The following is a 115343-nucleotide window of genomic DNA, read 5'->3' as shown; positions in this document are numbered from 1 at the left end:
TTTTCTTCGGACTTGAACTCTTCTGCCAACCAGTCAATAATGACTTGGTCAAAGTCATCTCCACCCAAGTGGGTATCTCCATTGGTCGACTTCACTTCGAATACGCCATCTCCAAGCTCAAGAATAGAGATATCAAAAGTACCTCCACCCAAATCGAATACGGCGATCGTCATGTCTTGATCTTTGCGATCAAGACCGTAGGCCAATGCCGCAGCTGTTGGCTCGTTGATGATTCGACGCACTTTCAAGCCGGCAACTTCACCCGCTTCTTTGGTTGCTTGACGTTGTGAATCGTTGAAGTACGCAGGAACGGTAATCACCGCTTCGGTTACTTCGCTTCCCAAATAGTCCTCAGCAGTCTTCTTCATTTTCTGAAGGACCATAGCCGAGATTTCTTGAGGCGTGTACTTGCGATCATCGATCGCTACACGTACTGTATTGTTGTCTCCTTCCACCACGTTGTAAGGAACGCGCTTAGCTTCTGCAGATACATTTCCGTACTGCTCGCCCATAAAACGCTTGATGGAATAAATCGTTTTCTCAGGGTTGGTGATGGCTTGACGCTTGGCCGGATCACCGACTTTGCGTTCTCCACCTTCCACGAAGGCAACGATGGAAGGCGTAGTGCGCTTTCCTTCGCTGTTCTGGATCACCACCGGCTCGTTTCCTTCCATGACGGCCACACAGGAGTTGGTCGTACCGAGGTCAATTCCGATGATCTTGCTCATTATATAGATATTTAAATTATACTCTTTTTTGGCTGCCGACTAAAGGTCAATGACCGTGCCAATAGGTCCTAAAATGAAAAATGTCAGTTTCACTGCCCCGAAAGGAAGCGAAACTGACATTTTTGCTGACAGTACGTCAGAAATACCTTAGTCCCCGCAGAAGACTGTATCGATCTCGTTGGTTCCCAATACCTCGTATGACGCAAAGCGCAACTCACAGGTTATGGATCCAAGGCTCAAGGAATCATTCGTGTAATTCCGATCGTTGTTGGGGTTGTTCAAATCTCTGAGGATCTTCTCTGAATAACGGCTTTCCGTGTGGCGAGAAGTGAACAAACCAATACCGTTGTTCAAATTCGTGTACGGTGGTCGCTCCTGCACAATACCACCACTTGGCTGGTACACTTGACGGTACAGCGCCATTTCTTCCGTTCCTGAACTCACGTAGAAAGTAATTGCCCGCAGATATCGGTCTACATTCTCATCAACGGGAATCACCGCCAACATGGCCGTGAAGAAGTTCGGATAGGCAATATCATAACCCATTTCCTCTCCACCGTCAATGTCTCTCGACTCGATATCTGACTTGATGCGCCAGGTCGCTTTCTTCATGGTTGAATCCGCCACGTTTCCACGCGGAGTCTCCAAATAGTGTACGTGTGCCCAAAGCTCATAGGTCTTCCCATTTACCGCACTGTTCCATTCCACGCGGAAGTCTCCAGGGCCGGCCAAATTGATTCGTTGTAGGGTAGTTGGACGAACAATACGGAACTCTTGGACCAAGTCTGTTGTACCTTCAGTAGGCGGAGTCGTTTCGTCCGTGATGACATCTAGCTTATAGGTGTGCTCATCGTTCAATACCATTGAAGCGCGATAAATCACTTGATCCGGACTGGCAAAAATGCCATCGGGCTTCGTGCTTTCAACGTTGTATTCGAAGGGGTATACTGTTCCGTCGTCTAAATCAGTCAAAGTAACTTGAATGGTATCTCCGTAGTACAGAGAATCGAATTGCTGGGCCATATCGAGGGCGCTGGCTTCACCGAGGAAGGTTCTTCCGATCTTCAGTTCATGGACTGTATCAGAGTAGTCGATCAATCCATAGACCACCGTCTGCTCGTCTGCTGGAGCATTGATATCGAGGTCTGTTGAACAAGCAGTAATCAGCGCTCCGATGGCGACAAAGGATAGGAGCTTTCTTTTCATAAGCAGCAAAGATAACTAATTTCGTACTTTTGATTTTCGACGCCGAACCCGCATAAAATCACGTTCGATGCACAGGCTCTTATCGATCTTCGCGATCGCTTTTTTCCTTTCTACTCCCCTTCTTGCGCAGCAGAGAATTTATGGCACTTTCGACGTTCCAGCGTTTGTAGAAGACTTTTATGAATCGAAAGGTTCATTCCCAACCATTACTACTGTAGAGAACTACTACACTGTAGATGACAGTTCCTACTTCATGAACCGGAACAACCCCACAACTCCCTTCGCCGTTATGGCGAATTACCCCAATGAGTTGCGCTCTTTTCACCTGAGTTCGAAGCTCAAATTGGGACCTTCCGAAACCAAGGAGCAAATGGTGGGGCTCATCTTCATGTCTCAACGGGACAGTAATTCTGCCTACGTCTTCGAATTCAACCGCAATAAACGATACCGCATTCGCCGAATTCGAAATGGAATGGTCACCATGATGGGGGAAAGTGTAGACGGTTGGGTCAAGTCTAATGCCCTTCTGGGCGTTGACGAATACAATCTTTTGGAGGTGAAGACCGCTAATGGTGACTACGACTTTTACATCAACGGCAGCTTTGTCACTTCCTTCTACGACAACACCTTTGAATTTGGGAATATGGGCTTTTTTCTCGGCCCCATGACCAAGGCAAGAGCAGAGTTCTTCCACGTTTATACTACGGAGCCCAGCTTAGAGGAGGTGGCTAAAACCGAAAACGAGCTGCGCATTGAACAGCTAGAAAAAGAGAATGAAGCCTTAAAAAACGAGTTGGCTCAGAGCCTGGATGCGAAGATCGTAGAGCTTCAAGGGGTCATACAGGTTTTGGAAACACAACTTGTTACGACAAACCGAGACAATGAGGTGCTTCGAGAAGAAATAGCCCAGTACGAAGAAATCCGTTTTTTGGTCGGAAACATTGACAAAGACCTCTTATTGACCTTGAGCCGAAACCTTCGTGAGGAAATGCTGAAGAATCAGGCTTTGACCAACGAGAACGTCCAACTCAAGGACAGCATTGACATCATCTTGGAGGAATACCAAGAATTTAAGCTCAACGTACTCGATAAGATTGTCGACGGGACTTATCAAGTGAGCGAAGCCGCTCCAGTGGTGCCGTCCAACACGGACACCGGAACCACCCCACAGGAGTCAGCAACGCCAACCAAAGAAACTGAACTGCCTAAGCGCAAGGCGAAAAAACGCAATTGATATGAGTGTGCACCGCATTAACGCCAAAAAGGTCACTACGCAGACCCTTCAAGAAATGAAGCGCGCTGGAGAGAAAATCTCCATGTTGACCGCCTATGACTTCACCTTGGCTAAGATTATTGACATGGCAGGCATTGATGTCATCTTGGTCGGAGACTCTGCTTCCAACGTGATGGCCGGCCATGAAACAACCCTGCCGATCACCTTGGACCAGATGATTTATCACGCCTCATCGGTCATTCGAGCGGTCGATCGCGCCCTCGTTGTAGTGGATTTGCCCTTTGGTAGTTATCAAGGCAACAGTAAGGAAGCCTTGAGCTCTTCCATTCGCATCATGAAGGAGTCGGGCGCGCATGCCGTGAAAATGGAAGGCGGCGCTGAAATCGCCGAGAGTATCGAGCGAATTCTAACGGCGGGTATACCTGTTATGGGGCACCTTGGACTCACGCCACAGTCCATATATAAATTCGGAACCTACACGGTTCGAGCCAAGGAAGAAGCGGAAGCACAGAAACTCATTGAAGACGCGAAGTTGTTGGAAGAAACCGGTTGTTTCTCCATTGTATTGGAGAAGGTACCCGCAGCTTTGGCGGCCAAAGTGGCTCAAGAGATCAGCATCCCGGTCATTGGAATTGGTGCGGGCTCCGGAGTCGACGGTCAAGTTTTGGTCCTACATGATATGTTGGGGATGACCCACGAATTCAACCCTCGATTCTTGCGTCGGTACTTGGATTTGAATGAACTCATTACTGGGGCTGTTCAAACCTATGTTGACGATGTGAAAAGCGTTGATTTCCCCAACGAAAGCGAGCAATACTAAAGATGGGCTTGGACGTCCTGTATGAGGACAACCACCTCATCGCTGTCAATAAAAAAGCTGGTGAGCTGGTCCAGGGGGATGAAACGGGTGATCTACCCCTCCCCGACCGAGTGAAATCCTACCTCAAGGAGAAATTCAATAAACCTGGCAATGTCTTCCTCGGCGTCGTTCATCGATTGGACCGCCCTACCAGTGGTACTGTCGTATTTGCGAGGACGAGCAAGGCCTTGAGCCGAATGAATGACCTCTTTCGCCATCGCGAAACCCAGAAGACCTATTGGGCGCTCTGTGAAGATCGTCCCGCGATACCGGAAGGAAAACTCGTGGATTATTTGGCCAAGAACCCCAAACAAAACAAAAGTTATGTAGTCGGCCCCAAGCACCCAAAGGGCAAAAAAGCGGAACTCAGCTATCGCTTACTCGCCAGCCTGGATCGGTATCACCTCATCGAAGTAGACCTTCACACGGGCCGACATCACCAGATTCGGGCGCAGTTGGCGGCGATGGGCTGCATCATTAAAGGAGATCTAAAGTACGGTGCTAAGCGCTCCAATCCGGACGGTAGTATTTCGCTGCACGCGCGTAGGCTGAGCTTCACACATCCCGTTCAAAAGGAAAATCTAACGCTCACGGCCCCTTGTCCAGCAGACAAGGTTTGGCAGGCAGCGGAAAACACCATGCGCTGATGTCGACCATTGCCTTAGTCCTCTTTAATGTCTTAATAAGTCTTCGGGGCTTCAACGACCGCGTCTTTTTCGAGCGTTACCTCTTTCAAGTCGGGAGTATTCTCAACGCCAAAGAATACATCCGAATGCTCTCCAGCGGTTTTCTCCACGGCGGGATGGCCCACTTGGCGTTTAACATGATTGCCCTTTGGTCCTTCGGAGGGCTTGTCGAAGACTTCTTGGGAACGGTACCCTTTCTGATTCTCTACTTCCTATCCTTGATCGGAGGAAACCTCACCTCGCTGTTTCTCCATCGTGAGGAAATGTATTATCGCGCCGTAGGCGCATCTGGAGCCGTTAGCGGCGTTGTTTTCGCCAGTATCCTCCTCTATCCGCAAGGATCCGTCTACGTGTTCTTGATTCCCTTTGCGATCCCTTCTTGGCTGTTTGGGATCGTCTATCTCCTGGTCTCGATCTACGGAATGAGGGCGCAGAACGACAATATTGGTCACGAAGCACACTTTGGCGGTGCCTTATCGGGATTGATTTTGACTTTGTGGTTTCAGCCAGAAAGTGGGACGCGTTTCGTGAATTACTTTATCGGCGGATAATGCGCTGCACGGAGATTTGACCTTGCGCATCTTCTAGATACATCAAGTACATGCCCCCGGCGAACGGAAGCTCTATATAGTCGTTCCACAGCACATCGCGCTTCTCCCAAAGCAATCGACCTCCCGAGCTGTACAGGGAAATGCGCTTGAAGGAACGCTGATCACCCTTCAAAAAGAGACGTCCATCCGAATTCGGATTTGGATAAAGCGTATAGCCTACGGCTCGATGCGCCCCTTCCCCAATAGACACATCCGGCCCTCGATACGCCTCGGCAACCAGGCTGGGCGATTTATCTGCAGCATTGTACATCACTTCGAATGAATCGATCGCCGCCGAAGAATACGTAAACATGTCCGCCAGATACCTCGGTGGTACCGGTTGATACCAAATGCGAACACTGACGTTCAGCGCTCCTTGATAGCCTCCTGTGGGGATGTGGTACTGGATGATGTCCGTTCCAGAGCCTTCAATGCCGTTCTCGTAATTGAAGGTCGGATCGGTTGCCGCAACACCACTGATCTTGGTGCTGTCGTAGCTCGGGTGGAATACCGAGAATCCAGTCGGAGGAATACGGTTATCCTTCAATGCCGTCTTGGCCCGTTCGAGTACGGTGGTCACGTCGTCATTGACATCACCCATCACCTGTTCGTAGATCTGCACCTGGTTAGGGCTGGAAATAACCGGGTGATGCGGCTCGTAGGTTGCATCAATTCCCATCAGTTCATAAGTCGCGTCCAAGGCACCCGAAATAAAGAGTGTATCCAATTGCGTGTCTTGCACCAGAAACTCGATATAGGCCCTTCTTGCCGGATAGCCGCTTGGGAACTTATGTCCGGCCAAATTGGTGAGCTTCAATTCGAAGAAGGCTGTATCTGAAGTCCGGTTGGTTTCATCCAATTCCAATTCTAAGGTGTGTTCCCTGAGGAGGCGCTCACTCCGGGCAATGGTGGAATCAAACTGCTCTGGAGTGGCCGTCAATCCCAGGGATGCAATATTGTCCTTAAGTAGACGAAGCATAAAGCTGTTTCCTCCTACCAAGTGATGCAAGCCATAAGGACGTCTTGGAGCCAAGAAACTGTAATTCGCAGCTATGATGACGTTTTGATCAATCCGCGGTATATGACAGGACTGACATTCCACCTCATTGGTGTTGTAATCCGAGTTCAGCCATTCATGGTAGGTCGCTTGCTCAACGAAATAGTCTCCAGTATAGTTTCCTTGAAGGTCAACCGTCTGTGTAACCAAGCTGTGGCAACTGGCGCAGATTTCAGAATCGTTGATGTGGTTGCTCCACTCTACGTTGAAACCAATGAAACTAGCCATGGGATCCGCGAATGGATTGGGATAGGGTCCGTAAACTGTCTTGTCTGTGGTAAAATCAATTTGCCCACTGAAGTCCAAACCGAGGGAGTCCGGTGGAAGAACCTGATGGCATGATCCGCAATTGACTCCGTCTAGGCCAATGGTATCGGTCAGTAGGTCATTAATACCGTAGTGAGGCTGACCCGTAAAAATGGCCGTATATCTTCCTGCTGGTGCGTGACAGCTGGTACAAACGCTCTCCAAGTCTTGCGCATGTGCTGGGTTAACAAGTACTTCATGGCTTACTTTGGCCCGCCAAAGCGGATCTTTTGCCGAGTTGGCCATCATTGTGGACCTCCAATCATCCGCAATATTGATGTCGTTGCCCAAGGTGTCCACCATCGCCAGGCCAGCTGGGTCAAATCCGTGACATCCCGCGCAAACGCCACTGGTGGCGAAGTAATTGTTGGTATCAATCGGAAGGTCGGTGGTTTGGGCCATAAACAAAGCCATCTCTTCCTCCGAGTGGAAAGAAGAACGCTTTTCCGGCCCAACGCTTCGTGCTACTGTAAGCGTTAGAACGATCAGGGAAAGACCCAAAACATATTTTAACCGACTGCCGTTCATCGTGTATGTCACCTGGGCAAAGTTCCGACTAATGCCCAAAAAAGGCTAATTTTACCCTTTAAAATTACTTGGTTCTCAGGCATGAAACAGCTTTTCGCTCTTCTTTTGTTCACGGGTTTATTCACTAATGCGTTGGCTCAAGCCGGCGGAGAAGATTGTGCTACGGCTACAGTGATCTCCTCCATCCCTTTTGTTGGGACTGGATCTACGAGCGCTGCCGTAGACGACTACCAAGAGACCTGTCCTGATGTGGGCAATCAGGGAGGGGCAAAAGATGTGGTCTATAAGTACACCACTGGAGCTTCCGTTGAATACATCACCTTGAGTCTATGTATTGCTGGCACCAATTACGATAGCCAACTCTATGTCTATCAGGGCAGCTGCTCCTCTGGAACTTCCTATGCCTGCCAAGAAGACGGTTGTCAAAGCCCTGCATACAACAATGCTTACAACAGTGAGATCATTGATCTCATGCTTCAAGCCAATACCGATTATTACATTGTCATTGATGGATACTCCTCTAGCCAGAGTGGTAATTACCAATTGAATGTGGATCCAGGTGTGGCTCCTCCGACAACTCAAATCACCTTTGGAGACAGCACTACGTTACTTCCAACAACCACTATTGCAGCACGTTCCGGTTCTCCAATGGCCATTAGCGACATGAATGGTGATGGTCTGGATGATATTGTACGCCTGCACAACTCACAGACCCTCCTTATCGCGTACCAGCAACCGAATGGAACCTTTACGGAACTGAGCCTTGGTAATGTGGCTCCTTTTGATAAAGTATGGGGAATCACCATCGCGGATGCTGATACCAATGGTTACAACGACATTGCCATTGGTGATTACAACGACGTTCGCATTTACTGGGCTGATTCGGTAGGCGGCGCCTACACTTCTCAGTCAGTGAGTAGTTCTCTCATTTTTGCTCAAGGAATGAATTTCGTGGACATCGATCAGGATGGCCTTGCGGAGCTCTTCGTCTGTAATGACATAAACGAGAGCCACCTTTATCAATATGATGGGAGTTCTTGGAGCCGGGATACTACCTGGCTGGATATGACCACAACCCCTGGGACCGACATGTCCGGTAATTACGCGTCGATGTTTACGGATTTAGACTCTGATGGAGACTTGGACCTATACATCACTAAATGTCGTCAAGGCGTGACGAGTCCGTCCGATGGCCGCCGGATCAACCAGTGGATTGAAAACACCGGTTCCGGCATGTGGGCAGAAAACACCAACACGATCTTAAGAGACAGCGCACAAAGCTGGGTAACGGACTTTGCTGACATTGATAATGACGGCGATTTTGACGCCTTTGTCATGAACCACGATCAAGTGTCCCGATTCTATCGAAACATTGGCGGAGGCCAGTTCGAAGAGATCACGACTCAAGTGGGGCTCACCCAAACCGGATTTGCCGGAATTCAGACCTACTTCCGGGACTTCAACAACGACGGGTTTGTAGATCTGCTGGCAACGGGATCTCAGCACCGCCTTTGGATCAATAATGGTGACACCACCTTTACCCTGGACATTGATCCGTTCGGCGCGGTGAACGACTGGATGCTCAGTTCTGTTGTCGGAGATCTGAACCACGACGGATTTTTAGATCTGTACAGCAGTTACGGAACCATATACAATTCCGCTTCGAGCTCAGCTGTGGATCGCTTGTGGATCAATCAAGCGGCCTCCGGCTTCAATTTCATCGAGCTCGATCTTGTCGGTGTAGTGAGCAATGTCAATGCCATTGGAACAAGGGTCGAAATCTATGGCCCTTGGGGTATTCAAATCCGCGAAGTTCGTGCCGGAGAAGGGTACGGAACTCAAAACAGCTTCATGCAGCACTTTGGCTTGGGATCAACGAACCAAATTGATTCCATGCTGGTCAAATGGCCTTCTGGTACGGTAGACTACCTCTACAACGTCCCTGCAAATCAATTTATGACCATCACCGAAGGTGACTATCCCTTGCCTCCAGTATCATTCTCTGGAGGTGTGAGTTCGAATGTTGCTTCGACCATGGCCACAATAGATGTGCATATGACTCTCCGTGAGGATTTGCCAACGGATGTGTTGTTTGTTTATTGGCCAGAAGGGGGCTTGGATTCTACGGGTTATGGTGGAAACTACACCCTGGGTGGAAGCGGGCCTCAAGTCTTCAATCCTACCTTGAACCTTTTCAATCTCCTCGAAGACACAACATATTACTGGACGCCAATTGCAGGCTTTGATCCTAACGGACAGAACCTCACCTTCTTCTACGATACCTTGACGTTCCAAACATTGCCCGCTCAAATTGATTCCAATACGGTGCTCTTTTCCAATGAACAATCACTGAGCGTTACAGACTCTTCTGCGACACTACAGGTCGATATGGAACTTCGTCAAGACTACGATACCGACGTCACCTTTACCTATTGGATTGATGGAGGAGCGCCTCAAGCGTTCAATGGAGGTACGTTTAACCTCGGGGGTTCGGGAACGCAAGTATTCCAGCCTCAAGTGAATTTGGTAGGGTTGACTGACGATACCACATACCACTGGACCGTGGAGGCCGTTTTGGACCCCAGTGGGAACAACTGGTTGTTTACCAACGATACCTTGAGTTTTATGACGCCGGTTAAGGTATTTGATTCCATCCCTGTGGAATTCTCCAATTTGACAGCGAACGGAGGGATTTATGAAGTATTCGCTGAAGTGGACATGAAGCTCCGAGAGGACTCCCTAACTGATGTGAACTGGTTCCTTTCTCACACAGATTCTGCACAATGGAGATCGGTATACGCAGGAGTATACAACCTGAATGGAGGCGGAACCCAGACCTTCAACGTGATGAACACACTGTGGGCCTATCCCCTTTCGCTCTATGATGTCTACGCCGAAGCGACCTTCAACGTAAGTGGAAGCAGTACCAAATTCTACAGCGATACGGTACAGGTTCAAACCAATGTAAACTCCTTGAACGAGCTCGGTGAACATGCGGTCACGGTATTCCCGCAACCGACCAACGGCCCCATATCTGTGGAGCTTTCCCCTGCGGTACGCTCTGTTCAGCCGACTTATGTCATTTATGATGTTGAAGGAAAACGAATCATTGAAGGTCCCTCGGTGAGCTCGGACTTTGAATTCGATTTGAGCGAGTATCCCTCAGGGGTATACTTCCTGACCTTGACGGGAAACAATGGTGCCACGGGCACCTACCGAATCATCAAGCAATAAAAAAGGCGCCCTGTGGGGCGCCTTTTTAGCATCGAGCCGTAGGCTCAAATCATTAGAATCGAAGGAGCGCGCTGGCCCAAGTGAATCCCGAACCGAAGGCCGCGAGCATCACGAGGTCTCCGTCTTTTACTTTTCCTTCTTGTACGGCTTCAGAAAGGGCAATCGGAATGGATGCCGCTGTCGTATTTCCGTAACGCATGATGTTGTTATAAACCTGGTCAGGGCCCAGTTCCATCTTCTTCTGAATGAACTGCGCAATCCGCAAGTTTGCTTGGTGAGGGACCAACATGTCAATGTCGGACGGCTTGTAGCCATTGGACATCAAGGCTTCCATGATCACTTCGGCAAAACGGGTAACGGCGTGCTTGAACACGAAGTTCCCGTTCATATACGGGTAATACGAGGTATCGTCAGGGTCGTTTTCTTCCATGATGGTATCGACCCAGCGACGAGTTGCCGGCCCGATGAGCGCCAATTCCTCAGCATGCTTTCCTTCAGAATGCAAGTGCGTGGAAAGAATTCCTCGATCGTCACCTTCGTAGCGCTGTAAAACCGCTGCTCCAGCTCCGTCACCGAAAATCACGGAAACACCCCGTCCTCGCGTGGTCATTTCCAGTCCTCCACTGTGGTATTCAGAACCGATAACCAAGACGTTTTTATACATACCCGTCTTGATAAACTGGTCCGCCACGGAGAGCGCGTAGACGAATCCAGAACATTGATTCCGGACGTCTAAAGCGCCAATTTCTTTAATACCGAGCTGCTCTTGAACCTGGACTCCTGGTCCTGGGAAGTAGTAGTCTGGACTCAGTGTAGCAAAAACAATGAAGTCAATATCGTCCTTGGAAACCCCAGCATTTTCAATCGCCATGATGGCGGCCTTGGTTCCCATTGTACTTGTGGTGTCCTCAACGCCGTCCGCAAAACGGCGCTCCTTAATCCCCGTGCGCTCCTGGATCCATTGATCGTTGGTGTCCATGAGTTCCGACAGATCGTCGTTGGTCACCACCTTAGGCGGAACATAATGCCCCATGCCCACGATGCGTGATTGATACATATGTGTAGTCTGTTTTGGTTATGCTTACTGGCCTCGTGCCTCAACGGCAGTTATCCAACGTGCTCGGTGAATATACGCAAATATTGTCTCGAGGGTTCAGCCATATTGACAGCAGGCTGTCAGAAAGAAGCCCTTGGCACAGAACTTGACTATTGCAGAATCAAACCAAAGAAATACATCATGGCCAAAGGAAAGATTAACGTTCAGTCGGAGAATATTTTCCCGATCATCAAGAAGTTTCTCTACAGCGACCACGAAATATTCGTCCGCGAATTGATCTCCAATGCGGTGGACGCTACCCAGAAGTTACAGACACTCGCTCGTCTGGGAGAATTCAATGGCGAGATCGGTGAAACCCGAATTGAGGTTTCTATCGATAAAGAAGCTAAAACATTGACCTTCAAGGACCGAGGACTCGGAATGACCGGAGAAGAGGTCAAGAAATACATCAACCAAGTCGCCTTCTCCGGTGCCAAGGAATTCATGTCCCAATACGAGGGGCAAATGGATGGAGCGGGTATCATTGGGAACTTCGGACTTGGTTTTTACTCCTCGTTCATGGTCTCCGATAAGGTGGAGATCAACACCAAGTCTTTCAAAGAAGGTGAAGGTACTGAAGCCGTTCGTTGGGAATGTGAAGGTGACCCTGAGTACCGTTTAACCAAGAGCAAGAAAGAAGAACGTGGAAGTGAAATCATCCTCCACATCAGTGAGGATTCTGAGGAATTCTTGGAAGAGTCCAGAATTCGAGAAATCCTGAACAAATACTGTAAGTTCCTTCCCGTTGAAATTCAATTTGGAACTAAAGAAGTTACCGAAGGTGAAGGCGATGACGCTGTAACAGAAGTCGTTCCTGACATCATCAACAACCCAGCTCCAGCATGGACCAAGGCTCCATCAAGCTTGGAAGAAGAAGACTACAAGAACTTCTATCGCGAGCTTTATCCGATGCAGTTCGACGAGCCGCTCTTCCACATTCACTTGAACGTGGACTATCCGTTCAACTTGACTGGAGTATTGTTCTTCCCTAAAATCAAGAACAACATCGAGGTACAAAAGGACAAGATCCAGTTGTACAGCAATCAGGTCTTTGTGACGGACAGCGTTGAAGGTATTGTACCTGACTTTTTGACTTTGTTGCAAGGGGTGATTGACTCTCCGGATATTCCGTTGAACGTGTCGCGCTCATACTTGCAGAGCGATAGCAATGTGAAGAAAATCTCTTCACACATCACCAAAAAAGTAGCGGACAAACTGGAAGAACTCTTCAAGAATGATCGCGAACGCCTAGAATCCATTTGGGAAGACATCAAGGTCATTATTGAGTATGGAATGCTCAGCGAAGAGAAGTTCTTTGAGAAAGCGAAGAAATTCAACCTATACCCGAATGTAGAGGGCAAGCATTTCACGTTTGAGGAGTACACCGAAAAGGTAAAAGATGCGCAAACGGATAAGGATGGAAAGCTGGTCATCTTGTATACCAACAATCCAGAAGAGCAGCACGGTTTCATTGAAGAGGCCAAAGGTTTCGGATACGACGTGTTGAACTTGGATAGTCCCATCGTAGGACACCTTTTGCAGCGTCTAGAAATGGACGGAGACAAAGTATCCTTCGCTCGTGTGGACAGTGACCCTATTGAAAAGCTCATCGCCAAGGACGACGAGCATCCAAGCAAGCTTTCAGAAGAGGAAAAAGAAGCATTGAAGCCGGTTATTGAAGCCGCTCTTCAAGGAGCAGAATTCACGGTGGCTTTGGAGGCCCAGAGTGAAAAATCTCCGGCCTTTTCTATAACACAGCCCGAGTTCATGCGCCGAATGAAGGAAATGAGCATGACCGGCGGCGGCATGATGGGTATGGGTAATTTGCCGGACAGCTTCAATCTGATTGTGAATGTCAACCATCCATTGGTCGGACGAATCCAAGGAGAGTCGGACGAAAACAAACGAACGGCGCTGATTAATCAAGGTGTAGATTTGGCCAAGCTGAGTCAAAACATGCTTAAGGGTGAGGCGCTTACCAGCTTCATCAAGCGCAGCTACGATTTGATCGACGCATAAGCATGGAACAATATCAAGTGAAAAGGCTACCTCTAGAGGTGGCCTTTTTTTGTTTCTAATCTGCGAGAAGTCGTACATTCACTAGCCCTCTCAAAACAACGCTATGAACTCCACCCTTCGATATACGCTCTACGGAGCGCTGTTCGGATTGTTCTTCCCGCTGGTAGCGACCATTATTCGCGCCCAAGACCATCCAGAGCTCTCCATTACAGAACTGCATCACCAAGACGGCCTTCTTCTCATTATCGACACCGCACCCTTCTTTTTGGGCCTTTTTGCCTCTTTTGCCGGCCGCCGCGAAGACCGACTTATTGAATACAATCGGTCTCTAGAAGACAAAGTCATTGAGCGCACTCAAAAACTTGAAAAGCAAAAGGTCCAGCTCGAAATAGAGGTCAAGAGGCGCGAAGAATATGAGCAAGAACTCATTGCGGCCAAAGAAGAAGCGGAAGCCGGTGCTCGAGCAAAGTCGCAGTTCCTGTCAACCATGAGTCACGAAATTCGCACACCGATGAATGCGGTGATTGGCATGTCGGGATTATTGGCGGAGACGAAACTATCTGAAGAGCAAGATGACTACGTGCGCACCATCAAGGTCTCTGGAGAGAATCTGCTCGGGGTGATTAACAACATCTTGGACTACTCCAAGATTGAATCCGGAAAGTTGGAATTGGAACACGCCGAGTTCTATGTGGCTGATATCGTGGAAGATACTTTTGATTTGATCAGCAGTGTTGCGCGTTCTAAGAACTTGGAATTAATGTACTTCCTCGAAGAGGATGTCCCCCATTCTATGATCTCCGATTCCACGCGCTTACGCCAAGTCCTAGTCAACTTGGCCAACAACGCCGTCAAGTTCACCGAAAAAGGCGAAATCTATTTGAATGTGAGTGCGCAGCGAACGGAACGGGGTCCAGAACTTCTCTTTCACTTGGAAGATACCGGTATCGGTATTCCGGAGGATCGATTGCACCGACTCTTTCAGAGCTTTACCCAGGTAGACGCCTCCACTACTCGACGATACGGCGGCACGGGCCTTGGTTTGGCCATATGTAAAAAGATTGTTGAAGCTCTTGGAGGACGCATCTGGGTTCGCAGCACCGAAGGAAAAGGGACGAGCTTCTTCTTTACAGTCCCACTGGTAAAAGGCACAGAGCTTTCCGCTAAAAAACACATCATTGACCTTCACCAATTAGAACACAAGAATCTACTCCTGTTGGATGACAACAAAACGAACTTGAAGATTCTAGAAAAACAATTGGCTCCTCTAGATGTCCGCTTTGAGAGCACTACAGACCCATTGGAGGCCTTGCGGTGGGTAAAGGACGGTGAGAAAAACTTCGACTTGGCCTTGGTGGATATGAATATGCCTGATTTGGACGGTCTCCAATGGACCGAAAACATCCGACACGAGTTCTCTAAAAAAGACCTGCCGGTGATTATTCTCTCCAGTATTGGCGATTTGATTCATCAAGACGATCGAGCGGAATTGAATGGGTATTTGACAAAACCGGTCAGCAGGCTGCGGTTGTACAAGCAAATTGCGAAAGCGCTGGGCCTTGATCATCGAATCGACACAGAGTCTGAGTCGGACAATTTATTCCGCCAAGAGGTAAAGCCCGAAGAAGGCGAAAACCGAGTTCGGATCTTGGTTGCCGAAGACAATCCGATCAATCAAAAAGTGATTACCCACATGCTTGGGAAACTCGGATATGAACCAAACTTGGCAGCGAACGGATTGGAAGCCCATGAACTTTGCGAACAGATCGATTTCGACTTAGTCTTTATGGACATGGAAATGCCTGAAATGGACGGACTGGATTCGACCCGAAAAATTCTATCTTCGGACAAGCAACATAAACCCTTGATCATAGCCATGACGGCGAACGCCATGGTAGAAGACCAACAGCGATGTATTGAAGCCGGTATGTCCGACTTTATCGCCAAACCCTTCACCATTCAGATCGTCCAGGACATGATCCAACAACATTTTAATACGCTATAGAATGGAAAACATCGATCAGTTGACTGAAAAAGGTTGGAACCTGTTAACAGAATTTGGCCCCAAGGTCGTTGGCGCCATCCTGGTCCTCATTATTGGATTGCGCATCATCAAGGTCATCACCAAACAGACCGTTAAAATCATGGAGAAAAGGGATGTCGATGAGACCTTGCGCCCCTTCATGAAAAGTTTGGTGAGTTGGGGCTTAAAGGCACTTCTGGTCATTTCTGTGGCCGGAATGGTCGGAATTGCAACCACGTCTTTTGTCGCCGTACTCGGTGCCGCGGGTTTAGCCATTGGACTCGCCTTTCAAGGATCGCTTGCCAATTTAGCCGGTGGTGTATTGCTCTTGATCTTCAAGCCCTTCAAAGTGGGCGATTTAATCGAGGCTCAGGGACACTTAGGGGTCGTTGAAGAGATCCAGATTTTTGTCACCAAGATTTTGACTCCACAAAACCGCTTGGTCATTCTTCCCAACGGAGCTCTGAGTAATGGCTCCATGAAGAACTATAGTGCCAAGGAGTTCGTCCGGATTGATCTAACCTTTGGAATTAGCTACAGCGACGATATAGCTAAGGCCAAAGAGGTCCTGCTCAAAGTTTTGAGCGAACATCCCAAATCTTTAGAGGACCCAGCTCCATTTGTAGGCGTATCCGGCCTGGGAGACAGTTCTGTCGAAATTGCCGCACGACCACACTGTCACCCAGATGATTATTGGGATGTTTACTTCGATTGTATCGAACGAGGAAAAATTGAACTTGAGGCTGCGGGAATCGTTATTCCATTCCCACAACGAGATGTACATCTCCATCAAAACGCACAAGCATGAAAGCTATTTGGAAAGGACAAGTGATTGCAGAATCAGAAGACACGATTGTCGTAGAAAACAATCACTATTTCCCACCAGAATCCATTAAGTCCGAATTCTTCTCAGACAGCGACTACCATACTGTTTGCCCTTGGAAAGGAACAGCGAGTTACCGTCACGTCAAAGTAGACGGTGAGGTCAATGAAAACGCCTCTTGGTACTACCCCAACACCAAGAGTGCCGCTGAGAAAATCAAGAACTACGTGGCCTTTTGGCGCGGGGTCGAAGTGGTTGAATAAGTGAACACCCCCCTACCGGAAGAATTTGTTTTGCGCCTACGGCGCGATGCACCTCTGCGTGCGACAAACCTTCTCAAGTCCTTAGATGAAGACCCAACACTGAGTATTCGTTGGAATTCCTGGAAGCGTCCTGCTCCAGACCTAGAACCGGTCGCGTGGAGCTCCCACGGGTACTATCTTGATCACAGACCCGTTTTTGCCGCCGATCCTTGGTGGCATGCCGGCGTATACTACGTTCAAGAACCAAGCAGCATGTTGCTCGAGCAAGCTCTTCTTCATCTTGGAGCGATTTTACCGGAAAGCGCCCACGCATTGGATCTTTCGGCAGCTCCCGGAGGAAAAACCCTCCTTCTAGACCAGTGTCTACCCGATTCACATTACATCACGGCCAACGAAATCATTCCGAAACGGGCATCTATTTTAAAGGAAAACGTTCTGCGCTGGGGAAGCCCGCGTATTGCCGTGACCAATAATGCGCCGGAGCATTTCACTCCGCATGAAGAGACCTTCGATCTAGTGGTCGTCGACGCGCCCTGTTCAGGAGAAGGAATGTTTCGCAAAGATGAGACTGCGCGGAAGGAGTGGACTCCGGAGTCAGGCCAACAGTGCAGCACCCGACAAAGCCAAATCTTGGACGACGTATGGCCTGCCTTAAAACCTGGCGGATTCTTGCTTTACTCTACTTGTACCTTTGATCCCGCTGAGAATCTTGATGCTTGGTCACATTTGAATGCTCGAGTCTTAGAGGTTCCTTTAAACCGAGACTGGGGAATTGAGCGCATTGGAAACGCCGAGCGCTTTGGATATCAATGCTATACGGATCAAGTGCGTGGTGAAGGATTTTTCTTTACCCTTCTTCAAAAACCGGGGACTCTTGTCTCTAGCGATGTGCGCTCGTCTACTGGTGCTCCTGAAGTTCCATGGGCCCTGAAGGCCACTCAAACACCTCGTGAAGTACTCCTAAATGGTATTAGATATATTTCAAAAGGCCCTCAACTGAGCGAGGAAAAAGGGGGTGAACTTAGGCCTACCACAGAGGCCGTTTGGAGCCGTGCATGCCGGGTCGATCTTCCGCACATCGAACTCGACCGAGACCAAGCCTTGTCCTATCTCCACGGTGGAGATCTCCGCATTGAGGCCACGGACCCAGGAATGGTCGTTCTCGCATATCGGGACGTACCCTTAGGAATGGGCAAACAAGTTCGCGGCCGAATCAACAACGGATATCCCAAGGGCTATCGTTTACGCAAACACCCTTCATCTTTAGAGGCCGGGGCTTTACCCTGGTAGACCGTTTGCTTCAATGTGTTGCATGGCTGTAAAATGGGCCATCGCTATTTTATCCCGTCCCTCCCGAGTCATCAAGATATCCTTACATTCCTCTTCATTATCCATAAAAAAGTTCTCCGTGAGGACCGCTGGCATCAAGGTCTTTCGAAGCACGTAGAAATTAGCCTCCTTGTCGACGTCTCCATCGGAGACATCACTTCGCATAGCTTTGTGCGGGAATTGCTGTTTAAAGTGGTCGAAAAATACCGTAGCCACACGGTCCGAACGAGTCTCGCCCTTACTCGTAAATACCTCATACCCTCGCCCTCCGCCAGCATTGCTGTGCACGCTAACGTAAATACAGGAGTCTTGAGGATGGTACGCATTCGCTCTCCTCACACGCTCTCCCAAACTCACATCCTCGAGCTCGGGAACAATGTTTTGGTACCGGATACCCTCGGGTACACACAGTTCGATTAAGCGGTTAACAATAGCTCTATTGAACTCTCCTTCAAAGAGTTGGGTGCCGTCGTCCCAAAGAGGGCTTCGCTTCCCTGGCGTTTGGTATACGCCATCCATGACGCCGCCGTGACCATTGTCCAGCAGCCATAAAAATTGTCCCATCGGTGGTGTTTTGGCTTGAAGTTAATATTTTCCTAACTTCCATCTTCCTGCTGATTGCAGGAAGTTTATCTACTTTGGCTTTGAGCATCATGGACTTCCGCTCGGTCACGAAACACCTGTCTTACATCTTGCATATTTAGGACTGACCTCTCCTCAACCCCGCCACCTAAAAAAGAGAGGATCGCAACCTAGTTTCACATCCCACCGTGAGGTGGTGTGCATGTCGAATACTTAAATGCGATGACTGATGTCCATGCCTTTGCAAGGGATGGGTTGGATGCCCGACCTGCCCAGTTTTAAAGATTTCAGACCGAATTCAACGGCCGATAAAGCCCTGAATCCGGTGGAGAAACTGCTCGAGAAAACAGAGTTCCGGAAAGACAAAAGACCAGAGCTCGTCGACAATAGAGGGTTTTTCCCACCCATACAACAACAAGGTTCACTCGGGAGCTGTACTGCCCACGCCGGAACCTCACTTTACTGCTACTATCAACAACGCGCGCACGGGCGTCATGAACTAGGTTCCCGCCTATTCTTGTATAAAGTGACGCGCAATCTGCTGAAATGGACGGGTGATACCGGAGCTTATTTACGCACTACAATGGGCGCGATGACCCTTTTCGGTGTGCCCCCTGAGGAGTTTTACCCCTACGACATTGCTAAATACGAAGAGGAGCCTGAAGCATTTCACTACGCTTTTGGACAAAACTTTCAAGCGCTAACTTATTTCCGCTTTGACGGTGGAGATCGTCGAGGACAAGCCCTTGTTGAGGATCTCTGTCAAGCCATGGCTAGTGGATTGGCTATAATGTTCGGATTCAGCGTCTACGACAGCATTCAGCAAGCACAACTCAATGGAGATATCCCCGTTCCGCAAGAGGGCGATCGACTCCGCGGTGGCCATGCCGTAGTGATGTGTGGCTACGACGACAACCGCAACGGCGGTTCCTTTCTCATTCGAAATTCATGGGGCACGGAATGGGGCGAAGACGGCTACGGCTGGCTCCCCTACGACTATGTCCGACGCTACCTCACCCAGGACTTCTGGACCATGCTGAGCGCCGAATGGGTCAATACTGGACAATTCTGTCAATAATAAATCACCTAAGTCTAACTCAATTTTTATCCAATGGAAAAAGGACAAAAAGCCCTGAAAGCACTTCAGGACACCCTCTCCCAGGAGAATGCCTCTTGGGAAGCGGGATCAAACTTCATGTTGGAATTGACGGCCAAGGAGCAGCAAGCTTACTTGGGCTATACGCCCGGGCCCGATGAACCCAACATGGAAGAAAAAGAGGCCCTTTCGGCCCAAAACTTTCAATCGTACCTCACGGCAATGAGCGGTAACGACGGCGGTTTCGGAGCACCCGGGGCCTATGATTTACGCAATGTAAACGGTGCAAATTACATCACTCCGGTGAAAAACCAAGGGAGTTGTGGAAGTTGCGTCGCCTTTGGAACCGTTGCAGCGGTCGAAGGAACTGAACGACGAGCCAAGAACAATCCCAACCTAGCGGTGGATTATTCAGAAGCTCATTTATTCTACTGTCACGCACGCTCTGAAGGACGGCGATGTGGTGGTTCCAACGGAGGTTGGTGGGTCCCACCAGCTCTCTCGCATTACCAGAACACGGGTGTAACGGACGAGGCCTGCTATCCGTACACAGCGGGTGACCAGAACTGCAGCGGACGTTGCAGTGATTGGGCCAGTCGAGTGACGAAGATCAGTGGCAGCACTGAAATCACCAACATCAACGCCATGAAGGACTGGATCTCAACCAAAGGTCCACTGATCGCATGCTATACAGTGTATTCAGACTTCTTTGGCTACCGAACTGGAGTCTATCGCAAATCAGCAGGAGCAACCTCAAGAGGGGGGCACTGTGTCTGCGTTGTTGGCTACAGTGATGCGCAACAAGCTTGGATTTGCAAGAACAGCTGGGGTACCGGCTGGGGAGACAATGGCTATTTCCGTATAGGATACGGTCAAGTTGGCATCGACAATAAAATGTGGGGCATCAACGGAATAGTAGATACCGGCTGGTTGAACAGCGTCAAGGTCACTGGACTCTGGGTACAGCAGAACAACCGGAACGCTTGGGCCTACATCACGGGTGAGGGATGGAAGAAAATCTCGAACCGCGATGAGAACGGCTTCATCAACCTCGTGGCTCAGCTGACCACAGCAAAAGCGGGTAATCGCAGCTGTAAGCTCTACATCAATAAAGGCGAAATCACCACCGCCTACGTGTGGTAATAAAGCAATAAAAAATGGCTAAAAAATCAACAAAACCAACAGATACGCCGCCAGATACAACTAAGGCGGCACAAGCTACCCCAGCGGATGCACCCAGTGTAGACCCGCCTTCAGAAGGGGTTAATTCCGGGGCTTTTTCCACCGAAGAACGACCCGCGCAGATACCGCCCGAAGAGTCTTTTGGAAATGACCAAGAGGCCTTCGGCTCCGGTACTTGGCACAATGGAAAGAAGATCACTTCGCTCTACGGAACCGATGGTGCGCGCAATTCGTGGGCGTATATCTCCGGGATGGGCTGGAAGAAGTTCGAACCTGACCACAACAGTGCTGTCGCTGCCTTTACTATTGTTGCCGGCATGGCCGAAAACAAGAACAGGACAGTGAATATTAAGCTGGAAAATAACCGCATTACTGAAATGTACGTGTGGTAATTTCCTCAATTTGGGCCGGCAGGAGTATCGTACTCCTGGCGGCTTTTTTTACCTTTCAAGGAATGGAAGTCGTCTACTTTGAAGATCCTCGAAATCTCCAGCTGAAAACCGGGGATGCCTTTGTTTTGGACCTGCCCTATCTCGGAGGCACCGGATACCAATGGGAGTGGTCAAGTGATGAATTACTTGAGAAGGTAGAAGAAGAATACGTGGAAGAAAGCAATGCTCCAGGAGGTGGCGGAAGAATGCGCTACACTTTTCGAGTTAAAGCAACTGGGACCACTTCTATAGAACTGTTCTATTGGCAGCCTTGGTCCGGAAAAGAAAGCATCGATAAAACATTAACCATTGAAATAGCAGTATTATGAGTTACCCCCTTCCCTCCTTTCACTTTACCGTACAATGGGGCGGTTCCAAAATTTCCTTCGCGGAAGTGAGCGGCCTATCTATAGAAGTCGAAGTCATTGAATATCGCGGTGGTGCTGAAGCCGTTTACAGCCCGTCAAAAATGCCTGGAATGGTCAAGTATTCTGACATCACCCTGAAGCGTGGAACCTTCGCTGGTGACAATGAATTTTTCGATTGGATGAAGACCATTGAACTCAACAAGGTTCAACGTCGGGATATTCTGATCCAGTTGCTCAATGAGCAGCACGAACCAGTTCGCGTCTGGCAAGTCAAAGACGCCTTCCCGCGAAGAGTGGAATTTGGAGATTTGGTTGCGGATCGCAGTGAATGGGCCGTGGAAAGTCTAACGATTGCCCATGAAGGCATGACCGTTCAAGACCCCAAATGAAAGCATCCCCGAACATAGCGCTCGTTTTTGAGGTCGAAGGGCAAGTACTGCATTTCAGGCTTTTGAATTTTGGTTCCGAATTAGTTCAGGATTTACGCATCAACTTCAGCAAGCCCATACTCGGTGCAAAATACTTGGTTGGTCGCCGTAAAATACACCGCCGTATAGATCGCTTGAAGCTCTTCAAGTCTGGAATTGACATGTATCCCGGGCAGGAGTTTTCAGGCTTTGTGGATCATTTCCAATCGTACAAGGAGCGGAAACAACCTTTAGATTTTCATACTCAAGTCAATTACCGCCTTGTAAATAGCGGTAAGCAGCAATATACGTTGGAGCATCATTTGGACATCTGGTCGGACCTGCCCACCTTTCGGAAAACTTAATATTCGCTTTTCTTTGAATTCACTTAATTTTAACCGCCTAAACCGAACCTAAAGCGTTTCCGGCGGACCAATGAATCTTGTGATATTCGATATAGACGGGACCATTACCAAAACCAATCCCGTTGATGAAGCCTGCTTTCGAGCCACGGCCAAAGATATCTTCGATCGAAAAATTGATCGGATAGATTTCAATGAATTCAAGCACGTTACGGATAGCGCCATTGTTTTTGAGCTGTACCAAAAGTACCTGGACCGCAATCCCAGCTACGATGAATACTACGAGTTTCGGGCACGCTTCAAGAAAAATTTAAAGAAGACCCTTAAGGATCAGAGCAACAGCTTTGAACCGGTGGACGGCATCCAGACGCTATTGCATGAAATTAAAGCCCATCCTAAATGGGCCTTTATCATTGCTACGGGATCGTGGCGCTTTTCTGCGAAATTCAAACTTGAAAGCTCTGGGTTTTACTACAAGCAGCTCGATGTTGTGACGGCTGACGACGGATTGACCCGGGATCGCATTGTTCAAAAGGCCATTGAAAAGAGTAAAAAGGAAAACAAAGTGGATTCCTTCAAGCGCCTGGTCTATGTAGGCGATGCCACGTGGGACATTAAGTCTTGTTACAACCTGAATATTCCATTCATTGGTATTGAAGCAGAAGAAAACGACAAGCGCAAAGAAGAACTTGGAAACTACTTGACCATGCATCAATATCCTGCGCTTAAGGATTTCTTGAAGATCACCAAACAGGCCAAGGTCCCTGCACTCCCCTTTGTAGAGCCTCTTTTCCGCGAAGAGGACAACTCAAAGTCATGAAGTCCGAATACCGGACATACCTCGATCAAGCAGAGAGCGAACAGAAGAGCATTAAAAAGAAGCTCTCTCAGTGGAAAAGGAAAACGCCCAATCGGCTTGACGATGAATTTCACGAAGCGCATGAAGAGGCCTTTGAAAAAATCGACTGTCTAGAATGTGCCAATTGCTGTAAAACGACAAGCCCAATTTTTATCGACCGCGATATTGACCGAATCGCCGCCCACCTCAGGCTCAAGCCATCTGCCTTTATTGATCAGTACCTCCGCATGGATGAAGATGGAGACTACGTGTTGCAATCTTCTCCGTGCGCATTCTTAGGACCAGACAACTACTGCTCCATCTATTCTGTACGCCCTAGAGCCTGTCGGGAATACCCCCATACAAATAGAAAAAACATGCATCAGATCCTCCAATTGACCGGCAAGAATACGGAGGTTTGCCCAGCGGTGGCCCGCATTGTTTTGCAATTGAAGTCCTATCTTTAGGCAGATGCCGGAGACGCAAAACGAAAAGAAAATTTATCGCCTCGAAGAGATCAGTTCCAGCCTGGAACGCATGATCCAGCAATTTTATGGGGACAAGTTTTTCTGGATTCGTGCCGAAATCTCTGAATTCCGTATTGCCCCCAGTGGTCACGCATACTTGAACTTGGTCGACGCCAATGAAGAAGTCGTCCGGGCAGAAATGCGCGGTATGATTTGGAAGACAGCTCTAGATTCCATCCGAAAGGAGCTCGGGTCCGAATTTGAACCACTCATGAAGCCCGGTACTGAAATCGTCTTCCGCGCCGGAATCCAATTCAGCAAGCGTTTTGGCCTGAGTCTGACCGTTCTTCAAATTGACCTGGGTGCCGTATTGGGCGACATGGAAAAACGCAAGCGTGAAACTATTGAGCGCCTACGGCGCGATGGCCATCTCCACACCAACAAGGCGCTTTCCGTCCCCCCAGTCATCCAACGCATCGCGCTTATCGGAGCTCCGGATAGTGCTGGACTTCAAGACTTCATGCAACAGCTTCAGACCAACGAATGGGGCTTTGACTTTAGGGTCGACGTATTCCCAACCCTCGTTCAAGGAGAAAAAGCTCAAGGAGAAATTATCTCCGCTCTGGAACAAGCACAGCTCAAGGACTACGAATGCATCGCACTCCTCAGAGGTGGTGGTTCAAAGATTGACCTAGATCTGTTCAATCAAGAACCCTTGGCCTTGGCCATTGCTCGTTCCCCGCTTCCAGTCATGACGGGAATAGGCCATGAAACCGATGTCAGCGTGGCGGATATGGTTGCTCATACATCCGTGAAAACCCCCACTGCCCTAGCCTACTACTTCATTGATCGAGCATCAGATTTCCTTGGTCGCCTCAATCATCTGAATGAGTCCTTACAGGCCGCCATACAGGTGGTTCGGCATCGGGAATCATCGCGTCTTCAGGAGGCGCATTCCATCCTAAAGCAAAAACCGCGCACTGCGCTGCAGTGGCAAAAGATGCAACTCGGCACAGATACTCAGCTGTTGGCTCGGTTGGGGCAGCAAAGAGTAGCAACGGCCCGTGAGGGCCTGGAAAAGAATAAACGCCTCATTGCCCTTGAAGGAGAGCGACTTCTGACAGAAGCACCCCGAGAGCTTCGACTCATTCGTGAGCAATTGATGCACTGGGCACCGCTCAGAATACAAAGGGCACAAGATCAACTCGGTTATTTGCTTTATCGGCTAAGGGCCGTAGCTCCGGACCAAGTTCTTCAATTCGGATACACCATGACTCGAGTGAACGGGGCATGGTTGAAGAAGGATACGGAAGTTGAGGTCGGCGATGAAATGATCACCGAAACGATAAACAAGAAAATTACCAGTACTATTACCCAAATCGATGAGCGAAGAACTGAACTATGAGCGAGCCTATGAGGAGCTCAAGGCAATTTTAAGCGACCTTCAAAACGACGACGTTACCGTCGACCAACTCACAGAGAAAGTGAAACGCGCGAAGCAGTTGTTGGAGTTTTGTCAAAAGAAATTGGCTGATGTCGATGCAGATGTCAGCGGACTTTTGCAGGATCTCAAGGGTTCTGAAGAAGGCTAATTCTCTGATTTTCAATATGATTAAGACAAACTTTCATTTTTTTTCGAAAAGTGCTTGCGGATCCATGTTTCGTGATTTACTTTTATCCCAGCATATGAACAGAACTATTTCAAATAACTGGTGGTGGACTTCTTTCAATCCTGAAGAGAAGCGCTAAACGTATGCACATAAACGAATTCAAAGCCTGCTTCTCGCAGGCTTTTTTTATGCCCTAAAATGAAGAACTACCACATACATCAAATACATGAGCGGCTGCTCGCAGATACGCAGACGCCCGTAGGCATCTACCTCAAGCTTCGGGATCATTTCCCGAATAGTCTGCTGCTTGAAAGCTCGGATTACCACTCAAAAGCCGACAGCTTGAGCTTCATATGCCTGCAGCCCATGGCCGGTTTCGAAGCTCGTGGCTTGGAAGTACGGATGGAATACCCCGATCAAAAAGAGCAAATACTGACTTTGGAAGAAAAAGAAGAGCTTTTGCCCTTGTTGGAAGGATTTATTCAGTCGTTTAGCCCATCTGCCTCCTCACTTCCATTCCATACCCAAGGTTTGTTTGGTTATTCCGCCTACGAGGCGGTTCAGTACTTCGAAGATCTCGAGTTGGTGAATCGCCCCAGCACGCAAAAGGACAATCCTGACCTCAAGTATCAGCTGTTCGAGTTCGTGATTGTTATCGATCACTTTAAGAACGAACTGTACTTGGTACAGCATGGCTCTGAAGATTTGGAGCCCTCTAACGAAGCCTTTACTCGCCTGAAGTCCTTGCTGAGGATCAATCACAGTGCGCCATTTTCTTTTGAGCTGATCGGCCAAGAATCAAGTTCCACGGAACCCGAGGAGTTCTTGAAAATGGTTGAACGAGGAATTCAGCACTGCCAACGTGGAGATGTCTTTCAAGTGGTTCTCTCGCGTTCTTTTCACCAAGGCTTCCGCGGCGATGATTTCAACGTTTATAGAAGCTTAAGGAGTATTAATCCTAGTCCCTACCTTTTCTATTTCGACTACGGCAGCTTCAAAATATTCGGCTCATCTCCTGAATCGCAATTGCAGGTTTCTTCGGGTTCCGCGTCCATTGACCCCATTGCAGGTACGGCACTTCGTACGGGAAATAGCACGTCAGATGCTGAGGCTGCAGAAAGATTAAAGGCGGATCCCAAAGAACACGCCGAGCACATGATGCTGGTGGATCTAGCGCGCAATGATCTGTCTAGACATTCTGATGCTGTAGAAGTCGAAGAATGTGCCGAGATCCAGTACTTCTCCCACGTCATTCATATGGTGAGTAAGGTTAAAGGGTCTCTGCAAACAGGCGCAAGTGGCCTTCGTGTTTTTGCCGATACTTTTCCAGCCGGAACACTGTCCGGCGCCCCAAAGTACCGGGCGATGCAAATCATTGATGATCAAGAGGGTGACACCCGAAACTTCTATGGCGGTGCCATTGGCTTTTTCGGCTTTGACGGTTCCGTAAATCACGCGATTATCATTCGCTCTGTGCTGAGTAAGAACAACACTTTGACTTTCCAAGCGGGTGCTGGTGTCGTTGTGGAGAGTATTCCTCAAAACGAGCTTCAAGAAGTGGATAATAAAGTGGCGGCTATGCGCAAGGCCATTCAAAAAGCAGAGCAAATATGAGCGTTCTCGTCTTAGACAATTACGACAGCTTCACCTTCAACTTGGTGCACATCTTGAGAGAACTAGAGGTGCCTCACCAAGTCTTTCGAAACGACAAAATTTCGGTTGCTCAAGCAGCTGAATTTGAGAAGATCCTCTTTTCACCTGGACCGGGAATTCCCGAGGAAGCCGGGCATATGCCTGAAATCATTTCAAAGTATCTAGGAAAAAAGCCTCTTCTCGGTATTTGTCTGGGCCACCAAGCCATTGCCGAGTGCTTGGGGGCTGAGCTCGAGAATATGGACAAAGTCTATCACGGGGTGGGCACAGAGATTTTCCGGACCGGATCTTCTGTCCTCTTGAACGGATTGCCTCAAACCTTTCAGGCCGGGAGATATCACTCTTGGAAAGTCAAAGGAACCCGACTTCCTGAGCATATAAAAATTACTGCGGCCGATAAAGAGGGAAGCGTCATGGCCCTTGAAGCAGAAGGACTTCATGCCTACGGGGTCCAATTCCATCCGGAGAGCATTCTGACTCCTCTTGGGAAGGAAATCATTCAAAACTTTACAGAGCTCTGAACATGAAGGATACGCTACAGTACTTATTCGAACACAATACACTGACTCAAGTCGAGGCCAAGGATCTGCTCACAGAGATTTCGGCTGAGAAGTTCGATCCCTTTCAGGTTGCCGCATTTCTAACCGTCTTCAGAGTACGTGGAATTACCGTTCAAGAATTGAGTGGTTTCCGGGAAGCTCTATTGGAATTGGCCAGCCCTGTCGATTTAGAAGCCTACAACCCCGTTGATCTTTGCGGAACCGGAGGGGACGGCAAAGACACGTTCAACGTCTCCACCTTATCGTCATTCGTCACCGCCGGAGCGGGTGTTCGAGTGGCAAAGCATGGAAACTACGCGGTTAGTTCTTCATGCGGCTCCTCCAATGTCATGGAATACTTGGGCTATCAGTTTACGGGCGATGAAGGTGAGCTTCAAAGGCAAATTGAGGAAGTGGGAATTTGCTTTCTGCACGCTCCCTTATTTCATCCGGCCATGAAGGCCGTAGCTCCTATCAGACGAAGCATGGGTGTTCATACCTTCTTCAATATGCTCGGACCAATGGTCAATCCCGCTCGGCCAAAACGACAGCTTGTCGGGGTTTATTCTCTAGAGCTTCTTCGTCTATATCATTACCTGTATCAGCAAACAGACATAGACTATCGGATTGTACACAGCTTAGACGGATACGACGAGATTTCACTAACCTCCGGAAGCAAGGTCCTTTCTCCTCAATCAGACATGGTTCTGTACCCTGACGACTTTGGAGCAGAAACACTTCAACCTGAAGCATTGCACGGAGGACAATCCGTAAAGGAGGCTGCTGCCATTTTTATGAATATCCTCGAAGGGAGTGGAACAGATGCTCAAAATGCTGTGGTTATTGCAAACAGCTCCTTAGCCATTTCATCGGCAAACCCACAGAAGTCTCTTCAAGAATGTCGTGTAATGGCCCAGGAGTCACTGACAAGTGGAAACGCCTTGAACGTATTTAAACGCCTTATCAAATCATGAATATTCTAGACGAAATCATCGCTCATAAACGCGCTGAAGTTGCTGAAAGCAAGGAGATTCGACCTGTTAAACTCCTAGAGAAGAGCATTTTCTTCGAAACGGATTGTGTTTCCATGAAGCAGTACATCACAAGGCCTGATAAGGTTGGAATCATAGCAGAAATCAAACGCGCTTCACCCAGTACGGGAACTCTGCATGAGCATGTGGATGTAGAACAGCTCAGCATCGGCTATATGCAGGCCGGAGCTTCGGCCTTGAGTGTGCTGAGCGATTCCAAGTACTTTAGCGGAAGTCTTAAAGACGTTGAGGTCGCCCGGAAATTCAACTACTGTCCCATTTTACGAAAAGACTTTGTTGTTTCTGAGTATCAGATTATTGAAGCAAAAAGCAGTGGAGCCGATTGCATTCTATTGATTGCTGCAGCTCTTAGCCCTCAACAGTCTAAATCCCTGGCCGGATTCGCTCGTAGTCTAGGGTTAGAAGTTCTTCTCGAGGTCCACAATGAAATCGAAATTCAAGATCATCTGAACGAGCATCTGAATTTGGTCGGTGTCAATAATCGAGACCTCAAGACCTTCTCAACATCCATCGAGAACAGTATTCGTTTGTCGTCCTTAATTCCAGATCACTTTTGTCGGATAAGCGAAAGTGGCATAAAGTCGGCAAAGGAAGTCTTGACATTAAAGGAAGTTGGATTCCAAGGCTTCTTAATTGGGGGATACTTTATGCAGCACGCTCAGCCCGAGCGAGCATGTGCTCGTCTTGTCAAAGAAATAAATGACCACAAATGATTGTCAAAATTTGCGGCATGCGGGATCCGGATAACATCAAGGCAATTTCTGCTCTCAAACCCAATTTGATGGGCTTCATCTTCTATGAGAAATCAGCCCGATTCGTTGATTTTGAGGGCATTCCTCTTGCTCTTGTGGAGGTTGATGCCACCGTAGAAAAGGTTGCCGTATTTGTCAATGAAGACATGAAACAAGTCGAACGAATTACGAGGGAGTACGATTTTGATTTTGTACAGCTGCATGGTGATGAAACCCCTGATTATTGCTGTCAATTGGCCGAAGGAGGAATCCGAATCATCAAAGCAATTTCTGTAGGTCTAGAAATTCCATTTGATACGCTGAAAAGTTATGAGCCGTACGTCGAATATTTTCTATTTGATACGCGAACAGCAAACCGCGGTGGCAGTGGAAAGCACTTCAATTGGGACTTACTCAAGAGGTATCCTCTGTCAACCCCTTTCCTTCTAAGCGGCGGAATCAGCGAAAATGACATCGAAGAAATTAAAGATTTAGAATTGAGCTATTTGGCGGGGGTGGATGCCAATAGTCGGCTAGAAACAGCACCGGGGCTCAAAGATATTGATGCCTCAAAAGAATTGATCAATCAAGTTAGGACAGTATGAAATACACCATTGACCAAAAAGGATTCTATGGATCGTTCGGTGGAGCATTCATTCCTGAAATGCTATATCCCAATGTTCATGAACTACAAGATACGTACGTAGAGCTTCTCTCTTCCGCATCATTTCAAGAAGAGTTTCATGCTTTGTTAAACGAATATGTTGGGCGACCCACTCCATTATTCTTAGCAGAGCGTCTGAGCGAGCACTTCGGGGCCGAAATCTATCTCAAACGTGAAGACCTCTGTCATACCGGTGCGCACAAAGTGAACAACACCCTAGGGCAGGTTCTCCTCGCCGAAAAGCTCGGTAAAAAGCGAATAATTGCAGAGACTGGGGCTGGACAACACGGTGTCGCCACCGCCACTGTTTGTGCGCTCAAGGGCTTGGAATGCATCGTTTATATGGGTGAAAAGGACATTGAACGTCAAGCTCCGAATGTAGCACGAATGAAAATGCTCGGTGCCGAAGTTCGTTCTGCTACGAGTGGCAGCCGGACGCTTAAGGACGCAACAAACGAAGCTATACGAGACTGGATCAACAATCCAACGGACACGCACTACATCATTGGTTCAGTAGTGGGGCCACATCCCTACCCGGATCTAGTGGCCCGTTTGCAGTCTGTCATTTCGCAAGAGATTACAAACCAATTGGTGGGAGACCCCACCCATGTCATCGCGTGTGTAGGCGGAGGATCGAATGCCATCGGGGCCTTTTATCACTTTATTGAAGACGAAAGCGTAAAGCTCATTGGTGTAGAAGCTGCAGGTGAAGGCGTCACTTCTGGAAAATCCGCAGCAACTCTTGCTCTAGGAACCCCTGGCGTACTGCATGCATCCATGACCTATGTGATGCAAACCTTGGAAGGTCAAGTTGTAGAACCGCATAGCGTCTCGGCCGGGTTGGACTACCCTGGGATTGGGCCATGGCACGCACATCTTCATTCAGAAGGACGGGTCCAATACGACAGCGTAACGGATCAAGAGGCCTTAGAAGCCGCTCTTTTCCTTTCGAGACTCGAGGGTATTATTCCTGCATTGGAAACCGCTCATGCCCTAGCCTACTTAAGTAAGATGAAGCTCGAACATGGTAACCGTGTGGTCATAAACTTGAGTGGTCGAGGAGACAAAGATTTAGCCACATACATGAATCATTTTAGTCTATGAATAAGCTGAAGAAGAAACTCCAGGATAAGAAATCCCAACTGCTTAACATCTACTGTACTGCTGGCTTTCCAAACCTGCACGATCTGCCGAAGATTGCGAACACGCTTTACGAATCTGGAGCAGATATGATCGAGGTAGGCATCCCATACTCCGACCCCATTGCCGACGGCCCAACAATTCAAGCGAGCAATAGTGTCGCCTTGGAGAATGGAATTACCATGGACCTCATTTTTGACCAAGTGAATAAGTTCAAGGAGGACATGCCTAAAATATTAATGGGCTACTTGAACCCTGTGCTCCAATACGGGTTTGAAAAATTCGTATTGAAATGCTCGGAGGCCCGGGTAGACGGTGTCATTCTACCTGATTTGCCTCTGGAAGTTTACGAGGAGCAATACAAGCTTCTGTTCGAGGAATACGGAATCAGCTTTATTTTTCTGATTACTCCTGATACTTCCCCGGAACGAATAGCGCGGATTGACGAGCTTAGCTCCACCTTTATCTATGCGGTAAGCTCATCCAGCACTACAGGAAAAGGAGATGGAATCAAAAGTGCCGTCCCATACCTCAGTAAGATCCGAAAGCTATCCTTGAAGCATCCCGTCCTCGTTGGATTTAACATTTCTACTCCATCCGATTTAGAGCTCGTACACACCTATGCACCCGGCGGAATCATCGGATCCGCCTTTATCAAATCCCTGGTCGGTCATAACGATGTCGAATCAGCCAGCAAACAGTTCGTCGAAAAGATGACTAAAATCAACACGATGTCATGATTATAAAACTTGAAGGCAATATTTCGTCCGCATCAGAACAAGCACTTGTGCGTGAATTGAATCAACTGAGTATTGAATCATATCCCGTTCGAACCCAGGTAGCCAACTACCTCATCTGTCTGTGCAAGGAGGAGTTCGACATACGTAGAATTGGTGCTATGCCCGGCGTAGAAGATCTTCACCGCGTTAGTGGCAAGCATAAACTCGTCAGCAGTAAATGGAAAGTCGGGCGATCATCCATTGACATCGGGGGTGGAGATTTTATTGGCGGAAATGGTCTGACCGTTATGGCCGGCCCCTGCAGTATCGAGAGCGAAGATCAAATACGGAAGGTGGTGACTCAACTCGTGGATAAAGGCGTAACCGTCATGAGAGGAGGCGTTTATAAACCCAGAACCAGCCCCTACTCTTTCAGGGGTTTAGGGATTGAAGGGCTAAAGCTCTTTCATTCCATTTGTCGTGAAAACGGAATCAAGATCATCACCGAAGTAATGGAAGCCAGTCAAATAGACGAAATGATGGACTACGTTGACATTTTTCAGGTCGGGGCTCGCAACTCCCAAAACTTCAATCTCCTCGAAGAATTGGGTCAAATTGATAAACCGGTGATGATCAAACGCGGCATTAGCGGAAGCATAGACGAACTGTTGTACTCTGCTGAATACGTATTTAAAAATGGAAATGAGAAGGTCATTCTATGTGAACGGGGTATTAGGACGTTTGAAACCTCATCTAGAAACACCTTGGATTTAAATGCAGTGCCTATTCTTCAGGAGAAATCACACTTGCCTGTTGTTGTCGATCCTTCACACGGTATTGGCATTCGAAAGCACGTTATTCCTATGGCTTTGGCAGGGGTAGCTGCTGGTGCCGATGGATTAATCGTGGAAATTCACGAACGACCAGAAAAAGCTGCGACAGACGGGCAGCAGACGCTAGACTTTGATCAATTTAATGAGCTCATGCTAAAAGTCCGCGCTATTTCTCAAGCTATTCGAACAGCGGTTTGAACAACGAACGCTATTCTCAGTTAGATAGTCCGTTAATCACTTGTTCAGAATGAGTCCAGTAAGGATCCGTTCGAACGAATTCCATAAACGAACCGAACCATATCGGACTAAATTCATTCAAATGAAGAAAATTACTGCCCTTCTCTCCTTCTTCCTCATTCTAGGAGGACTGACTACCGAAGCACAAAACAAAAAGAGCCCGTTCCAAACGACACAAGACAAAATTGGTAATGTTGGAGTGACCATCACCTACAATGCTCCTTCAGTACGTGGACGTACCATTTTTGGTGATCTTGTTCCTTACGATAAGGTATGGCGCGCAGGGGCCGACAAAGCGACTACGATCACCTTTACAGAAGACGTGACCATCAACGGTAATAAAGTAGCTGCAGGTAAATACGCTTTCTTCACAATGCCCAAAGAAGAGGGCAATTGGCCAATCATGCTTAATTCTCAAGCGGATCAGTGGGGGGCATACAATCTGGATACGGAGAAAAACGTATTGGAATCAGAAGCTACTGTTACTGAAATTGAGCCTGTTGAGATGCTCAAATACAGCGTTTCAGATGGTATGATTCACTTGGAATGGGCAACGACCCGAATCTCATTCCCTGTAGAGTAACACTCCTCTTATAGTTTACAGAGGCGCTGTGATTTGTCGTGGCGCCTTTTTTTATGCTCTATAATTGCTAATCCTAAATGCCTTCTCGGTATTGAAAAGGCAATGAATGTATTATCTTTGCACCCCTTCGAGGTCCCTTAGCTCAGCTGGATAGAGCATCTGCCTTCTAAGCAGACGGTCACAGGTTCGAATCCTGTAGGGATCACTAGAACAAGCAAACAGCGGATGGCAGTAGCCATCCGTTTTTTTGTGCTCTAGATTCAGGTCGAGCTTGCTCTGGGCAGAGGCTAGACAACAAAATACGAGCGAAGCGAGCTGTTTGCTCGCAATAGTGATCAGCCCGCCTATTCTTGCCCCGAGCATCGTGAGGGGCAAAATCCTGTAGGGATCACTAGAACAAGCAAACAGCGGATGGCAGTAGCCATCCGTTTTTACTTAATCCTGCAGGTATCGATCGAAGTATTCGATCAACTTACCAAAGAGATAGCGATCGTAATCTGACTCACGACTCCATCCGTGGGTTGCACCAGGTGCAAAGGCAAAATCGAAGTCCTTGCCCTGTTTAATCAGTTCTTCAGCAAGCACAGTCGTGGTCTTAAATGGCACCACATGATCCTGCATACCGTGGATGAATAAAAGTTTGTCCTGGAGGTTCGCTGCATACCTGAGTGCCTTTCTTTCAAAAACCTCTGGGTGTGTTTGTGGGGTACGGACAATCGCAACATCGTCTGTGCCAAAAAATATTGGGTCCACAGCAGCAGCGGCGGCCACGCCAACCTGGAATAAGCCTGGCTTCTTCAAAAGTGAATAAACGGAGAGGGTGCCACCGTAACTGCTACCCCAGATACCGATGCGATCTGGATCAACAAAATCTAGCGACTCCATGTAGGCCACCGCACTTGCATAATCTTCTATATCCTGGTCTGCAAAGCCCAAAAGGAATTCTTCACGAAATGCGCGACCATATCCATTGCTGCCCCGAGAATCTACTTGCACAACAATATATCCTTTCGCGACCATCAGTTGCTGGATAAGGCTGTAGTTTCCGGCCCAGCGGTTTCTTGCTGTATTCGAGTACACAGGCCCAAAAAGCACGGGATACTTCATGTTGGGCTCCAGGTCCGCAGGTTTTAGAATCCGTGCATGGAGTGTATAGTCATCTACAAGACTCGGGAAACTGACATATTCTGCACCCACCCAGGTTCTCCCTGTGAAAGTCGGCAAGGGCGAGTGTGTTACTCGCCTGGCTTTACTGCCCCTACTGCCAACTGCGTATAGCTCGGGCGGTGATGTATCGTCACTATGCATGAACACCAAGCTCTGGCCATCAGGTGACGGATAGCCAACGTTACGACCAGCCAGAAATGTTAGCTGCTCAAGTTCGTTTTGAGACTCGTTCAATCGATAGACATGTTGTTCGTACGGATTGACACCGTTGCCCTCATAAAACAAGAGTTCACCTCTAAAATGAGGTACAGACAACACATCGTAGGATGGATCTGTTAAAAGTTGTGAGTCTCTCTCGGAAGATGTTGCGTCAATCTCATAAAGACCGTAACGATCACCCATATCACTCAAGAATACGACCTGCTGCCCGTCGGGATGCCAGTTAGAGCCAAAAGATGTGTACATACGGCTCTCTCTGACACCTTTCCAAATCTCACGTGGTTGGCTTTCTCCTTCCGCCAAGAGGAATAATCTACGTGTAACAGCATCGTCGGATGCAACATCAATCAGCAGAGCACCTTTTGATGACCAGTTAAAGTCGATGATCTGATTAGCGCTCGGATCAGGCAAATCAAGATATAAGATAGTTCCGTTTTCCACATCAAGTAAGCCAACCCTGCGAATTTCGTTAGGATCACCAGGGTAGCTTCTTCGAATTTCATTCGGATTCGTTTCGTCAGCGAGGTAATCTGGAAAGGGCACCTTGCGCATCTCGCGTCTGTCCACTTCGTGAATCACGATCGTTTTGCCATCTGGGGACCACTTATACGTTGGGCCACTCCAGATGCCCGGACCAATTTCTCGTTCTGGTCGGTTGTAGCGTCCTTTACCCAAATTCGAGAGACTTGCAATGCCAATGCTGGTGAGCTGGCGATTCTGTTTACTGACTAGATCAGCGAGCCACAAATCACCTTGGCTTATATAGGCCAATTCATCACCCTTTGGTGAAATCGACAAATCATGTGCACCTATCTCTAAGGTCATCATTTCGAAATCTTCTCCTTTGCTCAGGGTTGTCCGCCAAATGCTCCTTCCCCTTAGGCTGATAATGGTGTTAGCATCAATCCAGACAATATCGCGCACTGAAGGAGAGTCCGTACTGGAAATGAGTCGCAACTCTTTTCCCTCTTTGTTGGCTACCCAAAGGCCTCGCCCAGGAGTTCCTGGTTCACTCCATGAAAAGGCGAAATGTTCGCTATCAAGGGCCCATACAGGTCGCGAAGGAGTTGTTCCTGTCAGTTTTGGTGAAGAGAAAAGCTCATCAAGAGTAAGCTTATCATTCTGAGCTTTAACCGCAATGGTCAGGGCCATGAGTAAGGCCGTTACGAACCATATTCGCCAAAAAGTGATTTTTTTCATCGACATGTACTAACAATATTCTAAAACCTACTCACTTCATCATGACCATATGATCGGACTTACCCGTCAATTCCCATTGGGTCAAGGCTACAGGGATATTTCCAATGCGATTGATACGGTCAAAGAAATCGACGACTTCAAAAGTCTCACCATTTAACTCTTTGATTCGGGCGTACTCCGCCATAGCGTCTTCCAGCAAGTACTTTCCAGTGATATAGCTTGTGCCATAACCCGGTTGTCTCAAATACAAGTGCTGCTCAAAGATCAACAACTCCTTCTCCGTTTTCATCCACCCTCGAGGTGTGTATTCTGAATGTATGCCACCGGCCTCTTCCATGGTCATTTCGTTGGCATGGGCATAAAGAGAGCCCAATCCTCTTGCGGCTCTTTGCGCAATCATAATGTAGACGATCTCACGAACCCTAGGATCATCATCATATAAGCCGGCATCCATAAACATTTCTTCCACTGCAGTCGCAACACCTTCATTTCGTGAATCGAAGATATTGTACAACAGTGGCCCTCTTCTGATCTCACTGGAGTTAGGCTCTTTTTCCATTCTAGCCAATTCAAACCAGTGGTAAAAGTGAGAGAAAAGCGGGCGTGGGTCAAAATGAGAAGTGATATAGAAGAAATTTCTGGTCTCAACTGGGACAAAACTGCCTAAATGTTCTCTTAGCGCTGGATCGAAGTAATCTTTAACCGTCACGATATCCTCATCCTCTAAGAAACCAATCAAACTCCTTGCTGCGCGATCGGCAAGCTCATCATAGCTCTCAGGTGAATCTGCTGCGACCAGTTTGGGGAGATCACGATTACGATGTTCCTCCAATTTTAAGGCAGACCAAGCACGCGCAACTTCCCTTTTCAGAACCATCACCTCATCTTCCCAAGTAAGTGGAACCAAATGCACATTTTGCAAATACCACGTATAGTTATCCTTTCCTATACCAGAGGGGCCAGTCTTCTTATCGGATTCTGCCTCTAGCCATTCTGCCAATTCAATTGTAGAAGATTGAGCCTTTTCAATTGCGGACATAAGGTCTCTATCATCAGCTACGCCTGCTGCGCTTTTCATATTCTCGAGTACCTCTGACTGCTCTTTGATATCTCTTATCCCCGTGATCCAGAGGTCCCTGGCATTCCCGGTAAGATTCTTTTGAGCTTGTGCGTTTAAGGGTGGGATTACGGCCAGATCATTGAGCATTCTGTTGCGTTCACCATTACTCAATGGAAATTCATAGGTCCACAATTCCAAGGTCTCATGATGCGTGGGGCCCTCATGCGCTGGTACATCGCTCTTATAAGTCCAAACAGTCTTGTAGAAAGCGGGGTCGCGTTCCCATGGCTTCAGCACTCGATAGTTAAAATCAAAGCCATTCATCTCTGCCCATACGACCATCCAATCTACTTTGTTGGGAATTGACCAGCCTGCAGTGTCAATCGCTGCATGCCGCGCTCTTAATTGATCAAATGCAGGCATTCTCTTAGTGAATGTCGCTTGGCGATAATCGGGTGCTCCTTCCAGCTTTGGAGGGTTTTCAAAGGCTCTCCAGTCTCTAAATAAAGTAATCAAATCCTGATAGTCATTGGAAGAGAGGATTTCAGTTTCCGCTTCCCCAGAGCTTTCTTTCTCAGAGGTTTGACAACCAAAAAAGAGCACGACTAAAAGCGGAAAAAGGACGGTAGGCATTCTCATGTTCTAAGGGAAGAATTATGTTGTTCGGGTAACAGTGAAAGGTGAAGGTTTGCTTAAATCGGCAGGCACCGAAAACATTTGATGACAAGATAAGAAAGCTCAGTAGTTCGGGCGAGAAGGCGATAAGAATGAAGCTACTAGTAGGGGTATTAAGCTATTTCATCCGTAATTTCGAGCGGATCAAACTTGCGAAACATGAATGCTCCAAGAGCCACTCTTATTTTACTATCCTTACTTATTCTAGTCTCCTGCGCTCCAAAGAATCAAGAGCAATCGAGCCAAGGCATCACCATATCAGAAATTCGGCTGACCGAGGAAGGCTACCGCATTTATTTAAATGACGAAGAATTCTACGTAAAAGGCGCTGGCTTGGAATACGGCAATATGGAGGCCCTAGCCGCCCATGGAGCCAACTCTTTCAGGACTTGGAGAACGAAGAATAAGAAGCGTACAGGGATTGAAACCCTTGACGCGGCTGATGAACTAGGACTAAAAGTGGCTATGGGATTGCATTTGGGTCTGGAGCGACATGGATTCAACTACGACGACGAGCGCGCAGTTGCGAAGCAACTAAAACGCGTTGAGTCTGAGGTCAAAGCCTTAAAGGACCATCCGGCACTATTCCTCTGGGTCATCGGAAACGAACTCAATCATCACTCAGAGAATCCAAAAGTATGGGACGCAGTAAACGATGTAGCTAAAATGATTCATGAGCTGGATGGAAACCACTTGTGCACTACCCCACTCGCCGGCATGAAGCCAGAAGTAGTTCGGCTAGTTCAAGAACGAGCACCGGAACTCGATTTTATAAGTGTTCAATTGTACGGGGAAATTGAAATCTTACCCGAACTCATTGAAGAATCGGGCTATACAGGTCCTTTGCTGGTCACGGAATGGGGTGCCACCGGCTACTGGGAAGTGGCCAAGACGGAATGGGGAGCACCTATTGAAAATACCAGCTCAATTAAAGCAGACCTGTACCGAAGTCGATTCGAGAAGTCTATAGCCGGTCAATCCGAACAAGTCATGGGCTCATTTGCCTTCCTATGGGGACAAAAGCAGGAGCGGACACCAACTTGGTTCGGGATGTTCATGCCCGATGGTCAAGAATCTGAAGCAGTGGATGCCATGCACCAAATATGGAAGAGTTCGTGGCCTGAGAATAGAAGCCCTCGCCTTCACGATTTCAAACTGGATGGCAAGGATCCCGAAGAGAATATTCGATTAAAGAAAGGAGAAACCTACATCGCCAAAGCCTCAGTAAGCGACTTCGATAAAGACCCCTTGAACTTTAGGTGGGAAATTCTAAGAGAGAGCACAAGCAAGGCTACGGGAGGCGACCCTGAACCCGTACCGGAGCGGATTGAAAACTTAATAAGCCTGCCGGCCGATAGCGTTACACAGCTCACAGCTCCTCCTGAGAGCGGCGCGTACAGGCTATTTGTATATATCGAAGATGGCCAAGGACACGTGGCACACGCCAACATTCCTTTCTGGGTCGAAGCCGACTAAAGTTGGCTTATTCGTAGGATACGATTCGCGTCCAATTCGGAAGATGGTGATACCCTTCGTTTTGGGACTTCAAGACATTCTTGTAGATCACCTCATCGTTTTGAATCACCCAAAGTAAGCCAGTGTTTTGTTCTTCCACGAAATACGTTTGGTGATCGATAAACTCAACCAAGCCTTCACTTTTCGTAAAGATTCGATTCGCTTTAAAAATGGAATCACCTACAAAGTCAAAGGCTTTACTCGCCATGTTATAACGGACAATATTGGAATAGTAGTCCCCGCCATCTACAGCCTTTTTAATATTGGACTTCATAGGCTCAAACCCTTTCAGAATTAGCTCGGCATACACGTTATTATTGTGCAGAACCAGGGTGCTGTCATCCAGGATATCAATATCGTGCTGGTTGACGAAGGGGCCTTCGAAATAGTTGATCAATTCATTCGTCGAGGGACGATAGTGCAAAATCATAGAGATGTTTCGAAGGCTGATGAAGATGTCATCTTCTTCAAAATAGGGACCCGACCATAAGGCTGGCTGAACATCATTTAAATGCCAAGGGTCCCTAGTATTCGGCGTCTTGAAAATATGATTCCCCAAACCATTCTCTTCCATGATTTCCGTGATGGACTTATCGAACATCATTTCGCCCGTTTCCAAACTGTACTTACTAATACGGTAATCGTTGTAATAAACTTCCTTGTCACCAATTGAGATACGACCTGAAGCCTTAGGAAGAGCTTTCGTACACGCCCAGATATCGCCGTCCTTGTTTTGATTCATTCCGTGGTGGATCACCAATGAATCATTTTTCCAAACCATCTCCCCTTCTGGATTCAAGCGTATGAGGCCAGGCTTGGCTTTATAAGCGTAGTTGTAGATCAGGGATCCGTCCTCCAGCAAAATGGGGTTGACAATTCGAGCAATTTCATCCCACGGATTTTCAATGGTCCAACTCCTCAAAACCGAATCATTTCGGAGATTCATGACCTTCACAGTCCGGTCCCCATTATTCTCCGAATGCGAGAATAAGACAATCAAATCCCTCTCTAGCTCGTTCACCGACTCGAACTTTTCATAGGTTTTGATGAAGGTTTTCGGAAGGGTCTTGACCTCTTCTACAGACTGTTTGAATAGATCCGGAAAGGAATACATGAATTTCACCGGTTCTGTAATGAACCCGAACTTCTTGTTCTTCGTAGAGATTTCTTTGACCGTCCATCCGAATAGGGACAACAGAAATAAGGCAATGATAACCGTTGAAAATATTTCTAGTACTCGCTTCATTCTATGCAGACTTTAACGCCCTTTAATTGAGGGCCGCAAGATACTAAAGACAGCGTCACGAAAAGTACCGAGAAACGTACCTTCAATATTCCGTTGTTCGATTACCTTTATCACCTACATGGAAGAAACATTAGATGTTGTCATCATTGGGGGCGGGCCTATTGGCTTGGCCACCGGAATAGAGTGCGAGCGACGAGGCTTGAGCTATATTATCTTGGAAAAAGGCGTACTGGTCAATTCCCTCTACAACTACCCCCAGAACATGACCTTCTTTTCCACTTCAGACAAGTTGGAAATCGGTGATGTTCCATTCATTTCTCACAATACCAAGCCTACGCGATCCGAAGCCTTAGAGTATTACCGCCGTGTCACAAGCGCTTGGAACCTGAACGTACTTACCTACGAAGGTGTCGAACGCGTCGAAAAGGAGAATGACCTATTTACCGTCAGTTCTAAGAAGAGCGCCTACACGGCGCGATGCGTGGTGCTCACGACAGGGTTCTACGATGCGCCTCATAAACTCGGTATTCCCGGAGAAGAACTTCCCAAAGTCTATCATTACTACAAAGACCCTCACCCCTTTTTCGGCAAAAAAATCGTGGTTGTAGGAGCAGCGAACTCGGCCGTAGATGTGGCTTTGGAAACCTGGCGAAAAGGCGCCGCCGAAGTAAGCATGATCGTTCGAGAACCCGAGATATCACCGCGAGCCAAATACTGGGTGCGTCCTGATTTGATCAACCGAATTGAAGAGGGGTCTATACCCGCTCACTTCAACGCCGAATTAGTCGAAATCAAAGAAGACAGCGTCATATTTCGAGATGCAAATGGAGAACTCCAAGAAATTGAGAATGACTTTGTACTGGCCATGACGGGATACGAACCCAATTTCAAGCTCTTGCGAAGCTTAGGCGTCGGCATAAATGATGACGAAACCCAAGCACCGATTTATAACGAAGAAACCATGGAGACGGATGAACCGGGAGTGTTTGTCGCCGGAGTAGTCTGTGGTGGCCTCGAGACGCATAAGTGGTTCATTGAGAATAGTCGAGTCCACGGCAAGCGAATCGCCGAAGAGCTCGCTCGAAGAAAATCATCTTAGTACAGGACAAAAAAAAGCCCTCGATTTCTCGAAGGCTTCTTTGTCGGGGTAGCAGGATTCGAACCTGCGATCTCCTGCTCCCAAAGCAGGCGCGATAACCGGGCTTCGCTATACCCCGAACGAGGGCGCAAATATAAGTGTTTTATTTGTCAGCCAAAAAGAGGAAAAAGAAAAAAACATATATTTCAAAAAATCTACGTTCCATGAAATTTCAATTACTGAGTATAGGAGCCTTTGCCCTATTGCTAATTACATCCTGCGAGCCTAAAGATGCTGAAGATGACGTAATGCTAAGCTATACGCACACGCCCGACACATTAGTCCTTGGGCCTGGTCAATCCGGCGCATTTACGGGTCAAATAAGCGCCAGTCCTGCGGGAAATATCAGAGGTTTTTCTTCAATAGGATTCCCTTCAAATTTTGAGGGCACGGCATTCACCGGGCCAAATTCGGGAAACTACGCCGATACCTTACAGTTTCCATTCAACGATGAAAGTATGGCCGGCAACTTCTTCCGATATGAAATTACCACACCCATTGATGCGGACGGATTGTACGAGTTTGAGGTTTATTATATCGAGTACTACGACAACAGCCAGGACGACGCAGAAACCACAGAAACCTACTATGTAAACGTGATCGATGATACCGGCGGAGGTGACCCATGTCGTGATGACCTTATCGCTTCATACACCATCGACGATAGCTGTGCCCCTGCCGGATTCCCGCCAACTGTTGGAGACATCGTTACGGCTGGTTCTGAGAATGAGTTTATTTTCACCATGGAATTGACGGGTACCGCTCAAATCACGGCTATCACGGACTGTCCGAACGATGCTTTGACCATTCCACTTCAAACGATCAATACTGGTCAACAAGACTTGGACATCAGCGGAACAGGCACCTATACCGTAACCACGGATGGAATTACCATCATCATGGTCTATGATTTAGTTACGACCGGATCCTCAGACCCGCCCACTACCTGTACCGCAACTTGGACTTCGAACTAAATGAAAAATAGACTTTCCATTCTTGTAGGATTTGCCTTGTTAGGCGTCTTGTCTTCCTGTGACCCCGATAAATCAGAGAATTCTGTACAGCTCGACTTCGGCAATGACACCTTGTACGTGTCCATCGGTCAAGAAGGAATGCTTGAAGGGACATACACCTCAGATGGACCTACCCCTATCTCTTTCACTACCAATACCTTACCCGCAAACTTGATCGGTAAATTCACGGTATCTAGATCCAATTCTAACGTTCGGATTTTAGGCCCTACCTCAATACCCGTTAATGGGACGGTAACCAGCGAACCCCATCAGTTCGCTGATATTCTCATCGAAGTAAACTCGAACGTCCAAGCGGATGAGGGTATTTACGAACTGGAAGTAACCGGGTCGGCTCAGTCCTCAGAGCTGTATGAACCGGCCCAGAGCACCAAGACGATCTACGTAAACGTCCAAAATAATGACGCCTCCTGTATTGCCGCCATGCTCGGAGGATATACCGTGAATGATAATTGCTCCGCGAATAACCCTTATTCGGGAACAGTGGTTCAGTCGCCGACAGAATTGGAGATCTGGTTCAACTTTCCAGCTTGGGGGAATGCCCTGGTAGTGGGTCAAGTACTTTGCGCAACGCAGGAGATCATTGTACCCGAACAGTCGGTAACGACCAGCTCAGGCCTTATGGATATTGAAGGCACCGCAACGTTCACTGAAGACTCAGGAGACCACACTATTACCTTGAACTATACTATGGTTCCTAGTGGTTCAGGGAATACTCCGATCAATTGCCAAGTGGTCTGGGATCAGAATTGAGCCAACATTATCTTCAAGAGAATGAACGGGATTACCGGGTGGTGATCCCAGGTGGGGGAACCAGCAAGAAAGAAACCGAAGTTGCGAAGCAACATTCTGTCTTTTTGTTAGTCGTCCACACAAGCAAGCTTGGCGTCCGCCCAACAAAAAAAACCCGTGCGCGTGCACGGGTTTCTTTCTTGCGGTGAGAGGGGGATTCGAACCCCCGGTACGGTTTAATCCGCACGCCAGTTTAGCAAACTGGTGGTTTCAGCCACTCACCCACCTCACCTTGGCTGTTTCCGTTCTATGACAAACGGACGGCAAATTTAGAGAAATCATCTTTTCTGACAAAGGGCGCATTTCGCTTTTTCCATCTTCTATTTGCTATATTCGCTTTACCCCCAAAACAGCCGTCATGAAACGCATCTTTATTCTATTCATTACCAGTGCCCTGCTCTCAAGCTGCGTGGAGAATACGCAGCGCTCGGAAGCCCAGGAGGACTTCACGGTAGTCATTCACACCAGCTATGAGCCCAATGGCCTTCACCCGGTCAACGACTTCAGCAGTTTACGGTCTCACATCTACATGTACACCCATCGCCCCCTGCTGAAAGTGGACCTGGGCACTTTTGAGCTACAGCCTTTGCTGGTGACCGAGCTACCGCAATCCGAAGACGGTCAGCGATACCTCTACACCCTTCGGGACGATGTAACCTGGGCCAATGGCGAAATACTCACACGGGAGGACATGGAGTTCACGCTCAAAATGAACTTAAGTCCGCTTTCCAACAACCAAGCCATCCGCCCCCTCTATTCGAGCGTCATTCAAGGATATGAAGCGCATCCGGATAATCCCAATCAATTCTATCTCCTGTGCAATGAACAGCATGCGGGAAACAATCAGATCTTGATTGAAGCCAATCTGATTCAAAAAAGTGCCTGGGATTCCACGGGCTTGTTTGACAGCATTCCGCTTGAGCGCATCATTGCAGATGAATTTGAGCGAACGGATGCCATCAACGACTATTTTGAACGCTTTAATGATGCTTCTAACCAATATGAACCAGAAAAACTGGAAGGTTTGGGGCCTTATCGCATTACAGAATGGGAACGTGGCCAATACATTACCCTAGAGCGCAAGGACGACTGGTGGGGAGATGATGAAAACGGGATGTACTTCGACAACAACCCTTCCAAAATCGTTTTCCGAATCATCAAGGACGACAACGCAACCCTACTCGCCTTCCGCAATGGTGATATAGATGTCAGCAACCGATTAGGTACGGATGAGCTCCTAAGACTAAGAGAAAACGAAGACTTCAATGCGAATTTTGAAAGTGACTTCGTCGATCAATTCGCCTACAGCTATATGGGACTGAATTGCCGACCTACCGCCAAAGAGCGTACCCCATATTTTACGGACAAGCTGGTCAGAAGGGCCGTTGCCCATGCAACGCCGGTCAGAGCAATCATGGAAGATCTCTTGCACAACCAGGGAGGTGCAGAGCAGATTACTATGGTCAGTGCGCTAAAGAAGGATGAATTCAACGATACTTTGGATTTTATCGAATATGACCTGGATAAAGCTGCGGCTCTTTTGAGTGAGGCCGGATGGGCTGATAGTGACGGAGACGGTATTTTGGACCGAGATATTGATGGAGCATCAACTCCTTTCAGTTTCGAACTCAACTACATGAGTGGCAATCAAACCACGGAGGCCACATGCTTGATGATCAAAGAGTCCCTCGGAAAGGTCGGAATCGACTGTAATCTGAACGGAATGGATTTCTCTGCCTTCTATCAAAAGGCCTATCAGCAAGACTTTGACGCCTTGATGGGCGCCTGGAGCGAAAGTGCGGGATATACAGACCCTCTCCAGCTATGGCATACCAGCAGCTGGAGCAGCATGGGAGCGAACTTCTGTGGCTTTGGGAACGACTACAGCGACTCTTTAATTACGACCTACAACGCCACCATGAACAAGCCCGATCGGGACGCATTGATTAAGGAACTCCAGGCGGAGGTCTATGATTTCCAGCCGTATGTGTTTCTGTATTCTACGCGCAGAAAAGTGGCTATTCACAAGCGTTTTGAGAATCGCGAAACGTACAACGAGCGCCCAGGTGTATTGGTCAATTCCTTCCGTTTGGATCCGAATTTCACACCCACTGCTCCTCTGGCTGAAGCCGATACTGCCGAATAACTTATGCTGAATTACCTGATCCAACGACTACTTTGGATGGTGCCTACCCTATTGGCCATCGCCCTTTTCAGTTTTTGGATCAGCATCGAAGCACCAGGAGACCCGGTTGAGCGTCTCATGCAGTTCAGTGATGATGGATCTGGCAGCGCTAACCGACAGCGCACGGAAGAACTCAAGCAAGAATGGCGAGCTCGACTCGGAATCGACAAACCCCTATTCTACTGGACCATTCGAAGCTCAGAAACCAGCTTTCCTATCCCTGTTCCTGAGTTTCACGGGACCAACAATCAATTCCATTTCTGGCTCGGAAATGCCGTCCGTGGCGATTTTGGATACTCCTATTACGACGGAGAAGCTGTGGGAGCCAAACTCTGGCCTAAGTTGCGCCTGAGCTTTCTCCTGACCACAAGCTCCTTGCTGCTTGCCTTCCTCATCAGCGTTCCTATTGGGGTATTTGGGGCCTCACGGCCCGATGGTTTCTTTGACCGAAGTTCAGCACTAGTCCTTTTCATGCTGTACTCTCTTCCTACATTCTTTGTAGGCACCCTCTTGCTGTTGACTTTTTCCAATCCCGACGTCTTGTACTGGTTCCCATCGGCAGGACTTCAAAACCCCATCACCTTTGATCCGGATTGGTCCCTCGGTCGGAAGATTAAGCACTGGACCCCGCACCTGGTACTGCCCTTCATCACCTTTACCTATGGCTCCCTGGCATACTTGAGTCGAATTACCCGCAGTGGATTGGCAGAAGAACAGCAGAAGGACTACATCACCACTGCCCGAGCGAAAGGCCTTTCAGAAAGGAAAGTCCTTTGGAAGCACAGCCTCCGCAATGCCCTTCTGCCTTTGATCACGGTCATCGGCCAGGTATTCCCAATTACGGTGGGCGGTAGCGTTATCATCGAGACCATTTTCACCCTCCCGGGAATTGGATGGGAAGCCTACCGAGCCATTTTGAATTATGACTACCCCGTCATAGTGGCCATATTTACGCTGGGCGGCCTGTTGACCGTCGTGGGCTACATTGTGGCTGATTTACTGTACGCCTGGGCTGATCCAAGAATTCGCTATGACCGCTAGATCGGGGCACATATCCATAGGTGTTCTCCTTTTGCTACTCGTGCTAGCGATTCTTGCTCCTATTCTGGCCAACGACGTGCCTCTGCACGTTCGACAAGGCAAGAACAACTATTATCCTGCTTGGTCCATCTATTTCGGGCAGGGCGGAACGCATGAGATTGAAACACCCTCGGGAGTGAGATCGGTCCACTATCAACGCTTTGACTGGTCTTCAGAGGATTGGGACGCCATCCAAATGCCTTGGATACCGTTCAGCCCCGAGGGACTGGGGCCTTCAGGAAGCGCCTACTTGAAACCGGGAACAGATGGACACCTATTGGGTACGGATCGAATAGGTCGCGACGTGGCCGCGGGCTTGCTGCACGGAGCGCGCATCTCCTTGAGTATTGGGTGGATCGCCATGGGAATAGCGGCTCTATTGGGCGTATTTTTAGGCGGTGTAAGCGGCTATTGGGGCAACAGAGGTTGGAGGGTGCCCAAAGTTTCTTTTTGGGCGTTCTGGATACTGCTTCCACTCGGTTGGTTTTACGGCCTTAAAGCCAACTTCGGACCTCCTCCCGTAGACGCTGTATTGTTCTTTGGCATACCACTAGGTGGAGCCTGGCTTGTGGGCAGGCATCGTGCCGTGAGGCACAAAACCATATACGTGCCCTTAGACTCGCTGATTACGAGGCTTACGGAGGTATTGACCTCCTTGCCCCGCCTATTGATCATCATTACCGTAGCATCGATTACGAGCAGAAGTATTTGGCTCGTCATGGTGATTATCGGACTGACCAGCTGGACGCATATCGCCCGATATACTCGTGCTGAGGTACTGCGCATCCGGAGTATGGAGTACATCACGGCAGCTGAAGCCACGGGGGTTAAGGCCTTTCGGGTTTTGCTTCGTCACGCCTTGCCCAATGCTCTTGCACCGGTTTGGGTGAACATGGCTTTTGGAATTGCCTCTGCCATTTTGATCGAAAGCGGGCTTTCCTTTTTGGGAATTGGAGTGCCCGTCGAAACGGTGACCTGGGGAAGCATGCTAAATGCGGGAAGAATGAACGTAGAAGCTTGGTGGCTCGTGGTCTTTCCAGGCGTAGCGATCTTCATCACCGTGACATCCTACAATTTACTCGGTGAGGCTTTGCGCCGCTGGCTCCAGCCTAAGGAGTGATTACTCCGGGTACTCGATGCGCAGGTGGTAGATGTTGAGCAGTTTTTTCTTCAACACTTTGCGGACCACATTAATTTCCTTCAACGTAATGGTGGCTTGTGCGAATTGCCCCTCCTCCATCTGGTGATCAATAATGGAATTGACCAACTGATCAATAGCATCCGCTGTGGGTTGTTTTAGGCTCCGTGAGGCCGCTTCAACACTATCCGCCATCATGAGGACGGCGGTTTCCTTGGAGAATGGCAGTGGTCCTGGATAGCTGAATTCCGCCATATCGACCTCCTGTTCCGGGAAGCTCTTGACGTATTGACGGTAGAAGTATTGTACGGTCGACGTTCCGTGGTGCGTTCGGATGAAGTCGATAATGCGGTCTGGCAGGCCATTTTTCTTGGCCAATTCAATCCCTTGGGTCACGTGTTCGATGATGATGTGTGCACTGTCATCAAAAGGAAGATCATCGTGAGGATTCATTCCCGTGGCCTGGTTCTCTATGAAGTAAAGGGGATTGACCATCTTCCCAACATCGTGGTACAGGGCGCCGGTGCGGACCAGCAGTGTGTTTCCGTTAATCTCGCTCACAGCGCTTTCCGCCAGGTTGGCCACCTGAAGGGAATGCTGGAAGGTTCCCGGGGCTTTCTCGGCAAGTTCTCGGAGGAGCTTGTTGTTGGTGTCGCTGAGCTCGAGCAAAGAGATATCGCTCACCAGGCCAAAGATCTTCTCGAAGGCGTAGATCAGCGGATTGGAAAACAGCGTCAAGAATCCCGCACCCGCGAACAAGGCGAAGTTCAAAGTCTCAATGGTGGACAGACTTCCTTCCTGAAGGACAGCTAGAGCGAAATAGCTTACAAAGTAGATACCGATGATCTTGGCTGCCGAAATGAAGAGCTGTACGCGCTGGTACAGGTTGTTTACTGTTAAGATGGAAACGATTCCAGCGATCAGTTGGAGCAGAACGAATTCATATGGATTCGGTGCAACGAAACCGATGATGATGACCGTGACTAGATGGGTAAAGATGGCTACACGCCCATCAAAAAAGGCCCGCAACATGATCGGTAGCAGGCAAAAAGGCGCTAGGTAGAGGTATTCTGGAGCCAAGCGAATGAGCAAGGTGCCCATCAAAATCATCAAGATGATGTTCAATAGAATGAACCCGATTTTGTTGTTGTCGGCGAGAATAGCGGGCCGGTAGCGCTGCAAAAAGAGAAAGAGCACCGAAAGGACCACGCTGACCAGAATGGCTTGCCCTGCGACAATGAGGTAGTAATTGCTCTTGGCTAAGATGCTGGCCTCGTATTCCTTCTTGAGGGAGTTGAGCTTTTGAAATCGGTCCTCATCGACGACTTCACCGCGCAGAATTATGCTTTGCCCCTTTTGGACCACGCCACGCGTCAATGAAATGTTATCCAGTTCGCTTTCTAAGACCTTCTGCGTGGTTTCGTTGTCGTAAAGGATGTTGTGTTCCAGGCTTGCTAGGAGAGCTGTTTCGAGAGCGGAACGGGTTTCGTCCTCGAGCTCGAATTGACCCAGTCGATCATTGATGTACAGGCTGGCACTGCGAAGGGTACGCCAATCCGCGGGTCGAGCATCTTGAGCTACACCGTCAACCAAAAGGCTCACCTCGGGCCAATCTTCAATTCTGAGGGTTTCGGGCCAGCGCACGATTCCCTGCTTGTAAAGCTCATCGAGCACCATGGTACCCATACTTAATGCCAAGGCTGCCTGAGCCGAAGAATCGGCTTGAAAGGTGGATTGAGCTTGGATTTGACCTTTAAATACCTCCTGGACGGTGGAGCGGACATCGACCCGTAGGGTAAAAAATAAATCCTTTTGAAGGGCAATCTGCTGACGCTCCTCCTCTATCTGGTCTGGTGATTTATCGATAGCAAAGTCAAAAGGGGCGATCAAGTTCTCGTGAAGCCAGGGCTTTCCCTTCTGAAACTCGTACTTGAACTTACCTTCTTTGGGAAAGAGGTACACAATTAGGGAAATAGTGAGGACGAAGAGAAGTCCCTTGTAGATGGCCTGATGGTTATCCCTAATGGCGGTTAATCCCTTGCTCATGTGTACAAACCTACGATAAATCGCGCGCACCTTTTCGGCCGTATTTGGTTACCTTTGCACCACATTCACTACCAAAAGAAATCAAAAGACATGAAAGAAGTCGTTATCGTATCCGCAGTGCGTACGCCCATGGGTAGCTTTTTGGGTGCATTGAGCGGTGTTTCAGCCCCAAATTTGGGTGCTGCTGCGATTAAAGGAGCCTTAGATAAAGCCGGAGTCTCGGCAGACCAGATACAAGAAGTATTCATGGGAAATGTCCTGCAAGCGAATGTAGGTCAAGCTCCCGCGCGTCAGGCGGCTATGTACGCCGGTATCCCTGAGCGTGTTCCCTGTACCACTGTGAACAAGGTGTGTTCTTCAGGTATGAAAGCAATTATGATCGGTGCGCAGACCATTAAGGCTGGTGACAACGAAATCGTTCTTGTTGGAGGTATGGAAAACATGAGTGCCGTCCCACACTACTTGACCTCAGGTCGAAATGGCCAAAAGCTAGGTGATCAGAAGCTCGTGGACGGATTGCTCCGCGATGGTTTGATGGACGTGTACAACAAACAGCACATGGGTAATTGTGCTGAGCTCTGTGCCAAGGAAGGCGAATTCAGCCGTGAGGAGCAAGATGCCTTTGCCATTGAAAGCTATAACCGCAGCGCCAAGGCTTGGAGCGAAGGTCGCTTCGCCAATGAAGTTGTTCCTGTGGAGATTCCACAGCGCAAAGGAGATCCCGTAGTCATGACGGAGGATGAAGAATACAAAAACGTAATCATGGATAAGATTCCAAATTTGCGTCCAGTATTCGATCGTGAAGGAACAGTGACTGCGGCGAACGCTTCTACCTTGAATGATGGCGCTTCCGCCCTAGTCCTCATGAGTGCGGAAAAAGCAGAAGAATTGGGATTGAACCCCATCGCCCGAATTGTCAGCTATGCCGATGCTGCACAAGCGCCAGAGTGGTTCACCACCGCTCCTGCCAAAGCACTACCGATCGCCATCGGTAAAGCGGGAATGGAACAAAGCGACATTGAGTACTTCGAATTGAACGAAGCCTTTTCCGTGGTTGGCTTGGCCAACATCAAGGAATTGGGTCTAGATGCAGAGCGCGTAAACGTTAATGGAGGAGCTGTTTCATTGGGTCACCCACTAGGAAATTCAGGTTCTCGAATTATTGTGACCTTGATCAATGTACTCAAGCAAAACAATGCTCGATTCGGAGCTGCGGGAATCTGCAACGGTGGAGGTGGCGCAAGCGCCATGGTCATCGAAAGTATGTAACCAATCTTCGGGACTCAAAGCTGAGTCTGGCCTTTCCTCCCTTTGAGGTGGGTTCCGGTAAGGGAATTGGCGTATAACGATTGATTTGAAACAAGGATATATACCCGTCACCCCAGTGGCGGGTATATTCTCTTCTACTAAACCAGTGCTTCTGGTAAAGCTCTGTAATTACTTGTATATCAGTTGTATCTGGACTTGGCGTGGTCATACGAATACGCACGGAGTCATCGATAAAACGAACACCTCTTCCCGCCCAATTCAAGCGAAAACTCGCCAGCATATAAAGACTGTCTAAATCGTCTGCGAAGTCCACAGGCTCCCATTCTGGGGCGTCAAAAGATTGTGTTAACGTGTCCCGGCCTTGTACGAGATCTATGCGGGCCGGTTGATTAGCATTGTAGGTAAAGCGGTAGGCAAATTTGCTTTTTGAAGGACAATCACACTCATAGATAAAGGGTGAGTCTTGATACTCACCGTTGTAGTAGATATCAATGTCGTTGAGCTCCACTGGTGCAAAATCACCCCACTCTTCTTCAGCGACCACCATGTAAATGTAATCTTGAGTAGTGATGCTTCGCTCTAGTGTGATATCGAGGTACAAATCATCGAGTCCCAGGATTTCTGGAACATCGTTCGGTTCGTCAGAACAGGACACCAACAGGGCCGAAACGGCCGTCAAAAGAAGGGTTCGAATTCGCATCATACCAAGTGATAACGCGAAGATACGCGAAAAGGTCTTCAAAAAATGCCGTACTTAGCGGAGCTGAAATGAAGTACGGAATCTGTCCATTGAGCATCGTCCCGGTTCGTCGGGAAGCCGCTGATTCAAGCGAACAGGTGACTCAGCTCTTGTTTGGCGAATCGTACCGCATCCTTCGCGAAACCAAGAAATGGGTGCACATTGAGACTGGCTACGACCGATACGAGGGCTGGATCGACGCCAAACAAGTTCACTACCTCGAAAAATCAGAATACGAAGAGCTCTCTAAAGAGACGCAGGTAATGACTACCGACCTGGTAGATGTCGTTGTCAATAAAGAGACCAACCGCATGATTCCTATTGTCATGGGCTCTTCTCTACCACGATACAGCGATGGTTCTTGCCAATTTGGAGGGCTCAGCTTTCGCTACGAAGGGGCAGTAAGCCAATCTGACGCCCCAAAGGCCCAATTGGTAGAAAACGCCTTTATGTACCTCCATGCTCCCTACTTGTGGGGAGGTCGAAGTCCTTTTGGAATTGACTGCTCTGGATTTACCCAACTGGTATACAAGATGAACGGTATTCGTTTGTACAGAGATGCCAGTCAACAAGCCACCCAAGGAGAAGTCCTCAGTTTTATTGAGGAAACACAGCCGGGAGACCTTGCCTTCTTTGACAATAACGAAGGGGTCATTACCCACGTGGGCATCATTCTAGAAGAGAATCGAATCATCCACGCCAGTGGACAGGTGCGCATTGATCGCCTTGATCAGCAAGGTATTTTCAATGCGGAAGCACGCACCCACACTCATAAGCTGAGACTGATCAAAAAGGTCATATAGTCAGCTAAATTGCTGATTTTAAGACAGAAAGGCGGTTGAAATCCGGGTTTCCTGCCAGATTTTCAGGTGAATCGACTTGGCGTTTTCTTTGATAGGGTTAGACCGGACATCGAAACAACACCCAAAAGAACACAAGATGAACTTGAATCAATTCACCATAAAGGCCCAAGAGGCCATCGCTCACGCTCAACAGGTGGCGACGCTCGAAAACCACCCCAGTATTGAGGTGGTTCACCTACTCAAGGGAATGATGCAGGCGGACGAACACGTTGTGCCCTTTTTGCTCAAGAAGCTCAACGTATCCGTTCAAGCGGTAGAACAAGCCACTGAGCGAATTATAGACAGTTTGAGCACTGTTGAAGGAGGGCAAATACAACTGAGCCGAAACGCTCAAGAGGCCCTGACAAAGGCCAGTGCGTATCCCGCACAGTTTGGCGATGAATACGTCACTTTAGAGCATTTGCTTCTCGGAATCTTGGACACTAAGGATCAAGTAGCGCAAATGCTCAAAGATGCTGGGGTTGACGCTAAGGGCTTGAAAGCGGCCATAGAGGATCTGAGAAAAGGAGCAACAGCTACTTCGCAAAGCGCAGAAGAGACCTACAATGCGCTGAGTAAGTACGCCAAGAACTTGAACCAGCTGGCACGTGACGGCAAGTTGGACCCGGTCATTGGGCGCGATGAAGAAATTCGACGCGTACTCCAAATTCTATCGCGCCGGACCAAAAACAACCCTATTCTTATTGGAGAACCCGGAGTTGGTAAAACGGCTATTGCGGAAGGTATGGCGCACCGAATTGTCGATGGTGACGTTCCGGAAAACCTCAAGACCAAACAGCTCTACTCCTTGGACATGGGTGCGTTGGTCGCCGGAGCCAAATACAAAGGGGAATTTGAAGAACGCCTGAAAAGCGTGGTGAAGGAAGTCACCGAAAGCGATGGAGACATCCTACTGTTTATTGATGAAATCCACACACTAGTGGGCGCTGGTGGCGGCGAAGGCGCTATGGATGCGGCTAACATTCTTAAGCCTGCCCTAGCCCGAGGGGAACTTCGCGCCGTAGGCGCAACGACTCTGAACGAGTACCAGAAGTACTTTGAAAAGGACAAAGCCTTGGAGCGTCGATTCCAGAAGGTCTTGGTCGATGAACCAGATACGGATTCTGCGATTTCGATCCTACGAGGTATTAAGGAGAAGTACGAAACGCATCACAAGGTTCGGATTCAGGACGCGGCGATTATCAGCGCAGTAGAATTGAGCCAGCGCTACATTACCGATCGATTCTTACCGGATAAGGCGATTGACCTCATCGATGAGTCGGCCTCCAAACTCCGAATGGAAATCAACTCGAAGCCCGAGGAAATTGACGTGCTGGATCGCAAGATCATGCAGTTGGAGATTGAGATTGAGGCCATTAAGCGGGAGAAGGACGAAAAGAAACTTGCCTTTCTCGGGGAAGAACTAGCGAATCTAAAGGAAGAACGCGCTGGGTTGAACGCCCAATGGGAACAGGAAAAAGAAGTCGTTGAAGGCATCCAACAGGCCAAGGAAGACATTGAGCATTTGAAGCTGGAAGCAGAGCGTGCGGAGCGCAGTGGCGACTTCGGTAAGGTCGCCGAGATCCGCTACGGCAAGGTAAAGGAGGCGGAAGAACGCCTGCAGAAATTTGGCCAGCAACTGAGCGAGATGCAAACGGGAAAGAGCCTTATCAAGGAAGAGGTAGACAGTGAGGACATTGCAGACGTGGTGAGCCGATGGACCGGAATACCCGTACGCAAAATGCTGCAGAGCGAGCGAGAAAAGCTATTGAATCTAGAAGACGAGCTGCACGAACGCGTTGTGGGTCAACATGAGGCTATCCAGGTCGTTGCGGATGCGGTACGCCGCAACCGTGCTGGGCTTCAAGATGCTCGAAAACCGATTGGCTCCTTCCTTTTCTTGGGAACTACTGGAGTGGGTAAAACAGAACTCGCGAGAGCCCTAGCGGAATATCTTTTCGACAACGAGAACGCCATGACGCGTATCGATATGAGCGAATATCAAGAGCGCCACAGCGTTAGCCGGTTGATTGGAGCGCCTCCGGGATATGTCGGATACGATGAAGGTGGGCAGCTCACCGAAGCGGTGCGTAGAAAGCCCTACAGCGTCATCTTACTGGATGAGATCGAGAAAGCACATCCAGATACCTTCAACATCCTGCTACAGGTGCTGGACGATGGCCGACTCACGGACAATAAAGGCCGGGTGGCGGATTTCAAGAACGCCATCATCATCATGACCAGCAATATGGGTTCCGGAATCATTCAGGAAAACTACGCGGGCATGACCGAAGACAATCAGTACGATGTCTTAGAGAACACGCGAAGGCAAGTACTGGAACTGTTGCGCAAGAGCATCCGGCCGGAATTTTTGAACCGGATCGACGAAACGGTCGTCTTCACCCCCCTATCCCAGCGGGATATCGAAGAAATTGTCCGTATTCAAATCAAGGACGTTCAAAAGCGCCTTAAAGCAAACGATGTGACCATTGATGCTACAGACGAAGCCATTCGCTTGATTGCTGCGCGGGGTTTTGATCCCCAGTTTGGGGCTCGACCGGTGAAGCGGGTCTTGCAACGGGACGTGCTGAATCAACTGTCGCGCGACATCCTCAAAGGCACGGTAACGGCAGACAGCATCATTTTGATCGACGCCGAGGACGGACAGCTCGTCTTTCGGAATGAAGGTGAACACGAGGTGAAAGCCTAAGGAAAATGGAGGCTCAAAAGGCCTCCATTTTATATCTTAGGGCCGCTTAAACTGAATCACACACTATCATGAAGAAAGCACTTTTGCTTATCGCCCTCACGGGCGGATGGATGGCCACACAGGCCCAAGACGAATTGATCAATAAAGTGAAGGACAATGGCGGCGAAGACGGATATGTCTTTGAGACGGTCATCAACCTCGACGCTACCGACGTCAAGAACCAAGGAAGCTCAGGTACCTGTTGGAGCTACTGTACCACCTCTTTTATCGAATCTGAGATGATCCGCATGGGTAAAGAGCCCGTGGATGTCGCAGAAATGTATACCGTACGTAAAACCTACGAAGACAAGGCGGATAAATATGTGCGCTTGCATGGTCACTTGAACTTCGGACAAGGCGGAGCGCTCCTCGATGTGATGCACGTCATCAAGTACTACGGAGCTGTTCCTCAAGAAGCCTACGAAGGACTTGAGATTGGATTCGATTACAACAAACACGGTGAAATGGAAGCCGTACTTAAAGGAATCGTTGACGCCGTTATCGAAAACGAAAACGGCCGCTTGAGCCCCGTTTGGAAGACTTCTTATGACGCTACCCTGAACGCTTACTTGGGTGAAGACCCAAAGGAGTTTGAATACAACGGAAAGACTTACACTCCGCGCAGCTTCGCCGACGAGGTGGTTGGAATCAACCCTGATGACTACGTTCAGTTCACCTCCTTTACGCATCACCCGATGCATGAAGAAGTGATGATCCAAGTTCCGGACAACTGGTTGTGGGCTCCCGCCTACAATGTCGAGTTGGACGAAATGATGACGGCGATCGACCACGCCTTGGAAGAAGGATATACCATCAGCTGGGCGGCAGATGTGTCCGAGAAGGGCTTCAGCTTGAAAAATGGCGTGGCCATTATTCCAGACCGCGACTGGAAAGACTTGAGCGATGAGGAAAAAGAAGACATCTTCAAAGGACCTCACCCACAGTTAGATGTGACCCCAGAAATTCGCCAGTTGGAGTATGACAACTACCAAACAACGGATGATCACGGAATGCAGATCACAGGAATCGCGACGGATCAAGAAGGAAACAAGTTCTACATCGTCAAAAACTCTTGGGGAACCAAGTACGGCTTTGACGGCTACTTGTACTTCAGCGAAGAGTACGTACGCTTGAAAACATTAAGCTTTGTGGTGCACAAGGATGGAGTACCCAAAGACATTGCCAAGGCAGTGAACATGTAAGATCGTGCCGTAGGCACAAAAAAAAGGCCCGCTTCGGCGGGCTTTTTTCATTTATAGGATAGCGGTTCAGGCCTACAGGGAGATGATCCCTTCGATCTCCGCAGCTTTCTCGTAGCGCGCAATAATCGCTTCCGCACTGACCATTACTTCTTTAGCACTAATGCTCAAGTAATTGCCCTTCTTGGACGCCCGAGTCGTGATCTGAGCCGATTCGTCGAACAATTCATTCACCTGCGCCATTTTCTGGTTATCGGCCGGAATGATAAATTTGAACATGTACACCGTTGGCCACTCCGTCTGTTCATTCAGCTTCTCCCGCAACGATTGATAGAATTCTTCACTGTTCATAACCCAAAGATACGAATCGGTCACATGCTTAAAAAGACGACTTCAGCACTCTTCTTACTGCTGCTCGCCCTCCTGAGCGCCTGCGGAAGTGATAAGACCCTGAACCTCACGGAGACCAGTACCGACGACGTATCCGTGCAAGAGCAATTGAGTTATGACCTGCTGCTCAGCGCCTACGGCGCGATGCCCACAGACGACCTCCTCACTCAGCTGGGTGCCCTCGACCCCGAAGAGCTCGCCGCAAGCCTGGACAACGACGCTAAGCGCCTCGCCTTTTGGATCAACACATACAACGCCCTCATCCAAGTTAAACTGCAAGCAGACACCCTTCAATACGGTGATCGCAATGCCTTTTTCGCCGAGCGCGACATGCTCATAGCCGGCGAACTGATGAGCTTCAACGATATCGAGCACGGTATTCTCCGAAGAAATAAGTACGTCTACAGCCTCGGGTACTTCAATCGGCTGGGACAGCGGAAATCGGTGAAGCGCTACCGCCTGGACGGTTTGGATTGGAGGATCCACTTTGCGCTGAACTGCGGAGCCCGAAGTTGTCCGCCCGTAGCCTTCTACCGCAGCGATCGGCTGGACAAGCAGCTCAATGAAGCTTCCCATTTCTACCTGGGCCGAGAAATCGATTGGACCAAAAGAGATAAGCTGGAAATACCCGCCCTCTTTCTCTGGTTTCGCGCAGATTTCGGCGGCCACAAGGGAATCACAAAAATTTTGCAGAAATTCGGAGACCTAGACGCAAACGAGTCTCCCAATTGGTCGTACAAAGATTACGATTGGTCTGTTGACCTTTCGCAATGGCACGAGCCGGGGTCGCTCATCAACCCGTAAACGTAGCCCTATGCGCAAATGGTCCTGGCTGATTGTACTCATCCTCTGGATTGGTGTTCTCAACTATCCGTGGAGCGGACTTCCGCCCCTTCAGCAATTCTTGCTCTACCCCACTACCCCTCTTCAAATTGAGCACTCCGACGAGACCATCGACATCGAAGGCTCTCCTTACCCTAGTTTGTACCTACGGTACGATGACCGAGGAGTTGCCCACGTCTTTGCCAACAACGAATTCGCCATGGCCTACGGAATGGGCTACACCCACGCCAAGGACCGACTTTTCCAAGTGGAAATGCTCCGCCGTACCGTCCGTGGTCGTCTGTCTGAGGTGGTCGGGGCACGCGCTCTTCCCAGTGATCGCTGGTGGCTCAAGTTCGATTTTGAGGCCCAAGCTATGGCTCAATACGAAGCCCTGGAGGAAAGCGACCCTAAAATGAAGCTCCAATTCGACGCGTATGCCGAAGGTTTCAATGCCTACCTGGCCACGCTGGATCCCGCGCAACGCCCCTTGGAGTATCAGCTTCTCGGATTTGAGCCCAAACCCATGGAAGCTCACACGCCCATTCTCTTGGTACGTTATATGGACAAGGTGCTCGACTATCGCGAAGACGATCTCAAATTCAGCGCCCTTCAGAAATACCTTCCAGACAGTCTAATCGACATCTACTACCCTTGGGCATCCGACTACAATTATCCCATCTATCCCGAAATCTCGGGAACAGAACTCACGGCTGCGGCCTACAGTGACGCACCTGAAGCCTACACTTCGGATAGCGATTTCCCCGGCGCGTACATCACCGACCACAATCGCCAAGACCTCGGGAGCAACAACTGGGCCATCTCAGCAGAGAAATCCGCAACGGGAAACGCCTTTTTGTGCAACGATACCCACCTGGCACTCGATCTTCCGGGAACTTGGTACGAAGTCCACCAAGTCATTGGTGACCGCGTCGTTCATGGCCTCTGTGTTCCTGGAGCCCCATTCATAGTGTCCGGATACACCAAGGACCTGGCCTGGGGCATGACCAATGCCACCTGGGACTTAACGGACTTTTACCACCTTGAGACCGACGGAAAGGGCAACTACATGCTCGATGGAGCCTGGACACCCTTGGAAGCCCGCACCGTTGAAATTCCGGTCAAAGGCGAAAAAGCCGTCTCCATCACCTACTATGACACCTACTTCGGCCCTACCGACACCATTGACGGCGAGTTCTTAGCCACCAATTGGGTGGCCTCGGACTTCACCAAGAATGAAATGAAAGCCCTCAAGAAGCTTTCGTACGCCGAAAGTTTGCAAGAGGGATACGAGGCTCTTCAAGGATTTGGTCACCCCCCTCAGAACTTCGTACTCGCGGATCGCCATGGGGATATCGGAATGGTCACGGCCGGGTTTGCCGCGATGCACAACCAACCGACTAGAGGGATTATTGAGGCGAAGCGATCATCGGACCGTCAGGTCTTCAAGCATATGGGGAAAACACTCTACGTGCTCAACCCCGAGAAAGGCTGGAACCACAGCGCCAATCAACATCAGGTGGCTGATTCACTGAGCGCCTATTTGAGTTATATGTTTACGCCTACGGCGCGAGGCCGTCGAATCGGCGCCATGATGGAAGCTCGCGAGAAGATTGACCGAAGCTACCTCAAAGACATGCAGTACGATGTGGTGGACGGCGAATGGCCACTGTTGAAAGACCACATCCACAAATACGCTCCTTACGATATGATGAAGGTGCTCGGTGACTGGGATGGGACCTCTGATCAGAAAAGTCAGGGAGCGACCGTCTACAACTACTATAAGTGGATGCTTCACGACACCATTAGCGAATTACTGGTTGGAGACTTCGACTTCAAGCCTCGAGCAGAAAACCTCTTTATGATGATCCGTCAGAGCGATACTCTTCCGGGACTTGACGGCCCCATTTACATTGCTCCAATTGCAGAGCAATTGTGGAAGGATGTCTTAGAGGACATGAAAAACAAGTTCCTCAGCAAGGAACCGAACGACTGGCGCTACGGGGATTACCACAAGATTACACTTCGCCACATCGCGCGTATACCGGCCTTCAATTACGATACCTTAGCTGGTAAAGGGAGTAACCGAACCGTCAATGTTTCGAGCGGAGAACCCGGCACTCACGGCGCAGCCATGCGCACCGTTATTGAGCTTACTCCTGAAGGACCCAAAGCTGATTTCGTCATCGCTGGCGGTCAAGTCGGTCGCCCGGAACACCCCAACTACAGCGATCAAGTAGATGACTGGTACAACGGACAGTACTTCAAAGTAGAATTCGTGAAGGCCCCTCAGGAAAAACAATGGAAACAAGCCATAAATTTCAAGTAAGATGAAAAGCCCCTACTTTACATTTGTCATCCACTGTGCGCTGTTTCTGCTGGCCTTCGGACTTGAAGACACTCGACTTCTCTTCACGTTTAGCGCCCTTGCTGGATTGTTTCCCAGAAGGCACATCAACTTCTTTCAGTACCTGAGTGCGTCTGTAGCCGCCCTCCTTCTCCTGTTTGTCTTTTTCCAGCCCAATCCTGAAGTGAGCGGCTTACTCGCTGAAGTGCTGGGTCTGGGCAGTATTCACCCATATGTGATCGTCACCTTCGTCACAGCGTTGACGTCCTCCTTTACTGCTATTGCGGTGAATCGAATCACCCTGCCCGCTAAAAAGAAGCAAAACCAATACATGAACCCATGAGAACAATGCAGCAATGGCTCGACGATTACGGAGTGAGCCACCAGAACGCCACAAACAAATTAATCCACTGGATCTGTGTGCCCCTTATCTTCTGGAGCGTGTTAGGCCTCCTTTCGGGCATCCCATCGGCTGGTTTAAAAGGACTTGTCTCTGAACCGTTCCAACCGTACGTGCATTGGGGAACGGTCTTGGTACTGGTAGGATTGATTTTTTACATTCGACTGAGTACCGCCATGTTCTTAGGAGTAGCCACCTTCTCCGCCTTTTGCCTGTACGTCATCAAAGTCCTTGCGGCTCAGGGAGGAATGCCGGTATGGCAAATCGCCGGAATTATCTTTGTACTGGCCTGGATTGGGCAGTTTATTGGGCACAAGATTGAAGGTGAGAAACCCAGTTTCTTTGAAGACCTTCAATTCTTGATGATTGGCCCCGCCTGGCTGATCGCCTTTATCTACAAAAGCCTCGGTATAAAATACTGAACAAGTCTGCCCTGAGGGTTCGTCATTGGCCCTTCCATTTCTTAAGTTCGCTGAAGCATGTCAGCTCAGAACGCAACACCTCTAGAAGTTCTCCAGAAGTACTGGGGATATGATGGCTTTCGGGAACCCCAAGAACAGATCATAGAAGCCGTTCTTGAAGGCCGCGACACCTTGGCCTTAATGCCCACTGGAGGCGGTAAATCCCTGTGTTTTCAAATCCCTACCCTCTGCCGACCCGGAATGACTCTGGTCATCAGTCCCTTGATCGCCTTGATGAACGACCAAGTCAAGGCACTTCAGGATCGAGGCATCCGAGCCATTGCTCTGACTTCTGAACTCGATCATCGCCAAACCGACCTCGCACTCGAGAATGCCATGACGGGCGCCATTTCCTTTCTGTACCTCTCTCCTGAACGGCTCCGTACCGAGATCGTTCGAGCTCGTCTTCCGCAAATGCCCATAGAGCTTATCGCTGTGGACGAAGCGCATTGCATTAGTGAGTGGGGGTATGACTTTAGGCCTGCCTATCGCTTGATCAAAGAAGTCAGATCTTGGCTTCCAAAAGTACCCGTACTTGCGCTCACCGCTTCCGCTACGCCCGATGTGGTGGAAGACATTCAAGAGCAACTCGAGTTTGAGGAAGACCACATCATACGAAAGAGCTTTGCCCGTGAGAACCTCGCCTATCGCGTTTGGCCGACTCGAGATAAATTCGGCGCTGTTCAGGCGCTTCTTAGCGAACACGAAGGCCCTGGCATCATTTATGTCAGAAATAGACGTAAAACTCAGGAAATCGGCTCTTTTCTTCAACGAAGAGGTTTGTCTGCACAATACTACCACGCAGGAGTAGATCCCGCTGAAAAGGCGGCAAGGCAGTCCGCATGGACCAAAAATGAGGTGCGTGTTATGGTCGCCACCAATGCCTTTGGGATGGGTATTGACAAACCCGATGTGCGCTGGGTTCTGCATTGGGAACCTGCGGACTGTATCGAAAGCTACTTTCAGGAAGCAGGTCGAGCGGGTCGCGACGGCAAAGACGCCGTATCCTACGTGTTTTATGATGCCCGTGATGGGGATCAGCTCTACGAACGCTATGTGGAGCAATTAGTGACTGAAAAAGATGTTCATCGCCACTACGATGCGCTGATGAACTACCTTCATTTACCAATCGGTAGTGGAGCAGAACAGAGCTTCGATCTCGACCTCAAAGAGTTTGCTCGACACTATGAGTTCGACCTCTACGGTGTTTATCAGACCATCGACCTCTTGGACAAGGACGGGTTTTGGCATTTGAGTGATGGATACAAGGAGCGTTCCTATTTACATATTACGGCTTCGAATCGCAGCCTATATGAGGCGCGGTTGCGCCACCCGTTGGCAGACAAAGTCATTCAATTCCTACTCCGCTCCTATCCGGGAATCACCGAAGAAGGGGCGCATATTGACGAGAACCGAATGGCGGCAAAACTCGGTGCAACTCCCAAGGAGATCAGGAAAGAACTGGAACAAGGGCAAGCACAAGAATTATGGTCGTACAAAGCGCGGCCTGCAGCCGACCGATTGTGGATGACCATTCCTAGGCAAAACACCAAGCACTTGCCCTGGAATCGCAAGGCTCTTTCTGACTTGCGGTCCAGAAAGGAAGAACGTATTGGGGCCATGGTCGAATACCTTGAACTAGCCAGCGGATGTCGATCGGCGCATTTGTTGGCCTACTTTGGCGAAAGGGGTACCGAGCCTTGCGGAAAATGCGACCTTTGCCTTGGACGCAAAGACTTGAATGACGATGCCTTGTGGACCTACTTAAAGGGTTCGCAAAGAGAATGGAATCAGGTGATGGCACATTATCCCGGGAAATCTGAAGAAATTCAGTCCTGGATACGCATTCAGGTTGAAGCAGGAAGACTTCATTGGGAAGGCCCCGAGCTCGTTGTAGTGAATCAGGAAAAAAACTAGCGCATTGAGAGTAGTATTCATGGGAACGCCCGAGTTTGCCGTTGCAACCTTGGACGCCATTTTAAGGAGCAAGCACGAAGTTGCGGGTGTCGTCACAGCGCCAGACCGCCCAGCTGGAAGGGGAAGGAAACTCAAATCTTCAGCAGTCAAGGATTTTGCTGTGGAGCACGGCCTCCCACTCGCTCAACCCGAAAAGCTTCGGGATCCGGAGTTTCAACGCCAGTTAGAATCGTGGAAGCCCGAAGCCATTGTCGTGGTCGCCTTCCGCATGCTTCCTAAAAGTGTTTGGGCTTTGCCTCCCAAAGGAACGTTTAATGTACATGCCTCCCTTCTGCCTCAATACCGCGGTGCGGCACCCATCAATTGGGCGCTGATCAATGGGGAGACGAAAACGGGGGTGACTACTTTTCTCCTAGACGAAGAAATTGATACTGGAAACATTCTCCTGCAAACCGAAGAACCCATCGGTCCAAATGACCTTCTAGAAGATCTGTACGGTCGCCTTATGAGCTCCGGAGCTGAATTGGCTCTTCAGACCTTGGATGGATTGGAAGCCGGCAGCCTCTCGCCAATTGTCCAAAGTAAAGAACAGGAGCTCAAACCTGCGCCAAAGCTCAACTCCGAAACCGGACACTTGGACTGGTCCAAACCCGTAGATGAAATTCACAATCTCGTGCGCGGCCTTTCTCCATTTCCCGGAGCGTGGACCCATTGGGAACAAGAACAAGGGCCATTGAAGGTGAAAATATACAGCACTCGCCAAGCTGATGGCAGCGCACCTGAAGGGGTCGTTCGCGTTGAAGGGAAGCAGATCTTTGTAGGGTGTGGATCAGGGCGTTTGGAGATCCTGGAATTACAGCCAGCGGGTAAAAAGCGGATGCGTGCAAATGACTTCATCAACGGTTTAGGGGGTAAAACCGAGTTGAAATTCGCCTGAAACCCGCACCAGCACTGCATTTGAGGTGGGTTTATTAACAATTTTGCGCAATTATCAACAAAACAGCCTGTTTTGAAGGGCAAATCTTGCGTGAACCCGCTACAAGTCTAACTTTGTAGGGCATTGGAACCAAAACAATGAATGTTTAACCTTTAATTTCGATTTGTTATGAACAAAGCTGACTTGATCGATGCTATGGCGGAAGACGCCGGAATCTCAAAAGCTGCTGCAAAAAAAGCATTGGACTCTTTCACAGACAATGTATCTGATGCCTTGAAAAAAGGCGGTCGTATCTCTTTGGTAGGATTCGGATCTTTCTCTGTTTCTAAGCGTAGTGCACGCGAAGGTCGTAACCCACAAACTGGTGCTACCATCAAAATCGCTGCTAAGAACGTTGTGAAGTTCAAAGCTGGTGCTGACTTGAACAGCAAAGTGAACTAAGAATTCACGAAAGAATAAAAAACCCGGCCTTGGTGCCGGGTTTTTTTATGCCTGTATGTTTGTAAGGTGCGTCCGTTTAGGGAGCTAACCGCTCAATAGCCCACTCAGTCCCTTCGGGACGATAGCGAAACCGATCATGCAGCCTACTGGCTCTCCCCTGCCAGAATTCAAAATCTAAGGGAGTAATGGCAAAACCACCCCAGTGATCGGGCCGATCAATATCCGACGCTTCTGGATGTTCCTCTTGTAGCTTTTTCCAGCGATCTTCAAGCCACGCCCTACTTTCAATAATATTGCTCTGCGGAGAGGCCACCGCACCCAACTGGCTTCCATAGGGCCGAGAATTGAAATAGGCATCTGATACTTCAGGCGCCACCTTCTCCACCGTTCCCGTGATGCGCACCTGGCGTTCGAGTTCTCTCCAGAAAAAGGTCATACCGCAAGAAGGATGCTGAGTCAGATGTGTTCCTTTTTCACTGTTGTAGTTCGTGTAGAACACGAAGCGCCCGTCTTCGATTCCTTTGAGCAGTACCACACGACCGGTGGGGAATCCACGATGATCAAGCGTACTTAGCGTAAAGGCGTTCGCATCCGCAACTTCCATGTCTCGGATTTGATCAAACCACAATTGAAATTGAGCGAGTGGATCGGGATGGAGATCCGACTTGTGAAGGGTCCCTTTCGTGTACTCTTCACGCATGTTGGCAAGCATACCCATAGTCGGGGTTTTTACGTTATTATCCTGTTAACAAATATACGATGAGGGCTTTGGATTCTAATGCTTTGCCCCCTACATTCGTTCATAGATGATGCGTCATACCCCCATAAAAAAAGCGCGAATCGGTCGGTACCTGATTGCCGAGCCTATGCTCCTTGATCAGAGTTTCAACCGAACTGTGGTGCTTTTGACGGAGCACAATGAAGAAGGTTCAGTAGGCTTTGTACTGAACAAGCCCATGGACCTCTACATTCACGAACTGGTGCCCGAACTACCCGAAAGCGAGTTCCCTGTCTTTTTTGGCGGACCCGTGCAAAACGACAGCATCTTCTATGTACACACCTTAGGAGATCGCGTAGCCGACTCCATTCATATTCAAGGCAACCTATACTGGGGAGGAGATTTTGAACAGCTCAAAGCGCTTCTCCACGCAGGTGTGGTTGAGTCCCATGAGATTCGATTCTTTATGGGTTATAGCGGCTGGAGCCCGCGTCAGCTCGATGGGGAGCTAGAAGAAAACAGCTGGGTCGTTCTGGAAGCAGGCTCTATTGACCCACTGAACGATGAGCCCGAAACCCTTTGGAAAAAGGTTCTGCTGCACCTTGGCGATGACTACAAGATTTGGGCGAACGCCCCAAAGGATCCTTTACTGAATTAAGTAAGCGCCATATTCATGCGGCGCACGACTCCAGAGGCTTCTGTATTGGAATAGGTCTTCTTTCGGTACTGCCCTACCCATTCCAGACCCTTGATTGTATTGGTCAGCCAGACTTCATCGGCCCGCTGAAGCTCAAAAGGCGTAATCTTGGTTTCCTCTACTTCGTATCCCCATTTCGGCAACCACTTGAGAAGATTCGTTCGAACGACTCCTTTAACGCAGCCTTGATCCAACCCAGGAGTCTTGACCGTTTTACCGAAAACAAGCCACACATTGCTTGAAATACCCTCAACCAAGTGCTTGTGCTCATTGATCAAGAGCGCATCGTCGAAGCCATTCTCCTGAGCAAAAATTCCGGCCAAGGTGTAGACCTGTGCATTACTGCTTTTTAAATTGGACAAGAGTCCGGACGGTTTCGCGTGATCTTGAAAGAGCTGAATGTTTTTTCCTGCCTGCGGCACGATGAACTCCTCGTCCAACAAGGGCCATGCTTCAATAATGTATTCTACTTCACGGGTCTCGGGCGTATAAGTCCCTCCTCCAGCGCGATAAACGGAGAACCGCACTCGTGCAGCACCGTTGTCTAGAGCATTCGCCTTAAGGGTTTCATGGATTTGCTCTTCCAGGTATTCTGGTGACCAAGACAATGGAATCTCCATGCGCAGAATCCGCATATCGCTCATGAGCCGGAAATAGTGATCCTCCCAGAAGTGAATCTTGCCCTGAACGACGCGGATGGTCTCGAAAACACCATCAGCGTAACGAAATCCCCTATTAGTCGTACTGAGCTGGACAGCTTCATCGGGCCGTAGGCCCCCATTAAAATTGATCATCGCTTAGAATTTCGTTCAGATTTGAATTCACAGGCACCAAATGTCCGGAAACTCCGGCTGCTACCGCACAATCCAAATCCCTTTGCTTATCGCCGATCATAACCGATTGTACCGGGTCAATGTTGAAACGGGCCAATGCTTTTTCAACCATGATGGACCCGGGCTTCCGCGACAATGATCTGCTGTAATCATCGTGGTACGGACTGAAGTAGATTTCGGCGAAGTGTATGCCGTAATCCGCTAAATGTTCCTGCATTCTCATGTGAATGTCCTCCACGGTCTCTAGGGTATATCTCCCTTTGGCTACACCACCTTGATTCGTGATGAGAATGAGTAGGTACCCTTCATTGATTCGCTTGATGAGGAATTCTTCAATTCCAGGAAGAAAGGTGAACTCATCCCAACTGGTGGTATAGTCACCGGGGTCGTGATTGATTACCCCGTCTCGGTCCAGAAAAATGGCCTTATTCATGCCTCAAAAATAAAAAAGCCCCGGCAGTACCGGGGCTTTACTTTGTGCTTTATAAATGTCTTATTGGACAATCAGCTTGCGGGTTCCAACTGAACCATCTTCAAACTGGAAATTCAAGAAGTATACGCCTCCTTCGAGGCCCGTTAGATCCCAACGAATCTCAACAGATGCGCTTTCATTGCTGCGTACAACCTGCCCCAATGCATTGATCATTTCCACGCCGGTGACCGCCTTTGGCGCTTCAGCAGTATTGATGGTCAAGTGATCGGCTGCAGGGTTAGGGAATACATCGATGCTGTTTGCTGCAGTATTCGCTTCTTCAACGCTAAATACATTCGCTCCTGGCAAGTTCAAGCTCAACATCACACGAGGGAACAAGTATCCTTGGATGGTGTCCAAGTAGGCGTTTCCTTCGGCTGGTCCCATGTCTGGGTTTCCAGCGATACCGTTTTGGTGAATCGTGTTCGCGTCATAGCTGGTACCCAACTGCGCGTTCACACCCGCAACAACAAGGGTCAAGGTGTTCAAGTCCCACCATTGCCATGGAGAACCGTTCTGAGTCAACTGAGAAGCGGAAAGGGGCTTAATGACTGGGAAGCATCCCTCGAGCCAGTTTTGAACCGTGATGTTGTTGTTCGGCGCTGGCAAGTAATAGCTGTATGTATTTCCGTATACCGCACGGGCACGCTCGGTGTAAGGATCCGCGAAGAAGGCAGAGTTCTTGAACGCATCGTTATTTCCAAGTTGGTTCGCTTTCTTCATGAAGAGGTTTGGCCCTTGTACTTCAACAACGTCTTCGTTGGTGGTCGGTACGATTACAATTCCGTTTTCGAATGGAGCAAATCCATCGCGTACGGCGTGGAAGGTTACCATAGGAACATCACCTGCTTCCAACCATGAAGTGTCCGCCAAAGCTCCACCTGTGTTCGCTACCATAGCAACATTGGTGTTGAAACCATTGTCTTGGTACAGGTTCAATGCTCCACCCAGTCCTTCTAGGTTTCCAACGGTGTTCGTATCGATGTACGACTGTCCTACGAGTGGTCCAGAAGCCCAAGTGAACTTAGGCAATGTCAACTCTGAATACTTGTCCATGGTTGCATACGCCAAAGAAACGTACCCTCCAGATCCTTCTCCGAAAAGAACAATCTTGTTGGGGTTGATCGCGTACGTGTTCACAGTAGCAGCGTCTTCTTTCAAAAAGCGAACACATGCTTTAGTATCGTGGATCGCACGGTATACCGCGTTCAACAATTGTGAGCGACGCTCTTCAACAGTAGCTGCCAATGGGTTCCATCCGCCACGGTAGCTGATGTTCACTGCAACATAACCTGCTGCTGCAGCACGCTTCGCCAAGTTCACGATTGAACTATCGCGACGTGTTCCTACTGCAGAACCATTTACGATCTGTGGCAAGAAGTTACCTGTGTGAATGATGATCATTACTGGACGAGCCCCCTCCGTATCGACCGTTTGATCTGGCTCGTAAATGTCCATTTTCAAATCCGTGACCTTTACTACGGTAGATTGATCCACGGCGTAGGGAGTGTAATGCGTTGCAGGAATCGGTTGACCTGTAAGAATTGCCGTATTGAGGGCAACGAGGTCCGCTCCAACTTGTGTAGCGTTGTTTGGATCGGCTAAATCTCCTGAAATAAGGAAGTCTACATTAGTGCCGTAGGTAATATCCTGCGTTGTAACCACGTTGCCAGAAAATACTGGATCATAGTATCGCAGGTTTTGCGCGAAAGAAGTTACTCCGGCAACCAGGGCCAAGAGTACAAAGGATAGCTTTTTGTTCATAAAGACAATTTATTAGGTTGACAGAATGCTAAAATAATGAATTCAGGTGGTTATTTCTTGAAGTCTAAGTCGAAGATGACCTGACCGTAAACCAATCGGCCTACGGTAGGACCCCCATATACTTGAACGACATCGTTGTTCAGAACGTTGGACGCCCCCACTTTAAAGAGCAAATTCCAATCGGGAATAGAGTAATTCGCTTGTACGTCCACTAAGGAGTAAGAAGGCACGATTCCCGTAAACTGAGGAGAGCCCTCGAAAAGGAAGCTATCGACCCATTTGTAATTGACACTCCAACCCAAGTTCTTAACGCCCAGGATAGTCAAGTCCCGTCCTGTGAGCCCAAGGTTGTATTTGTGTTCTGGCGTATTAAAGGCAGGGATAATAGGGTCATCGGAATCCCGTAAATCAATGCGGTTCCATGAATAGTTACCAGAGAGAATATAATTGTCACTGAGGTAGTAATTAGCTCCAATAGAAAACCCTTGAGTGAATACGCGGTCACGAGAATTTGCCGCAATACGATAGACCTGCACTGAACTTGGAGGAATACCTCCTTGGTTTGGAATACCTGCGTCGACTCCGACATTGAATCCAATGAAGTTGTCGTACATGCTGTAGTAGTACGTTAAATCGACATAAGCCTTCTTACCCAAAGTAGCTCTATACCCCAGTTCAATGGTCCGAACCTGCTCTGGAGAAATCGGTGCAACGTCGAAGTATTCGAGTTCGCTCGGCTGCAAGGATCCAATATAGTCGCTGAATGATTGTAGGGTAATCAAGGAGTCGTAGCCATCTAGATTTCCGATGAGAATGGCTCGGCCGACATTGTAATACAGGTATTGATCTTGAAGCGTTGGGTTTCGAACGGCAGAGCTGAAGGTCAGACGAATCGTGTTCTTTTCATCCGGCGAGAACACGGCAGATACAGCGGGCGAGAACACATAATCAAAGTTCTGATTTTTATCCATCCGCAATGTCGCGTTCAGCTTTAAGCGCTCCATCATCAACTTCTTCTCCAAACCGATGTATGCTCCAAACTCACTGTTGCGAATGACCACGTCCGCGGTATCGTAGAAGATGGTACCACGACTATCCGGCAAGTACTGGCGGAAGTTTCCTCCGACCACAATGTCTCCAAACATCGGGGTGAACTTGTACTCCCCGTGTATGTGGTAAAGTGCGCTCTTATCATAGAACCTTGAACCGCCCTCTTGGAAGGATCGAGAAGTCACCCAATCAAAGATGGAGTCATATCGAGCCGTTCCAGGCTCAAAATAAGCGTATCCACCAACACGCGGAGTCGAATCCGTCCACGCTCGGGTTACATCATGAAAGTCTTGAATGGTCTCATTGTTCTGCTCGAGCAAGGAGTAGTACAAGTCTTCGTCAAAAGGAAAAGTATTGAGTACTTCACCAATAGATACCGTGTTTCCGTTGGCGTCGAGACCTGTTAGGTCGCGAACTTGACTGCTGTAAACGCTTCGCCAGTAGGCCTTATAATCAATGAGCCAATCATCAATATCCTTGGCTACGTCCTGCATTTGAAATGCGGTAAACACCGCATCATAAGTATCCCCGGCATCCTCGTTGGTCAGGTAAGCACGAAGAAACCACTTGCCTTCTTTCTTAATCTCAAATCGGTTTTGAAGGAATTGGATATTCTTCAGGCTGTAGCGATTATCCCCTTGATAGACCGTTGTTCCCGTTCCGTAGTTGAGGGCATAGATTACCTCAACATCTGGCTTTACTTTATAATGGAGACTCGTGGCAAACTTTCCGTTCCGTGTATTGTAGTCCACTAGGTCCAATTCGGAGTATCCAGTACGGTGTACAATTCCCAGACCAGGCACATCGCGAAGGCTCAAGGGGTCCGTGTAATCGTTCGAACGTCGAGACACATCCTCATCTCCATACCAGTTGACTCGATCCCATCCTCCTGGATTTCCAAACGGAGCATCCGATTCATAAATAGGTTGATCATTCGTCGCTTCCCAATCGTACGCAGATAAGTAGAAGAGATTCAATTTAATGGCGAACTTATCCTCACCATCTTTATTCTGCCAGACATTGGCATAACGCACAGCTGTTTCCGTAAGGGAACGTTCCCCTACTTTAAGTGAAGCACTTATGCCTTCGTATCTCCAAGGGTCTTTGGTCTCCATTTGGATAACTCCGTTAAAGGCTCCTGGGCCAAAAAACGCCGAGCTTGCACCGGCGATGATGTTCACCCGAGCCACATCCAAGTCACTCGCTCCCAGGAAATTACCTAAACTAAAGTTCAATCCAGGTGCTTGGTTGTCCACTCCGTCAATGATTTGAAGCGAACGTACTGGAGAGGTGCTATTAAACCCTCGAGTATTGATGATCTTAAAGGCTAAACTAGCAGAAGTCATATCGACTCCTTTAAGATTCCCCAAGGATTCGTAGAAGGATCCAGAGGCTGCCTCTTTGATGGCAATGACGTCCATAGACTCAACCGTCAAGGCCGCTTCTTTTTGTTTCTTAGTAATTCTGGACTCTACGACCGTGACGTCATTGAGGTTGAAACTCGTTGGTTTGAGTTTGGCTCGAACCTGGACGTTGGTGTTTTTCACCTCTATCTCAGCTGATTCGTAGCCAATGTAACTCACTTGAATGGTCAAAGGAAAAGACTGCCCAACTGGGTTCAATTCAAAATTCCCATCGAAATCAGTCGTGGTTCCAATCTGAGTGCCTTCTATAAGGACTCCCGCCCCGAAGACGCCTTCACCGGTTTCAATATCCGTAACGGTACCTCTAATCCGCTGGGCACTAGCTTCAAGACCAAAAAAAAGGAGCAGGAATAAAACGCCCGCTCGAATTAGCTTTTCCTTCATATGCACTTCACATTCCAAACAGCATCCTAAACTAAGAAAAATCTTCTTGCGTCGGGCTACAATGCGGCCTTCCACGTGGATTTATTACTTTTGCGATCGCTCGAATAAAAGGCACCCTTTATGGTTAACGGAAAGAAACTCGTCGTCGTATTGCCCGCATACAATGCGGCCAAAACACTGGAGCAGACCTACCAAGAACTACCGATGGACTTGGTAGATGACGTTATTCTCGTCGATGATCACAGTCCGGACAATACCACAGAAGTGGGTCGTTCACTGGGAATCAAACACATCATTCGCCACGAGCAAAACAAAGGATACGGAGGGAACCAAAAGACGTGCTACAACACGGCCTTGGAGCTGGATGCCGACATCGTCGTCATGGTTCATCCCGATTACCAGTATACACCCAAATTGGTGGCGAGCATGAGCTACCTGATCGCCAACGGGCTTTACCACGTCGTTTTGGGCTCTCGGATTTTGGGTAAAGGTGCTCTTAAAGGGGGCATGCCATGGTACAAGTATGTGGCTAACCGGATTCTTACCCTTGCGCAGAACATCCTATTGAATGAGAAACTTTCCGAGTATCACACGGGATACCGAGCTTTCTCGAAAGAAGTCCTGCAATCCATCAACTACAACATCAACTCGGACAACTTTGTCTTCGACAATCAAATGCTAAGTCAGATCTTCTATGAAGGGTATGACATTGCCGAAATCACCTGTCCGACTAAGTATTTTGATGACGCCTCCTCCATTAACCTAAAGGACAGCTCGATCTACGGTCTTGGCGTTTTGAGGGTTTCGTTGATTCACCGCTTGTGCAAATGGGGAGTGATGAAGAGTAAACTCTATTCCAAGGGCTGAGCACTGTATGGTCTGACGTATAGGTCATACCCTCCCCTTTCTTCGACGAACTGCAAGTTCGGATAGCGCTCCAATACTTTGTCACGTCTGTTGTTGCGCCCAATGAAATACACGACTCGGTCCACCTCTCCAGCAGTCAGCCATTCCCGTTCAGATTGACCTAGAGGTTTCGGCAACGGACCTTCCTTTTGCCCATAGAACAGGTATCCATAAGATTTCATCCCCAGGGTGTGTACATAAGCCTTTTCTTCTGAAGCTCTTTTGTAGAATTCAATTGCCGGACGCTGAAAGTAGATTTCTGCTTTTGGCGTGACCAAGAGAATGAGCGCCATGGAAATGAAAAGTCCTCCTACAAGCTGTATTCTAGCCCAATAGATCTTTCCGCGCAACAGACCAATCATAGACGCAACAGAAAGCACCAAGAACAGAGGTCCTATCCAACGAGTGATTTCTGGCCATTCTACTTGCTGCGTGAACTGAGAAGCCGTAAACACATCAACTTTCGACCAATCGACCAAGCCCGTCCAACTTTCAATCCATGGAAGGACACTGTATACTGCGCCTAATGCAAGGGATAACATTAAGCCTAAAGCGAATAATCCTGGATGAAGTCGTTTCGATCGAAGTTCGAACCGGTACAGGGTCAATGCCGCTAGGAAGGTCAACGGGAAATATGTCAGCGAACTGTAGTGGACGATTTTGGTCTTGACGATGGAGAACAGAATGAGAACTACCCAAAACATGATCTTCATCCACAGATGAAAATGATCGCGCTCATAGCTCGCCAAACGCATGCGAAGCATGGCGGGAAGGGCAAATACACTGATTGGAAAACAGCCGACCAACAAGACGGCAAAATGATACCAAAATGGTTGAGCGTGACCAGCCACGTCGGATGAAAAGAGGTTAACCTGAACCTTGATGAATTCTTGAACCACTTCTGGTGTGCCTGTCAATACATGAAAAAGAAACCAAGAGCCTCCAGTTAGCAAGAACACGGTTAAGAATAACAGCACTTGGCCCAAACGTGGAAAACCGTAGAATCTTTTAAATACAAAGTACACGGCGCTGACGAGTAAAAAGACGAGCAAACCCACCGGTCCCTTTGTCAACAGTGCTAGAGCCAAGAAGAAAGCGCACAGTATGATGACGTGACTCTTGCGCTCCTGATACTTCGATGTAAACCGAACACCGTAGTAAATGCCTAAGAAAATGAAGAGGTTGAACCAAGGGTCAATGATTCCGCTCTTGAAATAAAAAACAGGCAGAAGGGCACCTAAATAGGTCAGCACCCACCACCACGCCATTCGTTCGTCGAACCACCTCTTTCCGATGTTCCAGACTATGCTCAAGGTAAACGCACCGCAAATAGCGTTTGGCAGACGTGCAGCAAATTCATTCACACCAAAAGCGGACATACTCAAGGCCTGCATCCAGAAAAACAAAGGCGGTTTCTCGTAGAAGTTCTGGAAGTTGATCTGCACGGTGCTCAGCTGTCCTGTAAGAAGCATTTCACGCGCGGCCTCGGCAAAGTTCAACTCGTCCCAGTCAAAGAGGTGAACGGCACCGAGAAATGGAACAAACAAAATCAAGGATCCAACGAATATGGAAATACTGATCCACAACTCTTTTTTCATCGGAGACGAATCATAGGACGATCCAAAAGGCCCTTAGGACTGGTGCGACTTCGTGGATAGAAAATTGGATAACAAAGTGCCGCTATTCCCGTGCCTATCATAGAGCCGACGTAGATATCCTGAAGGAAATGCTGATTCAAGTGTATTCTCGAATAGCCTACTCCTAGAGCCACGAGAAAAAACACAAAAGCCGGAATCTTCTTGCGCACAACCAATACTAATCCAAAATAAAGACAAAACGCAGCCGCTGTGTGTCCAGACGGGAAACTAAAGCGATCGTGAAGCTCAACGCCGGGAACAGTCTTGAAATCTTCATGGCCCATTAAATAATGTGAAGGCCTGTAAGAATCTCCAAAGACCGATCTTTTGAGGTATTGTATAACAACACTATCTACGAGGCTGGCCACTAACAAAAACAAGCCCGAACGGACCTGAACGAAGAGCAATAAAATTAAGATGATCACACCCACAAAAACTCCGTCTCCTAGGTAGGTGAAGTATTTAAAGAAAGCATCTGCGACGGGATGATGCAGGTCCTGAAACCTCAACTGAAGCTCCATTCCCTTACCGGACCTAAACAAGGTAAACTGAGCGAAGACAAGAAATATCCCAAATGGGATGAGGAACCAAGGCAAGATACTCCCTGTTCCCTTGCGATCAATTGGAATCAAGAACCTATGGCGTGCAGCAGGTTGTGAATTTGCGTCTCCCATAACATCTTGCTTTCATCGATCTCGTCTTCATCCGCGAAGTCCGTAATGATCAGCGAAACATCTTTGGTTAAATCATCGATAACAATCCGGAACTCAAAAAACGAATCGTCGTCGTTTTCCAGCCACCTCAGCTTCATGTAGACATTGGGCTTCTTGCTGATGATTTCAGCTTCTTCTTGACTGTCATCCCAAATGAAGACGTATTTCTTTCCACGAAAATTTACATCGTCGGAAAACCACTCGGACAATCCCGATGGCGTCGTCAAATATTGGTACAACATTTTTGGTGACGCTTTCACCGGAAATTCAAGCTGGTATTTGATTTTGTCTGACATGTAGGGGATGAATTGCTGGGTCGCAATATATAAAAATCAAGGGTTAGGAAAATTGTGTTGAAAAATCTATTTGACTTATATTTGCACCCTCAAAAATCGCAAGGCGAGGTAGCTCAGCTGGTTAGAGCGTCGGATTCATAACCCGGAGGTCGAGAGTTCAAGTCTCTCTCTCGCTACAAGTCAATAAAGGTCCCGCAGAATTGCGGGACTTTTTTTGCATTTAGCCCCGAGCAAAGCTTGCTTTAGCGAGTGGGGTAATGCAAAATGTGCTGAACGAAGTGAAGCTTTTTTTGATCTGTAATGCCTCCCCTCCCACTCAGCGACCATCGGGAGCTAACGCTCTCTCTCGCTACAAGTCAATAAAGGTCCCGCATTTCAGCAGGACCTTTTTTATTCTATTTGTGCCTAAGGCACGATGCACAACGAGCACTAAGCTGTTTTCAGAATAGCTTCTCCGTGAATAGCTCGATCGAGACCCTCTTTTTCTTCCGAGTCTGAGACACGCATGGGTATCATTCGATCTACGACACGAAGAATTATGTACGAGCTAACTCCCACAAACACAACGACAAAGACCAGTGCTCCTAGGTGTTTTAAAAACAAGGTTGGATTACCAGTGGTCACCCATCCCCCTTCTTCGGCGTACACGCCCGTTAAGAGCATTCCAATCATACCTCCGAGTCCATGGCAGGCAAACACATCCAGGGTATCGTCCACACTAGATCTTTTAAAGCGTTCCACTACGACATTTGAAACGAGTGCAGCAGACAAACCTATAATTAACGAAGGCCCATAACTCACGAATCCCGCAGCAGGTGTAATGGCGACGAGCCCCACCACTGCGCCGATACAAGCACCAAGAGCCGTAGGCTTTCTACCCATCATAACATCGTACAGCACCCAACCAATCATGGCGGCCGCAGAGGCGAAATGCGTATTGACAAAAGCCTTGACAGCAAGCGAATCTGCAGCTAAGGCTGAACCTGCATTGAAACCAAACCAACCGAACCACAGTAATCCGGTACCGAGAATGACGTAAGGCACATTGATTTCGGATGGATCTACCAACTCCTTCACCTTACGTGGCCCTAAGTACCATGCGCCAACCAAGGCCATGATTCCGGCGCTTATGTGAACAACTGTTCCGCCGGCGAAGTCCAGCACTCCATGGGTGTAAAGGACTCCATCGGGATGCCAGGTCCAATGAGCCAATGGACAGTATACCAGCAATGAGAAAAGCACCATCATCACTACATAACTCCAAAACTGAAGACGCTCCGCCATGGAACCAGTGAACAGCGCTGGAGTGATTATGGCAAATTTGAGCTGGAACGCCGCGAAAAGAATGAAGGGTATTCCCGAAGCAATTCGAGGATGAGCGGCAGTGCCAACGTCGTTGAAGAAAGCGAAACTCAAGGGATTACCAATCCAACCACCAATACTATCCCCAAAGGCTAGACTAAATCCAAATGCGTACCAGAAAATACTGACAACCCCAAGAGCGATAAAACTCTGCAGCATGGTACTCACAACGTTCTTTGCCCGAACCATTCCTCCATAGAAGAAGCTCAGTCCAGGTGTCATAATGAGCACTAATCCAGCCGCAGTGAGCAGCCATGCGATCGTTCCAGAATCCCAATCACGGGTTGACTCAGGATGGCTCGCTGGATATACACTTGCTACAATGGCCACTACAACCAAAATGAAGAACATTCCTCGAGACACTAATTTATTCTTCTTTTCCATTTTACCCCCTATATTTTAGTTATGAAGAGCTAATTTATTCAACTTTTACATTTATAACCCTCGATCAAAAGGGGTTTAGTTCAATTTTTATCAACAAATTATCTATTCACCCCTATCTAACGACCGGATAGATTAGCTGTTTCCATATTCATGGTTTCTGGACATTTTTTCGGAACTTTAGGTATATCCAGAAAAGACACCATGAACCCGATAACCACCATCGATCAATTGAGAGAAGAACTGGCCAAAGGCCCAGATCAGGATGGGTATATGGGCATCCTAAAGCGGGTCCAGCTGGATTTAGAAAAGGAAGTGCTTCCGCTGTGCACTTGGAGTGACGATCATTACACTCGAATACCGCTTTTTCGCAACAATGATTGCGAACTGCTACTCATGTGCTGGGAACCTCATCAAACCTCCCCTATTCACACCTATGATTATCAAGAAGGTTGGATGTACATTCTACAAGGCGAGCTCTGTATTGAACAGTACTTTACCTCTATGCTGGAAAATCAGCTCAAACTGATTGAAAGCACGAGGCTACCCGAAAAGTCCATTCCATACCTGAACGATTACATTGGTTTCCACCGCGGCTTTAATTGTGTGGATCGCCGAACGATCAGCCTGCATATTTACAGCCTACCCATCGAGACTTGGCAGGTTTATGATGAAGAAAACAAAAGGGTTCATTCCATGAGTGTCTGGAGCGACCCCGTACGGGAATAAAAAAAAGCCCCATCAAAATGGGGCTTTTCACTTTTACCTCAACCTGCTGTTACGCTTTCCCTTTCAGCATTAAATCCCAATACATAAAGGGAAGTCCGTATTTTTTAAGCATCCACATGCTCCACTGTTCTTTGGTTGTATCCACAAAGGTGGAGATCATAGGGTCACTCATTCTCTTGTTCTCATAACCGAACTCGGCAAGCACCATTCTGCCGTAGCCAGTCACCAACGGACATGAGCTGTATCCTGTATAGCCCAAGTTATGTGCGTGCCTTCCTTCGATCATGTTTAAGATGTTGTCCACGACTACGGGAGCTTGTTTCCGAACCCCAGCACCCGTTTTGGCTGTAGGAAGGGCCGCCGCATCACCTAATCCAAAAACATTGCTGTAGTCTGGATTTTGAAGCGAATGAATATCCACATTCATCCATCCCTTGTTGGCGCCAGTTTGATGCGCCAGTTTGGATCTTTTGATGAAATCAGGCGCACTTTGCGGCGGTGCCAAATGAAGCATGTCAAACTCAATCTCTTCAACAGATTTTACAGGCTCACCTTGATCAGACAACACCATACAACCTGTGTTATCGTATTTCACAACCTCATATGTCGCCACTTTTCGCTCACCGTCGACCTTGATCAACTTGTGATGAAACCGCGTATCGATATCGTAACGTTCTACGACCTTTTCCAGAGTGATAGCGAACTCCTTCACCCCAAAAATGATGCTCCCAGGGGAAGCAAAAGTGATTTCGCTTTGAGCATGCAGGTTGTTCTTGCGGAAGTTGTGGGCCGCCAAAAACATAATCTTCATGGGTGCCCCACCACACTTAATCGGTGTGGCCGGCTGAGTAAAAAGAGCCTTCCCCCCTTTCCAGTTTTGAAGAATTTCCCAAGTGTATTCCGGATCAATGTAGTTGGAGCAAACATTATTTTTACCCAAGGTCTCCGCCAGCCCTTCAATACCATCCACATCCATTTGAATTCCCGGCGCCACTACTAAGAACTCATATCCAACCTCCTCACCGCTCCGCAAGACGACCTTATTCTCATCCGGGTTCAGTTCTTCGGCGTATTCTTTAATCCATCGAACACCTGGTGGGATTAACCCTGCCTCATCGCGCTCGGTCTTTGCCATATCATAAGTTCCAGCCCCAACCAAGGTCCATGCCGGCTGGTAGTAGTGCTTTTCTGAGGGCTCAATAAGGGCGATGTCGAGATTTTTGTTCTTACGCATCAATTGAGCGGCCACCGTGATTCCGGCGGTTCCTCCTCCAATAATGACGATTTGATGGCTTTTCATAGCGTTTGGTTTAAGTTCATAAATCAAAGCTGCCTCTTGTTCTCAGCGTTTCGAGGGGTCGAAAATAGTCCCGGGATCCACCCCTGAATCCCGGGACACGCTATGAACCTACTCGATGCTTAAAGCATCGTGGAAGGGCAAACATATTCGGTCATCGGGAAGCCTTCTTCCTCAATGGCCTTAAAACCTCCAGCCACGTCTACCAAATGCTGATAGCCACGGGCCTGAAGAATACTGATGAATACCATACTCCGGTACCCACCAGCACAATGCACATAACGCAAAGTATCTTTATCCAATTCATTCATATGCTCATTCAAAAAGTCGAGCGGAAGGTTCCGAACCCCTTCAATATGCTGACTGTCAAACTCGCTTTTCTTGCGCACATCGAGAACCTCGGTTCCAGGCTCATTTATGGACTCTTTGAGTTCAGCAGCGCTTACTTGGGCTACTTTTTGGGCCTCACGGCCCGATGCCACCCACTGCTCAAATCCACCTCCTAGATACCCAAGAGCATTGTCGTATCCCACACGACTCAAGCGCGTGACCACTTCCTCCTCTCGGCCTGGATCAGCAACGATGAGCATCGGTTGTTTTAAGTCCGTAATTAGCGTTCCGACCCAAGTGGCAAAACTCCCGTCAATTCCAATAAAAATGGAACCCGGAATATGACCATCTCGAAAATCGTCCGGCGTGCGCGTATCTAAGATGAGGGCATCGGTCAATTCAGCGGATTTCAAAAAATCGTCCACAGAGAGTGGCTGTAGTCCGCGGTCCATAACCTGTTCGAAAGACTCGTATCCGGTTTTATTCAGCACGGCATTCTTAGGGAAGTACTGTGGAGGCGTCACAAGACCATCCGTTACTTCTTCGATGAATTCCTGACGGGTCATATCGGCCCGTAGGGCATAATTCGTTTCCAATTGATGCGCAAGCGTATCGACCGTTTCATCGCTCATCTTCTTACCGCAAGCGGAGCCAGCTCCATGACCAGGATACACAATGACATCTCCCGGCAAGGTCATTATCTTCGTCCGCAAGGAGTCAAAGAGATGCCCAGCCAGATCCTCGCGACTGAGATCTGTTTTCACGGCCAAGTCAGGCCGTCCTACATCCCCGATAAAAAGCGTGTCCCCAGTAAATATGGAGTGCTCCTTCCCTTCGGCATCGATAACCAAAAAGGTCGTCGACTCCATGGTGTGCCCAGGTGTATGCAAAACCTTGATTTGAATATCTCCAAGGGTCAGCACTTCGCCGTCCTCGGCCACGTGCGCCTCATATGATGGCTGAGCGGTAGGCCCAAAGACAATCTTAGCGCCTGTGCGCTTTGCCAAATCTAAATGCCCCGATACAAAGTCGGCATGAAAATGCGTTTCTAAAACGTATTTGATCTGCGCACCGTCCTTTTCTGCACGGTCAATATAAGGTTGCGTTTCGCGGAGTGGATCTACAATCGCCACCTCTCCATTTGACTCAATATAGTAAGCGGCTTCCGCCAAACACCCGGTATATATCTGTTCAATTTTCATTTTCTGAATCGTTGATTTTTCTACTCTTTCAAAAGTAGCCGGTGCTCCACGCTTTAAACGTGGCAATAGTCACATTCAAAACTGATCTTTATCAGCTGAAGAACTGATCGATGTGTTTAGTGCGGGATTTTGTCCCGAACCAGCCCGTAGACGAAGGTGCCCAGCAGAGCACTCAAAATGACGACCGCAATAACGGGCACGCCATAGCCGAGAAGAATAAACATAGGGCCTGGGCACGCTCCAGTCATCGCCCATCCAAGTCCAAAGAGAATTCCGCCGTATAAGTATCTAGGTACGCTGGGCTGCTTATCAAAAAGCATCATCTCTTCGCCGTACCAGGGATGGATGTCGTATTTCTTGATCAGCCAAACGAGTCCAATGCCCACAACCACCGCAGAGCCAATGACTCCATACATATGGAAGGACTGGAAGCGGAACATTTCATATATCCGATACCAAGAAATGACTTCGGCTTTGGTCAAAACCACTCCGAATACGACCCCGATAAGTAAGAACCTAAAGTATTTCATGACCTTCCGTTTGTGGTTATTGACCTGGTAATAAGAAAGGGAGCCCTAAATAGGTCATGAGCAACCCTCCAATGAAGAAACCGATCACCGCTAACAGCGAGGGCCATTGTAGATTACTCAAACCCGAAATGGCGTGGCCCGATGTACACCCGCCGGCATAGCGCGTACCAAAGCCGATGAGGAACCCTCCGACGACCATCATGACAAAACCCTGCCATGTAGCTAGATAATCCCATCCAAACAATTCGGGCGGAATATACTGCTCGCCAGCGGCCGAAAGACCGTAGGTTTCCAACTCTGCAACCGTTTTTGGATTCAAGCTTATTTTCTCCGAGGGCATGAGGTAAGTGTGTGCTATATACCCCCCTAGAATGGCGCCCACGGCGAACACCAAGTTCCAGATCTGTCCTTTCCAATTGAACTTGAAAAAAGAAGCGTACTTCCCTCCTCCTACTGCCGCACACATGGTGCGTAGGTTAGCACTAAACCCGAACTCTTTACCGAACGCCAGTAATACAAACATGATCAATGCGATCATAGGCCCTGCGACGTACCAAGGCCATGGGGCGGTTATCCATTCCATAGCTCCTAGCCTTTATGAATCAAAGGTAGATACAGACCTCAGGTTGGACCGTAACTTTTGTTACACAAGGGATGAGTAATGTCGCCCGTAAAATGCCTGTAAAAGGAGTGTTTATCCTTCTTGCTGCTCTTTGCGCAGGGTTGAAGGACACACATAGTCTGTGACTTCAATATCCGTTTCGGCAATGGCTTTGAAGCCGCCTTGCACGTCAACCAATTCATGAAATCCGCGAGCCTTCAAAATAGAAGCGTAAATCATGGAGCGGTACCCTCCAGCACAGTGGATGTAGTACTTCTCCTCAGAGTCAAACTCATCCATGAAGTCATTGATGTAATCCAATGGACGGTTGTACGCTTTGTCGATGTGCTCAGCTTCAAACTCTCCTGGCTTGCGCACGTCGAGCACCTTAATCGTATCTGCCTTCCAGCGCGAAGCAAACTCCGTAGCAGGGATGGACTCTACAGTATCGGTTTCTTTCCCGGCAGCCTTCCAGGCAGCAAATCCACCATCCAGATACCCCAAGGTATTGTCGTAACCCACACGAGCCAATCGTGTTACGGTCTCTTCCTCACGACCTTCGGGAGCAACAATAATGATCGGCTGTTGCAAATCGGTGATGAGCGTTCCTACCCATCCGGCGAAGGATCCATTGATCCCGATGAAAATGGAGTTGGGAATATGACCTTGGGCAAAGTCCTGAGGGCCGCGCACATCGAGCACGAGTGCACCTTCGTGGTTCGCCAGAGCCTCAAACGTCTCGACATTCAAAGGCACTACCCCTTTTTCCAATACCGTATCGATGGAAGCGTACCCCTCCTTGTTCATTTGTACGTTTTTGGGGAAGTACTGAGGTGGAGGTAAGATGCCATCGAGCAATTCGTCAATGAATTCCTCCTTGGTCATATCGGCCCGTAGGGCATAATTGACTTTCTTTTGATTGCCCAGCAAGTCATGCGTTTCTTTACTCATGTTCTTACCACACGCAGAACCCGCTCCATGTGCTGGATAGACGATGACTTCGTCTTCAAGAGGCATGATCTTATTGCGGAGGCTGTCGAACAACATACCCGCTAAATCGCGCTCTGTCAAGTCACTTTTCACGGCGAGATCAGGACGTCCTACATCACCAATAAACAGCGTATCTCCACTGAAGATCGCGTGGTTACCGCCTTCTTCGTCGATCAAGAGCCATGTCGTGCTTTCCGGAGTATGTCCCGGAGTGTGCAACGTTTTAATCCGAACAGCGCCCACCGTGAACTCCTCACCGTCTTGTGCGGCGTGAATATCGTAGGCGGTTTGTGCTCCGGGACCGTAAACGATGGTGGCTCCCGTTTTCTTGGCGAGATCGACGTGTCCAGACACGAAATCCGCGTGGAAATGGGTTTCAAAAATGTATTTGATCTTACCTCCCTCGGCTTGAGCCTTGTCCAGGTAAGGTTGTGTTTCGCGAAGCGGATCAATAATCGCTACTTCTCCGTTCGACTCTATGTAGTAGGCACCTTGAGCAAGGCACCCGGTATATATCTGCTCTATTTTCATAGGAATACTTCTTTAACTTCTAAAGACGGTACAAAAATACTGATGATTATCATACCTGAACGTGATGAATGTTACGATGTTCAGGAGTCTTCTTCGGCGAGTTTTTCCGCCGCTTCTTCGCTAATGCGATAGGCACGAAGGATCTTTCTTCGCATCAAAAGGTAATTGATCAGTCCAATGAGCATCACGCCAACGCCCAAGGCCCACATGACTGCGGTCAACCACTTGAGGTCTTCTAACATGGGAACTCTGTCCACGGCCACGGCAGTGACGAAGAGGTACAAGCCGCTTCTAAAAAAGGACAATAACGTGCGTTGGTTGGCTAAACGTGTTCGGTCAATGGCCAAGTAGTCCCTTAGGATTAAATCATCGCGTACAGGTGGATTCTTAGGCATTTTCGTCGGTGTTGGTTTGCATGACGACTTCTGCAGATACTCGATCTTGCTCTCCGCGGTAGTGGTTTACCGCATCACGTAAATCAAAGAAAAAGTTCTCCTTTCCAATTTGATCCACCAAACCCGAACGATGAACGACATCCCGCAATGGACCTTTTAGGCCGCAAATGTAGAATTGAATACCTCGTTCTCGATAGCTTTCAGCCATGTCATGCAAGGTGTGCACTCCGGTGGAATCCAACCCGTTGATGGGTTTAGCATTGAGGATGACCACCTTCAGGGTATTCGATTTCTCTCGTTCCCATCGCGTCAACCGATCAAGAAAGTAATTGGTGTTTGCAAAGAAAAGACGGGCGTCTAATCGCACAATCAGCATTTCCGGGTCGTCCTCCACTTCAGAATAACGTTCAATGTTGCGAAACTTCTGCGTACCCGGTAACTGGCCTTCACGAGCCATATGTGGATAAGCTACACGGTGAATCACAACCCCGAGGCTCAACAGAACACCAATTCCAATTCCCTCTTCAATACCCAGGACCAAGGTTGCTCCAAAGGTCACCGCCAACATCGCAAAGTCGCGCTTGTCCGTCCGCCACAAGTACCGGGCCTCTTTAAAATCAATCAGACCAAAGACGGCGACCATAATGATGCTTGCGAGGATGGCTTTGGGCAAGTAGTAAAAAAGAGGCGTAAGGAACAGCAAGGTCAGAATGATGAGAACGGCGCTGATGATACTGGCTAAGCCTGTACGCGCACCTGCCTGATCATTTACCGCGGTACGGGAAAATCCACCCGTTGTTGGAAAAGCCTGGAAAAGCGCACCTCCAATATTGGCCAAACCGAGGCCAATGAGCTCCTGGTTTGGAACTACTTCATAATCCTTGTGTTTGGCCTGAATGGCCTTGGCTACGGCAATCGATTCCATGAACCCGACCAGTGCAATGGTCAGCGCGATAGGCATGAGTTGGTTTATGGCCGCCCAATCCATCGCCATAAGTTGAATGTCCGGTAATCCGCTCGGCACTTCTCGGACGATCTTCATCCCTCCCTGATCCCATTTGAACAGGGACACCAGGCCAATTCCAAGGGATACGACCACGAGTGGACCAGGAATGCGTCGATTGATTCTCTTTAAGCCAATCATCAGCCCAATCGCTACGACGCCCAGAAGAAGTGTGGGCACGTGCACGTGCTGAATGTTCTGACCAGCATTGATCAGTATTTCATGAATATAGTTGCTACGAGGAATGTCAATGCCCAGTAGGTGCTTGAGTTGGCTCAAGCCAATAATTAATGCAGCGGCACTCGTGAAACCTGAAATGACGGGATGAGATAAGAAATTGACCAGAAAACCCAAACGAAACAATCCCAGGGAAAACTGAAGCACCCCAACCATAAAGGCCAGCAAAATCGCCAATCCGATGAATTCATCGCTACCCACAGGCGCAATAGCTCCTACCCCGGATGAAATAAGAAGGGCTACCATAGCCACCGGACCCACCGCCAGTTGACGGCTTGTTCCAAAAATCGCGTAGAGGATCAGTGGGATAGTTGATGCGTAAAGTCCGTAGATTGGTGGTAGACCAGCCAACATGGAATACGCCATCCCCTGAGGAATGAGCATTACTCCCACGGTTAAGCCTGCTGAGATGTCACCGCGCAAGTCTTCCCGCTTGTAGCGAGGCAACCATTCGAGTATGGGAATAAAGGACTTGGGGTTCATAGCGACGCTAATTTACGGCAAAGGTAGAACTCGCGGACGCCTGAACTCAGTAACCAAAGTCACGGCTTAAATAGACAGGAGCTCAATTCGATTGCGCCCAAGCAGCACCATGCCGTCCTTTTCCATCTTTTTCAAGAGGCGTGAGATCACCTCCCGCGAGGTATTTAGCTCATAGGCCACCTCTTGATGCGACAGCTTTAAAACCTTTGTTTCCAATACCTTAGCGTTTTTCTGCAGATATTGAATCAAACGTTCATCCATTCGATGAAAGGCAATACTATCCAAGGTCTTCAGCAACTCTTCAAAACGATCTTGATAGGTTTCAATCACAAAGCGATACCACGATTTAAACCTACTCATCCATTCCGGCATCAAGGTGACGGGAACGGAAATAAACTCTGTATCCTCCATGGCAACAGCCTTCACCTGCGAGGTTTGGTCGTGAAGCGTGCAAGCGAAGCTCATGGCGCAACCTTCTCCGGGTTCCAAATAGTACAAGAAAAGCTCGTGCCCATCATCGTCTTCTCGGAATACCTTCACACGGCCCGATGTAATCAAGGGAATCGCCTTGACATATTGGCCCATTTCCATTAGCGTCGTTCCGGCAGGAATCTGCCGAACGGTGCATTCATTCCTTAACTGCTCGCGCAGCTCTTCGTCGTTCAGGGTCGGAAAGATCTCTTCAATCTCGTTGCTCATGTTGCAATAATATTCGAATTTTCTCTAAAATCTGAAGCCTTGGATATGAAGCTACTAACCACACTCCTACTTTTTATGTTTTGCGCCTACGGCGCGATGGCCCAGCAGCCTCCTCGTGAATTCGAACTCGAGGAAGGCGACACTACCTACATCATGAAAAGCTACGTCCTTTGCCTGCTGAAAGCCGGGCCGAATCGCGATCATGATTCCGCCACGGCCGCCACTTTACAAGAAGGTCACCTCGCCCATTTCAATCGCCTCGCCGAGGAAGGAAAGATTGCCATGGTGGGCCCCATGGGAGACGACACCGACCTCCGAGGCATAATCATTTTTGACGTTGGAACAGTTGAGGAAGCACGCGAACTAGAATCCATGGACCCCATGATTCAGGCCGGAAGACTCGTCATGGAGCTTCACCCCTGGTGGACCGCCAAAGGGAGTTGCCTACCTTGAGTTAATAGAAGAAGCTATATTGAGATTACCTATACTTGATTGGATATCATAATGATTTTTCTATGGCACAACCCCAAAGAATCACGACCTTCGTAGAGCGTTAAAACTGAATCCATAATCTTTAAAACACGATATGTGATGAATACATCAACCAGCAACCGTCTCGGCTTTAACTCTGAAGAAAGCAATGCCATTATTGGCGGCCTAAATGCCGTACTCGCGAACTATCAAATGCACTACCAAAAGCTTCGCAACTTTCACTGGAACGTTGTTGGCGATGATTTTTTCGACTTGCATGAGAACTTCGAAGTGTACTACACCAAAGCGGTTGAGCACATTGATGAAATCGCAGAACGTATTCGCATTTTTGGCGGTACGCCACTGAGCAATTTCAGTGATTATCTGGAGCACGCAAGCATTGCCGAGGCATCACCAAATACGGAATCACGAGAAATGGCCAGTGAGATCTTGGCTGATTTCGAAGAAATGCTCGGCTACTTTGTGGAAGCCACGGAAATCGCGGCAAACAACGGAGACACGGGTACCGTTACCCTCCTTCAGGAATATACCAAGGACATGGAAAAGGATCACTGGATGCTTCGTTCTTGGCTAGGCAAATAAGCCCACTCCCACAAAATCATTTTAAGGTCAGCCAATCGCGGTTGGCCTTTTTTTGATACCAGTACATGAAGATTCCAATGGCTGAGAGCCCAAATATGGCCGCTCGGATAAACGTATCCAGCAAGATCTGATCTGTAGGGCTCCAACGGGGTAAAAGGAACCAACTCAGGAAAAGCCAAACGGCCAGTATGAGCTGCTGCGGGCGAAAAGGCATCATGCCGTAGGCAAAAAACAAAGTGCTACTAATCAAGGTGTTGAACAGCAGGAATGCTCCGGCGCTCCCCCATGCCGCTCCTTCAACTCCTCGGCCGGCCCCGAGCTCTTCAAAAACGGGGATCAACCAAAGGTCCAAACCGATCAGAGTACCCATGAATATCAAAGAATAGAGCGTTTCGAATCGAAATAATGGAGAGTTGCGCAGTATACCCCTATTGATGCTGGTAATCATTTCTACCAAGCGGCCCAGTCCGAAAATACTGAAGACCAAACCTACACCCGCGTACTCCGGTCCTAAATACGCGTTAAACCAAGGCAAGCACAGGGAAAGACCGACGAATATAGTCCCGCTCCAAAAAAGGAGTCCATTCGCGGTTTCTCCGTATAATTTTTGAATCGACGCTTTGTCCTTGTCCTGCCACCAGCGGGCCACTCTTGGAAAAGCCACCTTTTGCAAGGCGCGATAGGGAATCATCATGAAACCTACGAGATAGGTTGCAATCGAATACACCGCTACGGCCTCCAGCCCTACCAAGGCCCCCAGGAATAGGACGTCAATGGTCAACGTAATGAAGTTACTGGCCCTCGATAAGACGTTATAGGCGGAAAAACGCAAGTAGACTTTCCAGGGAATGGCACTTTCCTCCTCTTGATCACGCGACACCGTCTTTCGGGGCCACAGTGCTGCACCAAGGGCCAAGGCGGTGATCATCGGGATCCAGGCGTAGTACCCAACAAAAACTTCGAAAGACACCCAATCAAACAAATACGCGGAGATGCCTATCGTGATCAGCAAGCGCAATCCCACTTCCTTCAGCCCTGTTTCCAAAACAGATCGCTGCGCAGACTGCGCCCATGCGGCTAGCAGTTGAAAAACGGCCAATCCTAAGGCCAAGGGTACAGCCCAATATGCGTAGGTTGCAAACAAGGCAGATTTCTCCACGTAGAAGGCAATGAATGGCTTTTGAAACACCCAGAGCAGCAATACTGAAATCAACGCGCCAAAAGCCAAAATACTGGCCGAAGCCAATCGAAGATTTCGAAGCACAGGAGGTGCATCGGCCCGATAGAATCGAATGACCAGGGGATTGGTTCCAAAAACCATGAACTGAGCCAATAGGGTTCCCGATTGAAAAAGAACGCGCGTTAAACCGAGCTCTTCGGGCGAGAAGAAACCCGCCATTAGGACCACCTGATTGACAAAGCCCAAGCCCGCCCCTGCAAAGGACAGAGCGGTATTCACCAGATTCGCATTACGGGTAAGGGCCAATTCTCTACTTTTGGATTTCGTGGGTGAAGATAGACAACAACTGATACTTCTGGGCAACTCGCCAAGTTCGGGCAGCACGCTACTGGCCGATCTTCTCGACAGCGCTCCTTTCGCGGCATGCGGCCCTGAATTGGAGTTGTTTTGCAATCGAGAGCTTTACGACTTCAGCCGATTTCAGCGCAACCCCAAACGCACCAGCAATATTGCCACACTGAAGGCCACCGGAATCCACACGCGATACGACCATCTTCCGGGTTATGGATTGTCCCACACCGAGTTCAACAATAGCTTTAAAGAGGCACCCGATTTGAACGCCTGGATTCAGGATTTTGCCCGCGGCTTTCTAGCCTTTCGGAAGAAGCCTAAAAACGGGATGGTCTTCGAGAAAACGCCTCAAAACGCGAACGCCATTGATCTTTGGCTCGATACTCATCCGGATCATCACTTCATCTATACGGTTCGCCACCCCTTGTATGTCCTCGATAGCCTGCTTCGCCGCGGATGGGGGCCGTATACTGCATCTGCCACATGGCTGGTAAACGTTGCCCTGTATTGGAATTTCCGGGAACATCCCCGAGTACACCTTGTCAAATATGAAGATCTGGTTGGCGATCCTTTTCCAAGGGTAAGCGCATTACTGAACATGCTTTGTAGTCCTCATCATATAACAGCAGAAGATCTGCGCAAATCTTACGAGGAAAATCCGTACCGAAAGCAAGTCAAAAGAATATCCACTTGGTCCACCGGAGACGATAAAAGCGTTCAAAACGCCAACAACCGAAAAGTGAGCAACAAGGCTCAGGATCTCTTTGAGGGGTCCTTAAACACCCTAATAGATCCTCGTTTTGCGTCCGTTTACGGAATACCTGAACTATCCATGCGTGAAGCCTTGGACTTCTTCGATTACTCGGCAGAAAAAACAGAAGGAGAATATGTTCAAGCATCAGTTTCAATTAATGATGCTAAAAAACTATGGATGAAGTCTTTAAGATACTTACTTCGAGGAGAGTCATGGAGGGTCAGCCAAGCCCATCATCGAGCGGTGATTCAGAAGAAATAAGCCAAATTTCATCTTCCAAACACACCCCAATTGTATCTGATTTCTGGGGTTCAATGACGTAGGTACCCGTGAATTCTCCAAAGGCGGGAAGCACCCCTAGCATATCGCCGAAATGAAAGCACGGCCTCTTTAATCGTTGCCTGCCTTTTCCTTGCAGCCTTACGGCAGGATGAATGTGCCCAGCCAGTACATACCTTCCATCTATTGATTGAGGCTCATGCACAAATGTAAACGGGCCCTCCTCCCATTCATAAACAGACTCCCACCCCAGCTTTTCAAGAAGTGGTTCATGGTGTCGGTCGTGGTTTCCAATAACGACTACAAAACGAATCTCTGGGTGGCGCGCGAGCAAATCCATGACATCTTGGGTCTCCTCATTGGAGGCTGAATGAAAGAGGTCACCCAGCACAAAGACTGTCTCAGGTTGATACTTGACGATCAACCATTCCAGACGTTTTATAGTCTCTAGCTTAGCTGAGGACGGCACATACAGCCCGTTTCTTCGGAAATGCGTCACCTTGCCAAAATGAGTATCGCTGAGCACGAGAGCGTGACGACCCGCCCACCAAACAGCCTTTTCTGGAAGTAATTCCAATAACTCACCTCGAATTTCAACGGTAGCGGTTCTCATGCGAATTGTACCTGCATTTTTTTGATGCGATCTTCCAACGTCTCGGAAGATATGCTTTCCCTCAATCGATCAACCATCAAATGAAAGGCAAAAGGGCTGGGCTTTTCGGGATTTCGAATCAGCCACTCTTGGCCCGCAATGCGCTCCAAGGCCTCATGAAGTCGGGCTTCTTCCAACTGAAACTGGAACACCTCATCAAAGGCTTGACGCAACAATAAGTTGTCCGGCTCGTAGTCCTCAAAGACCTTGAAAAACAACTTGGTACTGCTCTGAAGATGTTTGAGCTTCACGGGCTGACCGGGATAACCCTGCCAAACCAAACCCGCAATTTGAGCCACGTCACGGAACTGCCGCGTGGCCAGTTCAGAGCTATTCAAACTGGCCTGAAGATCCTGACTAAGGCCTCGACTCGTAAAGAGGTCATTGTCCAAAATATCTTGAATGGGAATAGGCCGATCACTCAGCAATTCAAAGCCGTAATCGCTGTAGGCCATGGAAAAACTGATGGGCTCAAGCAATCCAATTCGATAGGCCAATAATGCAGCCATAGCTTCATGGACCATACGCCCTTCAAAAGGATATACACTCAAATGGTGGCCGTCCCGTGTTTCAAAGTGCTCAATGAGTAATTGATCTTCTCTAGGGACCGCGGACCGATGGGCTTGAAAAGCAATGAGGGGCTGAAGCGTCTCTAATTCAATATCCAACTCACCCCCTGAAATCGCCTTGGTCAGTTGCTTCCTGAGCACCTCGGACATCTGACTGCTCAAGGGCATCCTCCCTCCCATATAGGAAAGCACCTTGGCCTTTTTCTTCTTGGACAGCTTGACCTCAGCAGTCATGCCATCAATACGAATAAGCTCTAATGTCCGCCCCCCGAAGTGAAAGGCATCACCTGGATTCAACTTCCCGATAGACCACTCCTCTATGGACCCTATGCGAGGGCCCCGCTTGAATTTAACCGTCAAATTTGCACTGCTCACAATGGTGCCGATGGACATTCGATGCCGCATGGCGGTTCTGCGGCTTCGTACCACGTAACGTCCGTCCTCAATTTCCACCTTCTTGAATTCGCTGTAGCTATTCAGAGACTCCCCACCCGACGTGATAAAACGAAGTATCCAAGACCATTCCTCCTGATCCATACTGTTGTAGCAATGCGTGGCCTTGACTTCCCTGTAGATCTCCTGCGGATCAAAGCCCTCGGATACCGCCAATGTGATCAGGTATTGGGTCAAAACATCAAAACACCGGATATAAGGCGTTCGCTGCTCAATGAGCTGATGTTGCATCGCAAAACGCAACGCACTGGCTTCGATAAGCTCCAGCGAATTCGTAGGGACAAAATAAATATGGCTTGTTGCTCCAGGTCGGTGCCCGCTCCTTCCTGCGCGTTGCAGAAAACGTCCGACTCCCTTGGGTGACCCGATCTGCACAATAGTCTCCACGGGTCTAAAATCAACCCCTAAGTCCAAACTTGACGTGCAGACGACTGCCTTTAGCCGCTCTTCGTGAATGGCATCCTCCACCCAATGCCTCAAGTGTTTATCGATAGAGCCATGGTGCATGGCCATGAGCCCGGCAAGCTCTGGCTTGACGGCCAAGAGGCGTTGATACCAAATCTCGGCTTGAGCGCGGGTATTGGTAAAGATTAACGTGCTTTTGCTCTTCTCGATGATCGGCACCACTTTTTCGAGCAGTCGGATGCCTAAATGTCCAGACCAGGGGAATTCCTCAATCTCATCGGGCAGTACAGATTCCACTTCTATCTTCTTCTCAACGGGGGCCACGACTACCGTTCGTTTCCGCTCTTTACCGGGTGGGGTTTCACCGAGAAAGACCTCAAGGGATTCCGAACGATTCCCGATGGTTGCACTAATGGCCCAAGTCCGTACATCGGGCCGTAGGCCCCGAATCCGTGAAAGAGCGAGCTCCACCAGTACTCCGCGCTTGCTGCCAATGAGCTCATGCCATTCATCGACCACCACGGCTTTAAGAGGCTTCAATCGTCGCGGGTAGTCTTTTTGGGCCAGGAGCAGGTGCATGCTTTCCGGCGTGGTAATGAGCACTTCAGGTAGGCGTCTACTCTGCTTTGCGCGTTCCTTTTGAGAAGTGTCGCCCGTTCGAACACCTACCTCCCACTCAAACCCCAGCTGCTCCAATGCCCTGGAAGTCGCGGATTGAATCTCCTTAGACAAGGCGCGGATGGGAGAAATCCAGATCAATTGCAGGCCTTTTTTAGCTTTCTTGGCATTTGCGGGGTCATCCCGCAGAGCTTGAAGGAGGACCGCCATAAAAAGGGCGTAGGTTTTGCCACTGCCCGTAGGCGCGTTGAGCAAGCCGTGATAACCATCTAAATAGCTTTGCCAGACCTCTTGTTGAAAGGGAAAGGAGGACCACCCTTGAGCTTCGAAGAACCCTTTTTCAACCAAGCTAAAATCGTGCACAACTCCGCTCATGACTCGTAGAGTTTGAGCAGTGCTTGAAGATCCGCAAGGGTATTGACCTCTTCCGACGGCTTGTCTTTCCGCCAACGGTGTATTCGCGGGAAGCGCAGGGCAATGCCCGATTTATGTCGCGAGCTCCGCGCAATCCCTTCAAAGGCAATCTCCATAACCAGTTCCGGTTCTACAGATCGAACAGGCCCGAATCGTTCTAGCGTGTTCTTCTTGACAAAGCGATCCACTTCTTTGAGCTCGGCATCTGTTAGCCCAGAATAGGCCTTTGTAAACGGGACTAAACGGTCTCCATCCCGAACGGCAAAGGTGTAGTCGGTATATAGATTTGCTCGACGGCCGTGGCCGCGCATGGCGTAGATCAAAACCGCGTCAATGGTCAGGGGATCCATTTTCCACTTCCACCAGTCCCCTCTTTTACGTCCAACCTGATAGATGGAATCCGCCCGCTTCAGCATCAACCCTTCAGCTTTGTGCGCTCTGGCTCCTTCTCGCTCCTCAGCCAAGACGTTCCAATCCTGAAAGGGAACACGTTCGCTTAAGAGAAGGACAGGATGCTCCAATTGGGTGACGAGATTTTCAAGCTGCTTTCTGCGCTCCTCAAATGGTATCTGCCGCCAGTCGTGCCCTTCCCATTCTAAAAGATCATAGGCAATGAGCTTGACAGGAGCATCAGCCAGTGATTTTGGACCGACTCTTTTTCTCCCAATTCTCTTTTGAAGGAGATTGAAAGGCAAGGCCTGTTGGCCATCATGGGCCATGATTTCGCCATCCAGGACGGTGCCTTCAGGGAGTGCTTGACCTAAGGCAAGGAGTTCTGGATACTGATCGGTAACTAATTCTTCTCCACGGCTCCAAACAAAGACTTCTTCCTTGCGACGGATCAGCTGTCCGCGAATACCGTCCCATTTTCGCTCGGCAATCCACTCTGAAGCCGATCCTAAACTATTTGGTTCTTCTTCCAAAGGATAGGCGAGATAGAAAGGATAAGGCAAACTCAGATCATCTCCCAAGCGATCTGCTTCGATCAAATCGTGATAGGTCGTGGTTGAAGGCGTCCAATTACCCATTAGGCGATGTGCTAAGACTGCTTCTTCCTTTCCTGTGAACTTGGCTAGAGCGCGGGTCATCAACTTTTGAGAAACACCGATTCGAAAGCCTCCCGTAATCAGTTTGTGGAAGGCGAATTTTTCAGGCCGCTCCAATTGGTCCCAGGCTTTCATCAGAGATTCCTTTTTCCCTTCATCGTCGAGCCCCCTAAGATGGTCTAGGTAGCTCATCCAGTAGCTTAAGGAGCGGTCTGTGGGTTGGCTGGGCTCTGGAGCCAATAAAGCACAGGTCTCAGCCAAGTCCCCGACAATGTGGTAGGAATCCTCGAAAAGCCATAGGGGAATCTCGGACGCTTGCGCTGTCCATTCGCGAAGGAGTCTAGTATTGATGGAGCGCTTCGGTTTTTTGCCGGCGAGTAAACCTATGGCCCAAAGCCGATCCTCGTCATCCGTGGATCGAAAGAAATCCACCAAGGCTTCAACCTTGGGGTTAATTCGCGTGGTGGCATCCAGCTGGAGTATCAGGTTGGAAAAAGCTCTCATGCGGACTCCTCCCCTTTAACCGTCCCTTCTCCAATTTCTGCCAATTCCCCTTCGTATTCCGTTCGCACTACGGAAGCATTGTATCCCTTTTCATTTAAATACTGCGCAAATACATCCGTATATCCGTGAGTGACGTAGATATGCTCAGCCCCCGTGCCTTCAATAGCCTCGAGCAAACCGATCCAGTCAGCATGGTCACTGAGCGCAAATCCACGGTCCACGTTTCGTCGGCGTCGTGGACCTCGCAAAGACATCCAGCCACTGGCAATGCCGACTTCAAAAGGACGGAACTGTTTCACCCAAGATGAACCAGCTGCAGAGGGTGGAGCCACTACTAGGGAGCCGGGAAATTGGGACTTGTCGCTATCACGAGTAATCTGTTCGGTTTGGGGCAGCTTGCCAAAACCATCGGCCCGTAGGGCCAAATTGGTATTCTCCACAGCGCCGTGGGTAAAAATCCGACCGATATCTGCATTCACCCCGGTCAATAAGCGTTGTGCTTTTCCCAGCGAGTAGCCCAACAAGAGGCTCACGCGACCTTCTTCGGCGTTTTGCTGCCACCAACGATTGATGTCTTCGAAGATTTGATTTTGAGGGGCCCAGCGGTAAACGGGCAATCCGAAGGTACTTTCCGTAATGAAGTGGTGGCATGAAATAGGCTCGAACGGAGTGGTCGTGTCATCGGGCCCTGTTTTATAGTCTCCTGAAATGACCCAAACTTCTCCTCGATACTCCACTCGTACCTGTGCGCTCCCAATGATATGGCCTGCAGGGTGAAGGCTAATTTTAACCCCGTTGCGGGCGATCACCTCACCGTATTCAACGGTTTGAAGCGAAATATCTTGACCCAGACGCAAACGGAGCACAGAACCGCTTAGATGATGCGCCAAGTAGTGCTTCATGCCCCAACGTGCGTGATCCGCATGTGCATGAGTGACGACGGCGTAATCCACCTTGCGCCACGGATCAATGTAAAAATCACCGGGCGGACAATACAGGCCTTTGGATCTAAATTCTATGAGGGGCACCTCATCAAAACCCCAATCGCGAAGTCATGTTCGCAGTTAAAAGGGTCGTTTGCCGTATTTCCTTTGGAGACTCTGATACTGCTTGGCACCTTTTTCAGTCAAGAAAGGCTCCAATGACTTGAGTCCAAGATAACTGTAGTAATTCAGCGTGTCTTCCAAATTCTCTTTCGTAGCGTACGGGATGTACTGAATAATCCAGGTACTCATGACCAAAAAATTCACATCTCTAGCTCTGAGGCTCTCAGCTGCTTTGACTCCATTTAGAAGCCCTGACTTCCTATACTCCGATACCATGTCCTTAAAACGGCCGTAGTAGTACTCCAATTGAGCTCGATCACGAGCCCGACCTTCCGGATCTGAATGAATCTGTGCCATTTGAAACAGCAGCGACCCACGGTACTTCCATTGCACCTGACAGACTTTAACATGGTAGGCCCAATGGTCGTGGAGACTGGCTCCTTCAAAGGACAATTCTTCGGTTAAGGCCACGGCTTCTTTAACGTACTCTTCGTGAACGCCACTGAGGATATCTCCTTTTCGCGGGAAGTAATACGTAATGTTACCTGGGCTTAGTTTCAGACCGTTCGAGAGATCCTCGATTCTCAATGCAGTTGGACCATTGGCGTTGATTAACTCCAAGGTCTTGTGCAAGATCTTTTCTCTTGTTTTCATTTTCCTAATTATAGCGCGACATTCCAAGGTAAGAAAACTTTACTAGAATCAGAGCTTCAGCTACTTAGGAATGCCTTGACTACCAGTACAAATACGGCGATAATTAGTTCAGTGTACTAATGATTTCTTTGTACATTCCATCTCCTTCAAAATGCGAATATGAACAACCTCAAGAAAGAATATCAAAAAGAAGACCTAACCATTAGCTGGGAACCGGGCAAGTGCATCCACTCCGAAAACTGCTGGAGAGGATTAATCGAGGTATTTAATCCCAAGAAGAAGCCCTGGATCAATGTAGATGGCGCCTCAAAGGACCGAATCATGGCACAAATTGACAAGTGCCCGAGCGGCGCCCTGGGGTACTCTGTGACCGGGCAGGCAGCCGATTCATCGTCTCCATCTGCGCAAGTTACGATTGCGGCCAACGGCCCTTATTTGGTCAATGGGCCCGTGGATTTGATCGATGCATCCGGGAACACCAAAACAGAAACGCGCACAGTTGCTCTATGCCGGTGTGGACATTCGACCAACAAGCCCTATTGCGATGGCTCTCATAAGAAACATGACTTTGTAGGATAATGGCTGAGAACAAGACAAAACCAACCACACAATCCGTAGAGGATTTCTTGAATGCCGTAGAACACCCAACGCGCAAGGCCGACGGCCTGTACCTCTACGAAGCAATGAAGAAAGTTACTGGACTGGAACCCCGGATGTGGGGCCCCACCATCGTGGGCTACGGCGAGTATCACTACAAGTACGATTCCGGCCATGAGGGTGATTCTCTTCGGATTGGTTTTTCACCGCGGAAATCGAGCCTCTCCCTGTACATCATGCCAAACCTTGATGCCTTCCCAGAACTGTTGGAAAAGCTGGGCAAGCACAAAATGGGTCGGGGCTGTCTGTACATCAATAAACTGGCAGATGTAGACTTAGAAGTGCTGGAGGAGTTAATGATTGCGGCCTACGGCCGGATGGAAGAGCTCTATCCAAGCAAATGATCACGGCTCTTCGTTTCGAAGCAGTAGATCCTCGTAGACTTTTTGGGTGAATTGAATCCTACCGGCATCATTCAGGTGATCCTGATCTAGGAACAGTTCGGGATGAAGGGTGTAGGAGGTGTCTGTGCTGTAGTCTAGCCAAGGAACCTCGGTAGATTCGACAACCTCTGTCAGAGGTTTCCAGTAATGTTTGGACAGCCACTTCTCTCCCATCCCTTCATTGTACGAATAGTAATATGGGAGGGTGAGCACAACTGGCTGGTATCCGAGCCTTCTAACTTCCTCTACTAGCTTTGTCAAATAGGCCTTGTTCTTTTGTGGCGGAAGGTACGAGCCCAATTTGCGGTGTCTTTTGACTCGGGCTTTTAAATCAGCTTCGACACGCTCCACGTGCTCTGCATAAACGAGTCCTTCAAATTCCCCGGGATTCAGTGTATCCACGTCCTCCTCGATGTAGCCCAGCATTTGATTGACACTCTCTCGAGCGAAGTCCTGAACCCGTGTGATGACCAAACTCACATCTTGTCGGAAAGAGTAGTCGAGAATCTGATCTGGATCCATGTAGGCGTAAAATTGACTGACAAAAACGCCCGGACGCATCAGCAAGGTGCGATTCTCGTCGGTTCCAAAAACGAAATAGGAAACAGGGATTAACACCCAGGCTTTGGGCGCCAAAGCACCTTGTTCATGGACGTAATTGAACTGCTGAAGGTCGTAGTACAGCGTATTGGCCGATAAGTTGAAGTTAGCTCCTGAACCGGCAATACTTCCGAAGGTGAAGTCATCACCATGCGAAGTACCTAGGGTTATGATGTTGTAAGGTTCCTCCCAGTTCTTCGCTCTGTCTTCTGTTTCTGTTGGCGGCACAAACCAACTAACCACAACAAAGCTCATGGATAAGATTCCAAAGAGAACGATTATTTGACGTGAGAACTTCTTCATCCTCTAGAATTGAAAATAGATGAAGTCTTCCTGTCCGGTATTCATGAATAGAATAATGATCCAGACTAAGCAAATACGGAGCACCTGTTGATTCCAAAGAGACCTCTGAACCCAACTAGCAAGGGCGTGAAGTTCTCGACGACCACGCCATTCCACAACGATCATCAAGATCATCATCCCGCTCAAGGCCAAAATCGAAAGAGCGTCTTTAGGATCAACTACTCCCCTAGCCTTGGTCCAATCCAGCAACCCACCGTAATAGGCACCCGCCTCGGCAAGGCTATCCGCCCGGAATAAGATCCATGCGAGTGTGACCAAGATGAAGGTCAAAAGAATACGGGTCAAATCGGATAATCGAGGGAGTAGACGATCTTGGGCAACCACCTGCAAGTGACGGCGGTTGCGTCCAAAAAGAAGTAGCGGAATAAAGAGTAAGGCATGAGCCAGTCCCCAAAAAATAAAGGTCCAATTGGCTCCATGCCAAAAGCCGCTTACCACAAAAATGATGAAGGTGTTTCGAATGACCCTTACCGTGGAGGTTCTTGAGCCCCCAAGTGGGATATAGAGGTAATCGCGAAACCAAGTCGATAGCGAAATGTGCCAGCGTCTCCAGAACTCAGCGATGTCACGCGAGAAATAAGGAAAGGCGAAATTTTGTCGGAGATCGATGCCGAATAACCTTGCTGTACCAATGGCTATATCCGAATACCCGGAAAAATCTCCGTAGATCTGAAAAGCAAATAAAACAGCCCCAGCAAAAAGCTGGAGGGGATTCATGCGATGCGCGTGTTCAAAAATGTAGTTGACGTAAACAGCTGATTGGTCTGCGATGACCAGCTTCTTGAAAAGTCCCCATAGGATTTGGTTGACACCATCCGATGCTTGAGTATAGACAAAGGATCGAGTCTTTTGGATCTGTGGAAGTAAGTGAGATGCACGTTCGATGGGACCAGCCACGAGCTGAGGAAAAAAACTGACATAGGCTGCAAAGGCGACTAAGTCCCGGCTCGGCTCCATCTTACCCCTGTACACGTCCAAGGTATAGCTGAGCGTTTGAAACGTGTAGAAACTGATTCCAACAGGCAAGACCCATTCGATTCCCTCGAAGGTGACTTCGCGACCGAAAAAGGTGAACGCCTCTTGCAGATTGTCCAAGAAGAACCCGTAGTACTTAAAAACGCCCAACAGTCCTAGGTTGACCAAAAGACTGACCCACAACCAGAATTTGGAGGGAGATGCAGTATCGCGCCGTAGGCGCAAGGCAGCGGTATAATCCACAAGCGTGCTCAGAGCAATAAGCGACAAAAACCTCCAATCCCACCATCCGTAGAATACATAGCTCGAAATCAAAAGCCATGCGTTCTGTATGCGTAAGTCTCTTTTGGACAGAAGCCAGTAGACCGCAAAAACGATCGGCAAAAAGATCGCAAAGTCGATGGAATTGAAGAGCATGGAGCGAATTTAGGAATAACTGTCTTGGCTCATTCAAGACAACCCAGGACAGGCTAAAATTGAAAAAGCCCACACATTTCTGTGCGGGCTTTCTCTCCTTTTGCGGAGAGGGAGGGATTCGAACCCCCGGTACCTCTCGGTACGCCGGTTTTCAAGACCGGTGCATTCGACCACTCTGCCACCTCTCCTTTCGGAGGGGCAAAATTAAATAATCTCTTTCAATTGGCACAAGCTAAAATGACATTCTTCCTTAATTTCGTATCTTAGTTAGTTCACGGGTTAAATCAGTGCGTATTATGAAGAAATGGCTTTGCATTGCTACGCTAGCGCTATTCTCAGCAAGCTTTACATCAGGAAAGAACATCGGTGTCTTTATGGATTATGCCACCTTTACAGCAGGTGGAACGGCTCCATATGTTGAAATCTATTTCTCCTTTGTCGGAAATAGTCTCGATTGGAATATTGGAGAAAACGGCCAGTACCAGAGTGCCGTAGATGTGCTGATCTCCATCTCACAAGGGGACTCTGTGGTATACCTGGATCGCTACAAACTATCCGGTCCGAACATTGCCGACACCACCGGCACCATCGACAATTTTCTGGATCTGCAGCGAATTCCCATGACCAACGGGAATTACAACATGTACGTAGAAGTCTCGGATGCACACAATCCCGAAAGTTCTCTGAGCTCGACGATCCCACTGAAAGTGGACTATGAAAATGATCAGGCTCGTTTCAGTGACATTCAACTGGTTGAACGATATGAAAAATCCGCCGCCCCAAGTGTTATTACCAAGAGCGGGTACGATCTGATCCCCCTTCTGCCCTTTTACAGCTACTACTACCCCGGGGAAGTGTCAGAAATGCACTTCTATGCAGAGCTCTACCACATGGACAAAAAACTAGGCGCAGATCAGCCTTATTTGATTCAGTATTACTTGGAGTCTCAAGCCACCGGCCAAATGGTCCCTCGGTTTGCCGGATACCAAAAGGCAGAGGCTTCCGAAACGACTCCGGTTTTGAGGTCGTTTAATATTGCGAATCTGGCCACGGGAAAATATCGTTTGGTCATCGAAGCCAAAGACATCGAAAACAACATCATTGCCAAAAACGTGATCTCCTTTGACCGCCACAACCCTGAACTCGAATTGGATTTGGAGCACAGTGAGTTACTTGCGGTCGAAAACACTTTTGTGAGCCGAATGACGAACGCCGATTCATTGGCCTTGTACATCGATTACCTCTATCCCATCTCTGGATTACTGGAAAGACGTCTGGCTAAGGAAGTTATTGGACGAAACGATGTCGCAGAAATGCAGCGATTCTTCTACGGATTTTGGACCAACAAAGACAAGTACAACCCAGAAGGTCTTTGGGACATGTACCACGAGCAGGTCAAATTCACCAACAAGGCCTACTCTACCCGGATTCAAAAAGGCTACAACACAGATCGAGGACGTGTTCACCTCCAATACGGTACGCCAGACGATCGCGACGGCCGCCCGTTTGAGCCAGGTGCTTATCCGTATGAGATTTGGCTGTACTACACCCTGGAGCAAAACCAACAGCGCAACGTCATTTTCGTCTTTATGAATCGCGATTTGTCGACGAATGATTTTGAGCTGATCCACTCTGATGCCATCGGTGAACTCAACAATCCGAACTGGCAAATGGAAATTGTACAACGGGATGTCGCCAACCGTGATATGGATGCCACTCAAGCACCTGATCGCTGGGGTTCTAGCCTTCAGAACAACATCATTATTCCGAACCGCTAAGACGGCCTTAATCCGTACCTTCGCGCCCTAAACGCGTGTATTCCTTTGTCCTGTAAAGTAGCAGTCGTCATCTTAAATTGGAATGGTCGTGCCCTGTTGGAGCGCTTTGTACCATCTGTTCTAGAGCATTCTAATGCCGAGGGTGTTGAGGTGTACGTAGCCGACAATGCCAGTTCGGACGATTCGGTCAACTACTTGCGCGAGCACTACCCCGAGGTGAAAATCATAGAGAATGCCGAAAACGGTGGTTACTCAAAAGGGTACAACCAAAGTTTAGCCCAAATTGAGGCGGAGTACTATGTGCTGTTAAACAGCGACATAGAAGTAACGCCGAACTGGATTGAGCCCGTCATTGAGCTCATGGAATCCGATGATATGATTTCGGCTTGTCAACCCAAAATCAAAGACTTAAACAGAAAGGAATACTTCGAGTACGCCGGAGCAGCAGGAGGATTTATCGATCTCTTTGGATATCCTTTTTGCAGAGGTCGCTTGTTCAGCACCTTGGAAAAAGACGAAGGGCAATACGATGAAGTAACCGAAATCTTTTGGGCTTCGGGCGCCTGTCTTTTTGTTCGTGCCAATGCCTTCCGGGAGGTTCGTGGTTTAGACGAAAACCTATTCGCTCACATGGAGGAGATCGATATGTGCTGGCGAATGAAGAATCTGGGGTATCGCATCATGTACTGTCCTGAGGCCGAAGTGTTTCACCTCGGCGGAGGCACATTGCAATCCGGAAGCCCTCGTAAAACCTTCTTTAATTTTCGAAACAACCTGTTCATGGTGTTTCAGAACATGCCTAGAGAGCGTTTAATCTGGGTGCTCTTTATTCGTATGGTGCTCGACGGAATCGGGGCATTCAAGTTCTTGCTCGGCGGTCAGCCCCAGCACTTCCCTGCTGTTGTTCGGGCCCACATCGATTTCTATCGAAATCTGCGCAAACTGACGCAGCGCCGCCTTCGGAACGAGGTACGCTATCAGCGCATTAAATACTACAACGCATACAGAGGGAGTATTGCCTTCGCCTACTTCCTCGGCGGACACCGTAAATTCTCTTCTTTGAAGGAGAGCAGATTTTATCGTTGACGCTCCAATAGTGCTTCTACAGCAAGGCGGTAGCTATCCAATCCAAATCCCGTAATTACACCGATTACTCCGTGACTTAAGCGGCTCTCATGTCGAAAGGTCTCGCGGTCATACACGTGGGAAATATGAACTTCAACGGCTGCAACGTCCACTGCGCTAAGCGCGTCTCCAATAGCCACCGAGGTATGCGTATAGCCGCCTGCATTGATGATGATCGCATCTTGATCGCCCATACAGGCTTGAATATCATCAACCAGTTCCCCTTCATGATTGGACTGAAAGGAGCTGAAGCTCACGTGTGGATAGCGCTCGTTCAATTCACTCAAATAATCTTCAAAGCTTCGACCGCCGTAGATTTCCGGGTCTCTTGTGCCGAGTAGATTGAGATTGGGTCCGTTGATGATTCGTATCTTCATAGCCTTGCGAAGATAAGGCATGAAGTGGACAAGTGCATTGACGGAATTTGAGGCGTATCTAAAGCTGGAAAAAGGACTAAGCCCGCTTTCGGTGAGCGCCTATCGGCGCGATGTCCGACAACTCGCCGACTTTCACCCAGATCGTTCACCGCTCAAAATCACTCTCCAAGATCTCCGGGACTTCATCGCTGAGTACTCGAAAAGTGGGCGATCGCCGCGCAGTCAGGCGCGATTGATCTCCAGTATTCGATCATTTTATGGCTACTTGATCGTAGAAGACCTCATCGAAATAAACCCGGCAGAGCTGCTCGAGGCACCGAAGGTCGCTCCCAAACTTCCCGACACCTTGAGCGTCGAGGAAATTGACGCTATTATTGAGGCTGTGGACTTATCGTCCCGTCAGGGAGAAAGAAACAGAGCAATACTGGAAACCCTTTACGGATGTGGGTTGCGGGTTACGGAATTGATCAATTTACGCTTGAATGACTTGTATCCGAAGCAAGGGTATCTCAAGGTCATTGGAAAGGGAAACAAGCAGCGACTGGTTCCCCTGGCCGATATCACTTATAAGTACATTCGAATCTATGTCGAAGAGGTTCGCGTCCACCAGAAGCCGAAAAAAGGACAGGAAAACATAATTTTCCTCAATAACCGAGGAACAAAACTGTCGCGAGTAATGATCTTCAAGCTGGTCAAGGAAATGACGGAAGCTGCTGGAATTCGAAAAAACGTATCCCCTCATACCTTTCGACATAGCTTTGCGACGCACATGATCGAAGGTGGAGCGGATTTGCGCAGCGTTCAAGAAATGCTCGGACACGAGAGTATTACCACAACGGAAATTTACACGCACCTAGATCAGTTCTACCTCTCAACGGCGCTCAAGCACCATCCGCGCTCCTAGAGGGGATCTTCGACTCCCGGGTATTGGGGCCTTTCGATAATTCCAGCTTCAAAAGCCCTGTTTAAGATATTCTCGATCCAAATATCATCTCGAGTGTTGACGGGGTCGTATTCTTGTTTGAGGTTGTTGTCATAGAGCTTGGCCATGCCCTGCCATACAGCCGCACTCATCCCTCCTCTATACTCCTTGATGATTTCATGAGTGGTTCGTCCCGTCTCCCGGTTCACGAGCTTGACCAGGATAACTCCTTCAGACCGCGTGAGTGTCTTGAGCGTATCCTTAAAGTTCTCGGACATATAGCGCTGGACTTCTTTCGCGTACTTCTTTCGTTTCCGCTTGCGCTCCTCACCCTCTAAAGCCGTGGTTACGGAATGGTACTGCTCCGCTGCTTCTTTGGCAAAAGGCCAAACTTTCAACACCTTACGTCGAAGAATATAGTAATCCCGACGGTCATCATACTTGCTTAAATCAGGTAATGCCGTAACCGTTATCTCAGGCAATAAAATCTCCTCAATACGCGCATAACCTTCAGGCGGGGCCGTTTTATTGCTGTCGGTTTGCCCGAAGACGCTCGCGCTGCCCAGCAGCGACAATGATATGATGAATAGGGCTCTCACTTCTTAATAACGCCCCGCTCAAGCGGTTAATTGAGTCTATTCCGCTTCCAAGCAGAGCCGCCAGCTGGGGTCGATTCGCTTTTCGTGGTTTGAACGGCTTGGCTCTGGTGGCGAACTAAGGCAGCAGCCACGATGGCAGCCAAGGCTTCCTCATCTTCTGCTTTTTGATCCAGCATCTCTGGCTCAAAGTACTTCTTGACAAAATGAGTATCGAAATCACCACTCACAAAAGCTTCGTGGTTCATCACAAAGTCTCCAAACTTCAACGTGGTCTCCACTCCGGAAATCTCATAATCAGCAATGGCCCGCTTCATGCGGTCAATGGATTCCTGACGATCCTTTCCATAGGTAATCAGCTTGGAGATCATCGGGTCGTAGTAGATGGGTACATCCATTCCTTCTTCGAACCCATCATCTACGCGGATTCCGGGGCCAGACGGACGTTTATAGGTCTTGAGTTTCCCGATGTCCGGTAAGAAGTTATTCTGCGGATTCTCCGCATAGACCCGGACTTCCATAGCATGACCTACCAAGGGAACATCCGCTTGGCTGTATCCCAGCTCCTCTCCCCTTGCCACGCGGATCTGCTCGCGAACCAGGTCAACGCCCGTGATCATTTCCGTCACAGGATGCTCAACCTGAAGACGGGTATTCATTTCGAGGAAGTAGAAGTTGCGATCCTCGTCTACCAGGAATTCAACAGTTCCAGCTCCTACATAATTACATGCTCTTGCGACATCACAAGCGGCTTCTCCCATTCGTTGGCGCATCTCAGGAGTCAAAATAGCAGAAGGCGCTTCTTCTACTACCTTCTGGTGACGACGCTGAATGGAGCATTCACGCTCATGGAAATAAACGACGTTGCCGTGGGTATCTGCCATAATCTGAATCTCGATGTGACGAGGTCCGGCAACGTATTTCTCTATAAAAACCGCACCATTACCAAAAGCGCTGGTCGCTTCAGACACGGCCAACTCCATTTGCTCGACAAATTCCTCGCTTTTCTCAACGATGCGCATTCCTTTACCACCACCACCTGCAGAGGCTTTAATCAGAATCGGGAACCCGATTCCCTCGGCAATGTGCTTTGCGGCCTCAATATCGGTGATAGCCTCGTCCGTTCCTGGAACCATCGGTACATCGTGATCCTTGACCGCAGCTTTGGCCGAGAGCTTATCTCCCATGACCTCCATGGCTTCTGGAGACGGTCCAATAAGGGTAATTCCCGCGTCTGTTACAGCCCGAGCAAATCCTGCATTCTCAGAGAGGAATCCATAACCCGGGTGAATGCCGTCAACGTTAAGGTTCTTGCAAACTTCAATAATGCGATCCATCATCAGATAACTCTGATTGGAAGGAGGTGGTCCGACACAAACAGCTTCATCGGCGTAGCGCACATGAGGTGCATTGCGGTCCGCTTCACTATAAACAGCTACTGTAGATATTCCCATATCCTTCGCTGTTCGCATAACGCGCAAAGCGATTTCTCCCCTATTTGCAACTAAGATTTTTTTCATCGATTACTCTTTTATCAAACGAGAGACTCCTTGAACTTGCTCATTACCCCAGTAAATGACATAATTTCCCGCGGCCAAGGACGTCAGGTCCCATTTTAACTCAGTCAATCCACGCACATCAGCTTCGCGAACCACTCGGCCATATAAATCAAATAGTGTGACGCGTTCCATCCGGTCTTGAGCTTCCCAACGCAAGGTCACATTACCGCTTGTCGGATTCGGTCCAACGGCCATCCAAATGTCGTTGTGCTCTCCAATTGACGCGGTGGCCGTTTGAAAGCTGACATTTCCGCCATACCAAACGGCAGCCAAGTCTTGAGCAAAAGCCCTTACATAGTATTGTGTATTCGGATCGAGTCCGGTCATGGTAATGTCGTATTGACCAATTCCCTGACCGCTCGGCAACATACCAATATTGGTATCTACATCCGGGTCTGGCAGCAAATCCCAAACGATTCCTCGTGTGAAGATGAAGTTTCCGCCATCACTGAGGATATCGCCACCAGAAGTGGCGGTGGTAGACGTAATATTAGTTACGGGCAGGGTAATTAAGTTCGGGCCTTGAGGATCAGTCTGTGCAGCAGATCCAAGCGCCGAGAGAAAGAATAAGGTGACAAGGAGATTTTTCATCGCGCTGAATTTCATCATCCGAAGATATAAAAAAGGGCTCCATTGCTGAAGCCCTTTCTTACCCTTTCAGGTTGCGCTATGTCCGTCATCATCCTCATGATGACACTTCAAAAATGCAACCTTATTTGATGTATACCTTGAAATCTCGTTGCAAGGTTTTGCACTATTGTTTCAGGCCAAAACTTCTTTCACTTTATCGGCCGCTTCCTGCAAGAGAATAGCCGATTCTACTTCCAATCCGCTGTTATCAATGATCTCCTTGGCCTCTTCGGCATTGGTTCCTTGCAAGCGGACAATGATCGGAACATTGATGTCATCCATGTTGCGATATGCATCCACAATCCCTTGAGCTACGCGGTCACAGCGAACGATTCCACCGAAGATGTTCACCAAAATTGCCTCTACGTTGTCGTCTTTAAGAATGATACGGAAGGCGTTTTCTACACGCTTAGCATCTGCTGTACCTCCAACATCCAAGAAGTTTGCTGGGTTCCCTCCGGCCTGCTTGATGATGTCCATAGTCGCCATCGCCAAACCAGCACCGTTTACCATACATCCGACATTTCCATCCAATTTGACGAAGTTCAATCCAAACTCTCCAGCTTCAACTTCAGTAGGATCTTCTTCTCGCTTGTCGCGCAATTCCGCCAAGTCTTTGTGGCGGAAAAGTGAGTTGCCATCTAAGGTTACTTTGGCATCTACGGCCAAAATTTTATTGTCCGAAGTCTTCAACACAGGGTTGATTTCAAACAAGCTTGAATCAGAACCTGAGTAAGCTTTCCAAAGAGACATGGCAAATCGAACCATGTTTTTAAACGCATCACCTTCAAGACCCAAGTTGAAAGCAATACGACGTGCTTGGAAAGGCAGAAGGCCTAGAGCAGGGTCAATTTCTTCTTTATAAATACGATCCGGAGTCTCTTCAGCAACTTGCTCAATATCCATTCCTCCTTCAGAAGAATAGACCACCATGTTGCGTCCTGTTTCACGGTTCAGCAAAATAGACATGTAAATCTCAGAAGTCTCTGACTCTCCCGGATAGTACACATCCTCAGCAATCAATACTTGATTGACCAATTTTCCCTCTGCTGAAGTCTGTGGTGTGACCAAGTGCATGCCAATGATGTTGGACGCGTGCTCGCGAACTTCATCAAGGCTTTTGGCCAATTTTACACCACCACCTTTACCTCGTCCACCAGCATGAACTTGAGCTTTTACTACCCACCAAGAGGTTCCGGTTTGTTCGCTCAACTGTTTTGCTGCCTCTACCGCTTCATCAGCACTTGATGCGACGATACCGCGTTGGATGTTAACTCCGTAAGAAGCGAGGATCTCTTTACCTTGATATTCGTGTAAGTTCATCTGGGATTTTTTGTTTGTAGTGCAGCGCAAAAGTACGGCACTGTGTTCAATTTTCGAAAAAACGTTTTACCCTTTATTGTGTTATGCTTCCGTTAACGTTTTTGTATGTCCATTGTCCTTACCTTTGCCTCGTCGAGCTCCTTTGTCAACGACTCGTCAAAAGCTTGCTGAATGAAGCGCTTAACACTACTCATTACCCTATTTCTCCCTTGGCTGATCTGGGCGCAGACCGGTGAACAGAAGAAGATACAGGCCGTTCGTATCGACGCTCCTCCAAAAATCGATGGCGACATCTCAGATCTCATCTGGTACGAGGCACCCATTGCTACGGGCTTTACAGAACTAGAGCCGGATAATGGAGCACCTGCTCCGGAGAACATGCGTACTGAAGTCCGTATTCTATATGACGACAATGCATTGTACTTCTCATTTAAGAACTACGATGTTGATCCGGACAGTGTTCTCCGTGAACTCGGGCCAAGGGATAGCCAAGGAAAGAATACGGATTGGGTTGCCGTTTGGCTGAACCCCTATTCTGACGGTCAGAACGACATCAACTTCTTTCTTTCCGCCGCTGGAGTGCAGACCGATAGTAGAACCACTATTTACGGTGATGACATGGCCTGGAACGCGGTTTGGGAAAGTGCCGTTCAAATCACCGATTACGGATGGAGCGCTGAATTGCGCATTCCCTACTACGCCTTGAGGATTCCAGAGGCAGATGTTTTGTGGGGTTTGAACATGGGGCGTTATGTCCGACGTACACGACAGCTTTTTACCTGGAACTTTATCGACAAGAGTTTTGGTACTTACGAGCAGCAGAATGGACGTATTGAGGGGATAAAGAGCATTAAACCTCCAGTAAGATTGAGCTTCATGCCCTACGTTTCTGGATACCTGAACAACTACGATGGACAGTCCAGTACAGACTTTAATGCAGGGCTTGACCTGAAGTACGGGATCAACAACTCCTTCACTTTGGACATGACCTTGGTGCCTGATTTTGGTCAAGCTCGCTTTGACAACCAAGTCTTGAACTTGAGCCCTTTTGAAGTGCGCTTCCAAGAAAACAGGCAGTTCTTTACAGAAGGAACCGAACTCTTTAGTAAGGGAGATTTATTCTACAGTCGACGCGTTGGCGGCGTGCCCTACGATTTCAGCAGTCCCTTTGAAATCGCCGATTCAACTGGAGAAACGGTCATTAGTAACCCAGCGCAGGAACGGGTCATCAACGCTACGAAAGTTTCGGGACGGAACGCCCAGAATCTCGGAATAGGAGTTTTTAATGGAGTGACCATCAATACCTACGCGACCCTTGAGGACAGTTTGGGAAATCAGCGGGACGTCCTCACCAATCCTACCTCGAACTACAACATGCTGGTCCTGGATCAGCTCTATGGCGACAACAACTACGTCACTTTGATCAACACCAACGTGCTTCGCCAAGGGAAAGAGTATCACAATGCGAATGTCACGGGACTAATGGTTCGGCACCAAACGAAGAATAGCGCCTTAATTATTGAAGGTGACGTACGATCGAGCCAGTTATTCTACGAAGATTCCGCTTCCATTGGCTATGCGACCAATCTCTTTTTGGCGCGCGGAAAAGGAAACTGGCGATGGTTCTTTGGCCATGAGATGCTAACGGATAAGTACGACATCAATGATATGGGCTTCTTAACCAACAATAATGAACTCAATCATTTTGGTGGAGTAGAATACCTCACGTTTCAACCTACAGACTGGTACAACAACCTATATGCAGAACTATTTGCTTTCAATGGCTGGCTGCAAAATCCACTATCGTATAGATATGTCGGTGTTGGCTCTAATGCGCGGTTGACCTTCAAAAACTTCTTGACCATTGGAGGAAACTTGAATACCGATTTGTACGAGGTTCACGACTATTTCGAACCACGAGTTTCTGGTCGCTATTTGGTTCGACCCGTTAAGACCTATAGCCAACTGTGGTACTCCAGTGATTATCGGAAACCCTTTGCCTTAGATTTACGGGTTGAGAGAGCTTGGTACCAAGGATTTGGGGCGGATGACTACGGAATGACGGTCTCCCCTCGTGTTCGCGTCAACAACCATTTGAGCTTCGTTTATCGCTTTCAACACTTTTGGAACTTCAACGATGTTGGTTGGGTCAATCAAGAGGATAACGGAGACATTATTATGGGTAAGCGCGACCGAACAACCATGATTAATCAGTTGACTGCGGATTACGTTTTTGACGAAAACACCAGTATCAACTTGATTTTCCGACACTACTGGTCCACAGCGGAATACAATGATTACGGGGTTCTTCAAGACGATGGCTCATTGGTTTGGCTCGATGTATACGACGGTGATTACGATGTGAACTTCAATGCCTGGAACATCGACTTGACTTTTTCTTGGTGGTTTGCACCGGGCAGTCAAATGACCTTCCTCTATCGTCAGGCCATCCTGGCGTCCAACGACCAGCCCGATTTGAGTTTTGGGGACAACCTTCAGAATCTGTTTCAGCGCCCCCAACAAAATAACATTAGCTTGCGCATCATCTATTGGCTGGATTACAATACCTTGGTCCAGAGTCGTAAAAAATGATCCGAGCGGAAAACATCCACAAGTCCTACGAGGACCTACGCGTGCTTAACGATGTTAGCCTTGAAGTAAAGCAGGGCGAAGTTGTGAGTATTGTGGGCGCCAGTGGCGCGGGTAAAACTACCTTGCTCCAGATCCTAGGCACCCTTGATAGACCGGACAGCGGTCGAATTTTCATCAACGACCAGCGCATTGATCAGTTGAATCCCAAGAAACTGAGCGATTTCCGAAATCAGCATATTGGATTCATCTTCCAATTCCACCACCTGCTGCCGGAATTCACGGCTTTGGAAAACATCTGCATGCCTGCTTTTATTCAGCGACAAAGCAAGTCCGAAGCGGAAAAAAGAGCTCTTGAATTGCTTGGATTCCTAGGTCTATCAGATCGTCGTGATCACAAGCCCAGTGAGCTAAGTGGTGGGGAACAGCAACGAGTCGCCGTCGCTCGAGCGCTCATGAATCGTCCGGGCATAGTTTTCGCAGATGAGCCTTCGGGAAACCTCGATAGCCAAACCGCTACAGAGCTGCACGAGCTTTTCTTCCGATTGCGCGATGAATTGGGGCAAACCTTTGTGATCGTTACGCACAACACCGAGTTGGCCCTGATGGCTGATCGTTCCTTGCACATGAAAGATGGTCGCATCGATCGAGATGTGCCCCGATGAAAAAAGCAGAACTCAAGGCCTTTCTCGACGAAAAAGTCGCCGCTTACGAACATCCCTCCTTCCTGAGTGATGACCCCATTCAAATACCGCATAGCTTCTCCCTACGGGAGGATGTAGAAGTTGCTGCGTTCCTCAGCGCTACGATTGCCTGGGGACAGCGCGTAACCATCATCAACAACGCTCGAAAACTCATGGATTTGATGGGTTCAAGCCCCTATGATTTTGTCATGAACCATAAGGAAGAGCACCTCGATCGATTTTCCGACTGGTGCCACCGAACCTTTCAACCGGAAGACCTTCACTATTTCCTTCGCGCACTCAAGGAGTTGTACTCGGCCAAAGGCAGTCTAGAACCCTATTTTGCTCGGCCGCAAAGTTCTGACTTGTCCGGAGGCATTCATTCCTTTCACGAGTCGTTTTTTGCGCATCAACCTCCCCCTCGAACTCGAAAACACGTCAGTGATCCCTTCAAAGGATCCGCCGCAAAAAGACTCAATATGTTTTTGAGGTGGATGGTTCGCGATGGTGCTAAGGGTGTGGACTTTGGGCTGTGGACCAGTATTTCTCCGTCCCAGCTCTCTTGTCCTCTGGACGTGCACAGCGGAAACGTGGCGCGAAAACTTGGTCTACTTCGCAGAAAACAAAACGACTGGAAGGCCGTTCAAGAACTGGACCAATCGCTTCGTCGCCTCGATCCTGTGGATCCTGTGAAATATGACTTTGCCCTCTTTGGCTTAGGCGTATTTGAAGGCTTCTAAAGCGAATCGCTTTTCATACATTTGCCCCCAATGAAATTTGCACATCCCGAATTTCTCTATGCCCTCTTCGCACTGGCCATCCCTGTGCTCATCCACCTCTTCAATTTTCGTCGGTTCAAGACCGTGTACTTCACGAACGTTCGCTTTCTACGTGAACTTCAAGAACAGACCAAGCGACAATCCCAGCTCAAACACTACTTGGTCTTACTGAGTCGTCTTTTAGCTGTAGCCTTTTTAGTCTTTGCTTTTGCCGGGCCCTATCGGGCCGATGAGGCCCAAAGCAGCGGAACACAAAGCTTTGTCTCGCTATACATGGACAATTCGTTCAGCATGGACGGACAGAGCTCTGAAGGCCGATTACTCGACGTGGCGAAACAGCGGGCCGTAGAAGTCGTGGAAAGCTATGGAAGCACCGATCGCTTCCAAATCTTGACCAATGATTTTGAAGGGCGTCATCAGCGCTGGATTACCCAGGAAGCAGCCGTCAATGAGTTGGAGCAAATTGAGTTGAGTCCACAGGTTCGCCCTCTAGAGCAAGTGTACCGCCGTCAAGCTGATTTGCGATCTGAGATGGATCGCGACGGGGTATTTGAACCTATTTGGTTCAGCGATTTTCAACGGAACGGAAACGAATTCTCCTCTTGGCAACCCGATTCCGCATTTTCAGTTCGCTGGGTCCGCTTTGAACCTGAGATAGAGCAAAATCTATACATCGACAGTGTTTCATTCGACCGGCCCTTGCGTCAACCCGACCAAAACGAAGTATTGCGCGTTTGGGTACGGTTTTCAGGCGCAGAAGCTCGAACGGACATCCCTCTACGCCTCTTGCTCAATGGACAGCAAAAGGCGCTCAGCACCTTTAGTATTGAGCCTGGAGAGCGCAAAGAAGTTGTACTGAGCTACCTCAATGGAGGTCCTGGTTTTTATCGAGGAGAGGTTCAATTAGAAGATTACCCGATCACCTTCGACGATCGGTTCTTCTTTCAATACGAAGTTCGGGAGCAGGTGTCCGTCTTGGAATTGCATGAAGATGTTTATTCAGCCAGCCCACTGACCCTGCTCTTTCAGCGATCGGAGTTTCAATATGACCGAGTATCGGTGCAGGCCGTGGACTACGCGCGCTTGGGACGGTACGATCTCGTGGTCCTGAACAACCCTAAGAATCTTTCAACAGGTCTCGCCGGAGAACTCAACCGCTTTATGGAAGCGGGAGGTACGGTTGCTTTGTTCGCAGGACCGAATAGCTCGGGATTGGAGTTGTTGGGTGAATTAGGATTAGGGGGCGCAATGAAGGATTCCGTCAAACTCAATAAGATCGAATATCGTCATCCACTCTTTGCGGATGTATTTGAGGCTCAGCCCGAGCGTATGGATTTCCCTCAGGTTTTTGAGTACCGCCCAGCGGTTATCGCGCCGCAGGCGCAAATCCTGATGGAAATGGAGAACGGGCTTCCCTATTTGTACCGTTTGCCGAAAGAGAATGGACAGTTGTTCGTCTTTGTAACGGACTTGCAGAACGCCTCTGGGAATTTCCCGAGACACGCGCTCTTCCCGCCAACGCTGTACAATTTGGCCTATTTGAGTGTTCCAGAACCGGCGCCTTACTATTCGCTGGGGCGAGAAGAATTGGTTGAGCTCAAAGGTGTAGCGGATGCCTCCGAGAGTGGGGATGATCCTTTCCGGCTTGAAGGTGAGGCACTGAGCGCAATTCCGGCACAACGGATCCAGCGTGGAGCACTTTTGCTGGAAACGGCTGAATCCGTGGAGGACGCAGGATGGTACCAGCTCAAAAGAAAAGACAGCACCTATGCCTACTTGGCCTTCAACTATGACCGTCGCGAGAGTGATCCAGCGGTTTGGACCAGCGAAGAATTGGAAAATGCAACGCTAGACTGGCCCGAAAATGCCCGCCAACAGTATGTCGGTGAACGTTCTCAACTAGCGGGTATGCTGCAAAAAGATAGCCTGGGAAGGTCGTTTTGGAAACTGTGTATTCTCTTAACTTTGTTGTTCGTACTGATAGAAGTACTGCTCCTTAAATTCTGGAAGTGATGAAATTACTGCTACGCTCTGTGCAGGTCATCGACCCGCAATCGCCCTGGAACGGAAAAACCGTGGACGTGGAATTAAAAAATGGTCGCGTTAGCGCCATTGGAGGCAAGCTTTCTCTTTCAAGCGGATTCAAAGAAATTGACGGTGCTGGGAAATGCCTTTCCCCTGGATGGCTGGATCTTCAAGCGGACTTTGCCGAACCGGGCACAGAATGGCGAGAAGACCTGAGTACCGGAGCTGAAGCGGCGGCACGCGGCGGGTTTACTGGAGTTTGCTTGAGTCCTTTGACTTCGCCTGTGGTCGACAACAAAGCGGGAGTCGAATACTTCACACGCCGTTCAGGGGATACGGTCGTTGAACTCTTACCTAAGGGTTCTTTGACGGTTCACGCCGCTGGGGAGCAAATGGCCGAACTCTTCGACATGCACCAAAGCGGAGCGGTTGCGTTCAGCGACGATTATCGCGCCGTGACGAATCCGAACCTCATCAAACTGGGTCTGCTCTATACCCGCGATTTTAACGGGCTAGTCATGAGTTTTCCACACGAACCAAACATCTGTGGAAAGGGGGTCATGAATGAAGGGCCGGAAAGCACCTACCTGGGCTTGAAAGGTATGCCCAAAATGGCGGAAGAGATTATAGTTCAGAGAGACCTCGACCTTGCGGAATACACCGGAGGACGTCTTCACATACGCACGATTTCAACGGCCAAGAGCGTTGAATTGATTCGACGCGCAAAAGCCAAGGGCTTAAATGTGACCGCCGACGTATCCGTCGCTCATATCGCCTTTACAGATGGTGAGCTGCGCGATTATGATACGCGCTGGAAAATTCTACCTCCACTGCGGGAGGAGGTCGATCGCAAAGCCTTGATTGCCGGATTGAAAGACGGCACCATAGATGCCGTAACCACGAATCACAAGCCTCAAGACATTGAGACTAAAAAATGTGAATTTGACCTCGCGAGCTTTGGAATGATTGGCTTACAAACCGCCTATTCACTTCTTCGCCGTGAATTCTCGGACGAAGACTGCGTCCGCCTTCTAGGAATTCAACCGAGACAGGTTCTTGGCCTGGATGCGCCGACCATCGACGTCGATGCTGAGGTGAACTACACCCTCTTCGACCCTAAGGCCAAATGGAACTTCACCGAAAGTGAGGTGGCTTCTAAATCAAAAAACTCCCCGCTGTTGGGCAGGGAGTTCTCTGGAAAAGCGATTGGCGTGCTTCGCGGGAAGCACTCCGTATTCTTTTAATTATTGCTTGACAAACGTCTTGGTTTGAACCGTGCCGCTGGCGCTGAGTACCAATTGGTACGTACCGCGAGCCAATCCCTGCACGTTCAAGCGAACCTTGTGATTCCCAGAATCATAGGCCCCGAGCTCTTCTTGAATAAGTACACGGCCGGTGATGTCCACAACTTGAGCCGTC

At 48.8% G+C, this 115343-nt stretch carries 105 protein-coding genes and 5 tRNA genes (2 of these 110 only partly in view); 65 read left to right on the top strand and 45 right to left on the bottom strand.

The window, feature by feature from the left end:
* Together dnaK and HZ996_09140 are read right to left on the bottom strand one after the other, a co-directional pair.
* Positions 1 to 728, bottom strand: the beginning of a protein-coding gene (gene dnaK / locus HZ996_09145) for a molecular chaperone DnaK (GenBank protein ID QTN39296.1). 1189 nt of this gene lie to the left of the window's left edge; the window shows 728 of its 1917 coding nt (coding positions 1–728); it begins with the start codon at positions 726 to 728; the stop codon falls past the left edge of the window.
* 147 nt (positions 729 to 875) lie between these two features.
* A complete protein-coding gene (locus tag HZ996_09140; GenBank protein QTN39295.1) occupies positions 876 to 1934 on the bottom strand; it encodes a DUF4249 family protein in 1059 nt (352 codons plus the stop codon).
* A 67-nt stretch (positions 1935 to 2001) separates the two neighbouring features.
* Here HZ996_09140 and HZ996_09135 point away from each other — a divergent pair, with 67 nt between their 5' ends.
* The 4 genes from HZ996_09135 to HZ996_09120 are packed head-to-tail and all read left to right on the top strand — an operon-like array spanning position 2002 to position 5264.
* Positions 2002 to 3168 (top strand): hypothetical protein, encoded by a 1167-nt coding sequence (locus HZ996_09135; GenBank protein QTN39294.1) that lies wholly within the window; start codon positions 2002 to 2004, stop codon positions 3166 to 3168.
* A gap of 1 nt (position 3169) precedes the next feature.
* Positions 3170 to 3988, top strand: coding sequence for a 3-methyl-2-oxobutanoate hydroxymethyltransferase (panB, locus tag HZ996_09130; GenBank protein ID QTN39293.1), 819 nt, complete (start codon positions 3170 to 3172; stop codon positions 3986 to 3988).
* An 8-nt stretch (positions 3989 to 3996) separates the two neighbouring features.
* On the top strand, positions 3997 to 4674 hold the full coding sequence (locus tag HZ996_09125; GenBank protein ID QTN40030.1) for an RluA family pseudouridine synthase: 678 nt from the start codon (positions 3997 to 3999) through the stop codon (positions 4672 to 4674).
* Positions 4674 to 5264 (top strand): rhomboid family intramembrane serine protease, encoded by a 591-nt coding sequence (locus HZ996_09120; protein ID QTN39292.1) that lies wholly within the window; start codon positions 4674 to 4676, stop codon positions 5262 to 5264. Before HZ996_09125 ends, HZ996_09120 begins: the two co-directional genes overlap by 1 nt.
* Here the strand turns inward: HZ996_09120 and HZ996_09115 are convergent.
* Entirely contained in the window at positions 5251 to 7068 is a 1818-nt protein-coding gene (locus HZ996_09115) for a T9SS type A sorting domain-containing protein (protein ID QTN39291.1), read from the bottom strand. The two genes, HZ996_09120 and HZ996_09115, sit on opposite strands and share 14 nt — an antisense overlap.
* Before the next feature lie 207 nt (positions 7069 to 7275).
* On the opposite strand from HZ996_09115, the gene HZ996_09110 reads away from it, so the two are divergent.
* The gene (locus HZ996_09110) at positions 7276 to 10428 is read left to right on the top strand and encodes a VCBS repeat-containing protein (GenBank protein ID QTN39290.1); all 3153 of its coding nucleotides are present in this window, start codon (positions 7276 to 7278) and stop codon (positions 10426 to 10428) included.
* A 52-nt stretch (positions 10429 to 10480) separates the two neighbouring features.
* On the opposite strand, the gene HZ996_09105 is transcribed toward HZ996_09110, so the two are convergent.
* Positions 10481 to 11485, bottom strand: a complete 1005-nt coding sequence (locus tag HZ996_09105; GenBank protein QTN39289.1) for a ketoacyl-ACP synthase III — start codon at positions 11483 to 11485, stop codon at positions 10481 to 10483.
* Between the two features lie 180 nt (positions 11486 to 11665).
* Here HZ996_09105 and htpG point away from each other — a divergent pair, with 180 nt between their 5' ends.
* The 5 genes from htpG (at position 11666) to HZ996_09080 (ending at position 17942) form a co-directional block, all read left to right on the top strand.
* Positions 11666 to 13543, top strand: coding sequence for a molecular chaperone HtpG (gene htpG / locus HZ996_09100; protein QTN39288.1), 1878 nt, complete (start codon positions 11666 to 11668; stop codon positions 13541 to 13543).
* 103 nt (positions 13544 to 13646) lie between these two features.
* On the top strand, positions 13647 to 15548 hold the full coding sequence (locus tag HZ996_09095) for a response regulator (GenBank protein ID QTN39287.1): 1902 nt from the start codon (positions 13647 to 13649) through the stop codon (positions 15546 to 15548).
* Between the two features lies 1 nt (position 15549).
* Positions 15550 to 16374 (top strand): mechanosensitive ion channel, encoded by an 825-nt coding sequence (locus tag HZ996_09090; protein ID QTN39286.1) that lies wholly within the window; start codon positions 15550 to 15552, stop codon positions 16372 to 16374.
* On the top strand, positions 16371 to 16652 hold the full coding sequence (locus HZ996_09085) for a DUF427 domain-containing protein (GenBank protein QTN39285.1): 282 nt from the start codon (positions 16371 to 16373) through the stop codon (positions 16650 to 16652). Before HZ996_09090 ends, HZ996_09085 begins: the two co-directional genes overlap by 4 nt.
* Entirely contained in the window at positions 16653 to 17942 is a 1290-nt protein-coding gene (locus HZ996_09080; GenBank protein QTN39284.1) for an rRNA methyltransferase, read from the top strand.
* Here HZ996_09080 and HZ996_09075 read toward each other — a convergent pair.
* On the bottom strand, positions 17931 to 18545 hold the full coding sequence (locus HZ996_09075; protein QTN39283.1) for an N-acetylmuramoyl-L-alanine amidase: 615 nt from the start codon (positions 18543 to 18545) through the stop codon (positions 17931 to 17933). The genes HZ996_09080 and HZ996_09075 overlap by 12 nt on opposite strands.
* 247 nt (positions 18546 to 18792) lie before the next feature.
* On the opposite strand from HZ996_09075, the gene HZ996_09070 reads away from it, so the two are divergent.
* The 20 genes from HZ996_09070 (at position 18793) to HZ996_08975 (ending at position 33680) form a co-directional block, all read left to right on the top strand.
* Positions 18793 to 19641, top strand: coding sequence for a C1 family peptidase (locus tag HZ996_09070; protein ID QTN39282.1), 849 nt, complete (start codon positions 18793 to 18795; stop codon positions 19639 to 19641).
* A gap of 33 nt (positions 19642 to 19674) precedes the next feature.
* Entirely contained in the window at positions 19675 to 20802 is a 1128-nt protein-coding gene (locus tag HZ996_09065) for a peptidase C1 (protein ID QTN39281.1), read from the top strand.
* 14 nt (positions 20803 to 20816) lie between these two features.
* Positions 20817 to 21233 carry a hypothetical protein gene (locus tag HZ996_09060; GenBank protein QTN39280.1) on the top strand — a complete coding sequence of 139 codons (417 nt, stop codon included), beginning with the start codon at positions 20817 to 20819 and terminating at the stop codon, positions 21231 to 21233.
* Between the two features lie 62 nt (positions 21234 to 21295).
* Positions 21296 to 21601, top strand: a complete 306-nt coding sequence (locus HZ996_09055) for a protease inhibitor I42 family protein (GenBank protein ID QTN39279.1) — start codon at positions 21296 to 21298, stop codon at positions 21599 to 21601.
* Positions 21598 to 22029, top strand: coding sequence for a phage tail protein (locus tag HZ996_09050; protein ID QTN39278.1), 432 nt, complete (start codon positions 21598 to 21600; stop codon positions 22027 to 22029). Before HZ996_09055 ends, HZ996_09050 begins: the two co-directional genes overlap by 4 nt.
* Positions 22026 to 22412, top strand: a complete 387-nt coding sequence (locus tag HZ996_09045) for a hypothetical protein (protein ID QTN39277.1) — start codon at positions 22026 to 22028, stop codon at positions 22410 to 22412. The genes HZ996_09050 and HZ996_09045 overlap by 4 nt, the downstream gene beginning before the upstream one ends.
* A gap of 70 nt (positions 22413 to 22482) precedes the next feature.
* On the top strand, positions 22483 to 23229 hold the full coding sequence (locus HZ996_09040) for an HAD family hydrolase (protein ID QTN39276.1): 747 nt from the start codon (positions 22483 to 22485) through the stop codon (positions 23227 to 23229).
* Positions 23226 to 23714 (top strand): YkgJ family cysteine cluster protein, encoded by a 489-nt coding sequence (locus HZ996_09035; GenBank protein QTN39275.1) that lies wholly within the window; start codon positions 23226 to 23228, stop codon positions 23712 to 23714. The genes HZ996_09040 and HZ996_09035 overlap by 4 nt, the downstream gene beginning before the upstream one ends.
* 4 nt (positions 23715 to 23718) lie before the next feature.
* Positions 23719 to 25119, top strand: a complete 1401-nt coding sequence (xseA, locus tag HZ996_09030) for an exodeoxyribonuclease VII large subunit (GenBank protein QTN39274.1) — start codon at positions 23719 to 23721, stop codon at positions 25117 to 25119.
* Positions 25097 to 25306: an exodeoxyribonuclease VII small subunit gene (gene xseB, locus HZ996_09025; GenBank protein QTN39273.1), complete on the top strand. Its 210-nt coding sequence runs from the start codon at positions 25097 to 25099 to the stop codon at positions 25304 to 25306. The genes xseA and xseB overlap by 23 nt, the downstream gene beginning before the upstream one ends.
* A gap of 216 nt (positions 25307 to 25522) precedes the next feature.
* Positions 25523 to 26938, top strand: coding sequence for an anthranilate synthase component I family protein (locus HZ996_09020; GenBank protein ID QTN39272.1), 1416 nt, complete (start codon positions 25523 to 25525; stop codon positions 26936 to 26938).
* Entirely contained in the window at positions 26935 to 27498 is a 564-nt protein-coding gene (locus HZ996_09015; protein QTN39271.1) for an aminodeoxychorismate/anthranilate synthase component II, read from the top strand. The genes HZ996_09020 and HZ996_09015 overlap by 4 nt, the downstream gene beginning before the upstream one ends.
* Before the next feature lie 2 nt (positions 27499 to 27500).
* A complete protein-coding gene (trpD, locus tag HZ996_09010; protein ID QTN39270.1) occupies positions 27501 to 28490 on the top strand; it encodes an anthranilate phosphoribosyltransferase in 990 nt (329 codons plus the stop codon).
* Positions 28487 to 29281: an indole-3-glycerol phosphate synthase TrpC gene (trpC, locus tag HZ996_09005; protein ID QTN39269.1), complete on the top strand. Its 795-nt coding sequence runs from the start codon at positions 28487 to 28489 to the stop codon at positions 29279 to 29281. Before trpD ends, trpC begins: the two co-directional genes overlap by 4 nt.
* On the top strand, positions 29278 to 29904 hold the full coding sequence (locus HZ996_09000) for a phosphoribosylanthranilate isomerase (protein ID QTN39268.1): 627 nt from the start codon (positions 29278 to 29280) through the stop codon (positions 29902 to 29904). Before trpC ends, HZ996_09000 begins: the two co-directional genes overlap by 4 nt.
* Positions 29901 to 31067, top strand: a complete 1167-nt coding sequence (gene trpB, locus HZ996_08995; GenBank protein ID QTN39267.1) for a tryptophan synthase subunit beta — start codon at positions 29901 to 29903, stop codon at positions 31065 to 31067. Before HZ996_09000 ends, trpB begins: the two co-directional genes overlap by 4 nt.
* Positions 31064 to 31843 (top strand): tryptophan synthase subunit alpha, encoded by a 780-nt coding sequence (locus HZ996_08990; protein QTN39266.1) that lies wholly within the window; start codon positions 31064 to 31066, stop codon positions 31841 to 31843. The genes trpB and HZ996_08990 overlap by 4 nt, the downstream gene beginning before the upstream one ends.
* On the top strand, positions 31840 to 32853 hold the full coding sequence (aroF, locus tag HZ996_08985) for a 3-deoxy-7-phosphoheptulonate synthase (GenBank protein ID QTN39265.1): 1014 nt from the start codon (positions 31840 to 31842) through the stop codon (positions 32851 to 32853). Before HZ996_08990 ends, aroF begins: the two co-directional genes overlap by 4 nt.
* Before the next feature lie 121 nt (positions 32854 to 32974).
* On the top strand, positions 32975 to 33475 hold the full coding sequence (locus tag HZ996_08980; protein ID QTN39264.1) for a DUF2911 domain-containing protein: 501 nt from the start codon (positions 32975 to 32977) through the stop codon (positions 33473 to 33475).
* Between the two features lie 131 nt (positions 33476 to 33606).
* Positions 33607 to 33680: transfer RNA gene (locus tag HZ996_08975), tRNA-Arg, on the top strand.
* A gap of 230 nt (positions 33681 to 33910) precedes the next feature.
* Here the strand turns inward: HZ996_08975 and HZ996_08970 are convergent.
* Together HZ996_08970 and HZ996_08965 are read right to left on the bottom strand one after the other, a co-directional pair.
* Entirely contained in the window at positions 33911 to 36061 is a 2151-nt protein-coding gene (locus tag HZ996_08970; protein QTN40029.1) for a S9 family peptidase, read from the bottom strand.
* A gap of 31 nt (positions 36062 to 36092) precedes the next feature.
* Positions 36093 to 37760: a hypothetical protein gene (locus HZ996_08965; GenBank protein QTN39263.1), complete on the bottom strand. Its 1668-nt coding sequence runs from the start codon at positions 37758 to 37760 to the stop codon at positions 36093 to 36095.
* Between the two features lie 195 nt (positions 37761 to 37955).
* On the opposite strand from HZ996_08965, the gene HZ996_08960 reads away from it, so the two are divergent.
* Complete coding sequence (locus tag HZ996_08960) at positions 37956 to 39272, top strand: hypothetical protein (protein QTN39262.1); 1317 nt, start codon at positions 37956 to 37958, stop codon at positions 39270 to 39272.
* Positions 39273 to 39279: 7 nt separating this feature from the next.
* Here HZ996_08960 and HZ996_08955 read toward each other — a convergent pair whose 3' ends face one another.
* Positions 39280 to 40557 (bottom strand): hypothetical protein, encoded by a 1278-nt coding sequence (locus HZ996_08955; GenBank protein ID QTN39261.1) that lies wholly within the window; start codon positions 40555 to 40557, stop codon positions 39280 to 39282.
* A 118-nt stretch (positions 40558 to 40675) separates the two neighbouring features.
* On the opposite strand from HZ996_08955, the gene ypdA reads away from it, so the two are divergent.
* Positions 40676 to 41656, top strand: a complete 981-nt coding sequence (ypdA, locus tag HZ996_08950) for a YpdA family putative bacillithiol disulfide reductase (protein ID QTN39260.1) — start codon at positions 40676 to 40678, stop codon at positions 41654 to 41656.
* 43 nt (positions 41657 to 41699) lie between these two features.
* On the opposite strand, the gene HZ996_08945 is transcribed toward ypdA, so the two are convergent.
* Positions 41700 to 41774, bottom strand: a tRNA-Pro gene (locus HZ996_08945).
* An 85-nt stretch (positions 41775 to 41859) separates the two neighbouring features.
* On the opposite strand from HZ996_08945, the gene HZ996_08940 reads away from it, so the two are divergent.
* The gene (locus tag HZ996_08940; protein ID QTN39259.1) at positions 41860 to 42669 is read left to right on the top strand and encodes a hypothetical protein; all 810 of its coding nucleotides are present in this window, start codon (positions 41860 to 41862) and stop codon (positions 42667 to 42669) included.
* Entirely contained in the window at positions 42670 to 43479 is an 810-nt protein-coding gene (locus HZ996_08935; protein ID QTN39258.1) for a hypothetical protein, read from the top strand. It abuts the gene before it with no gap.
* 182 nt (positions 43480 to 43661) lie between these two features.
* On the opposite strand, the gene HZ996_08930 is transcribed toward HZ996_08935, so the two are convergent.
* A tRNA-Ser gene (locus HZ996_08930) sits at positions 43662 to 43750 on the bottom strand.
* Between the two features lie 126 nt (positions 43751 to 43876).
* On the opposite strand from HZ996_08930, the gene HZ996_08925 reads away from it, so the two are divergent.
* The 3 genes from HZ996_08925 to HZ996_08915 are packed head-to-tail and all read left to right on the top strand — an operon-like array spanning position 43877 to position 47903.
* Positions 43877 to 45664: a hypothetical protein gene (locus HZ996_08925; GenBank protein QTN39257.1), complete on the top strand. Its 1788-nt coding sequence runs from the start codon at positions 43877 to 43879 to the stop codon at positions 45662 to 45664.
* Positions 45665 to 45667: 3 nt separating this feature from the next.
* Entirely contained in the window at positions 45668 to 46744 is a 1077-nt protein-coding gene (locus HZ996_08920) for an ABC transporter permease (GenBank protein QTN39256.1), read from the top strand.
* Positions 46734 to 47903, top strand: coding sequence for an ABC transporter permease (locus tag HZ996_08915; protein QTN39255.1), 1170 nt, complete (start codon positions 46734 to 46736; stop codon positions 47901 to 47903). The genes HZ996_08920 and HZ996_08915 overlap by 11 nt, the downstream gene beginning before the upstream one ends.
* On the opposite strand, the gene HZ996_08910 is transcribed toward HZ996_08915, so the two are convergent.
* Positions 47904 to 49967 carry an HDIG domain-containing protein gene (locus HZ996_08910; GenBank protein QTN39254.1) on the bottom strand — a complete coding sequence of 688 codons (2064 nt, stop codon included), beginning with the start codon at positions 49965 to 49967 and terminating at the stop codon, positions 47904 to 47906. It abuts the gene before it with no gap.
* A gap of 90 nt (positions 49968 to 50057) precedes the next feature.
* On the opposite strand from HZ996_08910, the gene HZ996_08905 reads away from it, so the two are divergent.
* Positions 50058 to 51236, top strand: coding sequence for an acetyl-CoA C-acyltransferase (locus HZ996_08905; GenBank protein ID QTN39253.1), 1179 nt, complete (start codon positions 50058 to 50060; stop codon positions 51234 to 51236).
* Here the strand turns inward: HZ996_08905 and HZ996_08900 are convergent.
* Positions 51220 to 51939: a hypothetical protein gene (locus HZ996_08900; protein ID QTN39252.1), complete on the bottom strand. Its 720-nt coding sequence runs from the start codon at positions 51937 to 51939 to the stop codon at positions 51220 to 51222. The two genes, HZ996_08905 and HZ996_08900, sit on opposite strands and share 17 nt — an antisense overlap.
* A gap of 65 nt (positions 51940 to 52004) precedes the next feature.
* Between HZ996_08900 and HZ996_08895 the strand changes: the two genes are divergently transcribed.
* From HZ996_08895 to HZ996_08885, 3 genes are all read left to right on the top strand, one after another.
* Positions 52005 to 52778, top strand: a complete 774-nt coding sequence (locus HZ996_08895) for a C40 family peptidase (GenBank protein ID QTN39251.1) — start codon at positions 52005 to 52007, stop codon at positions 52776 to 52778.
* 136 nt (positions 52779 to 52914) lie between these two features.
* Complete coding sequence (gene clpB / locus HZ996_08890; GenBank protein ID QTN39250.1) at positions 52915 to 55527, top strand: ATP-dependent chaperone ClpB; 2613 nt, start codon at positions 52915 to 52917, stop codon at positions 55525 to 55527.
* Positions 55528 to 55595: 68 nt separating this feature from the next.
* On the top strand, positions 55596 to 56768 hold the full coding sequence (locus HZ996_08885) for an aminopeptidase (GenBank protein ID QTN39249.1): 1173 nt from the start codon (positions 55596 to 55598) through the stop codon (positions 56766 to 56768).
* A 72-nt stretch (positions 56769 to 56840) separates the two neighbouring features.
* Here HZ996_08885 and HZ996_08880 read toward each other — a convergent pair whose 3' ends face one another.
* Complete coding sequence (locus HZ996_08880; protein QTN39248.1) at positions 56841 to 57116, bottom strand: DUF493 family protein; 276 nt, start codon at positions 57114 to 57116, stop codon at positions 56841 to 56843.
* A 24-nt stretch (positions 57117 to 57140) separates the two neighbouring features.
* On the opposite strand from HZ996_08880, the gene HZ996_08875 reads away from it, so the two are divergent.
* The 7 genes from HZ996_08875 (at position 57141) to HZ996_08845 (ending at position 64480) form a co-directional block, all read left to right on the top strand.
* Positions 57141 to 57959, top strand: a complete 819-nt coding sequence (locus HZ996_08875; protein QTN39247.1) for a DUF547 domain-containing protein — start codon at positions 57141 to 57143, stop codon at positions 57957 to 57959.
* A gap of 10 nt (positions 57960 to 57969) precedes the next feature.
* Positions 57970 to 60306, top strand: a complete 2337-nt coding sequence (locus HZ996_08870) for a penicillin acylase family protein (GenBank protein QTN39246.1) — start codon at positions 57970 to 57972, stop codon at positions 60304 to 60306.
* A 1-nt stretch (position 60307) separates the two neighbouring features.
* Complete coding sequence (locus tag HZ996_08865) at positions 60308 to 60667, top strand: hypothetical protein (protein ID QTN39245.1); 360 nt, start codon at positions 60308 to 60310, stop codon at positions 60665 to 60667.
* Positions 60664 to 61146 (top strand): DUF962 domain-containing protein, encoded by a 483-nt coding sequence (locus HZ996_08860; GenBank protein ID QTN39244.1) that lies wholly within the window; start codon positions 60664 to 60666, stop codon positions 61144 to 61146. Before HZ996_08865 ends, HZ996_08860 begins: the two co-directional genes overlap by 4 nt.
* A 57-nt stretch (positions 61147 to 61203) precedes the next feature.
* Entirely contained in the window at positions 61204 to 63102 is a 1899-nt protein-coding gene (locus HZ996_08855) for a RecQ family ATP-dependent DNA helicase (protein ID QTN39243.1), read from the top strand.
* A gap of 19 nt (positions 63103 to 63121) precedes the next feature.
* Positions 63122 to 64039, top strand: coding sequence for a methionyl-tRNA formyltransferase (locus HZ996_08850; protein QTN40028.1), 918 nt, complete (start codon positions 63122 to 63124; stop codon positions 64037 to 64039).
* Positions 64040 to 64207: 168 nt separating this feature from the next.
* Entirely contained in the window at positions 64208 to 64480 is a 273-nt protein-coding gene (locus HZ996_08845) for an HU family DNA-binding protein (GenBank protein QTN39242.1), read from the top strand.
* Positions 64481 to 64556: 76 nt separating this feature from the next.
* Here HZ996_08845 and pdxH read toward each other — a convergent pair whose 3' ends face one another.
* Complete coding sequence (gene pdxH / locus HZ996_08840; GenBank protein QTN39241.1) at positions 64557 to 65198, bottom strand: pyridoxamine 5'-phosphate oxidase; 642 nt, start codon at positions 65196 to 65198, stop codon at positions 64557 to 64559.
* Between the two features lie 88 nt (positions 65199 to 65286).
* On the opposite strand from pdxH, the gene HZ996_08835 reads away from it, so the two are divergent.
* Positions 65287 to 65856, top strand: a complete 570-nt coding sequence (locus HZ996_08835; GenBank protein QTN39240.1) for a YqgE/AlgH family protein — start codon at positions 65287 to 65289, stop codon at positions 65854 to 65856.
* Here HZ996_08835 and HZ996_08830 read toward each other — a convergent pair.
* The 4 genes from HZ996_08830 to HZ996_08815 are packed head-to-tail and all read right to left on the bottom strand — an operon-like array spanning position 65853 to position 71822.
* Positions 65853 to 66689, bottom strand: a complete 837-nt coding sequence (locus HZ996_08830) for an aminotransferase class IV (GenBank protein ID QTN39239.1) — start codon at positions 66687 to 66689, stop codon at positions 65853 to 65855. The genes HZ996_08835 and HZ996_08830 overlap by 4 nt on opposite strands.
* The gene (locus tag HZ996_08825; GenBank protein ID QTN39238.1) at positions 66676 to 67161 is read right to left on the bottom strand and encodes an HAD family hydrolase; all 486 of its coding nucleotides are present in this window, start codon (positions 67159 to 67161) and stop codon (positions 66676 to 66678) included. The genes HZ996_08830 and HZ996_08825 overlap by 14 nt, the downstream gene beginning before the upstream one ends.
* Positions 67162 to 67221: 60 nt before the next feature.
* Positions 67222 to 68964, bottom strand: coding sequence for a T9SS type A sorting domain-containing protein (locus HZ996_08820; GenBank protein QTN39237.1), 1743 nt, complete (start codon positions 68962 to 68964; stop codon positions 67222 to 67224).
* Positions 68965 to 69014: 50 nt separating this feature from the next.
* Positions 69015 to 71822 (bottom strand): TonB-dependent receptor, encoded by a 2808-nt coding sequence (locus HZ996_08815; protein QTN39236.1) that lies wholly within the window; start codon positions 71820 to 71822, stop codon positions 69015 to 69017.
* A gap of 120 nt (positions 71823 to 71942) precedes the next feature.
* On the opposite strand from HZ996_08815, the gene HZ996_08810 reads away from it, so the two are divergent.
* Entirely contained in the window at positions 71943 to 72689 is a 747-nt protein-coding gene (locus tag HZ996_08810) for a glycosyltransferase family 2 protein (protein QTN39235.1), read from the top strand.
* Here the strand turns inward: HZ996_08810 and HZ996_08805 are convergent.
* Genes HZ996_08805 through HZ996_08795 form a run of 3 tightly spaced genes read right to left on the bottom strand, consistent with a single transcriptional unit; the run spans position 72674 to position 75374 of the window.
* Positions 72674 to 74326 carry a glycosyltransferase family 39 protein gene (locus HZ996_08805; protein ID QTN39234.1) on the bottom strand — a complete coding sequence of 551 codons (1653 nt, stop codon included), beginning with the start codon at positions 74324 to 74326 and terminating at the stop codon, positions 72674 to 72676. The genes HZ996_08810 and HZ996_08805 overlap by 16 nt on opposite strands.
* Positions 74323 to 75039, bottom strand: a complete 717-nt coding sequence (locus HZ996_08800) for a phosphatase PAP2 family protein (protein ID QTN39233.1) — start codon at positions 75037 to 75039, stop codon at positions 74323 to 74325. Before HZ996_08800 ends, HZ996_08805 begins: the two co-directional genes overlap by 4 nt.
* A complete protein-coding gene (locus tag HZ996_08795; GenBank protein ID QTN39232.1) occupies positions 74994 to 75374 on the bottom strand; it encodes an SRPBCC domain-containing protein in 381 nt (126 codons plus the stop codon). The genes HZ996_08800 and HZ996_08795 overlap by 46 nt, the downstream gene beginning before the upstream one ends.
* Before the next feature lie 102 nt (positions 75375 to 75476).
* On the opposite strand from HZ996_08795, the gene HZ996_08790 reads away from it, so the two are divergent.
* Positions 75477 to 75550, top strand: a tRNA-Met gene (locus HZ996_08790).
* Between the two features lie 253 nt (positions 75551 to 75803).
* On the opposite strand, the gene HZ996_08785 is transcribed toward HZ996_08790, so the two are convergent.
* A complete protein-coding gene (locus HZ996_08785) occupies positions 75804 to 77120 on the bottom strand; it encodes an ammonium transporter (protein QTN39231.1) in 1317 nt (438 codons plus the stop codon).
* Positions 77121 to 77321: 201 nt separating this feature from the next.
* Here HZ996_08785 and HZ996_08780 point away from each other — a divergent pair, with 201 nt between their 5' ends.
* Complete coding sequence (locus HZ996_08780) at positions 77322 to 77846, top strand: cysteine dioxygenase family protein (protein QTN39230.1); 525 nt, start codon at positions 77322 to 77324, stop codon at positions 77844 to 77846.
* Between the two features lie 49 nt (positions 77847 to 77895).
* Here the strand turns inward: HZ996_08780 and HZ996_08775 are convergent, their stop codons facing one another.
* The 8 genes from HZ996_08775 to HZ996_08740 all read right to left on the bottom strand — a co-directional run bounded on the left by HZ996_08775 (position 77896) and on the right by HZ996_08740 (position 86144).
* Positions 77896 to 79146 (bottom strand): NAD(P)/FAD-dependent oxidoreductase, encoded by a 1251-nt coding sequence (locus HZ996_08775; GenBank protein ID QTN39229.1) that lies wholly within the window; start codon positions 79144 to 79146, stop codon positions 77896 to 77898.
* A 119-nt stretch (positions 79147 to 79265) separates the two neighbouring features.
* A complete protein-coding gene (locus tag HZ996_08770; GenBank protein QTN39228.1) occupies positions 79266 to 80675 on the bottom strand; it encodes an MBL fold metallo-hydrolase in 1410 nt (469 codons plus the stop codon).
* 116 nt (positions 80676 to 80791) lie between these two features.
* Entirely contained in the window at positions 80792 to 81205 is a 414-nt protein-coding gene (locus HZ996_08765) for a YeeE/YedE family protein (GenBank protein QTN39227.1), read from the bottom strand.
* 16 nt (positions 81206 to 81221) lie between these two features.
* A complete protein-coding gene (locus HZ996_08760) occupies positions 81222 to 81788 on the bottom strand; it encodes a YeeE/YedE family protein (protein ID QTN39226.1) in 567 nt (188 codons plus the stop codon).
* Positions 81789 to 81899: 111 nt separating this feature from the next.
* A complete protein-coding gene (locus HZ996_08755) occupies positions 81900 to 83327 on the bottom strand; it encodes an MBL fold metallo-hydrolase (GenBank protein ID QTN39225.1) in 1428 nt (475 codons plus the stop codon).
* Positions 83328 to 83407: 80 nt separating this feature from the next.
* Positions 83408 to 83722: a DUF202 domain-containing protein gene (locus HZ996_08750; GenBank protein QTN39224.1), complete on the bottom strand. Its 315-nt coding sequence runs from the start codon at positions 83720 to 83722 to the stop codon at positions 83408 to 83410.
* The gene (locus HZ996_08745; GenBank protein ID QTN39223.1) at positions 83715 to 85445 is read right to left on the bottom strand and encodes a solute carrier family 26 protein; all 1731 of its coding nucleotides are present in this window, start codon (positions 85443 to 85445) and stop codon (positions 83715 to 83717) included. The genes HZ996_08750 and HZ996_08745 overlap by 8 nt, the downstream gene beginning before the upstream one ends.
* A gap of 66 nt (positions 85446 to 85511) precedes the next feature.
* Positions 85512 to 86144 (bottom strand): Crp/Fnr family transcriptional regulator, encoded by a 633-nt coding sequence (locus tag HZ996_08740; GenBank protein ID QTN39222.1) that lies wholly within the window; start codon positions 86142 to 86144, stop codon positions 85512 to 85514.
* A gap of 45 nt (positions 86145 to 86189) precedes the next feature.
* Here HZ996_08740 and HZ996_08735 point away from each other — a divergent pair, with 45 nt between their 5' ends.
* Positions 86190 to 86597, top strand: coding sequence for a hypothetical protein (locus HZ996_08735; GenBank protein QTN39221.1), 408 nt, complete (start codon positions 86190 to 86192; stop codon positions 86595 to 86597).
* A gap of 138 nt (positions 86598 to 86735) precedes the next feature.
* Positions 86736 to 87218: a DNA starvation/stationary phase protection protein gene (locus HZ996_08730; GenBank protein QTN39220.1), complete on the top strand. Its 483-nt coding sequence runs from the start codon at positions 86736 to 86738 to the stop codon at positions 87216 to 87218.
* A gap of 16 nt (positions 87219 to 87234) precedes the next feature.
* Here the strand turns inward: HZ996_08730 and HZ996_08725 are convergent, their stop codons facing one another.
* Positions 87235 to 88704, bottom strand: a complete 1470-nt coding sequence (locus tag HZ996_08725) for an oligosaccharide flippase family protein (GenBank protein ID QTN39219.1) — start codon at positions 88702 to 88704, stop codon at positions 87235 to 87237.
* Positions 88705 to 88723: 19 nt separating this feature from the next.
* On the opposite strand from HZ996_08725, the gene HZ996_08720 reads away from it, so the two are divergent.
* Positions 88724 to 89764, top strand: a complete 1041-nt coding sequence (locus tag HZ996_08720) for a sulfotransferase (GenBank protein ID QTN39218.1) — start codon at positions 88724 to 88726, stop codon at positions 89762 to 89764.
* Here HZ996_08720 and pdeM read toward each other — a convergent pair.
* From pdeM to HZ996_08695, 5 genes are read right to left on the bottom strand one after another with little or no spacing between them, the layout of a single operon-like run.
* The gene (gene pdeM / locus HZ996_08715; GenBank protein QTN39217.1) at positions 89724 to 90395 is read right to left on the bottom strand and encodes a ligase-associated DNA damage response endonuclease PdeM; all 672 of its coding nucleotides are present in this window, start codon (positions 90393 to 90395) and stop codon (positions 89724 to 89726) included. The two genes, HZ996_08720 and pdeM, sit on opposite strands and share 41 nt — an antisense overlap.
* Complete coding sequence (locus tag HZ996_08710) at positions 90392 to 92854, bottom strand: ligase-associated DNA damage response DEXH box helicase (protein ID QTN39216.1); 2463 nt, start codon at positions 92852 to 92854, stop codon at positions 90392 to 90394. The genes pdeM and HZ996_08710 overlap by 4 nt, the downstream gene beginning before the upstream one ends.
* The gene (locus tag HZ996_08705; protein QTN39215.1) at positions 92851 to 94443 is read right to left on the bottom strand and encodes an ATP-dependent DNA ligase; all 1593 of its coding nucleotides are present in this window, start codon (positions 94441 to 94443) and stop codon (positions 92851 to 92853) included. Before HZ996_08705 ends, HZ996_08710 begins: the two co-directional genes overlap by 4 nt.
* On the bottom strand, positions 94440 to 95471 hold the full coding sequence (locus HZ996_08700) for a ligase-associated DNA damage response exonuclease (GenBank protein QTN39214.1): 1032 nt from the start codon (positions 95469 to 95471) through the stop codon (positions 94440 to 94442). The genes HZ996_08705 and HZ996_08700 overlap by 4 nt, the downstream gene beginning before the upstream one ends.
* Positions 95472 to 95507: 36 nt before the next feature.
* The gene (locus HZ996_08695) at positions 95508 to 96143 is read right to left on the bottom strand and encodes a TetR/AcrR family transcriptional regulator (protein ID QTN39213.1); all 636 of its coding nucleotides are present in this window, start codon (positions 96141 to 96143) and stop codon (positions 95508 to 95510) included.
* A gap of 159 nt (positions 96144 to 96302) precedes the next feature.
* On the opposite strand from HZ996_08695, the gene HZ996_08690 reads away from it, so the two are divergent.
* Both HZ996_08690 and HZ996_08685 read left to right on the top strand, forming a co-directional pair.
* Positions 96303 to 96722 (top strand): (4Fe-4S)-binding protein, encoded by a 420-nt coding sequence (locus HZ996_08690; GenBank protein ID QTN39212.1) that lies wholly within the window; start codon positions 96303 to 96305, stop codon positions 96720 to 96722.
* Complete coding sequence (locus HZ996_08685) at positions 96722 to 97144, top strand: DUF1801 domain-containing protein (protein ID QTN39211.1); 423 nt, start codon at positions 96722 to 96724, stop codon at positions 97142 to 97144. Before HZ996_08690 ends, HZ996_08685 begins: the two co-directional genes overlap by 1 nt.
* Here the strand turns inward: HZ996_08685 and HZ996_08680 are convergent, their stop codons facing one another.
* The 3 genes from HZ996_08680 to HZ996_08670 all read right to left on the bottom strand — a co-directional run bounded on the left by HZ996_08680 (position 97145) and on the right by HZ996_08670 (position 99726).
* The gene (locus HZ996_08680) at positions 97145 to 98086 is read right to left on the bottom strand and encodes a hypothetical protein (GenBank protein ID QTN39210.1); all 942 of its coding nucleotides are present in this window, start codon (positions 98084 to 98086) and stop codon (positions 97145 to 97147) included. It abuts the gene before it with no gap.
* A 3-nt stretch (positions 98087 to 98089) separates the two neighbouring features.
* Positions 98090 to 99538, bottom strand: a complete 1449-nt coding sequence (locus HZ996_08675) for an MBOAT family protein (protein ID QTN39209.1) — start codon at positions 99536 to 99538, stop codon at positions 98090 to 98092.
* A 103-nt stretch (positions 99539 to 99641) separates the two neighbouring features.
* Positions 99642 to 99726, bottom strand: a tRNA-Ser gene (locus tag HZ996_08670).
* A 108-nt stretch (positions 99727 to 99834) separates the two neighbouring features.
* Here HZ996_08670 and HZ996_08665 point away from each other — a divergent pair.
* Positions 99835 to 101316: a GWxTD domain-containing protein gene (locus HZ996_08665; protein QTN39208.1), complete on the top strand. Its 1482-nt coding sequence runs from the start codon at positions 99835 to 99837 to the stop codon at positions 101314 to 101316.
* A gap of 45 nt (positions 101317 to 101361) precedes the next feature.
* Positions 101362 to 102402 carry a glycosyltransferase family 2 protein gene (locus HZ996_08660; GenBank protein ID QTN39207.1) on the top strand — a complete coding sequence of 347 codons (1041 nt, stop codon included), beginning with the start codon at positions 101362 to 101364 and terminating at the stop codon, positions 102400 to 102402.
* Here the strand turns inward: HZ996_08660 and HZ996_08655 are convergent.
* Entirely contained in the window at positions 102393 to 102818 is a 426-nt protein-coding gene (locus HZ996_08655; GenBank protein ID QTN39206.1) for a 3-dehydroquinate dehydratase, read from the bottom strand. The genes HZ996_08660 and HZ996_08655 overlap by 10 nt on opposite strands.
* A gap of 19 nt (positions 102819 to 102837) precedes the next feature.
* On the opposite strand from HZ996_08655, the gene xerD reads away from it, so the two are divergent.
* Entirely contained in the window at positions 102838 to 103722 is an 885-nt protein-coding gene (gene xerD / locus HZ996_08650; protein ID QTN39205.1) for a site-specific tyrosine recombinase XerD, read from the top strand.
* Here the strand turns inward: xerD and HZ996_08645 are convergent.
* The 4 genes from HZ996_08645 to sucC form a co-directional block, all read right to left on the bottom strand.
* Positions 103719 to 104339 (bottom strand): DUF4294 domain-containing protein, encoded by a 621-nt coding sequence (locus HZ996_08645; protein ID QTN39204.1) that lies wholly within the window; start codon positions 104337 to 104339, stop codon positions 103719 to 103721. The genes xerD and HZ996_08645 overlap by 4 nt on opposite strands.
* A 26-nt stretch (positions 104340 to 104365) precedes the next feature.
* On the bottom strand, positions 104366 to 105856 hold the full coding sequence (gene accC, locus HZ996_08640) for an acetyl-CoA carboxylase biotin carboxylase subunit (GenBank protein QTN39203.1): 1491 nt from the start codon (positions 105854 to 105856) through the stop codon (positions 104366 to 104368).
* Positions 105857 to 105859: 3 nt separating this feature from the next.
* A complete protein-coding gene (locus HZ996_08635; protein ID QTN39202.1) occupies positions 105860 to 106486 on the bottom strand; it encodes a T9SS type A sorting domain-containing protein in 627 nt (208 codons plus the stop codon).
* Between the two features lie 171 nt (positions 106487 to 106657).
* Positions 106658 to 107848, bottom strand: a complete 1191-nt coding sequence (gene sucC / locus HZ996_08630) for an ADP-forming succinate--CoA ligase subunit beta (protein QTN39201.1) — start codon at positions 107846 to 107848, stop codon at positions 106658 to 106660.
* A gap of 171 nt (positions 107849 to 108019) precedes the next feature.
* Between sucC and HZ996_08625 the strand changes: the two genes are divergently transcribed.
* From HZ996_08625 to HZ996_08605, 5 genes are read left to right on the top strand one after another with little or no spacing between them, the layout of a single operon-like run.
* Positions 108020 to 110440 (top strand): carbohydrate binding family 9 domain-containing protein, encoded by a 2421-nt coding sequence (locus HZ996_08625; GenBank protein ID QTN39200.1) that lies wholly within the window; start codon positions 108020 to 108022, stop codon positions 110438 to 110440.
* A complete protein-coding gene (locus tag HZ996_08620) occupies positions 110437 to 111102 on the top strand; it encodes an ABC transporter ATP-binding protein (protein QTN39199.1) in 666 nt (221 codons plus the stop codon). The genes HZ996_08625 and HZ996_08620 overlap by 4 nt, the downstream gene beginning before the upstream one ends.
* On the top strand, positions 111099 to 111860 hold the full coding sequence (locus tag HZ996_08615) for a TIGR02757 family protein (protein QTN39198.1): 762 nt from the start codon (positions 111099 to 111101) through the stop codon (positions 111858 to 111860). Before HZ996_08620 ends, HZ996_08615 begins: the two co-directional genes overlap by 4 nt.
* 30 nt (positions 111861 to 111890) lie before the next feature.
* Positions 111891 to 113912: a BatA domain-containing protein gene (locus HZ996_08610; protein QTN39197.1), complete on the top strand. Its 2022-nt coding sequence runs from the start codon at positions 111891 to 111893 to the stop codon at positions 113910 to 113912.
* Positions 113912 to 115168 (top strand): dihydroorotase, encoded by a 1257-nt coding sequence (locus tag HZ996_08605; GenBank protein ID QTN39196.1) that lies wholly within the window; start codon positions 113912 to 113914, stop codon positions 115166 to 115168. Before HZ996_08610 ends, HZ996_08605 begins: the two co-directional genes overlap by 1 nt.
* On the opposite strand, the gene HZ996_08600 is transcribed toward HZ996_08605, so the two are convergent.
* Positions 115169 to 115343: the 3' end of a T9SS type A sorting domain-containing protein gene (locus HZ996_08600; GenBank protein ID QTN39195.1), read on the bottom strand. Its footprint extends 2750 nt past the window's final position; the window shows 175 of its 2925 coding nt (coding positions 2751–2925); its start codon lies off the right edge, out of view; its stop codon occupies positions 115169 to 115171.

Source organism: Cryomorphaceae bacterium, assembly GCA_017798125.1.
Taxonomy (GTDB): Bacteria; Bacteroidota; Bacteroidia; order Flavobacteriales; family ECT2AJA-044; genus ECT2AJA-044.
The sequence above is the reverse complement of the archived record's forward strand: the minus strand, read 5'-3'. Positions and strand labels throughout refer to the sequence as shown.

Excerpts from the sequence above, each read along its gene's own strand:
- HZ996_09140 (QTN39295.1), bottom strand. The coding sequence starts at position 1,934 with ATGAAAAGAAAGCTCCTATCCTTTGTCGCCATCGGAGCGCTGATTACT.
- HZ996_09135 (QTN39294.1), top strand. The coding sequence starts at position 2,002 with ATGCACAGGCTCTTATCGATCTTCGCGATCGCTTTTTTCCTTTCTACT.
- panB (QTN39293.1), top strand. The coding sequence starts at position 3,170 with ATGAGTGTGCACCGCATTAACGCCAAAAAGGTCACTACGCAGACCCTT.
- HZ996_09120 (QTN39292.1), top strand. The coding sequence starts at position 4,674 with ATGTCGACCATTGCCTTAGTCCTCTTTAATGTCTTAATAAGTCTTCGG.
- HZ996_09115 (QTN39291.1), bottom strand. The coding sequence starts at position 7,068 with ATGGCCCAAACCACCGACCTTCCGATTGATACCAACAATTACTTCGCC.
- HZ996_09110 (QTN39290.1), top strand. The coding sequence starts at position 7,276 with ATGAAACAGCTTTTCGCTCTTCTTTTGTTCACGGGTTTATTCACTAAT.
- HZ996_09105 (QTN39289.1), bottom strand. The coding sequence starts at position 11,485 with ATGTATCAATCACGCATCGTGGGCATGGGGCATTATGTTCCGCCTAAG.
- htpG (QTN39288.1), top strand. The coding sequence starts at position 11,666 with ATGGCCAAAGGAAAGATTAACGTTCAGTCGGAGAATATTTTCCCGATC.
- HZ996_09095 (QTN39287.1), top strand. The coding sequence starts at position 13,647 with ATGAACTCCACCCTTCGATATACGCTCTACGGAGCGCTGTTCGGATTG.
- HZ996_09090 (QTN39286.1), top strand. The coding sequence starts at position 15,550 with ATGGAAAACATCGATCAGTTGACTGAAAAAGGTTGGAACCTGTTAACA.
- HZ996_09085 (QTN39285.1), top strand. The coding sequence starts at position 16,371 with ATGAAAGCTATTTGGAAAGGACAAGTGATTGCAGAATCAGAAGACACG.
- HZ996_09075 (QTN39283.1), bottom strand. The coding sequence starts at position 18,545 with ATGGGACAATTTTTATGGCTGCTGGACAATGGTCACGGCGGCGTCATG.
- HZ996_09070 (QTN39282.1), top strand. The coding sequence starts at position 18,793 with ATGTCCATGCCTTTGCAAGGGATGGGTTGGATGCCCGACCTGCCCAGT.
- HZ996_09065 (QTN39281.1), top strand. The coding sequence starts at position 19,675 with ATGGAAAAAGGACAAAAAGCCCTGAAAGCACTTCAGGACACCCTCTCC.
- HZ996_09060 (QTN39280.1), top strand. The coding sequence starts at position 20,817 with ATGGCTAAAAAATCAACAAAACCAACAGATACGCCGCCAGATACAACT.
- HZ996_09055 (QTN39279.1), top strand. The coding sequence starts at position 21,296 with ATGGAAGTCGTCTACTTTGAAGATCCTCGAAATCTCCAGCTGAAAACC.
- HZ996_09050 (QTN39278.1), top strand. The coding sequence starts at position 21,598 with ATGAGTTACCCCCTTCCCTCCTTTCACTTTACCGTACAATGGGGCGGT.
- HZ996_09045 (QTN39277.1), top strand. The coding sequence starts at position 22,026 with ATGAAAGCATCCCCGAACATAGCGCTCGTTTTTGAGGTCGAAGGGCAA.
- HZ996_09040 (QTN39276.1), top strand. The coding sequence starts at position 22,483 with ATGAATCTTGTGATATTCGATATAGACGGGACCATTACCAAAACCAAT.
- HZ996_09035 (QTN39275.1), top strand. The coding sequence starts at position 23,226 with ATGAAGTCCGAATACCGGACATACCTCGATCAAGCAGAGAGCGAACAG.
- xseA (QTN39274.1), top strand. The coding sequence starts at position 23,719 with ATGCCGGAGACGCAAAACGAAAAGAAAATTTATCGCCTCGAAGAGATC.
- xseB (QTN39273.1), top strand. The coding sequence starts at position 25,097 with ATGAGCGAAGAACTGAACTATGAGCGAGCCTATGAGGAGCTCAAGGCA.
- HZ996_09020 (QTN39272.1), top strand. The coding sequence starts at position 25,523 with ATGAAGAACTACCACATACATCAAATACATGAGCGGCTGCTCGCAGAT.
- HZ996_09015 (QTN39271.1), top strand. The coding sequence starts at position 26,935 with ATGAGCGTTCTCGTCTTAGACAATTACGACAGCTTCACCTTCAACTTG.
- trpD (QTN39270.1), top strand. The coding sequence starts at position 27,501 with ATGAAGGATACGCTACAGTACTTATTCGAACACAATACACTGACTCAA.
- trpC (QTN39269.1), top strand. The coding sequence starts at position 28,487 with ATGAATATTCTAGACGAAATCATCGCTCATAAACGCGCTGAAGTTGCT.
- HZ996_09000 (QTN39268.1), top strand. The coding sequence starts at position 29,278 with ATGATTGTCAAAATTTGCGGCATGCGGGATCCGGATAACATCAAGGCA.
- trpB (QTN39267.1), top strand. The coding sequence starts at position 29,901 with ATGAAATACACCATTGACCAAAAAGGATTCTATGGATCGTTCGGTGGA.
- HZ996_08990 (QTN39266.1), top strand. The coding sequence starts at position 31,064 with ATGAATAAGCTGAAGAAGAAACTCCAGGATAAGAAATCCCAACTGCTT.
- aroF (QTN39265.1), top strand. The coding sequence starts at position 31,840 with ATGATTATAAAACTTGAAGGCAATATTTCGTCCGCATCAGAACAAGCA.
- HZ996_08980 (QTN39264.1), top strand. The coding sequence starts at position 32,975 with ATGAAGAAAATTACTGCCCTTCTCTCCTTCTTCCTCATTCTAGGAGGA.
- HZ996_08970 (QTN40029.1), bottom strand. The coding sequence starts at position 36,061 with ATGAAAAAAATCACTTTTTGGCGAATATGGTTCGTAACGGCCTTACTC.
- HZ996_08965 (QTN39263.1), bottom strand. The coding sequence starts at position 37,760 with ATGAGAATGCCTACCGTCCTTTTTCCGCTTTTAGTCGTGCTCTTTTTT.
- HZ996_08960 (QTN39262.1), top strand. The coding sequence starts at position 37,956 with ATGAATGCTCCAAGAGCCACTCTTATTTTACTATCCTTACTTATTCTA.
- HZ996_08955 (QTN39261.1), bottom strand. The coding sequence starts at position 40,557 with ATGAAGCGAGTACTAGAAATATTTTCAACGGTTATCATTGCCTTATTT.
- ypdA (QTN39260.1), top strand. The coding sequence starts at position 40,676 with ATGGAAGAAACATTAGATGTTGTCATCATTGGGGGCGGGCCTATTGGC.
- HZ996_08940 (QTN39259.1), top strand. The coding sequence starts at position 41,860 with ATGAAATTTCAATTACTGAGTATAGGAGCCTTTGCCCTATTGCTAATT.
- HZ996_08935 (QTN39258.1), top strand. The coding sequence starts at position 42,670 with ATGAAAAATAGACTTTCCATTCTTGTAGGATTTGCCTTGTTAGGCGTC.
- HZ996_08925 (QTN39257.1), top strand. The coding sequence starts at position 43,877 with ATGAAACGCATCTTTATTCTATTCATTACCAGTGCCCTGCTCTCAAGC.
- HZ996_08920 (QTN39256.1), top strand. The coding sequence starts at position 45,668 with ATGCTGAATTACCTGATCCAACGACTACTTTGGATGGTGCCTACCCTA.
- HZ996_08915 (QTN39255.1), top strand. The coding sequence starts at position 46,734 with ATGACCGCTAGATCGGGGCACATATCCATAGGTGTTCTCCTTTTGCTA.
- HZ996_08910 (QTN39254.1), bottom strand. The coding sequence starts at position 49,967 with ATGAGCAAGGGATTAACCGCCATTAGGGATAACCATCAGGCCATCTAC.
- HZ996_08905 (QTN39253.1), top strand. The coding sequence starts at position 50,058 with ATGAAAGAAGTCGTTATCGTATCCGCAGTGCGTACGCCCATGGGTAGC.
- HZ996_08900 (QTN39252.1), bottom strand. The coding sequence starts at position 51,939 with ATGATGCGAATTCGAACCCTTCTTTTGACGGCCGTTTCGGCCCTGTTG.
- HZ996_08895 (QTN39251.1), top strand. The coding sequence starts at position 52,005 with ATGAAGTACGGAATCTGTCCATTGAGCATCGTCCCGGTTCGTCGGGAA.
- clpB (QTN39250.1), top strand. The coding sequence starts at position 52,915 with ATGAACTTGAATCAATTCACCATAAAGGCCCAAGAGGCCATCGCTCAC.
- HZ996_08885 (QTN39249.1), top strand. The coding sequence starts at position 55,596 with ATGAAGAAAGCACTTTTGCTTATCGCCCTCACGGGCGGATGGATGGCC.
- HZ996_08880 (QTN39248.1), bottom strand. The coding sequence starts at position 57,116 with ATGAACAGTGAAGAATTCTATCAATCGTTGCGGGAGAAGCTGAATGAA.
- HZ996_08875 (QTN39247.1), top strand. The coding sequence starts at position 57,141 with ATGCTTAAAAAGACGACTTCAGCACTCTTCTTACTGCTGCTCGCCCTC.
- HZ996_08870 (QTN39246.1), top strand. The coding sequence starts at position 57,970 with ATGCGCAAATGGTCCTGGCTGATTGTACTCATCCTCTGGATTGGTGTT.
- HZ996_08865 (QTN39245.1), top strand. The coding sequence starts at position 60,308 with ATGAAAAGCCCCTACTTTACATTTGTCATCCACTGTGCGCTGTTTCTG.
- HZ996_08860 (QTN39244.1), top strand. The coding sequence starts at position 60,664 with ATGAGAACAATGCAGCAATGGCTCGACGATTACGGAGTGAGCCACCAG.
- HZ996_08855 (QTN39243.1), top strand. The coding sequence starts at position 61,204 with ATGTCAGCTCAGAACGCAACACCTCTAGAAGTTCTCCAGAAGTACTGG.
- HZ996_08850 (QTN40028.1), top strand. The coding sequence starts at position 63,122 with ATGGGAACGCCCGAGTTTGCCGTTGCAACCTTGGACGCCATTTTAAGG.
- HZ996_08845 (QTN39242.1), top strand. The coding sequence starts at position 64,208 with ATGAACAAAGCTGACTTGATCGATGCTATGGCGGAAGACGCCGGAATC.
- pdxH (QTN39241.1), bottom strand. The coding sequence starts at position 65,198 with ATGGGTATGCTTGCCAACATGCGTGAAGAGTACACGAAAGGGACCCTT.
- HZ996_08835 (QTN39240.1), top strand. The coding sequence starts at position 65,287 with ATGATGCGTCATACCCCCATAAAAAAAGCGCGAATCGGTCGGTACCTG.
- HZ996_08830 (QTN39239.1), bottom strand. The coding sequence starts at position 66,689 with ATGATCAATTTTAATGGGGGCCTACGGCCCGATGAAGCTGTCCAGCTC.
- HZ996_08825 (QTN39238.1), bottom strand. The coding sequence starts at position 67,161 with ATGAATAAGGCCATTTTTCTGGACCGAGACGGGGTAATCAATCACGAC.
- HZ996_08820 (QTN39237.1), bottom strand. The coding sequence starts at position 68,964 with ATGAACAAAAAGCTATCCTTTGTACTCTTGGCCCTGGTTGCCGGAGTA.
- HZ996_08815 (QTN39236.1), bottom strand. The coding sequence starts at position 71,822 with ATGAAGGAAAAGCTAATTCGAGCGGGCGTTTTATTCCTGCTCCTTTTT.
- HZ996_08810 (QTN39235.1), top strand. The coding sequence starts at position 71,943 with ATGGTTAACGGAAAGAAACTCGTCGTCGTATTGCCCGCATACAATGCG.
- HZ996_08805 (QTN39234.1), bottom strand. The coding sequence starts at position 74,326 with ATGAAAAAAGAGTTGTGGATCAGTATTTCCATATTCGTTGGATCCTTG.
- HZ996_08800 (QTN39233.1), bottom strand. The coding sequence starts at position 75,039 with ATGGGAGACGCAAATTCACAACCTGCTGCACGCCATAGGTTCTTGATT.
- HZ996_08795 (QTN39232.1), bottom strand. The coding sequence starts at position 75,374 with ATGTCAGACAAAATCAAATACCAGCTTGAATTTCCGGTGAAAGCGTCA.
- HZ996_08785 (QTN39231.1), bottom strand. The coding sequence starts at position 77,120 with ATGGAAAAGAAGAATAAATTAGTGTCTCGAGGAATGTTCTTCATTTTG.
- HZ996_08780 (QTN39230.1), top strand. The coding sequence starts at position 77,322 with ATGAACCCGATAACCACCATCGATCAATTGAGAGAAGAACTGGCCAAA.
- HZ996_08775 (QTN39229.1), bottom strand. The coding sequence starts at position 79,146 with ATGAAAAGCCATCAAATCGTCATTATTGGAGGAGGAACCGCCGGAATC.
- HZ996_08770 (QTN39228.1), bottom strand. The coding sequence starts at position 80,675 with ATGAAAATTGAACAGATATATACCGGGTGTTTGGCGGAAGCCGCTTAC.
- HZ996_08765 (QTN39227.1), bottom strand. The coding sequence starts at position 81,205 with ATGAAATACTTTAGGTTCTTACTTATCGGGGTCGTATTCGGAGTGGTT.
- HZ996_08760 (QTN39226.1), bottom strand. The coding sequence starts at position 81,788 with ATGGAATGGATAACCGCCCCATGGCCTTGGTACGTCGCAGGGCCTATG.
- HZ996_08755 (QTN39225.1), bottom strand. The coding sequence starts at position 83,327 with ATGAAAATAGAGCAGATATATACCGGGTGCCTTGCTCAAGGTGCCTAC.
- HZ996_08750 (QTN39224.1), bottom strand. The coding sequence starts at position 83,722 with ATGCCTAAGAATCCACCTGTACGCGATGATTTAATCCTAAGGGACTAC.
- HZ996_08745 (QTN39223.1), bottom strand. The coding sequence starts at position 85,445 with ATGAACCCCAAGTCCTTTATTCCCATACTCGAATGGTTGCCTCGCTAC.
- HZ996_08740 (QTN39222.1), bottom strand. The coding sequence starts at position 86,144 with ATGAGCAACGAGATTGAAGAGATCTTTCCGACCCTGAACGACGAAGAG.
- HZ996_08735 (QTN39221.1), top strand. The coding sequence starts at position 86,190 with ATGAAGCTACTAACCACACTCCTACTTTTTATGTTTTGCGCCTACGGC.
- HZ996_08730 (QTN39220.1), top strand. The coding sequence starts at position 86,736 with ATGAATACATCAACCAGCAACCGTCTCGGCTTTAACTCTGAAGAAAGC.
- pdeM (QTN39217.1), bottom strand. The coding sequence starts at position 90,395 with ATGAGAACCGCTACCGTTGAAATTCGAGGTGAGTTATTGGAATTACTT.
- HZ996_08710 (QTN39216.1), bottom strand. The coding sequence starts at position 92,854 with ATGAGCGGAGTTGTGCACGATTTTAGCTTGGTTGAAAAAGGGTTCTTC.
- HZ996_08705 (QTN39215.1), bottom strand. The coding sequence starts at position 94,443 with ATGAGAGCTTTTTCCAACCTGATACTCCAGCTGGATGCCACCACGCGA.
- HZ996_08695 (QTN39213.1), bottom strand. The coding sequence starts at position 96,143 with ATGAAAACAAGAGAAAAGATCTTGCACAAGACCTTGGAGTTAATCAAC.
- HZ996_08690 (QTN39212.1), top strand. The coding sequence starts at position 96,303 with ATGAACAACCTCAAGAAAGAATATCAAAAAGAAGACCTAACCATTAGC.
- HZ996_08685 (QTN39211.1), top strand. The coding sequence starts at position 96,722 with ATGGCTGAGAACAAGACAAAACCAACCACACAATCCGTAGAGGATTTC.
- HZ996_08680 (QTN39210.1), bottom strand. The coding sequence starts at position 98,086 with ATGAAGAAGTTCTCACGTCAAATAATCGTTCTCTTTGGAATCTTATCC.
- HZ996_08675 (QTN39209.1), bottom strand. The coding sequence starts at position 99,538 with ATGCTCTTCAATTCCATCGACTTTGCGATCTTTTTGCCGATCGTTTTT.
- HZ996_08665 (QTN39208.1), top strand. The coding sequence starts at position 99,835 with ATGAAGAAATGGCTTTGCATTGCTACGCTAGCGCTATTCTCAGCAAGC.
- HZ996_08655 (QTN39206.1), bottom strand. The coding sequence starts at position 102,818 with ATGAAGATACGAATCATCAACGGACCCAATCTCAATCTACTCGGCACA.
- xerD (QTN39205.1), top strand. The coding sequence starts at position 102,838 with ATGAAGTGGACAAGTGCATTGACGGAATTTGAGGCGTATCTAAAGCTG.
- accC (QTN39203.1), bottom strand. The coding sequence starts at position 105,856 with ATGAAAAAAATCTTAGTTGCAAATAGGGGAGAAATCGCTTTGCGCGTT.
- HZ996_08635 (QTN39202.1), bottom strand. The coding sequence starts at position 106,486 with ATGAAAAATCTCCTTGTCACCTTATTCTTTCTCTCGGCGCTTGGATCT.
- sucC (QTN39201.1), bottom strand. The coding sequence starts at position 107,848 with ATGAACTTACACGAATATCAAGGTAAAGAGATCCTCGCTTCTTACGGA.
- HZ996_08625 (QTN39200.1), top strand. The coding sequence starts at position 108,020 with ATGAAGCGCTTAACACTACTCATTACCCTATTTCTCCCTTGGCTGATC.
- HZ996_08620 (QTN39199.1), top strand. The coding sequence starts at position 110,437 with ATGATCCGAGCGGAAAACATCCACAAGTCCTACGAGGACCTACGCGTG.
- HZ996_08615 (QTN39198.1), top strand. The coding sequence starts at position 111,099 with ATGAAAAAAGCAGAACTCAAGGCCTTTCTCGACGAAAAAGTCGCCGCT.
- HZ996_08610 (QTN39197.1), top strand. The coding sequence starts at position 111,891 with ATGAAATTTGCACATCCCGAATTTCTCTATGCCCTCTTCGCACTGGCC.
- HZ996_08605 (QTN39196.1), top strand. The coding sequence starts at position 113,912 with ATGAAATTACTGCTACGCTCTGTGCAGGTCATCGACCCGCAATCGCCC.